Below are 115,343 nucleotides of genomic sequence, written 5' to 3'. Positions count from 1 at the left end.
GCAGGTTGAGCAGGTTCTCGTGCATGTTCAGGTGGCGGCGCAGCAGATCCTGCAGCGAGGCCGAAACGAAGAAGTATTCCTGACGCAGGCGCAGTTCCTGGCCCGCCTCGGTGCTATCGGCCGGGTACAGCACCCGCGAGATGCTCTCGGCCCGCGCGACCTCGGCAACCGCGCCGAGGTGGTCACCGGCATTGAAGCGCTCCAGGTGCAGTTCTTCCAGCGCCCGAGCCCGCCACAGGCGCAAGGTATTGACGCTGGCTCCGCGCCAGCCGACCACGGGCGTGTCATAGGCTACCGCCCGCACCGTTTCACCTGGCCACCACACCTGACGCTGCTTGCCGTGGGCGTCATGCACCGTTTCGACGCTGCCACCAAAGCTGATCGGGTAGATCACCTCGGCGCGCTCGAATTCCCAAGGGTTGCCGAAGTCCAGCCAGTTCTCGGTCTGCTCCTGCTGCCAGCCATCGACCATGGCCTGACGGAACAGCCCGTGCTCGTAGCGGATACCGTAACCGTGGGCAGCAATACCCAACGTCGACATGCTCTCCATGAAGCACGCCGCCAGGCGGCCCAGGCCGCCGTTGCCCAGTGCGGCATCCGGCTCGAGCAGGCGAATGCGCTCCAGGTCGACGTTCAGGCCTTCCAGTGCCTCGCGGGCGACGTCCAGCAAGCCGAGATTGCTCAGGCTGTCATAGAGCAGCCGGCCAATCAGAAATTCCAGGGAAAGGTAGTAGACCCGCTTCTGGCTACGTCGGTAGGCCTGGCGGGTATGGTCCATCCAGTGGTCGACCATGTGATCGCGTGCTGCCAGGGCGATGGCTTCGAACCAGTCGTGGTCGAAGGCATGCTCCGGGTCCTTGCCGACCGCGTAGGTCAGCTTATCCAGTACGGCAGCGCGAAAATCCGCGACTTCGGCGTCACGTGCTTTAGGTTCCTGGGACATGCGGCATCCTCGGGCAAGTTGACGAAAGCGGAGGGGGAGTGTTGAGCCTAGACGCTTCGACCAAGAGCGACAGCCAGTGTTCGCGGTTTTCATGAACCTTTGCGCATTCGGTCAAAAGGTTGTTCATAAATTGAACAATTCCGGTATGATCGCGCGCCCCAAGACCGTGATTCACCCCCATAACGATGAAAACGACCCTGATCGCCGCGGCCGAAGTCGACCGCCTGGAGACCTGGCAGCGCTATACCAGCAACATGTGCCATGGCTGCCATTCGACCTGTTGCACCCTGCCGGTGGAGGTGAAGATCAAGGATCTGATCCGCATTGGCGTGGTGGACGAGTTCGAGAAAGACGAACCGCCCAAAAACGTGGCCAAGCGCCTGCAGAAGGAAGGCATCATCGAGCGCTTCAACCAGAAGTCGGGGATCTTCACCCTGACCCGGATGAGCAACGATGACTGCATGTACCTGGATCGCAAGAGCCGGCTGTGCACCATCTATGACAAGCGCCCCGATACCTGCCGCAACCACCCCAAGGTCGGGCCGCGGCCGGGGTACTGCGCCTACAAGCCCAAGGTGGTTGGCCGCTGATCATCAGCCTGTTCCGGCCTCTTCGCGGCGGTTCGACGCCTTGGTAAACCCGCTCCCACAGGGTTTGCGCAATCACCAATGCCTGTGCAGTACCTGTGGGAGCGGGTTTACCCGCGAAGAGGCCAGCACAGTCAGTACACATTCTGCAGGCAAACAAAAACGCCCCCGGCCTTTCGACCGGGGGCGTTTTCATTCAGCCTGAGCTAACTCAGTTCTTGGCTTTCTTGGCAGCGCGGGTACGCTCGCCTTCGTCCAGGATCTTCTTGCGCAGACGGATCGACTTCGGAGTCACTTCGCACAGCTCGTCGTCCTGGATGAATTCCAGAGCCTGCTCGAGGGTGTGGCGAACTGGCGGTACCAGGGCGATGACTTCGTCTTTGCCCGAAGCACGCATGTTATCGAGCTTCTTGCCTTTGGTCGGGTTCACGCCCAGGTCGTTGTCACGGCTGTTCAGGCCGATGATCTGACCGTTGTAGATCTCCTGGCCGTGCTCGACGAACAGCTTGCCGCGCGCCTGCAGGGTTTCCAGCGAGTAGGTCAGTGCCTTGCCGGTTTCGACCGAAACCAGAACGCCGTTCAGACGGCCGGACATCTGGCCCGACTTCATGGTGTCGTAGCGATCGAAGATCGAGGTCAGGATGCCTGCACCGTTGGTCAGGGTCAGGAACTGGTTACGGAAACCGATCAGACCACGGGCTGGAATGTTGTACTCCAGGCGCACACGGCCCTTGCCATCCGGAACCATGTTGGTCAGGTCGCCTTTACGCAGACCCATTTCTTCCATGACCTTGCCCTGGGATTCTTCAGGGATGTCGATGGTGACGTTCTCGAACGGTTCCTGCTTGACGCCGTCGACTTCGCGGATGATTACTTCAGGACGACCTACGGCCATCTCGAAGCCTTCACGGCGCATGGTTTCGATCAGTACCGACAGGTGCAGCTCACCACGGCCCGATACCTTGAACTTGTCAGGGGAATCGGTTTCCTGAACGCGCAGGGCAACGTTGTACAGCAGCTCTTTGTCCAGACGGTCCTTGATGTTACGGCTGGTGACGAACTTGCCTTCCTTGCCGCAGAACGGCGAGTCGTTGACCTGGAAGGTCATCGAAACGGTCGGCTCGTCAACGGTCAGCGGCTTCATCGCTTCTACCGCATCCGGGGCGCACAGGGTGTCGGAGATGAACAGCTCGTCGAAACCGCTGATGCAGACGATGTCGCCAGCCTGGGCTTCTTCGACGTCTACACGGTGCAGGCCGTGGTGACCCATCAGCTTCAGGATACGGCCGTTGCGCTTCTTGCCGTTGGTGTCGATGGCGACAACCGGGGTGTTCGGCTTGACGCGGCCACGGGCGATACGACCAACACCGATAACGCCGAGGAAGCTGTTGTAGTCCAGTGCGGAGATCTGCATCTGGAACGAGCCGTCACGGTCAACGTCTGGTGCTGGTACGTTGTCGACGATCGACTGGTACAGCGCGGTCATGTCTTCGCCCATGGCGGTGTGGTCCAGACCGGCAATGCCGTTCAGGGCCGAGGCGTAGACGACTTTGAAGTCCAGCTGCTCGTCGGTAGCGCCGAGGTTGTCGAACAGGTCGAAGATCTGGTCCAGAACCCAGTCAGGACGCGCGCCCGGACGGTCAACCTTGTTGATCACGACGATGGGCTTCAGGCCGGCTTCGAAAGCCTTCTTGGTCACGAAGCGGGTTTGCGGCATAGGGCCGTCCTGGGCGTCGACCAGCAGCAGCACGGAGTCGACCATCGACATTACACGCTCAACCTCGCCACCGAAGTCGGCGTGGCCGGGGGTGTCGACGATGTTGATGTGGTAGCCGTTCCAGTTGATGGCGGTGTTTTTCGCCAGAATGGTAATACCGCGCTCTTTTTCCTGGTCGTTGGAGTCCATGACGCGCTCGTCATTGAGCTCGTTACGCTCCAGAGTGCCGGACTGACGCAGGAGTTTGTCGACCAGGGTGGTTTTACCATGGTCAACGTGGGCGATGATGGCGATGTTACGCAGATTTTCGATCACAAGTGTATCTCGATCAGAGGATTCGGTTGCCGCCCATTGTAGGCGGCCAATATGTACTGTTTAAGGCTCAGCGGGCCCGGCGGTCGGGAGGGCGATGGCGGATGCTGCCGCCATACAGCCCTGGCGTCTTATGTCGGACGATAAACACGCACATTGGCATGTCCCTCACTGAGCAGGTGGTGTGCGTGCAAACGGCTCATCACACCTTTGTCGCAATACAGCAAGTACTGGCGCGTAGGGTCCAGGTGCTTGAACTTGCTGTTGATGGCGTAGAACGGCATGGCCTGGACTTCGATACCGTCCAGCGCCAGAGGCGCGTCTTCTTGGGCATCGGGGTGACGAATGTCGATGACGATCTGGCCTGGCAGCGCCTCGGCCACTTCTTCGACTTCGATGTCCTTGCCCAGCTCGTCGATCACGTGGTCGATGGAGATGAACTTGGCACGCTCCAGGGCGCGTTCCAGCACGGCCATGTCGAACTGCTTTTCTTCGTGCTCCATGCGGTGACGCTTGGCATGGGTGGTCGGGTTCACCGAGATCACGCCGCAGTATTCCGGCATGTGCTTGGCGAAGTCGGCGGTGCCGATTTCGGTGGCCTGGTCGATGATGTCCTGCTTGTGGCTGGCCAGCAACGGGCGCAGCACCAGCTTGTCGGTGGCCGAGTCGATGATCGACAGGTTCGGCAAGGTCTGGCTGGAGACCTGGGAAATCGCCTCGCCGGTGACCAGCGCGTCGATCTGCAGGCGATCGGCCATGTGCGCCGCGCCGCGCAGCATCATGCGCTTGAGGGTCACGCCCATGTAGCTGTTGTCGACCTTGTTGAGGATCTCGCCAACCACTTCTTCGAATGGCACGCTGATGAACAGCACGCGCTGGCTGCTGCCGTACTTTTTCCACAGGTAGTGGGCGACTTCCATCACGCCCAGCTCGTGGGCACGGCCGCCGAGGTTGAAGAAGCAGAAGTGAGTCATCAGGCCGCGGCGCATCATCTGATAGGCCGCCACGGTGGAGTCGAAACCACCGGACATCAGCACCAGGGTCTGCTCCAGGGCACCCAGCGGGTAGCCGCCGATGCCGTTGTGCTGGTTGTGGATCACATACAGGCGCTGGTCACGAATTTCGATGCGCACCAGCACTTCCGGCGTCTTCAGGTCGATGCCGGTGGCACCGCACTGCTGGCGCAACTGGCTGCCGACGTAGCGGTCGACGTCCATCGAGGTGAAGTCGTGGTGGCCGCCGCGCTTGCAGCGCACGGCGAAGCGCTTGCCGGCCAGCAGGTGGCCGAAGTGGTGCTTGCACTTGGCGACGATGTCGTCGAAGTCGCCCAGCGGGTACTCCTCGACCTGCAGGAAATGGGTGATACCCGGGGTGCAGGTGAGGCGCTCGATCATCTCGCGCTGGACCTTTTCGTCCTCGACGCGGGTGACCACCTCGAGATTATCCCAGACACCATCGACCGCGAGCTCCGGATCGAGATCCTTGAGCACGTTGCGGATGTTCTTGCCGAGCTGGCGGATGAAACGCTTGCGCACCGGCCGGCTCTTGATGGTGATTTCTGGGAAGACTTTGACGATAAGTTTCATTGGTTAACAGCGCGCGCAGGGCCTGCCGAAAATGAGGGGCGCGAATTATATCGGAAATTGCTCAGCTTTTGACCAACTTTTGATCAGAAGCTTTCAGATAAGTGCAGGAGGCGGGGTTGGCGGCGCTTGTGCCGGCGCTTTCGCGGATAAACCCGCCCCCTCAGGTTCACCCTTACCCCGTGGGAGCGGGTTTACCCGCGAAGAGGCCCTCAAAGAAAGCACAGCCCTCCCTAAATGCACTAATTTGGTGCTTCGCGCTCGAAACTTGCCTCCTAAGGGTGCGCTTTCTCCCGCTACAGGCCCACCAAATGCCCGCAAACGCCCCTTTTTATCTCGCCCTCGCCATTTTCGGGCACTGGCATGCAATTTGCTCCCTTGTGAGGCAGGTAAGCTTGGCCGACTATCCGCGCCCGGCAACACCCTTTTTCCAGAGCAGCGGCCCACCGCGCTCTAGACCCTCCGGAGGACAACATGTCGAAGTCGGTTCAACTCATCAAAGATCATGACGTCAAGTGGATTGATCTGCGTTTCACGGACACCAAGGGCGTACAGCATCACGTGACCATGCCGGCGCGTGATGGCCTGGACGAAGACTTCTTCGAAGTCGGCAAGATGTTCGACGGTTCCTCCATCCCTGGCTGGAAAGGCATCGAAGCTTCCGACATGATCCTGATGCCGGTCGACGAGACCGCCGTTCTGGACCCGTTCACCGAAGAACCAACCCTGATCATCACTTGCGACATCGTCGACCCGTCGAGCATGCAGGGCTACGATCGCGACCCACGTGCGATCGCCAAGCGCGCCGAAGAGTACCTGAAGAGCACCGGCATCGGTGACACCGTCTTCGCAGGCCCAGAGCCTGAGTTCTTCATCTTCGACGAAGTGAAGTTCAAGTCGGACATCTCCGGTTCGATGTTCAAGATCTTCTCCGAGCAAGGCTCGTGGATGTCTGACGCTGACGTGGAAGGCGGCAACAAAGGCCACCGTCCAGGCGTGAAAGGCGGCTACTTCCCGGTTCCGCCGTTCGACCACGACCACGAAATCCGTACCGCCATGTGCAACGCTCTGGAAGAAATGGGCCAGACCGTTGAAGTTCACCACCACGAAGTGGCGACTGCCGGCCAGAACGAAATCGGCGTCAAGTTCAACACCCTGGTGAAGAAAGCTGACGAAGTACAGGCCCTGAAGTACGTCGTGCACAACGTTGCCGACGCTTACGGCCGTACCGCCACCTTCATGCCGAAGCCACTGTACGGCGACAACGGCTCGGGCATGCACGTACACATGTCGATCTGGAAAGAAGGCAAGAACACCTTCTCCGGTGAAGGTTATGCCGGCCTGTCCGAAACCGCCCTGTACTTCATCGGCGGTATCATCAAGCACGGTAAGGCCCTGAACGGCTTCACCAACCCGTCGACCAACTCGTACAAGCGTCTGGTTCCAGGCTTCGAAGCCCCGGTAATGCTGGCCTACTCGGCTCGTAACCGTTCCGCCTCGATCCGTATTCCATACGTCGGCAGCCCTAAAGCCCGTCGTATCGAAGCGCGCTTCCCGGACCCATCGGCCAACCCGTACCTGGCCTTCGCGGCCCTGCTGATGGCTGGCCTGGACGGTATCCAGAACAAGATCCACCCAGGCGATGCTGCGGACAAGAACCTGTACGACCTGCCGCCAGAAGAAGCCAAGGACATCCCGCAAGTGTGCGGCAGCCTGAAAGAAGCGCTGGAAGAGCTGGATAAAGGCCGTGCGTTCCTGACCAAGGGCGGCGTGTTCTCCGACGACTTCATCGATGCCTTCATCGAGCTGAAGAGCGAAGAAGAAATCAAGGTCCGCACCTTCGTGCACCCGCTGGAATACGAGCTGTACTACAGCTGCTGATCTGATCGGCGCCTCGCGTCGATGACCTGATCAAGACGGCCTCCTTCGGGAGGCCGTTTCTGTTTCTGCCTTCAGTAACTTCGGAAGGCTCCTACCCACGTGACGCGCCAGCTTCAGCACACTCGGACCTTCACTTCACGGAGGTTCATCATGCGCCCGTTACCCATCGTTGCAGCCGCCGCCCTTGCTCTGACCGGCTGCGCGGCATCAGAACCCAACCACCCTGCCCTCGGCCCGCTGCTTGAGACCATCGAGCGCCGCCTGGACTTGGCGCAAGCTGTCGCCTTGCACAAGTGGGACAAGCACCAACCGGTCCAGGCCAGCCCGCGTGAACAGCAGGTGCTGTCGAATGTTCGTGCGGCCGCACCCGCCCATGGCCTGGCCCCGGAACGCGCCGAGGCGTTCTTCGCCGACCAGATCGAGGCCAACAAGCTGGTGCAGTACACAATGCTTTTCCATTGGCATCGCCTGGGCACAGCACCAGACACGCCACGCAGCGACCTGCAGCAGGAGATCCGCCCCCAGCTTGATCAGCTGCAGACTTTGCTGCTCAAGCAACTGGCCGATTTTGAACAACAGAAACCGCAACACTGCACCACCATGGTGGCGAATGCCGTAGCCAACCGACCTGTGGACCACCTGACCCAGCGAGCGCTGATTCGCGCGACCGGCCAACTGTGCGATAAATCCTGAAGTCTCTATGCTCTATATTGGTGCACCCGAAGGACTGGCGCCCTTAAGTGCAGCCCAAAAGAGGTCACAAGCATCGATAAATCAGGGCATTCTGGTCCGAATCTGCGCATATTCAGGCCTTTATCAGCAAAATCCGCTTCTTTTCGGAGCCTTGGTTTGTTTCTTGCAGTTTCTTGGGAAGAGACTGGCACCAGCGGATCCACCGCGCGCCCGGCCATGGCCGCGCCATGCCTGACAAGCGCCAAAAGAGGTCACCGACGCCTTATGACCATCAGCGATGCACAGCACCGTCTGCTTCTGGACAACCTGACCACCGCCACGCTGCTGCTCAACGCCGAGCTGCGCCTGGAATACATGAACCCGGCGGCGGAGATGCTCCTGGCCGTCAGCGGCCAGCGCAGTCATGGCCAGTTCATCAGTGAGCTGTTCACCGAATCGACCGAGGCGCTTAACTCGCTACGCCAGGCCGTGGAACAGGCGCACCCATTTACCAAGCGTGAAGCACAACTGACCTCGCTGACCGGGCAGACCATCACCGTCGACTATGCAGTGACGCCAATCCTGCACCAAGGCAATACCCTGCTGCTGCTGGAAGTGCACCCGCGCGATCGTCTGTTGCGCATCACCAAGGAAGAAGCCCAGCTGAGCAAGCAGGAAACCACCAAGATGCTGGTGCGTGGCCTGGCCCACGAGATCAAAAACCCGCTTGGCGGCATCCGTGGCGCAGCACAGCTGCTGGCCCGCGAACTGCCCGAAGAGGGGCTGCGCGACTATACCAACGTGATCATCGAGGAAGCCGACCGCCTGCGTAACCTGGTCGACCGCATGCTCGGCTCGAACAAACTGCCTTCGCTGGCCATGACCAACATTCACGAAGTGCTGGAGCGGGTCTGCAGCCTGGTCGAGGCAGAAAGCCAAGGTTGCATCACTTTGGTGCGCGACTACGACCCTAGCCTGCCCGACGTACTGATCGATCGCGAGCAAATGATCCAGGCCGTGCTCAACATCGTGCGCAATGCGATGCAGGCGATCAGCTCGCAGAACGAGCTGCGCCTTGGCCGCATCACCCTGCGCAGCCGCGCGGTACGCCAGTTCACCATCGGGCATGTGCGCCATCGCCTGGCTGCACGTATCGAGATCATCGACAACGGCCCGGGCATCCCCGCGGAACTGCAGGACACGCTTTTCTATCCCATGGTCAGCGGGCGCCCGGACGGTACCGGGCTCGGCCTGGCCATTACCCAGACCATCATCAGCCAGCACCAGGGCCTGATCGAGTGTGAAAGCCACGCAGGGCATACCGCCTTCTCGATCTTCCTGCCCCTGGAACAAGGAGCCACCGCCTCATGAGCCGAAGTGAAACCGTATGGATCGTCGATGATGATCGCTCCATCCGCTGGGTCCTGGAAAAAGCCCTGCAACAGGAAGGCATGACCACCCAGAGCTTCGACAGCGCCGATGGTGTCATGGGCCGCCTGGCTCGCCAGCAGCCGGATGTGATCATTTCCGACATTCGCATGCCCGGTGCCAGCGGCCTCGACCTGCTGGCGCAAATCCGCGAGCAGCACCCGCGTCTGCCGGTCATCATCATGACCGCCCATTCCGACCTGGACAGCGCCGTGGCTTCCTACCAGGGCGGCGCCTTCGAGTACCTGCCCAAGCCGTTCGACGTCGACGAAGCGGTGTCGCTGGTCAAACGTGCCAATCAGCACGCCCAGGAACAGCAAGGCCTTGATGTCCCGCAGGTGCTGGCCCGCACCCCGGAAATCATCGGCGAAGCGCCGGCGATGCAGGAAGTCTTCCGCGCCATCGGCCGCCTGAGCCATTCCAACATCACCGTGCTGATCAACGGCGAGTCCGGTACCGGCAAAGAGCTGGTGGCGCACGCCCTGCACCGCCACAGCCCACGCGCCGCATCACCGTTCATCGCCCTGAACATGGCGGCCATTCCGAAGGACCTGATGGAGTCCGAGCTGTTCGGCCACGAGAAAGGCGCCTTTACCGGTGCGGCCAACCTGCGCCGCGGCCGCTTCGAACAGGCGGACGGTGGCACCTTGTTCCTCGACGAGATCGGCGACATGCCGGCCGACACCCAGACCCGCCTGCTGCGGGTGCTGGCCGATGGCGAATTCTATCGCGTTGGCGGCCATGTGCCGGTGAAGGTCGATGTACGTATCATCGCGGCGACCCACCAGAACCTGGAGTCGCTGGTAACAGCCGGCAAGTTCCGTGAGGACTTGTTCCATCGCCTGAACGTGATCCGCATCCATATCCCACGCCTGGCCGACCGCCGCGAAGACATCCCGGCGCTGGCCCGTCACTTCCTCGGGCGTGCCGCGCAGGAACTGGCCGTCGAACCGAAGTTGCTCAAGCCTGAAACCGAAGAATTCATCCGCAACCTGCCGTGGCCAGGCAACGTGCGTCAGCTGGAGAACACCTGCCGCTGGATCACCGTGATGGCCTCCAGCCGCGAAGTGCTGATCGGCGACCTGCCGCCGGAGCTGCTGAACCTGCCGCAGGACGCAGCGCCGGTGACCAACTGGGAACAGGCACTGCGCCAATGGGCGGACCAGGCCTTGGCACGCGGGCAGTCGAACCTGCTCGACAGTGCGGTGCCCAGCTTTGAACGGATCATGATCGAAACCGCGCTCAAGCACACCGCCGGGCGGCGGCGTGATGCGGCGGTGTTGCTGGGCTGGGGGCGCAATACCCTGACCCGCAAGATCAAGGAGCTGGGGATGAACGTGGACGGCGGGGATGAAGACGAGGGTGAGGACCACTGATCTAGCTGCTCACCTGCAAGATCCCTGGGGCTGCTAAGCAGCCCTTTCGCGACGCAAGGCCGCTCCTACAAGAGACCGCGATCCCCTGTAGGAGCGGCCTTGTGTCGCGAAAGGGCCGCAAAGCGGTCCCAGCCATTTCAGCCTTCCCATGCACCGATCCTGTGCCCGATGCACCTCCCCAAGGCACAAATCACCTCAAAATACGGCCAAATCACCCTGAAAGCCCAGTATTCGCGGGCTTTTAAAAACTGGCACGCCCCCTGCAATAGCTAATACATACCCAGTTTCGGGGGCCCTGGTACAGGCAGGCCGGGTGACCCCTCTTTTATTCGCAGTAACGCCAGTTTTGGGGACCTCGGTACAGGCAGGCCGGGCCATCCCCCCTTTAATTCGCTGTAACCCCTTTTGGGGACCTCGGTACAGGCAGGCCGGGATATCCCCTCTTTTATTCGTGCAGCTTCACCTGCACCCGCCAACGCCCAGCGTCCTCTGCACCGGCCCATTCACCGTGCAGGGGGCGCGCGGCGATCACCGTCAGCAACAGCCCCTTGTCGCTCTTCTGCAAACGCCAACCGACCGGCTTGCCCTGCAGGTCCAACTGGCCACGCTGCGCCTTGCCCTCAGCTTCGAACAGCACGGCCACGGTCCCCTCGACGTTTTCGCCATGCAGCCTGGGCTCTTCGTTGAACCACAGGTCCAAGCCATCTTGCACGACCTCGACCTGCTCCAGTACACGCTCATCCGGGGCAGTCAGACGGCCGATCATCAGCCCCACCAGCACGCCGAACAGCGCCAGGGAAAGCAGCATGCGCGGCCAGGCCTTCGAACGCAGGTCGGGTTCGGGGGTAGAATGCTCGTCATCTTCACGTTTGGAGCCGTGCATGTTTCACGTCATCCTTTTTCAACCAGAAATTCCGCCGAATACCGGCAACATCATCCGCCTCTGCGCCAACAGCGGTTGCGCCCTGCACCTGATCGAGCCGATCAGCTTCGAACTGGACGACAAGCGCCTGCGCCGTGCGGGGCTGGATTACCACGAGTATGCCACGCTCAAGCGCCACGAAAGCCTGGCCGGATGCCTGGAGAGCCTGGGCAACCCACGCCTGTTCGCCTTCACCACCAAGGGCTCGCATCCGTTCCACGACGTGGCTTATCAACCCGGTGACGCGTTCCTGTTCGGGCCGGAGAGCCGAGGCCTGCCGGCTGAAGTGCTGGACAGCCTGCCGGCCGAGCAGCGCTTGCGCCTACCGATGCGGCCGGGGTGCCGCAGCCTGAACCTGTCGAACACCGTGGCGGTCACGGTGTATGAGGCCTGGCGGCAGAACGGGTTTGCCGGGAGCTGATCGTTAGCCTGTACCGGCCTGTTCGCGGCAGTACAGGCAACAAAAAAGCGCCCCGAGAGGCGCTTTTTTGTTGCCGGCAGAATTACTGCACGGTCGGTGCTTCGCCAGCTTCCTGCATGCGCTGCATTTCTTGCGCGTACAGGGCGTCGAAGTTGACCGGCGACAGCATCAGGGCCGGGAACGAACCACGGGTCACCAGGCTGTCCAGGGTCTCGCGGGCATACGGGAACAGAATGTTCGGGCAGAACGCGCCGAGGGTGTGGCTCATCGAAGAAGCGTCGAGGTTCTTGATCAGGAAAATACCCGCCTGCTGAACTTCAGCGATGAAGGCTACTTCGTCGCCGTTCTTGACGGTCACCGACAGGGTCAGCACCACTTCATGGAAGTCGCCTTCCAGGGCCTTCTGCTTGGTGTTCAGGTCCAGGGCAACGCTCGGCTCCCAGGTCTGACGGAAGATCTGCGGGCTTTTCGGGGCTTCGAACGACAGGTCACGCACATAGATGCGCTGCATGGAGAACTGCGGGCTGTTGTCTTCTGCAGCAGCGCCGTTGGTCTGTTGGTCAGTCATGGCAGATCCTTATCCTAATGTTTTTGAATGCAGTGCAAATCAGGCCGCCAGCAGCGCGTCGAGCTTGCCGGCGCGCTCCAGGGCATAGAGGTCATCGCATCCACCGACGTGGGTGCTGCCGATCCAGATCTGCGGCACCGAAGTACGGCCGGCCTTCTGGCTCATTTCGGCACGAACCTGCGGTTTGCCGTCGACCTTGATTTCCTCGAAGGCCACGCCTTTGCTCTCGAGCAAGTACTTGGCGCGCATGCAGTAGGGGCAGTAGTCGCTGGAATAGACGATGACAGGCTTCATATCACTTCACCAAGGGCAGGTTATCGGCTTTCCAGCTGGAAACGCCACCGCTCAGTTTGGCGGCGGTGTAACCAGCCTTGATCAGCTCGCCGCAGACCGCGCCGGACTGCTGGCCCATCGCGTCGACCACGATCAGGGTCTTCTCTTTGTGCTTCTCGAGCTCGGCCATGCGGTTGGCCACTTTGTCCTGCGGAATGTTAAGCGCACCGACGATGTGGCCGGCGGAATATTCCTTGGACGTACGAATGTCGATGACCAGCGCCTTGTCGGCATTGACCAGCGCGGTCAACTGGCCGTTGCTCAGGCTCTGGCCGCCACGGCGCAGTTCATTGACGAGCAGTGCGACCAGCAGAACCACGAAGATCGCCACCAGGATGTAGTGATCTGTCGCGAATTGAATCAGGTGAGCAACCATCAGCGGTGTTCCAGGCGATTGAAAATGCCGGCCAGTATACACAGCCCCCCAGTACCACCAAAGCCCGAAGGGTCGGTGGTAAAGGTACCTTCATGTTGCCGGGTTGCCCGCGTCGGTCGGGCAACCGGACGATTATTAGCCCCTGATGGCGCATTTGCCCTAAAATGCGTGTCTTTATCATCTTTGAACAACCGTGAGTTTGATTGATGACGAGTACGCCCAAACCCCTGGTGCTGATCATCCTGGATGGATTCGGCCACAGCGAAAGCCCCGAATACAACGCCATCTTCGCCGCCAACACGCCGGTCTATGACCGCCTGCGCGCCACCCAGCCGCATGGCCTGATTTCCGGCTCCGGGATGGATGTCGGCCTGCCGGACGGGCAGATGGGCAACTCCGAAGTCGGCCACATGAACCTCGGCGCCGGGCGCGTCGTCTATCAGGACTTCACCCGGGTGACCAAGGCCATCCGTGATGGCGAGTTCTTCGAGAACCCGGTGCTCACCGGCGCAGTGGACAAGGCAGTGGGCGCCGGCAAGGCCGTGCACATCCTCGGCCTGCTGTCCGACGGTGGCGTGCACAGCCATCAGGACCACCTGATCGCCATGGCCGAGCTGGCCGCCCAGCGTGGGGCCGAAAAGATCTACCTGCACGCATTCCTCGACGGCCGTGACACCCCGCCTCGCAGTGCGCAATCGTCGATCGAACTGCTCGACGCGACCTTCGCCAAACTCGGCAAGGGCCGCATCGCCAGCCTGATCGGCCGCTACTTCGCGATGGACCGCGACAACCGCTGGGACCGCGTCAGCGCCGCCTACAACCTGATCGTCGACAGCGTTGCCGATTACACCGCCGACACCGCACTGGCCGGCCTGGAAGCAGCCTACGCCCGCGACGAGAACGATGAATTCGTCAAGGCCACGCGCATTGGCGAGGCGGTCAAGGTCGAGGACGGCGATGCCGTGATCTTCATGAACTTCCGCGCCGACCGCGCCCGCGAGCTTTCACGTGCCTTCGTGGAGCCGGACTTCAACGAATTCCCGCGTGCACGCCAGCCGAAAATGGCGGCCTACATCGGCCTGACCCAGTACTCGGCTAAAATCGCAGCGCCTGCAGCCTTCGCCCCGTCCAGCCTGAACAACGTGCTCGGCGAGTACCTGGCGAAGAACGGCAAGACCCAGCTGCGCATCGCCGAAACCGAAAAGTACGCGCACGTCACGTTCTTCTTCTCCGGTGGCCGCGAAGAGCCGTTCGAAGGCGAAGAGCGCATCCTGATCCCGTCGCCGAAGGTTGCCACCTACGACCTGCAGCCTGAGATGAACGCACCTGAAGTGACCGACCGCATCGTCGAAGCTATCGAGCAGCAGCGTTTTGACGTGATCGTGGTCAACTACGCCAACGGCGACATGGTCGGCCATACCGGCGTATTCGAGGCTGCAGTAAAAGCAGTCGAAGCCCTCGATACCTGTGTCGGGCGCATCGTCGAGGCGCTGGAGAAGGTCGATGGCGAAGCATTGATTACCGCAGACCACGGCAACGTCGAGCAGATGGAAGACGCGTGCACCGGCCAGGCGCACACGGCGCATACCAGCGAGCCGGTGCCGTTCATCTATGTCGGCAAGCGCAAAGTGAAAGTCCGCGAAGGCGGCGTGCTGGCTGATGTGGCGCCGACCATGCTGAAGCTGCTGGGTCTGGAAAAACCGGCAGAAATGACCGGCACCTCGATCTTGGTAGACGCCTGATTCGGTGTGCCGGGGCCACTTTGCAGGCCCTTTGCACATGAATTCCGGACCAACGCCTCGCTGCCCCGGCAGCGAGGCGTTTTTTTTGCCTGCCCGCACGGGCATACTAGGCCAGTCTCCATCCTTGGTACGCCAAACCCCATGCTACGCGCCCTGATCCCTTTAGCCCTGTCCTGCCTGCTCAGCCCGGCCTTTGCCGATGAGCGCGCACAGACCCAGCAGCAACTGGAAGCCACCCGCCAGGACATTGCCGAGCTCAAGAAGACGCTGGGCAAGCTCCAGGAAGAAAAAGCCGGCGTGCAAAAAGACCTCAAGGCCACCGAGACCGACATCGGTAACCTGGAGAAGCAGGTGGAGGCCCTGCAACAAGAACTAAAAAAGACCGAGGGCGAGCTGGAGCGCCTTGATACCGAGAAAAAAAAACTCCAGAGCGCCCGCGTTGAACAACAACGACTGATTGCCATCCAGGCCCGTTCGGCCTACCAGAACAACGGCCGCGAGGAATACCTCAAGCTGCTGCTCAACCAGCAGAACCCAGAGAAATTCGCTCGCACCCTGTCCTATTACGACTACCTGAGCAAAGCGCGCCTCGAACAGCTCAAGGCGTTCAACGAGACGCTACGCCAGCTGGCCAATGTCGAGCAGGACATTTCCCGCCAGCAGGAACAGCTGCTGGCCCAGCGCACCGACCTCGACACCCGCCGCCAGGCGCTGGACACCGAGCGCAGCAAGCGCCAGCAGGTACTGGCCAAGCTCAACAGCGACGTAAAAGACGGCGACCAGAAGCTGCAGGCCCGCCAACAGGACCAGGCCGACCTGGCCAAGGTGCTCAAGACCATCGAGGAAACCCTGGCCCGCCAGGCCCGCGAAGCCGAAGAAGCGCGCAAGAAAGCCCTGCTCGCCCAGCAGGAAGCCGAGAAGCGCCGCCAGCAAGAGGCCCTGGCCGCCCGTGCGGACAAAGAAGAAGCCGAGCCGCCGAAAAAGGCCCGCACCACCCTCGGCCCGCTGGTTTCCAGTGACGGAGCCAGCTACGGCGGTGCATTTTCTGCCGCGCGGGGAAAACTTCCCTGGCCGGTCAATGGTCGATTGCTGGCACGCTTCGGTGATGCACGCGGCAATGATGTCCGGGCCAAGTGGGATGGCGTGATGATCAGCGCCAGCCCTGGCACCCAGGTACATGCGGTGCACGGCGGGCGCGTGGTGTTTGCCGATTGGTTGCGTGGCGCTGGACTTCTGGTCATTCTCGACCATGGTAATGGTTACCTGAGCCTGTACGGCCACAACCAGAGCCTGCTCAAGAGTGCCGGCGACATCGTCAAGGCCGGCGAAGCCATTTCCACCGTTGGCGACAGCGGTGGCCAGGACAGTGCAGGCTTGTATTTCGCCATCCGCCAGCAGGGCCGGCCTACCGACCCTTCGCAGTGGTGCCGCGGCTGACACATTACATACGGTGTAGCACCAGGCGCTGCACCGATGCTCCGCAGGGAGCGCTTACAGGATCAGGAGTTCGTTCGACATGCTGCACTCGCCTCGCCTTACCCAGCTGGCCCTGACCATCGCTCTGGCGATCGGTGCGCCCCTGGCCAGTGCCGCGGAGCCGGCGAAAGCGTCGCCAGCCAAGGCTGCCGCAGTGCCAGCCACCGAAGTGACCGCCAAGGCGCCATTGCCGCTGGAAGAGCTACGTACCTTTGCCGAGGTCATGGATCGCATCAAGGCCGCCTACGTCGAACCTGTGGACGACAAGACCCTGCTGGAAAACGCCATCAAGGGCATGCTCAGCAACCTTGACCCGCACTCGGCCTACCTCGGCCCTGAGGACTTCCAGGAGCTGCAGGAAAGCACCAGCGGCGAATTCGGCGGCCTCGGTATCGAAGTGGGCCAGGAGGACGGCAACATCAAGGTGGTGTCGCCGATCGACGACACCCCGGCCTCGCGTGCCGGCGTGCAAGCCGGCGACCTGATCGTCAAGATCAACGGCGCCCCGACCCGTGGCCAGACCATGACCGAAGCGGTCGACAAGATGCGCGGCAAGATAGGCGAGAAGATCACCCTGACACTGGTGCGCGACGGTGGCAATCCGTTCGACGTGACCCTCGCCCGCGCGGTGATCCAGGTCAAGAGCGTGAAGAGCCAGCTGCTGGAAAGCGGCTATGGCTACATTCGCATCACCCAGTTCCAGGTCAAGACCGGTGACGAAGTCGGCAAAGCCCTGGCCAAGCTGCGCAAGGACAACGGCAAGAAGCTGCGCGGGGTGATCCTTGACCTGCGCAACAACCCCGGTGGCGTACTGCAGGCAGCAGTGGAAGTGGCCGACCACTTCCTGACCAAGGGCCTGATCGTCTACACCAAGGGCCGCATCGCCAACTCCGAGCTACGCTTCTCCGCCGACCCGGCCGACGCCAGCGAAGGCGTACCGTTGGTTGTGCTGATCAACGGCGGCAGCGCCTCGGCCTCGGAAATCGTCGCCGGAGCCCTGCAAGACCACAAACGCGGCGTGCTGATGGGTACCGATAGCTTCGGCAAGGGCTCGGTACAGACCGTGCTGCCTCTGGCCAACGACCGTGCGCTGAAGCTTACCACCGCGCTGTACTACACCCCCAACGGCCGCTCGATCCAGGCACAGGGCATCGTCCCGGACATCGAAGTACGCCCGGCCAAGCTGACCGCAGACGCCAGCGACAACGACACCTTCAAGGAAGCGGACCTGCAGGGCCACCTGGGCAACGGCAACGGCGGCGCCGATCGCCCGACCGGTAGCAGCAAGCGCCAAGAACGCCCGCAGGACAGTGACTACCAGCTGAGCCAGGCGCTGAGCCTGCTCAAGGGCCTGAACATCACCAAGGGCGACTGATCCACCCCATGCGTTATCTGCTGTGTCTGCTGTTCTGCCTGATGGCCGGGGTCGCGCAAGCGGCGCCGGCCGACAAGGCCTACCTGAGCATCATCATCGACGACCTGGGCCAGAGCACCGAGCGTGACAACCGCACGCTCGCCCTGCCCGGGCCGGTGACCATGGCGATCATGCCCGACACTCCACATGCCACCGACTTTGCCCGCCAGGCGCACAAGGCTGGTAAGACGGTGATCCTGCACATGCCCATGGACCCGGCCACCGGGCCCTACGCCTGGCACCCCGAACTACCGCTGCCAGAGCTGGCAAGCCGCCTTGAAGCTGCCCTTGCCAAAGTGCCGTACGCAGCCGGCATCAATAACCACATGGGCAGCCGCATGACCTCGCAGCGCGAAGCCATGACCTGGCTGATGGGCGAACTGCAGCGTCGGCATCTGTTCTTCGTCGACAGCCGCACCAGCGCGGCTACTGTGGCAGCGGCACAGGCTCAGGCTGCGGGCCTGGCGCACGTCTCGCGTGACATTTTCCTGGACGACGAGCGAACGGTAGAGGCCATCAACCGGCAGTTGCGCCAAGGTGTAGAGTTGGCGCGACGGCAGGGGTCGGCCGTGTTGATCGGACACCCCTACCCTCAAACGCTGCAGGTGCTGGAGCGTGCGCTCCCGCAGCTGAAAGCAGAAGGGATTGTGCTAATCAGCCTTTCGCAGATGATTGCCGAACGTGGCAACCAGGCCATGCCCGCCCATGGCAAGCATGGCCGCTACAGCAACCGCTGAGCGTATCAGTCGAACGGGATGATGCCGTTGGCTTGCTCAAGCGTCAGCTTGCCTCGGTGAACCCTCACGTTACTGCCTGGCTGACTGCTCTGACGTCGTTGGCTCCAGGTTTTCAGATGCCCCACGGTGAACTCCCGGGCCAAAGCGTCGGCCGACGGCATGTGGAAGTGCGCCACCCATATCGGCCGCCCTGAATTGTCCCCAGGCTGCGTGAGGCGCTGGATGTGGTACTCGTCGAAAGTGGTGCCGTTTCTCATGACCTGCCTAGGCCCCGCGTAAACCACCTTGAGCAGTTGCTGCCCATGCAGAAATCGCAGGGCTTCGGCGGTCGGGTAGCTGGTTTTGGTGTACAACGTTATCAGCTTGAGCTGTTTTTCCGTGCGCAGCCTGTCCGCGGCAGCTTCCACGCTTCTAATCAGGGCGGGGTTGGCGTTTTCACCGATGAGCCTGGCAGCCTCGCCACTGAGCTTTTTCATTTGCCGGTCGAACAACCGCGTGAGCAGCGCAGCTTTGATATCGTTCTCGACGTATTCTGCGGCCTTGCTGATGAGCACGTCGTTTTCATCCAGCAAGCCTTGCACATGCATGGCGGCATCAGTGGGCGCATCCTCAGGCTCGGCCGGGGGCTGCGGCTCCTCCGTCAGGCGCTCATGCCATTCCCCATCACGCCAATCGAAGGTGGCCAACACCGTACTGTCGAACGAATCACGCACTTCGAGCAGCTGTTGACCCTCCAACTCCCGTACGGTGCCGATCAAAATCTGCCCTTCGCTGTTGCGCACCACATGCTGGCGCTCGTTCGTTACGGCATAGGCAACACGCCTTGGCACCATACCGCCACCCTCTTGCTCCTGGATCGCATTGGCAACACGCGTGCCTGCATCGAGCTTGAGCCTTTCCAGCTCGAGGCGGTAGCGGTCGAGCATGTCGACCTCGATCAGCTCACCGCCTTCGTCACGGATACGCTTGCAGTTGAGCAGCGCGGCAGCATATTCGTCCCAGGCTTCCTGAAGGATGGAGATACGGTCCTCCACCGACAGATTGGCAAAATCGAGCTCACCGTGGGCGCCTGCCGCGTTGCGCAGGGCAAGCCCTGCCAAGTCATCCCTGTACCGAGCGATGCGGTGCTGGCCCACGGGAGTATCGAGATGCAAAGCCATGTCCGCCAGATTCAGTGCCTGATGAAAGCGCAGCTGTACAGTGCTGATGGTGCGTCTGGCGATCATCTGGGCAACTGTAACGGCGTTCGTTTCGCTGAGCGCAATCACGCGCTCCGCAGGCGTGTCGGCCAGTAGCACATCCAAGTTGCCGGAAGCCTTGAGCATCCTGTCCTGGAAAGCCACGGTTCGTTCCAGCTTCTGACGATACTGCGCATAGGTCTCACGCACCTGACCGATTGGGCGGCCATCCAGTTGCGCCTGCAACTCAACGAGGCCTGGGTAGTCGACCAGGTCCCACAGATCCTTGAGGATGAACTCGTTGTTACGGATCAGGAAGTTTTGAACACGCAATGTTTCGGCTGGCAGATGCTGATCCAGGCCGCTACGCCGCAGGGTGGCGAACTTGGGTTCTTGCAAGATCCCATAGTTCATCAGCACCTGCTCATCCGCCAGCACTGCCGACTCCAGGAAGCGTATTGATTCATCGCGTTTGATAAGGATCTGCGTGTTCCACTCGGCAAGACGTGCATCGTACCGGGCGACAAGCGCCACGGAATCCTGAAGATCATTGCCCTCGAGCGACGATTGCCTGGCCTGTTCCGCGTCCCGAAGCACACGCAACTTATCGACCTTACCCCGCAGCTCGGTCACCTCAAGTGCGCGCTGTGTGAATTGATCTGAAGCCTCATTGGTGCGCAGGGTGAACTCGTCGGCGGTGCGCTGCAGATTGAAAAAACGCTCGACAAGCTTCGCCCGCGCGCCCCCTCTTCTCATTCCCCCGGCCAGGCGCAGCGACTGGTCCACACGCCAAGTGTCCATCGTAGAGACTAGCCACGGCCCATAGCCCCCATTGCCATCCATCACGCGTACGCCACCATCAACCAGCTCCACCGGGTAAGCATCACCTGCCATTGCGGCATAGAGCTGCCCGTCGATCTGGTACAGGCCTGCGGCCTCACCGGTACTTAACAGCGCCGACTCGTGCAGCGAAACGCTACTGCGCATAGCCCGCAATGCCTGACGCTGAGCGGGTGCTATCCAGTTGAAGCCCTGGTTGCCGCGCCATGACAGGTCCAGCTGACGCCCAGGCAATGCCGCCAGCTCACCCAGGGTGGCTGAAGGCTTCGTGCTCGGCAGCACTGACACTTCGGCAAAAGTACCGTACTGAGAAGCCGGCCCCTCGAACGCCGAGGCGTCCACAGGCATTGCGTCGGCTACGGCTGGCGCGCTGGGCTGGTGCAGGTGCAGCAAGGTCATGCCCAGGTTCAACAGCAAATCCGCGGCCGCTGCTGAACGGCCAAACTCGCCCTGTTGCTCAAGGGCCTGCAGGTCATGCTCCAGCGAGCCCAGCAGCTGTGCCAGCCACGCCACTGTTGCCACAGGGCCACGCAGCACCAGCGTCACGACATCGAACAACAGCCAGGCACCCTGGGCCAGTGTTTCCCAGCGCCTTTCCACGTTGGACTCGGACTGCATGTCTGCTAACTCTACCAGCAGGTCGCGGTTGGCGTTATAGAGGTGTTCGTCCAGGTCTTTGAGCCAGTACTGCACATGGATGACGGGCGGCCCGGGGCGCTCGGGCAGGTCGTAGGGGTCGGTTCCAATGCTGCCGACATGCGGTTCGCGAAACCCTCCGTGATCGTAAATGTGTCGAACCTGAGGGTCCATCCATTCAAGAATGCTGGCCTGCAACAGCGGCGACTGCTGGATGTGCTCCAGCAATGCATCAAAGTTTGCGTATTCGCGTAGCGTGTCCTGTTTATACAGTGGGCGATAAAGCAGTACCCGCCCGGGTTCTCCGCAAATCAGCACGTACATGCCACGCACCGGGTCATGCAAGCGGGAATCAGGTTGGCGCCGGAATGCCAGCGGCATCAAGACCACGCGCGGCAATAGCGGATCAAGGTGGCCGGCGCAGAAGTCGACCACAGCCTGCAGACCGACATCGGTGATCTTGGCATCGAGCTTGGCCCCCAGCGCGCTGAACCACAGGCTGCTGCGCCACTCCCTGGCAAAGCGCTTCACCCGCTGCGGGCGCTGTTGAGGGTCATTCAACTGGGCAGCGACATATGCCGGGTAAGTTCCGCCGATGTCGACCTCGCGGACCAGTTGATTGACAGCGTCTGCATCCAGCCACGCGGGCGCGGCTTCGCCGTTGGAACGGCGCAGGCGTGAAATCACAGCACCTTTGAGCGCCCCAAGATTGCCGATGGCGAACTCGGTCAGGTTTCTTTGTCCCGCGATTTCCAAAGGCTCGCCACCACCTGCTCCCGCCCCTGCCCCGCCTGGTACACCACGCGCCACGGAGAACTCAAGAATCAGATCGTCGGGCGATGTGTCGTCACTGTACTTCAGCCGTATCTGCTCGCCCAGCCGCTGCCACGTATAGGTTTGCAGGCTCTGCACGCCATCCAGTGCAGCAACGCCATCAGCGTCCTGTTGCATGGCGGCAAGCTGCTGCAAGGCGGTTTGGTAGGCAAAGCTGTCACTGCCAGAGCTTGCCCGCACCCCAAGGGGCGGCGGCACTGCCGCGGTGTCGTTGGGGTAGCTGGCGAACCACTGAGCCGGGTCGCTCAGCTGAGCAAACAGTTGTTCAAGTGCCGCAACATCCGCCAAGCGCCCGTAGCGTACCCGGTCGACCTGGGTGAACATGGTGTCCAGCAGCAATGCCGCTTGCTGCGCGAAGACATTGCCATCGACCGGGTACTGCTGCCACGACATCTCATCGAACTGATAGCTGAGTGCCAGTTCGTCGCGCAGGGCCACGGCAAAGGCGGCCAGCGACTCAAACCCGCGCACGCTCCCAGAGGGAGAGCACCACATCACCACCTGCCGCTCATCCCACTCACCCGTTACCAGCAAATGGCAGAGCATGATGTCCCAGCTGTGACTACCCGTGGTGAGGCTGGCCTGCACAAAGCTCACCCACGGCTGATCGCTGCTACCGCGAACCAGCCCACGGATGCAGGCCTGCTCCTGTGCGTCCAGTCCTTGCAAAGGCAGGCCGCGTTGCAGGGCAGTCTTCAACAACAACTGGATCCATTGGTCACGACTGACCCCGGCGTTACCTATCCCCGTCCAATAGCCGAGTTGAGCCAGGCAAAAGGACTCGGGGATCTGCTCGATCAACGCATTGAGCGGGGCGGTAAGCCCGGTGAGGCTGCGGGTGTCGAAGGCACTGTCCGAGCCGGGGAACCGGTAGGGGTCGACGAGGCCAAGGTTGTAATGGCGCCCGTCGACAGGTTCCAGGTCTACGGTGTTTGATTGCAGCAAGGCCTGCAATATCCGGTCAACGAGCGGCTGAGTGGTCCAGTAGGCCGTAGAGGGGTCAGGGCTGTCCAACATCAACGCATCTGCCGAAGACAAGGCGGGCTGCACCGAGGCCAGCCATGGCAGTTCTACCAGCAACACCTTGAGCAACTGCTCGCTCACGACTTGGCGCAGGGTGGGTCGGTCGCTGAAATGCACTGCGGCTGCGCGGTTGAAATCGAACGTAAGGGCGGGGGAAGCGGGCATGCGTAGGCACTCCTGATGAAAGAGCAGGAAGCCTTGCGTAATGGTTTGTGGTTCAGGTGGTACTTATTACGTAGCGACACGAAACAGGCCCTGCTTGGGACAGGGCCTGTTTCCAAAGCCAATCAGCTGTACACGCGCCCCAACAGCTGGCGGTGGCTCTCGAACTGGTCCAACACATCACGCACGATCTGCTCCGGCGCAAAGCCCATCAGGTCGTACTCCTGGCTGCCGTCGTGCAGGTACACCTCGGCACGGTAGAAGCGCTGGCGCACTTCCGGCTCGCCTTCCACCGGTGCTTCGCTCGGCGCGGCCATGTAGCCGTCCAGGCTCACTTCGTAAACGAACGGGTTACCCTCGTCCATCATCACCCGCAAGCCCATCATGTTGCGCGACTGGCCAACACGGGTCTCCACTTCGAAACCAAGGGTCTGCAACTGCGCGGCAGCTTCTTTAAGCGCCGGGCTGACCTGCTTGTCCATGAAGCGCTGCACCACGGCCTGGGTCGGCTGCAGGTCCAGCTGGCTGAGGCGCTCGCTGAAACCACGGCGGCCACGGGCAGCCAGTTCGGCGCGCTCGCCTTCGACGGCGACGTCCTGCTTCATGGCCTTGTACAGGCCGAACATGAACAGCACCAGCACCACCGAGAACGGCAAGCCCGCCAGCACCACCATGGTCTGCATCGCTTCGAAGTTACCGGCGAACAGCAGGCCGATAGTGACCAGGGTGATGATCACCGACCAGAACACCACCATCCAGTGCGGGGCATCTTCGTCGACCTTGCCGCCTTTGCACGACAGGTTGGCCATCATCACCGCGCCAGAGTCGGCCGGGGTGAGGAACAGCACGAAGCCGACGAATACCGCCACACCAATCACGATCTTGGCCGCAGGGAAATATTCCAGCAGCTGGTAGATCGACATCGAAGGCTGCTCAAGCGCTGTCTTGCCAAGCTCCACGGCACCGTGGTTGATCACCAGGTCCAGCGCGGTGTTGCCGAAGATCGACAGCCAGGCCAGGGTGAAACCCAACGGGATCAGCAGCACGCCGCTGACCAGCTGGCGCACGGTACGGCCCTTGGAGATACGGGCAATGAACATGCCGACGAATGGGCCCCAGGAAATCCACCAGGCCCAGTAGAACACGGTCCACAGGCCCAGCCAGCGCTCGGACTTACCGGCCTCGCCTTCATATACGTAAAGGTCGAAGGTCTTCAGCACGATGCCGTTGAGGTAGTCGCCGACGTTCTGCACGAAGCCGTTGAGCAGGTGCAGGGTCGAGCCGCCCAGCAGGACGAAGATCAGCAGGCCGCTGAACAGCATGATGTTCAGGTTGGACAGGCGGCGGATGCCGTTTTCCACACCCGAAACCGCTGCCACGGTCGCAACGCCCGCCATGACCAGGATCACTACCAGCAGGTTGGTCTTGGTGTGGTCCATGCCGAACAGATATTCCAGGCCCGAGGCCACCTGCATCGAGCCGATCCCCAGGTTGGTGACCAGCCCCAGCAGGGTGACGAACATGCCGAAGATGTCCACGGCATTGCCCGCAGCGCCCTTGACCCAGCGCTCACCGACCAGCGGGTACAGCGCCGAGCGCAGGGCCAGTGGCTGGTTGTGGCGGTAGGCGAAGTAACCCACGGCCAGGCCGACCAGGGCGTAGATCGCCCAGCCGTGCAGGCCCCAGTGCAGGAAGGTCAGCTGCAGGCCCTGGCGCGCAGCCTCGAGGCTGGCAGGGGTACCTTCCGGTGGGTTGAAGTAGTGGTCCAGCGGTTCGGAGGCGCCGAAATACAGCAGCGAGATACCGATACCGGAGGAAAACAGCATGCCGGCCCAGGCGCCGTAACTGAAGTCGGGCTGGTCGTCCTTGCCGCCAAGCTTGAGCTTGCCGTAGTCGGAGAAGGCCAGGTAGACGACGAACAGCAGGTAGCTGCAGATCACCAGCATGTAGTACCAGCCGAAGGTGCGCGTCAGCCATTTCTGGGCCATGCCCAGCACCTGGCCGGCGGTTTCGGGTACAGCGATAAGCAAGGCAGTCAGAACAAGGATCATCAGCGCGGAGGTGAAGAACACCACGCGGTTGACCCGTACCCTCTCGGCGGGGGGCTTGGTAAGTGAGGCAGAACTCATTGCACGAATGCTCCGGGCAGTGCAGCTGTGGAGGCTAATCAGTCTTTCCCGAGCAATTGGTGGAATATCCCCACTGCATCAGGTGTTATAAAAGCACCCTGGAAACCGTGATCCCGAATCGAAACGTTGCAAAAAAACAGACAGGTGGCCTGCTGAAAATGCCACGCCTCAGTTGAGGTGCGCGCATTCGTCACAGATCACCCCGCCCGCTCCAAGGGCCTGTCGCAGGCCAGCGGCCGTACGGCAGAATCTGCATTTCGCATCGCTCATGCCCGTCAACGCCTTGTATTCAGGGGGTTACGCGATTTCCTGGGGTGTCAATCCGTGCCTCATTGACCTCTTGAAAGAGTGTCAATGGCACAAATTGTCGCAGAGCTTATTCTTTATTGATTGAACGTTCAATCAAAACAAAATAGACTGGTCTTCGCCGAGTCAGCCGCCTGTCGTCTGCTCGCAGGGCCTGAGGAGATAGCAAGATGCCCAAGGTCGGTATGCAACCCATCCGCCGCCAGCAGTTGATCGAAGCCACGTTGCAGGCGGTCGATCAGGTCGGACTGGGGGACGCCAGCATTGCGCTGATTGCCCGTTTGGCCGGTGTGTCGAACGGCATCATCAGTCACTACTTTCGGGACAAGAACGGCCTGATCGCAGCGACGATGGGTTACATCATGAACATGCTCAACGAAGGCGTCAGAGCACGTCGCCAGGCCCTGACAGACGACAGCCCGCGCGCCCACCTGAAAGTGATCATCGAGGGCAACTTCGATGCCAGCCAGGTGAACGGCCCGGCAATGAAAACCTGGTTGGCCTTCTGGGCTTCCAGCATGCACCAGCCCGATTTGCACAGGTTGCAGCGAATCAACGATCACCGCCTGTACTCCAACCTGTGCTGCCAGTTCCGCCGCGCCCTGCCGCTCTACCATGCGCGCAAGGCAGCCCGCGGCCTGGCGGCCCTGATCGATGGCTTGTGGCTGCGTGGTGCCCTGTCGGGGGATGCATTCGACACCGACCAGGCAATACGGATTGCATACGAATACATGGATCTACAACTGGCTAAACAGCACACCCTGGACACAACCGACCAGGCCGCTGATCGAGCACGCACGGCGCTTGCCAACCCGGCAGGAGCGTGACGCGCAGCCAACCACACACTGCACTTGCGAGGACACTATGGCCCGTTTCGGAACGCAAAAACTCTACATTGATGGCGCTTACGTCGACGCTGGCAGCGACGCCACTTTCGAAGCCATCAACCCGGCTACGGGCGAAGTCCTCGCCCACGTGCAACGTGCCACCGAGGCTGACGTCGAGAAGGCCGTGGAAAGCGCCGAGCGCGGCCAGAAGGTCTGGGCAGCGATGACTGCCATGCAGCGTTCGCGCATCCTGCGTCGCGCCGTCGACATCCTGCGCGAGCGCAACGATGAACTGGCCATGCTGGAAACCCTGGACACCGGCAAGTCGTACTCTGAAACCCGCTACGTCGACATCGTTACCGGCGCCGACGTGCTCGAGTACTACGCAGGCCTGGTACCGGCCATCGAAGGTGAGCAGATCCCGCTGCGCGAATCCTCCTTCGTCTACACCCGTCGCGAGCCGCTGGGCGTGACCGTCGGTATCGGCGCCTGGAACTACCCGATCCAGATCGCCCTGTGGAAATCCGCCCCGGCCCTGGCCGCTGGCAACGCGATGATCTTCAAGCCATCGGAGGTCACTTCGCTGACCACCCTGAAACTGGCCGAGATCTACACCGAAGCCGGCCTGCCGAACGGCGTGTTCAACGTCCTGACCGGCAGCGGCCGCGAAGTCGGCACCTGGCTGACCGAACACCCACGTATCGAGAAAGTCTCCTTCACTGGCGGCACCACCACCGGCAAGAAGGTCATGGCCAGCGCCTCGAGCTCGTCGCTCAAGGAAGTCACCATGGAACTGGGCGGCAAGTCGCCACTGATCATCTGCGCCGACGCCGACCTGGACAAGGCCGCCGACATCGCCATGATGGCCAACTTCTACAGCTCCGGCCAGGTGTGCACCAACGGCACCCGCGTATTCATCCCGGCTGAAATGAAGGCTGCCTTCGAAGCCAAGATCGCCGAGCGCGTTGCCCGCATCCGTGTTGGCAACCCGGAAGACGAAAACACCAACTTCGGCCCGCTGGTCAGCTTCCAGCACATGGAAAGCGTGCTCGGCTACATCGCCAAAGGCAAAGAAGAAGGCGCCCGCGTGCTGTGTGGCGGTGAGCGTCTGACTGCCGGTGAATTCGCCAACGGTGCCTTCGTCGCGCCGACCGTGTTCACCGACTGCAGCGACGACATGACCATCGTCAAGGAAGAAATCTTCGGCCCGGTGATGAGCATCCTCACCTACGAAACCGAAGAAGAAGTCATCCGCCGCGCCAACGACACCGACTACGGCCTGGCCGCCGGTGTCTGCACCAACGACATCTCGCGCGCCCACCGCATCATCCACCAGCTGGAAGCCGGTATCTGCTGGATCAACGCCTGGGGCGAATCGCCAGCCGAAATGCCGGTTGGCGGCTACAAGCAGTCGGGCGTCGGCCGTGAGAACGGCGTCAGCTCGCTGGCTCAATACACTCGCATCAAGTCGGTCCAAGTGGAGCTGGGCGGCTACAACTCGGTTTTCTAAGCCCTGTCTAGCCACGCCCGTGCCACTGCGCACGGGCGTTTCCGCTCCCTGATCACCGCCAACACGAGGGTACTTCCATGTCCCAAGAATTCGATTACATCATCGTCGGCGCAGGTTCCGCCGGTAACACCCTGGCTGCCCGCCTGACCGAAGACGCAGGCGTTACCGTACTGCTGCTCGAAGCCGGTGGCCCCGACTACCGCTTCGACTTCCGCACCCAGATGCCAGCCGCCCTGGCCTTCCCGCTGCAAGGCCGCCGCTACAACTGGGCCTACGAGACCGACCCGGAGCCGTTCATGGACGGCCGTCGCATGGAATGTGGCCGCGGCAAGGGCCTGGGTGGCTCGTCGCTGATCAACGGCATGTGCTACATCCGCGGCAACGCCATGGACTTCGACGGCTGGGCAGAACTGCCAGGCCTGGAAGACTGGACCTACCTGGACTGCCTGCCGTACTTCCGCAAGGCCGAAACCCGCGACATCGGCCCGAACGACTACCACGGCGGCGATGGCCCGGTCAGCGTGGCCACGCCGAAAGCCGGCAACAACCCGCTGTTCCACGCCATGGTTGAAGCCGGCGTGCAGGCCGGTTACCCGCGCACCGAAGACCTCAACGGTTACCAGCAGGAAGGCTTCGGCCCGATGGACCGTTCGGTGACCAAGAACGGCCGCCGTTCCAGCACCGCCCGTGGTTACCTGGACCAGGCCAAGAAGCGCCCGAACCTCACCATCGTCACCCACGCCCTGAGCGACCGCGTGCTGTTCGACGGCAAGCGTGCCATTGGCGTGACCTACCTGGTCGGCGACAGCGAAGAGCGCGTCGAAGCCCGTGCCCGCAAGGAAGTGATCGTCAGCTCCGGCGCCATTGCTTCGCCGCAACTGCTGCAGCGCTCCGGCGTCGGCCCGCGCGCCCTGCTGGAAAGCCTCGACATCCCGGTCGTGCACGACCTGCCGGGCGTCGGCGAGAACCTGCAGGACCACCTCGAGCTGTACCTGCAGTACGCCTGCACCCAGCCCGTGTCGCTGTACCCATCGCTGCTGTGGTGGAACCAGCCGGCCATCGGTGCCGAGTGGATGTTCAAGGGTACCGGTATCGGCGCCAGCAACCAGTTCGAGGCCGGTGGTTTCATCCGCACCCGCCCTGAGTTCAAGTGGCCGAACATCCAGTACCACTTCCTGCCGGTGGCGATTAACTACAACGGCTCCAACGGCGTGAAGGAACACGGGTTCCAGGCGCACATGGGTTCCATGCGTTCGCCTGCCCGTGGTCGCGTCCAGGCCAAGTCGAAAAACCCGCGCCAGCACCCGAGCATCCTGTTCAACTACATGTCCACCGAGCAGGACTGGCAGGAATTCCGCGACGGCATCCGCCTGACCCGCGAAATCATGGCCCAACCGGCGCTGGACCCGTATCGCGGCCGCGAAATCAGCCCCGGCGCCCACGTGCAAACCGATGAAGAGCTGGACAAGTTCATCCGCGAGCACGCCGAAACCGCTTTCCACCCTTCCTGCTCGTGCAAGATGGGCACCGACGACATGGCGGTGGTCGACGCCGAGGGCCGCGTGCATGGCATGAAAGGCCTGCGCGTGGTCGACGCATCGATCATGCCGCTGATCATCACCGGCAACCTCAACGCCACCACGATCATGATCGCCGAGAAAATCTCGGACAAGATCCGTGGCCGCAAGCCGCTGCCACGCAGCACCGCCAAGTACTATGTGGCGGGCGATGCACCGGTGAGGGGCAAGCCGATGCGTGAAGTGAAGCAGGCGTAAGCCGGTACTGGCCCCTTCGCGGCTAAAGCCGCTCCCACAGGTAGCGCATCGCTTTCGAGCCTTGTGATCACCCTGTGGGAGCGGGTTTACCCGCGAAAGGGCCATGCCAGGCATCATAGAAAAAGGCACCCATCGCGGTGCCTTTTCTACATCTGCAGAAACGCTTTACATGCTGCCAATTCATCAGGTTAGAATCGATTGGCACGCGACTTGCCAGTCAAGCCCCCTTCCCGCGATATCCCGGAGTACCTGCCTTTGGATGCAAGCACCATCAACAGCCTGTTTCTGATCGGCGCATTGCTGGTGGGCGCAAGTATCCTGGTCAGTTCGCTGTCGTCGCGCCTGGGCATCCCTATCCTGGTCATCATCCTCGCCGTCGGCATGGTCGCCGGTGTCGATGGTGGCGGCATCATCTTCAACAACTATCCGACCGCCTACCTGGTGGGCAACCTTGCACTGGCCGTGATCCTGCTCGACGGTGGCCTGCGTACGCGAGTGGCAAGCTTCCGCGTGGCACTGTGGCCTGCGCTGTCGCTGGCCACAGTCGGCGTGATGATCACCACCGCGCTCACTGGCCTGGTGGCCGCCTGGCTGTTCCACCTGAGCCTGATCCAGGGCCTGCTGATCGGCGCCATCGTCGGCTCTACCGACGCTGCGGCGGTGTTCTCGCTGCTGGGCGGCAAAGGCCTGAACGAGCGGGTTACCGCTACGCTGGAAATCGAGTCGGGCAGCAACGACCCGATGGCGGTATTCCTCACGGTCACCCTGATCGACATGATCGCCAGCGGCCAGACCGGCCTGCACTGGAGCCTGCTGGCCCACCTGCTGCGCGAGTTCGGCATCGGCAGCTTGCTGGGGCTGGGCGGCGGCTGGTTGATGCTGCAGCTGGTCAACCGTATCAACCTGGCCGGCGGCCTGTACCCGATCCTGGTGGTGGCCGGCGGCCTGGTGGTGTTTTCGCTGACCAACGCCCTGCATGGCAGCGGCTTCCTCGCCGTGTACCTGTGCGGCCTGGTGCTGGGCAACAAGCCGATCCGCAGCCGCCACGGCATCCTGCACATGCTCGACGGCATGGCCTGGCTGGCGCAGATCGGCATGTTCCTGGTGCTGGGGCTGCTGGTCACCCCGCACGACCTGCTGCCCATCGCCCTGCCGGCGCTGGGCCTGGCGCTGTGGATGATCCTGGTGGCGCGGCCGCTGTCGGTGGCCGCCGCCTTGCTGCCCTTCAAGGCCTTCCATGGCCGCGAGAAAGGCTTCATTTCCTGGGTCGGCCTGCGCGGCGCGGTACCGATCATTCTGGCGGTGTTCCCGCTGATGGCCGGCCTGCCGGACGCCCAGCTGTTCTTCAACCTGGCGTTCTTCATCGTGCTGGTGTCGCTGCTGGTGCAAGGCACCAGCCTGCCTTGGATGGCCAAGCTGCTGAAAGTGACCGTACCGCCAGACCCGGCACCGATTTCCCGCTCTGCCCTGGAAGTGCACATCACCAGCGAGTGGGAGCTGTTTGTGTACCGCCTGGGTGCCGAAAAATGGTGCATCGGGGCCGCCCTGCGCGAGCTGAAAATGCCCGAAGGCACGCGGATCGCCGCCCTGTTCCGTAACGAGCAACTGCTGCACCCGTCGGGCAGTACCGTGCTGGAAGTAGGCGACATGCTTTGCGTGATCGGCCACGAACACAACCTGCCGGCGCTGGGCAAACTGTTCAGCCAGGCACCCCAGCGTGGCCTGGACCTGCGGTTCTTCGGCGATTTCGTGCTCGAAGGCGATGCCGAGCTGGGCGCGGTGGCCGCCCTTTATGGCCTGAAACTGGACGGCCTGGACGCGAAGATGCCGCTGGCGCAGTTCATCCGACAGAAGGTCGGAGGCGCTCCAGTAGTAGGTGACCAGGTCGAATGGCATGGCACGATCTGGACGGTGGCGACCATGGACGGGAACAAGATCCAGAAAGTCGGCGTCAGATTCCCCGAAGGAACGCGACCCGGACCAGGATTGTTCCTCTAAACTTCGTTTCTGCCGGATCCCAAAGTAGTCTGCCTATGTCCCTGCGCGTGTACCTTCGCACAGCCCTGCTCGGGCTGTGCCTGTCCCTTTCTTTCGCGGTCAACGCGGCAGAAGCCCCGACCACCGCCAGCATCCAGAACAGCCTCGACAAGATCGCCGAGCGCAAGCTGCCCGAAGCTGACCAGAAGGCCTTGCAGCAGGTGCTCGAGCAAACCTTGAGCCTGCTCAACAGCAAGGAAGACAGCGAAAAGAAGCTTGCAGCGCTCAAGCAGCAACTGGCCAGCGCCCCCAAGGAAACCAGCGACAGCCAGAAAGAACTGGCCAGGCTCAAGGAGAGCAAGCCGCAACCGGTCGCCCAGCGCTATGCCAACCTGACCGTGCCCCAGCTGGAGCAGATGCTCAGCGAGCGCAACACCCAACAGGGTGAGCTGCAGAAGGCACTGTCCGAAGCCAATAGCCTGATCATCAACTCGCAGACTCGCCCCGAGCGGGCCCAGGCCGAGATCAGCAACAATCAGACCCGTACCCAGCAGATCAACAACAGCCTCAAGAGCGGCAAGGACGGCGGCAAGTCGATCAATGCCGACCAGCGCAACCAGCTCAATGCCGAACTGGCCTCGCTCAACGCGCTGACCCTGCTGCGCCGCCAGGAGCTGGCCGGCAACGGCCTGCTGCAAGACCTTGGCAACGCCCGCCATGACCTGCTGATCGAGCGTGCCGCACGCCTGGAGCAGGAGATCCAGGACCTGCAGACGCTGATCAACGAAAAGCGCCTGGCCCAGTCCCAGCAGACCGTCACCCAGCAGTCGATCGAAGCGCAAAAAGCCGGTGGCAGCAGCCTGCTGGCCACTGAAAGCGCTGCCAACCTCAGGCTCTCCGACTACCTGCTGAAAAGCACCGACCGCCTCAACGAGCTGACCCAGCAGAACCTGCGCACCAAGCAGCAGCTCGACAGCCTGACCCAGGCCGACCAGGCGCTGGACGAGCAGATCAACGTGCTCAAGGGCAGCCTGCTGCTGTCGAAGATCCTCTACAAGCAGAAGCAGGCGCTGCCGCACCTGAAGCTTGACCGCGACCTGGCCGACCAGATCGCCGATATCCGCCTGTACCAGTTCGAGATCAACCAGCAGCGCGAGCAGATGAGCAGCCCGGTGGCCTACGTCGACAAGCTGCTGGCCAACCAGCCTCAGGAAGACGTCACCCCGCAGCTGCGCAAGGCCCTGCTGGAAGTGGCAATCACCCGCAGCGACCTGCTCGAACGGCTGAACCGCGAGCTGTCGGCACTGCTGAACGAGTCGATCACCCTGCAGCTCAACCAGAAGCAACTGCTCGGCACCGCCCAGGGCCTGCGCAACACCCTCGACGAGCAGATGTTCTGGATCCCCAGCAACAAGCCACTGGATTGGGACTGGCTCAGTTTCGTGCCGACCCGTTTGCCCGAACAGGTCGCCAGCTTGCCCTGGGGCTCGGGCATCAAGGAAGTGGCCGATGGCCTGAGCCAGCGCCCGTTGCTGTTCCTGCCCCTGCTGCTGGCCATCGGTGGCCTGCTGTGGCGGCGCAAGTACCTGTATCAACGGTTGGGCAAGGTGCATCAGGATATCGGCCACTTCCGCCGTGACAGCCAGTGGCACACGCCCCAGGCCATCCTGATCAACATCCTCCTGGCGATGCCGGTGAGCCTGGGCCTGGCGCTGTGCAGCTATGCCCTGCAGATCGACGCCCGCGGGCAGAACGCCAACCTCGGTGCAGCGCTGTGGCAACTGGCCCAGGCCTGGCTGGTGTTCTACACCGCCTACCGCATCCTCGCCCCCGGCGGCGTGGCGGAAATCCACTTCCGCTGGCACAAACCCCAAGTCGAATTCCTGCGCGGCTGGGTTCGCCGGCTGGGCACTGTGGTACTGGCGCTGGTCGGTGTGGTGGCGGTCGCCGAGCACCAGCCTTCGGCCTTGGCCGACGACGTGCTCGGTATCGGTGTTGTACTGACCTGCTATGCGCTGATGGCCTGGCTGCTCAGCCGCCTGCTGCTCAGCAGCCCGGCGCACCGCGACACCTCGCTGTTCCGCAAAGCGGTGGGGGTGGCCTTCACCGCCCTGCCGATCGCGCTGTTCGTGGCGGTCTGCTTCGGCTACTACTACACCGCACTGAAACTGACCGACCGGCTGATCTATACCCTCTACCTGCTGCTGTTCTGGTTGGTGATCGAAGCGGCCTTCGTCCGTGGCCTGTCGGTAGCGGCGCGGCGCCTGGCTTATCAGCGGGCACTGAGCAAGCGCCAGGCCGCCAAGGAAGGGCTGGACGGTGAAGTCATCACCGAAGAGCCGACCCTGGACATCGAACAGGTCAACCAGCAGTCGCTGCGCCTGATCCGCCTGGCCCTGCTCGGCGGCTTCATCGCCGGCCTGTACTGGGTCTGGTCGGACCTGATCTCGGTGTTCGCCTACCTCAACAACTTCACCCTGTACGAATACACCAGCGGCACCGGCAGCGCCGCCAGCATGGTGCCAATCAGCCTCGGCGACCTGCTCGGCGCCCTGGTGATTGTGGGCATAACCTTCGCCTTGGCCGGTAACTTGCCGGGCCTGCTGGAAGTACTGGTACTGTCGCGCCTGAACCTCGCCCAGGGCAGCGCCTACGCCACCACCACGCTGCTGTCGTACACCATCGTCGGCGTCGGCATCGTCAGCACCCTGTCGACCCTTGGGGTGAGTTGGGACAAGCTGCAATGGCTGGTGGCGGCGCTATCGGTAGGCTTGGGCTTCGGCATGCAGGAGATTTTCGCCAACTTCATTTCCGGCATCATGATCCTGTTCGAGCGCCCGGTGCGGATCGGCGACACCATCACCATCGGCAACCTGTCCGGAACGGTCAGCAAGATCCGCATCCGCGCCACCACCATCACCGACTTCGACCGCAAGGACATCATCGTCCCCAACAAGACCTTCATCACCGGCCAGCTTATCAACTGGTCGCTGACCGACACGGTCACCCGGGTGACGCTGAAGCTGGGCATCGACTATGGCTGCGACCTGGACCTGGTGCGCGACCTGCTGCTCAAGGGCGCCCACGAGAACCCGCGAGTGCTCAAGGACCCGGAGCCAATCGTGTACTTCCTGAACTTCGGCGAGAGCTCGCTGGACCATGAGCTGCGCATGCATGTGCGTGACCTCGGCGACCGCAACCCGACGCTGGACGAGATCAACCGCTACATCAACCGCGAGTTCAAGGCCCACAACATCAAGATCTCGGTACGCCAGGTCGAGGTATTCCTGATGGACCCGAAAGGGGGCAAGCAGCAGTTGATCCCGATGGAGCAACCTAAGCCGGATGGCACTGCTTCAGCCTGAGTGGGCTCGAATACTTTATTCTGTGCAAATCCCCTGCGAGGGCTTCGCCCTCGTTTGCGGGCAAGCCCGCTCCCACAGAGACCGCATAGTACCTGTGGGAGCACGCTTGCCCGCGAAGGGCCGTCAAGCGGCCCCGATGTCCCGACTTCAGGAGCCGGCCCCGTGAAAGCCCTCGACCATCTCAGCTTCGACAACCGCTTCGCCCGCCTGGGCGATGCGTTCTCCACCCAGGTCCTGCCCGAGCCGATCGCCGAGCCGCGTCTGGTAGTGGCGAGCGAGTCGGCCATGGCCCTGCTCGACCTCGACCCTGCCCAGGCCGAACTGCCGGTATTCGCCGAAATTTTCAGCGGTCACAAGCTCTGGGAACAGGCCGACCCGCGAGCGATGGTCTATTCCGGCCACCAGTTCGGCTCCTACAACCCGCGCCTGGGCGATGGCCGCGGCCTGCTGCTGGCCGAAGTGCTGAATGACCAGGGCGAACACTGGGACCTGCACCTCAAGGGTGCCGGCCAGACGCCGTACTCGCGCATGGGCGACGGCCGCGCCGTGCTGCGCTCGTCGATCCGTGAATTCCTCGCCTCCGAAGCCCTGCACGCCCTAGGCATCCCCACCAGTCGGGCGCTGTGCGTCATCGGCTCGAGCACCCCGGTGTGGCGCGAAACCCGCGAAAGTGCGGCTATGCTCACCCGACTGGCGCAGAGCCATGTGCGCTTCGGGCATTTCGAATACTTCTACTACACCAAACAGCCCGAGCAGCAGCGGGTGCTGATCGACCATGTGCTGGAGCAGCACTACCCCGAATGCCGCGATGCCGAACAGCCGTACCTGGCGATGTTCCGCACGATCGTCGAGCGCAACGCCGCGCTGATCGCCCGCTGGCAGGCCTATGGCTTCTGCCACGGAGTGATGAACACCGACAACATGTCGATCCTCGGCATCACCTTTGACTTTGGCCCGTTCGCCTTCCTCGACGACTTCGACGCCAATTTCATCTGCAACCACTCCGACGACCGTGGCCGTTACAGCTACGCCAACCAAGTGCCCATCGCCCACTGGAACCTCAGCGCCCTGGCTCAGGCCCTGACCACAGTGATCGAGGTCGAACCGCTCAAGGAAGCGCTGGGCCTGTTCCTGCCGCTGTACCAGGCGCACTACCTGGACCTGATGCGCCGGCGCCTGGGGCTGACCACTGGCGAAGACGACGACCTGGCGCTGATCGAGCGCCTGCTGCAGCGCATGCAGAGCGGTGGCGTGGATTACAGCCTGTTCTTCCGCAGGCTGGGGGAGCTACCCGTTGCCGAAGCACTGAAGGGGGTGCGCGACGACTTCATCGACCTCGCCGGCTTCGATGCCTGGGGCGCGGATTACCTGGCCCGTTGCGCGCGCGAGCCCGGTAATGCCGAAGGCCGCCGTGAGCGGATGCATGCTGTGAACCCGCTGTACGTGCTGCGCAACTACCTGGCGCAAAAGGCCATCGAAGCGGCCGAAGCGGGGGACTACAGTGAAGTGCGGCGGCTGCATCAGGTGCTGAGCAAGCCATTCGAGGAGCAGGCCGGAATGCAAGGCTACGCCGAGCGCCCACCGGAGTGGGGCAAGCACTTGGAAATCAGCTGCTCATCCTGAAACCTGGCGCCGCTGCGCGGCCCTTTCGCGACACACGGCCTCCCCTACAGACCTGCGCGAGCCCTGTAGGAGCGGCCTTGTGTCGCGAAAGGGCTGCGCAGCAGCCCCAAAAAACTCAAGGAATCAAAAATGTCCGACCCACTGGTAATCCCCTGCCCCCACTGCAACGGTCTCAACCGCCTGCCCGCAGAGCGCCTGGGTGACGCCCCGAAATGCGGCCGCTGCAAACAGGACGTACTGCTGAGCCAACCCTTCGAACTCGGCGAAGCCAATTACGCCAGCCAGATCAAGGGCGACCTGCCGCTGCTTATCGACGTCTGGGCTGATTGGTGCGGCCCGTGCAAATCATTCGCCCCGACCTTCGAACAGGCCGCCCGCCAGCTCAGCGGCCGCTGCCGCCTGGCCAAGCTCGACAGCGAAGCCCACCGCAACCTCGCCGGGCAACTGGGCATCCGCTCGATCCCCAGCCTGATTCTGTTCAAGAACGGCCGCGAAATCAGCCGCCAGGCCGGGGCGTTTCCACTCCAGTCTTTGCTGGAGTGGCTGCGTAGCCAAGGGGTCTAAGCGCTCTCTTCGAGCAGCGAATGCAGCTCCACAAACTGCTGGGTCAGCTTGTGCCGTGGTTCCAGGTGGATCAACGGCAGGCTGGCGTGGTGCGATTCACGCATCTTCACTGAGCTCCCCAGGTACACCGGCAGCACCGGCAGCCCTTCGGCCAACAGCTCGTCGAGCATCTGCTGGGGCAGGCTGGCGCGGGACTGGAACTGGTTGACCACAATGCCTTCGACCATCAGGCCTTCGTTGTGGTCGTCCTTGAGCTCTTCGATTTCGGCCAGCAGGCCGTAGAGCGCCTGGCGCGAGAAGCTGTCACAGTCGAAGGGGATCAGTACACGATCAGCCGCGATCAACGCGGAAACCGCATAGAAATTGAGAGCCGGCGGTGTGTCGATGTAGATCCGCTCGTAGTCTTCGTCCAGCTCGTCGAGCAACTTACGCAGCTTGTTGATCTTGTGTTTGGCCTCCAGCTTCGGCTGCAGGTCGGCCAGTTCCGCCGTGGCCGTGACCACGTGCAGGTTGTCGAACGGGGTTTCGTAGATATCGACCTTGTTCTTCTTGCTGAACGGCCCGCTGGACAGGCTTTGCTTGAAGAAATCGGCGATACCCATGGGGATATCGTCGCCGGTCAGGCCGGTCAGATACTGGGTCGAGTTGGCCTGGGCGTCCAGGTCGATCAGCAAGGTCCGATAACCTTCGCTGGCGCTCACTGCCGCCAGGTTGCAAGCGATGCTCGACTTGCCCACGCCACCTTTCTGATTGAACACCACGCGCCGCATGATTGACCTCCGTGTATCAACGAATGCCCGAGTATGTGGCGGCGACGCGGCTATGGCCAGTGCCATTTGCCCATTAGCCGGCACAAGGTGCAAACATCACCCCTGGCCAGCCATCAACCCCGTCAGCAACTCGGCGAACGCCCGGGCCATCGCCGAGCCACCCCGCTCGCGCTGCACCAGCCATACCGCCGACATCGCCCCTTCATCCAACAGCGTGCGGTACACCACGCCTTCGATGCGCATGCGCTGGAACGACGCGGGCAGCACCGAGACCCCCAACCCCGCCGACACCAGGCCGATGATGGTCATCGCCTCCCCTGCCTCCTGAGCAAAGTGCGGGCTGAAGCCGGCCTGGCGTGCCAGGCTCAGCAGCTGCGCATGCAACCCGCTGCCATAGCTGCGCGGGAAGAACACGAACGGTTCATGGGCCAGGGCGGCCATGCACACGCCGTGCTCCGTGCCTTTGGCCAACGGATGCGAGGCATTGATCACCGCCACCAGCGGCTCGCGGAACAGCTCGGTGGCCACCAGGCCCTCCGGCAGCGGCATCGGCCGCATCAGCCCGACCTCGATGGACTCGTCAAACACCGCTTCGGCGACATCCCGGCTGCTCATTTCCTTGAGGTTCAGGTGCACTGCCGGGAAGCGCTGGCGAAAGGCATGGATGGCCTTGGGAATCTTCGAGGTGAACGGCGCCGACGACGTGAAGCCGATCTTCATCTCGCCCAGCTCACCCAACTGCGCGCGCCGCGCCACATCGGCCGCCTTCTCTACCTGTGCCAGCACCTGGCGCGCCTCTTCGAGGAACAATCGGCCAGCCTCGCTCAGCTCGACCCGACGATTGGTCCGCTCGAACAGGCGAGCACCCAGCTCCTGCTCCAATGCCTGGATCTGCTGGCTCAAGGGCGGCTGGGAGATGCCAAGTTGCTGGGCCGCGCGGCCGAAGTGCAACTCTTCGGCAACGGCGATGAAGTAACGCAAATGGCGCAGTTCCATGATCGGCTCCAATTAGGTCGCTTAACGTCTTAAATAGGTCGAACAATATATTGGATCTAATCATTAGCCAGCTATATGCTTTTTTCATTGCGCCAGAGGTACCGCCCGTGAAAACTGCTGTAGCCCCCCTTCCTGCCGACCCAGAACCTGCCCCCCTGAACGAAATGTGGATCGAGAAAGGCACCCCCGCCTTCATGAAGACCGTGCTGGCCCTGTTCAGCGGCGCCTTCGCCACCTTCGCCCTGCTGTACTGCGTGCAGCCGATGATGCCGCTGCTGTCGAAAGAATTTGCCATCAACGCGGCACAGAGCAGCCTGGTGTTGTCGGTTTCCACCGCCATGCTGGCGTTCGGCCTGTTGATCACCGGCCCCATTTCTGACCGCATCGGACGCAAGCCGGTGATGGTCTTTGCCCTGGTTTGCGCCGCCCTCTCCACCCTGGCCAGCGCGGTAATGCCAAGCTGGGAGCTGGTACTGGCCACTCGCGCCCTGGTGGGCCTGTCGCTGAGCGGCCTGGCGGCGGTGGCCATGACCTACCTGAGCGAAGAGATCCACCCGCAGCACATCGGCCTGGCCATGGGCCTGTATATCGGCGGCAACGCCATTGGCGGCATGAGCGGACGGCTGATTACCGGCGTGCTGATCGACTTCGTCAGCTGGCACACGGCGATGCTGACCATCGGTGGCCTGGCCCTGGTCGCCGCACTGGTGTTCTGGAAGGTGCTACCTGAATCACGCAACTTCCGCCCGCAGATGATGAGCCCGCGCAGCCTGCTGGATGGCTTTGTCATGCACTTCAAGGATGCCGGGCTACCGTGGTTGTTCCTCGAAGCCTTCCTGCTGATGGGCGCCTTCGTGACACTGTTCAACTACATCGGCTACCGCTTGCTGGCCGAGCCTTATCACATGAACCAGGCGCTGGTCGGTTTGCTGTCGGTGGTCTACCTGTCAGGTATCTACAGCTCGGCGCAAGTCGGCGCGCTGGCGGACAAGCTGGGACGGCGCAAGGTGTTCTGGGCCAGTATCGTGGTGATGGCAGGTGGCTTACTGATGACCCTGGCCAGCCCGCTGCCGATGGTGATCGTGGGTATGCTGGTGTTTACTTTCGGCTTCTTCGGCGCGCACTCGGTGGCCAGCAGTTGGATCGGTCGCCGGGCGCTTAAGGCCAAGGGGCAGGCGTCGTCACTGTACCTGTTCAGCTATTACGCCGGATCGAGCGTGGCGGGTACTGCGGGTGGGGTGTTCTGGCACCAGTGGGGCTGGAACGGGATCGGGCTGTTTATTGGCAGCTTGCTGGCGGTGGCGTTGCTGGTGGCGTTGCACTTGAGCAAGCTGCCTCCCAAGGCATAGGCGCCCGTGCTCACGCTTCCGGCAGCGCCATGACCAAGCGCGCCTGAAGCAGCTCGCCTTCGGCTTGCAACTGGATGTTCAGCGCTTCGCCACCGTCTTGCTCCAGTACGTGCAGCCAGGCCAGTACTGCGGCGACCGGCCCCTCCAGGCCGACATCCACCTGCGCAGCCTTCGCTTCCAGGCTAACGATGTGGACCCCTGCCGCCTTGGCACGCTCGTTCAGCACAGCCGGTGTCAGCAATTCGACGGCGTCTGTCGACCGGCGGGGCCCCTGTACAATTCGCTGCAATATGGCAGCCAGCTCATGCTCACGCGCCAGCGCTTGTTCCGCTTGCTACATGCGGGCCTGCCCTGGCAACCAGAGAAGCTGGCAGATCACGATCGACAGCAAGCCCCACACCGCTGCATTCAGCAGCGCACGCCGGCCTGCTGGTATCTCTTTCCACTGGCGAACCCATGCATGCTCGTTGAGATGTTTCATTCTGCCTCCTGCCAGGCGAGGGTTGCCCGCACACCCTGGTCAGTCTGTCGCCCCTGTTCCATGCGCATGCCGGCAACACGCCCACCCAGTCGTTCGAGATCGTCAAAACCTTGAGCGATGACTTCGACACGCCAGCCCTGCCCGGCTGTCGTTTCCGCTCGCTCAATCACCAGATTGCCGCTGCTGACCAACTGCTTGGAGAACTGCGCGAGCTGCTCCACAGCGGTCGATTGCCTGGGCATGTGTTCCAACAACCGGATTTGCGTGGCTAAATCGCTTCCGGCCAGCTGTTCAGGGGCCCAGTGTTGCAGCACCCGAAGATTCTCAGTGCGCTGCAGGGATGTAGTAGCTCGCAAGCTCCAATATAGGAAGATTCCTACCAATAAGCAGGTATCTTCATGGATCAGTTGATAATCTCGACAATATCCACATCCACCTCACGGCTCATCAAGTGCTTCTCCACTTCACCGGTCAGCTTGACCTTGGTCTTGTCGTTGAACGGCGTTGGTGGCAGGTCTTCGTCATCGATCTCGACCGTAATGGTGCCGGAGTTGTCCTTGAACTCGTACTTGTCGTCGTTGTTGATCTTCTTGGTCACAAAACCTTGCAGCACAACCGGAGTGTCATCGGCAGCGTCGTTGGCTGCGGCAACGGTGGTAACCGGCTGAGCACCGGGGCCGGTATAGCCAGCAGCGAAGGCAGCGCTGCTGAGCAGCGGGGCGAGGATCAAAGCAAGGTATCGGGCGGTCATGTCGAGCAATCCTGTGTCGGTGTCTGATTGGCCCACGATAACCGCCTTGGCTGAAGTAAAGCTTAATCAGTGCCCACTAAACCACATCCGCCACAACACCGAGCGACCGGCCAATTGATGCTTGATGACCGCACCAATATGCAAAATGATCAGCGCGAACAACAGCCCCAGCGAGAAGAAATGCACCTGCACCCATGCCGCACGCCACGCATGTTCGCTGAACAAGGCCGGGACGTGCAGCACGCCAAAGGCACTCAGATCCTCATCTATGATCAGCACACCAGTCACCAGCACCAAAGCGATGGCCCCATATAAAGCAAGGTGCACCACCTGGGCAAGCAACTGCTCATAACGCCTGCCCGCGTGTGCAGACGGACCGGGAATGGCCATGCGCACCACACAACGCACGATGAATACGGGAATCAACAAGAGGCTGATTGAAATATTGAAGTCGGCCATCGCCGCCTTACGCGACGGGCTCACCTCAAACAATGCCAGGTACGCCCCGCTGCACATGACCCACAAGATGATGGCCGCCGAAAGCCAGTGCAACACCACCTGCGGCCAGGCATATCGTATGCGGGGATTGGTAAGGGATAAGGGCATCGTAAACCTCCAGACAAAGCACTCGGCAGTGATAGAGAGGTTGGGCGATACGTCAGGGCAGGTATGTAAGAATCGCCCTTTACAGCTGAGTGAATCGTAGGAGCCCGCTGGCCCTTAGCGACCAGCGGAGCTATACAGAGTCAGGCGTGATACTGCGCCGACAGTTCGTGCACGGCGTTGATGAACACGCCAGCGTGCTCCGGGTCGACCTCCGGGGTAATGCCATGGCCGAGATTGAACACGTGGCCGGTACCCTTGCCATAGCTGGCCAGAATGCGCGCCACTTCCTGGCGAATAGCCTCCGGCTTGGCGTACAGCACAGTCGGGTCCATGTTGCCTTGCAGTGCCACTTTGTCACCCACGCGGCGGCGGGCGTCGCCGATCTCGCAGGTCCAGTCCAGGCCCAGTGCGTCGGCACCGGCCTCGGCGATGCTTTCCAGCCACAGGCCGCCATTCTTGGTGAACAGGATCACCGGCACCTTGCGCCCTTCATGCTCGCGGATCAGGCCGCTGACAATCTTGCGCATGTAGGCCAGGGAGAATTCCTGATAGGCCGCCGCCGACAGGTTGCCGCCCCAGGTATCGAAGATCTGCACGGCCTGGGCGCCAGCGAGGATCTGGCCATTGAGGTAGCTGGTGACCGACTGAGCCAGCTTATCCAGCAGCAGGTGCAGGGCTTGCGGGTTGTCGTAGGCCATGGCCTTGGTCTTGCGGAAGTCCTTCGACGAACCGCCTTCGACCATGTAAGTGGCCAAGGTCCACGGGCTGCCAGAGAAACCGATCAGCGGCACGCGGCCATTGAGCTCGCGGCGGATGGTGCTGACCGCGTCCATGACGTAGCCGAGGTCTTTTTGCGGGTCAGGGATCGGCAGCGCTTCGATATCGGCCGGGGTACTGATGACCTTCTTGAAACGCGGGCCTTCGCCGGTTTCGAAGTACAGGCCCAGGCCCATGGCGTCAGGGATGGTGAGAATGTCCGAGAATAGGATCGCCGCGTCCAGCGGGTAGCGGTCCAGCGGCTGCAGGGTAACCTCGCAGGCGAACTGCGGGTTCATGCACAGGCTCATGAAATCACCGGCCTTGGCGCGGCTAGCGCGGTACTCCGGCAGGTAGCGGCCGGCCTGGCGCATCATCCAGACTGGGGTAACGTCTACGGGTTGCTTGAGCAGTGCACGCAGGAAACGATCGTTCTTCAGGGCAGTCATGTCGGCATCCGGAAAAATAGTGCGGGCATTTTCTCAGACGCCAGCGCAAAAGGCACGGTCAAGACCATGCGTTTTGTCTATTGGATGCTACAGATCACGCGTTTTTGTATACAAAATATTCGCGGGCAAGCCCGCGCCCACAGGGTTATGTGCAAAACCTCTGTGGGAGCGGGCTTGCCCGCGAATGCGAGGGCTCAGACTTCGAGGTAGTCCAGGATACCTTCGGCAGCGTTACGGCCTTCGAAGATCGCAGTCACCACCAGGTCCGACCCCCGCACCATGTCGCCACCGGCGAACACTTTCGGGTTGCTGGTCTGGTGCTTGAACTTGGCTTTCTCCGGCGCCACCACACGGCCCTGGCTGTCCAGCTGGATGCCATGCTGCTCGAACCAAGGTGCTGGGCTCGGGCGGAAGCCGAAAGCAATCACCACGGCGTCGGCCGGCAGGATCTCTTCGGAGCCCGGGATCGGCTCGGGGCTGCGACGGCCACGGGCATCCGGCTCACCGAGACGGGTCTCGACCACCTTCACGCCTTCGACCTTGTCCTCACCGACGATGGCGATGGGCTGGCGGTTGTAGAGGAACTTGACGCCCTCTTCCTTGGCGTTCTTCACTTCTTTGCGCGAACCCGGCATGTTGGCTTCGTCACGGCGATAGGCACAGGTCACCGACTTGGCGCCCTGGCGGATCGAGGTGCGGTTGCAGTCCATCGCGGTGTCGCCACCGCCCAGCACCACGACCTTCTTGCCCTGCATGTTGACGAAATCTTCCGGCGATTTCTCGAAGCCGAGGTTGCGGTTGACGTTGGCGATCAGGAAGTCCAGCGCGTCGTGCACGCCTGGCAGGTCCTCACCCGGGAAACCGCCCTTCATGTAGGTGTAGGTGCCCATGCCCATGAACACGGCGTCGTATTCGGCCAGCAGCTGCTCCATGGTGATGTCCTTGCCCACCTCGGTGTTCAGGCGGAACTCGATACCCATGCCAGTGAAGACTTCGCGGCGATTGCTCAGCACAGTCTTTTCCAGCTTGAACTCGGGGATACCGAAGGTCAGCAGGCCGCCGATTTCCGGGTTCTTGTCGAACACCACCGGCGTCACGCCGCCACGCACCAGCACGTCGGCGCAACCCAGACCGGCAGGGCCGGCGCCGATGATCGCGACGCGCTTGCCGGTTGGCTTGACCTTGGACATGTCCGGGCGCCAGCCCATGGCGAAGGCAGTGTCGGTGATGTACTTCTCGACCGAGCCAATGGTCACCGCACCGAAACCGTCGTTCAGGGTGCAGGCACCCTCACACAGACGGTCCTGTGGGCATACACGGCCGCACACTTCCGGCAGGGTGTTGGTCTGGTGCGACAGTTCCGCCGCAGCCAGGATGTTGCCTTCGGACACCAGCTTCAACCAGTTGGGAATGAAGTTGTGTACCGGGCACTTCCATTCGCAATACGGGTTACCGCAGCCCAGGCAGCGGTGTGCCTGCTCTACGGACTGCTGCGGCTTGAACGGTTCGTAGATTTCCACGAACTCCTTCTTGCGCTGGCGCAGGAGCTTTTTCTTCGGGTCCTTGCGGCCCACTTCGATGAACTGGAAGTCGTTGTTCAGACGTTCAGCCATTTTTCAAAACCTCTTTACCGCAGTTGCCAGCCTCAGGCTGCAAGCTGCAAGACGATCACTTGAGCACGACGGGCCCCGCGCACGGGGCCGTCAATTGCAGCTGTTCTTACTGCGGGTTGGCACGGGTGCTGGACAACAGTTGCTTGAGGTTGGCCGCCTTCGGCTTGACCAGCCAGAAGCGCCGCACGTAGTCGTCCAGGTTCTCGAAGAGCTCACGCCCCCACTCGCTGCCGGTCTCTTCCACGTATTCGCCAAGGACCCGCGCCAGGTGGCTGCGGTAGGCTTCCATCGCCTCACCACTGATACGCTGGATTTCCACCAGCTCGTGGTTGAGCTTGTCGACGAAGCTGTTGTCCATGTCGAGCACGTAGGCGAAGCCGCCAGTCATGCCAGAACCGAAGTTGTAACCGGTCTTGCCCAGAACGCAGACAAAGCCGCCGGTCATGTATTCACAGCAGTGATCGCCAGTGCCCTCTACAACAGCGTGGGCGCCGGAGTTACGCACAGCGAAGCGCTCGCCTGCGGTGCCGGCGGCGAACAGCTTGCCGCCCGTGGCGCCATACAGGCAGGTGTTGCCGACGATTGCGCTGTGCTGGGTTGCGAACGGGCTGCCAGCTGGCGGCACGATGGTGACCTTGCCACCGGTCATGCCTTTGCCGACGTAGTCGTTGGCGTCGCCTTCCAGGTGCAGGTTCAGGCCACCGGCGTTCCACACGCCGAAGCTCTGGCCAGCAGTACCCTTGAAGCGGAAGGTGACCGGCTTGTCGGCCATGCCCTGGTTGCCGTACAGCTTGGCGATTTCACCCGAGATGCGGGCACCGATGGAGCGGTCGCAGTTGCAGATGTCGAGGCTGAATTCGCCACCGGCCTGATCGCGGATCGCCGGCAGGGCCATCTCGACCATCTTCTCGGCCAGCTCGCCCTTGTCGAACGGCGGGTTCTTGTCGACTTCGCAGAACTGCGGCTTGTCGGCCGGGATGTGCGAGCTGCCCAGCAGCGGGGTCAGGTCCAGGTACTGCTGGCGTTCGGTATCGCCTGGCAGCACGTCGAGCAGGTCGGTACGGCCGATCAGCTCGCCGAGGCTGCGCACGCCCAGCTTGGCCAGCCACTCACGGGTTTCTTCGGCGACGAAGGTGAAGAAGTTGATCACCATGTCGACGGTGCCGATGTAGTGATCCTTGCGCAGCTTCTCGTTCTGGGTGGCCACGCCGGTGGCGCAGTTGTTCAGGTGGCAGATGCGCAGGTACTTGCAGCCCAGGGCGATCATCGGCGCGGTGCCGAAACCGAAGCTCTCGGCGCCGAGGATGGCCGCCTTGATCACGTCCAGGCCGGTTTTCAGGCCGCCGTCGGTCTGTACACGTACCTTGCCGCGCAGGTCGTTGCCGCGCAGGGTCTGGTGGGTTTCGGCCAGGCCCAGTTCCCACGGGGCGCCAGCGTACTTGATCGAGGTCAGCGGCGAAGCACCGGTACCACCGTCGTAACCGGAGATGGTGATCAAATCGGCATAGGCCTTGGCCACGCCGGCGGCGATGGTGCCAACGCCAGCTTCAGCCACCAGCTTGACCGAAACCAAGGCCTGCGGGTTGACCTGCTTGAGGTCATAGATCAGCTGAGCCAGGTCTTCGATCGAGTAGATGTCGTGGTGCGGCGGTGGCGAGATCAGGGTCACGCCCGGTACCGCATAGCGCAGCTTGGCGATCAGGCCGTTGACCTTGCCGCCTGGCAGCTGGCCGCCCTCGCCGGGCTTGGCGCCCTGGGCAACCTTGATCTGCAGCACTTCGGCGTTGACCAGGTATTCCGGGGTCACGCCAAAGCGGCCAGTAGCCACCTGCTTGATCTTCGAGCTTTTGATGGTGCCGTAACGCGCCGGGTCTTCACCGCCCTCACCGGAGTTGGAGCGTGCGCCCAGGCGGTTCATCGCCTCAGCCAGGGCTTCGTGAGCCTCTGGCGACAGCGCGCCCAGCGAGATCCCGGCGGAGTCGAAGCGCTTGAGGATGGCCTCCAGCGGCTCGACCTGGTCCAGCGGCAGGGCCTCGTCGGCCACCTTTACTTTCAGCAGGTCACGGATCATCGACACCGGGCGTTGGTCGACCAGCGTGGTGTATTCCTTGAACTTGGCGTAGTCGCCCTGCTGCACGGCGGCCTGCAGGGTGTTGACCACGTCCGGGTTGTAGGCGTGGTATTCGCCACCGTGGACGAACTTCAGCAGGCCACCTTGCTGGATCGGCTTGCGCGCACTCCAGGCTTCGGCTGCCAGCAGCTTCTGGTCACCTTCGAGGTCGACGAAGCGCGCACCTTTGATGCGGCTGGACACGCCCTTGAAGCTCAGGCCGACCACTTCCTCGGCCAGGCCCACGGCTTCGAACAACTGGGCGCCGCGGTACGAGGCGATGGTGGAGATACCCATCTTCGACAGGATCTTCAGCAGGCCCTTGGAGATGCCTTTGCGGTAGTACTTGAAGACTTCGTCCAGATCCCCCAGCACTTCGCCGGTACGGATCAGGTCGGCCAGTACTTCATAGGCCAGGTACGGGTACACGGCCGAGGCACCGAAGCCCAGCAGCACGGCGAAGTGGTGCGGGTCACGGGCAGTAGCGGTTTCGACCAGGATGTTGCTGTCGCAACGCAGGCCCTGCTCGGTCAGGCGGTGGTGCACGGCACCCACGGCCAGCGAAGCGTGCACCGGCAGCTTGCCCGGGGCAATGTAACGGTCGCTCAGCACCAGCTGGGTCTTGCCGCTACGCACGGCTTCTTCAGCCTGGTCGGCAATGTTGCGGATGGCCGCCTGCAGGCCGACGCTCTCCTCATAGTTGAGGTCGATCAGCTGGCGGTCGAAGCCTTCGCGCTCCAGGTTCATCAGCGAACGCCACTTGGCGGGCGAGATGACCGGCGAGCTGAGGATAACCCGCGAAGCGTGCTCCGGGGATTCCTGGAAGATGTTGCGCTCGGCGCCCAGGCAGATTTCCAACGACATGACGATCGCTTCGCGCAGCGGGTCGATCGGCGGGTTGGTCACCTGAGCGAACTGCTGGCGGAAGAAGTCGTACGGCGAACGCACGCGCTGCGAAAGCACGGCCATTGGCGTGTCGTCACCCATCGAGCCGACCGCTTCCTGGCCCTGCTCGCCGAGTGGGCGCAGGACCTGGTCACGCTCTTCGAAGGTGACCTGGAACATCTTCATGTACTGCTTGAGCTGGTCAGCATCGTAGCTGGCCGCGCCCTGATCATCGGTCAGGGTCGCCTGGATACGCGTGGCGTGCTGACGCAGCCAACGCTTGTACGGGTGGCGCGACTTCAGACGGTTGTCGATGGCGTCAGTGTCGAGAATCTGGCCGGTTTCGGTGTCCACGGCGAGGATCTGACCCGGGCCGACACGGCCCTTGGCCAGAACTTCCTCAGGCTGGTAGCCCCACACGCCGATTTCCGAGGCGATGGTGATGTAGCCGTTGGTGGTCGTCACCCAGCGCGCCGGGCGCAGGCCGTTACGGTCGAGCAGGCACACCGCGTGGCGGCCTTCGGTCATGACGATACCGGCCGGGCCATCCCACGGCTCCATGTGCATGGAGTTGTACTCGTAGAAGGCGCGCAGGTCGGCGTCCATGGTCTCGACGTTTTGCCAGGCTGGCGGCACCAGCATGCGCACGCCGCGGAACAGGTCGATGCCGCCGGTAACCATCAGCTCGAGCATGTTGTCCATGCTCGAGGAGTCGGAACCGACGCGGTTGACCAGCGGGCCGAGTTCTTCGAGGTCGGGGATCTGGTCGTTGGCGAACTTGGTGCGACGGGCCATGGCCCAGTTGCGGTTGCCGGTGATGGTGTTGATCTCGCCGTTGTGGGCGAGGAAGCGGAACGGCTGCGCCAGCGGCCATTTCGGCAGGGTGTTGGTAGAGAAGCGCTGGTGGAACACGCAGATCGCGGTCTGCAAGCGCTCGTCACCCAGGTCTGGATAAAACGCCGCGAGATCGCGCGGCATCATCAGGCCTTTGTAGATGATGGTCTTGTGCGAGAAGCTGCAGATGTAGTGGTCGGCGTCGTGGGCGTTGGCCACGGACGAACGGCGACGGGCACTGAACAGCTTGATGGCAAATTCCTGATCGCTCAGGCCTTCACCGCCGATGAACACCTGCTCGATCTGCGGCAGGCGCTCCAGGGCCAGACGACCGAGCACGCTGGTGTCGATCGGGACCTTGCGCCAGCCGACCAGCTTCAGGCCGGCTGCAACGATTTCGCGGTCCATGTTGGCGCGAGCGGCTTCGGCTTTGACCGGGTCCTGGTTGAAGAACACCATGCCGACGGCGTACTGCTTGGGCAGTTCGACAGCAAAGTGTTCCTGGGCCACGGCACGCAGGAATTGATCGGGCTTCTGCATGAGCAGACCGCAACCGTCACCGGTCTTGCCGTCGGCGTTGATACCGCCGCGGTGGGTCATGCAGGTCAGTGCCTGCATGGCAGTTTGCAGAAGGTGGTGGCTCGGTTCGCCCGTCATATGGGCGATCAGGCCAAAACCACAGTTGTCCTTGAATTCTTCGGGATGGTACAGACCTGTTTTCATAGACACTTTCTCACCAGGTTCACCTCTCAACCGGAGGCAAATCTCTTTTATGTACAACCACTTACCATCCACGCCGATCAAACGCCAGCTTTTTTGCGGTGGCCATGGAAAACCATTGTTGCACAGCGACAGTCCTACCCACAAATTTTCATGTCTCACCATTGAAAATTTATGTCGCATTTTTGAATGTTTTTGCGCCACTAGCCGTGATAGCGGCTTGGCTCGAGTCTGAAGCGTTTCAGCCATGACTGCAACTGAGGCTTGTGGCCGGCAGTCTGGGACAGAAAAGCCTGCCGCGCTCAGGCGCAGCAGGCTAGTCGAATGTCATTAATCGCTCAGCAACTGGGCGGCGGGGTGATGCCGCCCGGCAGGTATCAGCGGGCCGAGGCCAGCTCTTGTTGGACGCTGGCGACGGTACGTGGCCAAGGTTTACCAGCCTGGACCTTCGCTGGCAAGTTCTTGATTGCCGCAACCGCTGCGTCGCGGTTGGCAAAGTTGCCGTAGGTGACTACGTACAGCGGCTTGCCCTGCAGGTTTTTCTTGAAGTAGCGATAGTCGCCACCCTGTGCCTTGACGAAAGCCTGGGCCGACGCCTCGGAGCTGGTACCGAGGATCTGCACCACATAGTTGCCTGGCTTCTGGCCCGAGTACCAGCCACTGCTGCCGGTGCCGCCGGCTACCGGTTTTTCCAACGGTTTGGCGGCTGGCTTGGCGGTAGCAACCTGCGTCGGTGCGGCTGGCGCCGGCTTGGCAGGCGCAACCGGTTTGGCAGGCTGGGTAGCGACAGGCTTCGGCGCTGGCGCAACTGGCTGGGCCGGCTGAACTGGCTGAACCGGTGCGGTAGCCTGGGCCATGCTCGGCGTCGGGCCGGCAGGTACGCCCTGCGGTGGCGCGACGGTGGTTACGGTAGGCGGGTTGCCAGGCTGCAAGGCAGTGTTGCCGGCCGGGCCACCCTCTTCGCCGTCACCCATGCCGGCAGCTTGCGCCAGAGGCTCGCGCATGACCGGCTGGGACTGACCCACCAGCGGCAAAGGCATCGGCTGCGACTGGCCGGAGAATTCGATGGCCGGGTTGCCGTTGTTCGATTGAGCGCCCCCCGGCTGGCCTTCGCCCAACGGCAACTGGGCCTGAGCCACGGGCGCCTCGGCAGGGGCCTTGTCGCCTTTCTTGGGCATCAGAACCGCAGCACCTACGGCGACCACGACGACAGCGGACAGCGCGAGTACGTGTTTCTTAGGCATTATGAACCCCATGGATGGTCGCTTGACCGTAGTACGGCTGGCGATCATGGCTTCGATCAAAGTATCGCGGGCGACCTGGTTGATGTTGCCAGGCCATCCGTCGGAGTTTTCATGAATATCGACCAGCTGTTCACGGGTGAACACCTCGATGCCCCGGCCAGCGCCCTCCAGGCGTTGTTCCAGGTACTCGCGGGTTTCTTCCTCGCTGTAGGGGGCAAGCTCAATGACGTGGAAGCGCTCTTCCTCGACCTGGATCTCGTCCAACCCGGCAATCAGCGAAGGCTCGCCGAACAGGAACACGTGCGGGCGACCTTCCGGTAGCCCTGCCGCCAGTTCCAGCAACGCTTGGAGTGCCGACTCGTCGAGTTGTTCCGCATCGTCCACCAGCAAATAGACTTCCTGCCCGGTCAGTGCCAGTTGCACCACCTTGTTCAGGATCGCCTGCACTTCAGGCTGGGCCACTTCCAGGGTTTGCGCCACCTGGCCAAGCACGCTGGCGGCGTCGCTGGCGCCGCGGGCAGATACCACCACGCTCAGCACCGACTGCTTGTTGGTACTGGCCACCAAGGCCTGGCGCAGCAGGGTCTTGCCGCTGCCCACGGGGCCGGTGACCACCAGCATCAGCTGGCTGTAGCGGGCCAGGTGATGTAACTGGCCCAGCACCGGCTTGCGCTGGGCAGGGAAGAACTTGAAGCCGGGCACACGCGGCGCGAACGGATCGTGGCTCAACTGGTAATGTTCGAGGAACGCCTCATCGGCATGCAAACTGGTCATTACGCTGTCACAACCTCAAAGCTGGGCCACGATCGCGCGGTAATCCGCCGACAGCGTGGCCTGAAGAATCTCTTTCGGATAGTCGTCGGTGATCACGGCCTCGCCCAGCCGGCGCAGCAGCACCAGCCGCAGGCGGCCATCGAGCACCTTCTTGTCGACCGCCATATGCTCCATGAAATGCGCCGGGGTCATTTCCTGTGGTGGCACCACCGGCAAACCTGCGTCCTGCAGCAGGCGGATACCGCGATCACGCTCGGCCTGGTCAATCCAGCCCAGGCGCATGGACATTTCCAGGGCCATTACCGTGCCTGCGGCTACGGCTTCGCCGTGCAGCCACACGCCATAGCCCATGTGCGTTTCGATGGCATGCCCGAAGGTATGCCCAAGGTTCAGGGTTGCCCGTACGCCGGATTCGCGCTCATCGGCGCCGACCACCGCCGCCTTGGCCGCGCACGAGCGGCGGATGGCTTCGGTCAGGGCCGCAGGCTCCAGGGCGCGCAAGGCCTGCATGTTGGCGTCGAGCCAACCGAGGAACGGTTCGTCGCAGATCAGGCCGTACTTGATCACTTCGGCCAGGCCTGCCGAAAGCTCGCGCTCGGGAAGGGTCTTGAGGCTTGTGGTGTCGATCAGCACCGCGTTGGGCTGGTAGAACGCACCGACCATATTCTTGCCCAGCGGGTGGTTGATGCCCGTCTTGCCGCCCACCGAGGAGTCGACCTGGGACAACAGCGTGGTGGGTACCTGAATGAAATCGACACCACGCTGGTAACAGGCTGCGGCAAAGCCAGCCATGTCGCCGATCACCCCGCCGCCGAGGGCGACCACGGTAGTGCGGCGGTCATGCCGGGCGCCGAGCAGGCCGTCGAAGATCAGTTGCAGGGTCTGCCAGTTCTTGTGGGCCTCGCCATCCGGGAGGATCACCGGCAGAACCGAATAGGCACCGAGGGTCTTGCTCAGGCGTTCGAGGTACAGAGGCGCGACGGTTTCGTTGGAAACGATGGCAACCTGCCGCCCGGCGATGTGCGGCGCCAGCAGTTCAGGTTGGTCCAGCAGGCCTTCGCCAATGTAGATCGGGTAGCTGCGCTCGCCCAGGTCGACCTTTAGTGTCTGCATGTATCCCCACAATGTACTTGAGCGCGGCGCCGGCTGTGCGACCCGCGCGGTAACGTTGAACCTCGCCTCGGCGCTGGCCGAGAATAGTCCCGGCTTAGCGGGGCGGCAACTGCTGCAGGCGCTCGAGAATATCAAGCACCACCATGCGTGGTGGCCGTTCGTCGGTTTCCACCACCACGTCGGCGATCTCGCGATAAAGCGGGTCGCGCGCCTCCAGCAATGCGCGCAGAGTCGCTTCCGGGTTGGCGGTGCGCAGCAACGGGCGGTTGCGATCGCGCGCAGTACGCCCGACCTGCTGCTCCACCGAGGCGTGCAGGTAAATGACCCGGCCGCCCTCGTGCAGCGCCTGGCGATTTTCCGCGCGCATTACCGCACCGCCGCCGGTCGCCACGACCACGCCATCGAGCGCGCAGAGCTCGGCGATCATCGCCTGCTCGCGGTCACGGAAGCCCGGCTCGCCTTCTTTATCGAAGATCCACGGGATGTTGGCGCCGGTTCGCAGTTCGATTTCCTTGTCGGAATCCTTGAACAGCAGGCGCAGCTCTTTGGCCAACAGGCGCCCGATGGTGCTCTTTCCAGCGCCCATGGGCCCTACAAGTATCAAATTTCGCACAGAATCAACGACTCACAGCAATCGCCTGGTCACTCATGATACGCGGAGTCAGGAAGACCAGCAGCTCGGATTTTTTCTCTTGTAATGCATCGCGTCGAAACAGCCGCCCAACATACGGCAGATCGCCGAAAAATGGCACCTTGTCGACTACATTGTTTTGCGTGGTCGAATACACGCCGCCGATGACGATGGTCTCACCGTCCGTAACGCGGACCTTGGCATTGACCTCGTTCTTGCGAATCGGCGGCACGTCGTTCAGGGCATTGACGAAATCAGGTTCATCCTTGGTCACCTTGACCGTCATGATGACCTTGCCGTCCGGAGTGATCTGTGGCGTGACTTCCAGCGACAGCGAGGCCTCGCGAAAAGCCACAGAGGTAGCGCCACTCTTGCTGGTTTCCTGATATGGCACCTCGGTACCCTTCAGGATTCTGGCGGTTTCATTGTCAGCCGTGACCACTTTGGGCTGGGAGATGATTTCGCCGTTGCCGCTCTTCTCCATCGCACTGAGCTCCAGATCCAGCAACACGCCGCCGCGCAAAAGGCCTACACCGATGCTGGCACCACCCTGCTCCATGCCAAGGTCGACGAACACATCCTTGCCCAATTGCGGCGCCTCCCCATATAACTGCCGGCCCCAACGCACGCCCAGGCCTTTCTCGTAGTCGACATTGGCCTCCACGATGCGCGCCTCGATCTCCACCTGGCGTACCGGCACATCAAGTTGAGCAACCAGCTTGCGCAACTCGGCCAGGCGTTCTGCCGGCTGATGCGCCACCAAGGTGTTGGTGCGCGCATCGACGCTCAAGCTGCCACGACCGGTCAGAATTCCATCATCCGCCAGTGTTGCCAGCAGCAGCTCTGCAAGTTGGGAAGCGTTGGCGTGATGGATTGGCAGCAGCTCTCGTCGCAACGGCTGCAACTGCGCATCCAGCTCCTGCCCAATACGCGCGCCGCGGGATTGCTCGGCCAACTCGGCCGCAGGTGCCACCAGCAACACATTCCCCTCGTCGCGCCGCGCTAGCCCTTTGCTGAGAAGGACCAGCTCCAGCGCTTGATCCCAGGGGACTTCGTGCAGCCGCAAGGTGACATTGCCTTGCACCGTATCGCTGGCTACCAGGTTGACCCCGGCATAGTCCGCCAGCACCTGAAGCACTGAGCGCACTTCGACGTCCTGAAAATTCAGCGATATGGGTTCACCCCGATAGGGTGTTGCCATGCACCACTGACTGGGTATCAGGGCCACCGCCATCCACATCAACAGGCATTTCATAACCTTCCGTGATCTCCAGGTTCGCGCTCTTCCTGAGCGTCAGCATCACCGTGCGCTCGCGCCACACGCCCCCTACGAACAGTCGCTGGCGCACTTCCAGCTGCCGTTCGCCGACCTCTACAACAACCCCTCCTTCACGCCCCAGCCGGTCACCGGGGCGCGCGCGATACAAGCGCCCTGCCGACGCCAGCAACGCTTCGCGCTGCAGGCCCCGCTGCAAGCTGCCGACCATTTGCAGCTGTGCCAGCGGAACACTGACAAGCCCACCCTGAACGTCACGTGTCGCCCAGGCGGAAAAAGGATCAACACCCACTGGCAGCACCTCAGCACGGGCGGGTAAATCAGCCAGGGATACAGGTTCGGGCACAGCGCCGTCGGCTTGGTAGGCATGGACACGCAAGCCAAGGCGCAACAGCCCTGGCCGGTCATCGGCAGGCTCCAGCCACAACGCCTCTGCGCGTAACAGGCGAACCTGGCCCAGCCAATCGTCCAGCCACACTCGCAACCCCGAATAACGCCCGACTACCTGCACATCCAAGGGTGTCTGCCAGTAGCCGGGCTGCTTTACGTCATCTCGCACGTCCAATTGTTCGAAGTGCAGACCATGCGCATGCCCCGAGGCTGCCAACTGGTCCAGTAAATCGCTCATGCCAGCGCCGGCAGCAAGACGCCAGCGGGCATCCTGCAATAGCTGCTGCGCTTCATCGAATGCCTCACGCATTTGCGACAGCGCCAGCACTTCGGCAGCCTTGGTTGCGTGCTCCTGAAGCAAGTCGCTTTGCCTGGCATGTTCCGCGCGCTGGAGATGCGACCATTGCGGCAGGCGAAACAGGCAGCCAAGCCCAAATACGACGAGGCCTACGGCGCAGGGCAGCGTGAAGCGAAATAGCCGCGAGCGCTCGATGAGGGCCAGCCACACCTCATGCTGAAACAGATTCACGACCACAACGCCGACAGACGTGCCAGCAACAGAAACTCATCGCCACCCGGCAGGCTCTTGAGGCTTTTAAGTTCTAGATCGCGCACCACGCCAGAGCGCTCCAGTTCACGCATGAGCTGCGCCACGACGGCGCCGGAGGCGGCTACACCGACCAGGCGCAGTCGTGAGCATTCCAGTTCGAGCCTGCGCAGTTGAACGCCTTCCGGCAGGGCTCGTTCCAGGTCGGCGAACACGGCAGTCAGTAGCCCCTGCTCTGCGCGCAAGCCAGCCAACGCGGCGGCCTGCTTACGTACCGCGTCATAGGATTGCCTGATGCGATCATGCTCGTTCAGCTGCACCTCGAGCGCCTCGATTGCAGCCTGCTGACCATGGTTGGCAATGGCTTGCTGCCGAACGCGCTGGCGGGCCAGCTGGTCCATCAACAGCACCGCACACAGCGCCACGACAGCCGCCCCCAACAACGTCAGGCGCAAACGCCGGAGCACTGCCAGCCGTTGCCGCTCTCGCCACGGCATCAGATTCAGACGCAGCATCAGCGCACGCTCCCCATCGCCAGGGCGAAAGCCAAGGCCATATGCCCGTCGCTGCAATCCACACCGGCCACCGGCGGCAGTGACCGGCAGGGCAAGCCGAGTTGCTCACTCAGTCGACCGAGCAAGCCTTGCCCAGGCACCGAAGCCCCGACGACCAGCACTTCCTCCGGCCCCTTCCCTTCACCGAACAGATTGCCAGGCAAATCAGGTGCTACGCCAGGGAGCAACTCCCGCCGCAATGGCAGCGTCTCGTCAAGCCAGCCATGCAGTGTCGAACCGCCGGGTTCAATGCGCAGCAGCGCTGCTGTGCCTTTGCTTGGCATCAGCCGACGCAAGGCAATACTGTCGACCTCGACGACCTCCAGTTCCAGCCCTGCGGACTCGAAGGCTGCTGCCAGAGGCTGCAGCGCACTCTGACGACTGGCCGCGACCAGCACATCCAGGCTACCTGGCTGTTGCGGCGAGGCGCCCAGCACCTGGAAGTCCAACACCAGGTCTTCAAGGGGGAAGGGAAACAGCCGCTCCGCGTCCGCCAGCAGTTGTGCCTCCATCTGGCTCGGGGCTTGGCTGACCGGCAGCTGACACAGCTTGCAGATCACTTGCGAGGCTGGTAGCGCCACAGCTGCCCGGCGTTGCCGACTACCTGATTGCCGAAGAGCATCGCGCAAGGCACCTACGAACCACTCAGGGTCATGCCTGCCGTTGCCAGGCGCAAACGGCTCGCATGCATGAAACGCCCAGACAAGCGGCTCATAGCGCCCCCTGTGGCGACGCAACTGTGCAATACGAATGGAGTCAGAGGCAATTTCGACCCCCAACAGTGAACTGGCATCCTTGCCAAAACGTCCGAGCATCACGACTTCCTTGTTACAACCATGAACCGCCCCATTGCCGGGCCTGGACGGCCAGACGGTGCAGCGGGCCGCCTGGCCGGTCACCCGGCGAGGCGAAAAATGCTTATAATGCCCAGCGTTTTTTCGTCCGCCGGCCCCGTGCGCAATTCACCCCTCAATCTGGACACCGAAAAGCCTTGATACGCCTGCTGAAGTTCTTCTGGTGGTCTTTCGTCGCAGTCATCTGCGCGCTCGTACTCGGTGTGAGCGGTGCGTTTCTGTATCTTAGCCCCAACCTGCCATCGGTCGATTCGCTCAGAAGCATCCAGTTGCAGATCCCCCTGCGGGTGTATAGCAGCGACGGCAAACTGATTGCCGAGTTCGGCGAAATGCGCCGCTCGCCGATCCGCTTCGCGGAAATTCCGCCACAGTTCATTCAGGCGCTTCTGTCAGCCGAGGACGACAATTTCCTCAATCACTACGGGGTCGACCCAAGCAGCCTGATGCGTGCTGCGACCCAGCTGGTGAAAACCGGTCACATCCAGACCGGCGGCAGCACGATCACCATGCAGGTGGCGAAGAACTTCTTCCTCACCAGCGAGCGCAGCTTCTCGCGCAAGACCAACGAGATCCTGCTGGCCCTGCAGATCGAGCGCGAGCTGACCAAGGACGAGATCCTCGAGCTGTACGTCAACAAGATCTACCTGGGCAACCGTGCCTACGGTATCGATGCTGCCGCGCAGGTCTACTACGGCAAGTCGATCCGTGACGTGAGCCTGGCGCAGATGGCGATGATTGCCGGCCTGCCCAAGGCACCGTCGCGCTTCAACCCGCTGGCCAACCCGGTACGCGCCAAAGAGCGTCGCGACTGGATCCTGGGCCGGATGTACAAGCTCGGCAAGATCGACGAAGCGAGCTATCAGGCCGCCCTGGCCGAGCCGCTCAATGCCAGCTATCACGTGCCGACCCCTGAGGTGAACGCGCCTTACGTCGCCGAAATGGCCCGCGCCGAAATGGTTGGCCGTTATGGCAGTGATGCCTACACCGAAGGTTTCCGCGTCACCACCACCGTGCCAAGCGACATGCAGGAAATGGCCAACAAGGCCATTCTCAACGGCCTCACCGAATACGACGAGCGTCACGGTTATCGCGGCCCGGAAGCTCGCTTCCCAGGCAAGACCCACGCTGCCTGGCTGCAAGAGCTGAGCAAGCAGCGCAACCTTGGCGCACTCGAGCCGGCCATCGTCACCCAGATCGAGAAAGACGGCATCAAGGTGCTGACCCGTGATGGCAAGGAAGAACACGTTGCCTGGGACACCATGAAATGGGCACGCCCATTCATCAACACCAACTCCCAGGGCCGTGCGCCGCAGTCGCCTGCCGACGTTGCCCAGGTCGGTGACCTGGTTCGCCTGCAGCGCCTTGACGAGGGCAAGCTCAAGTTCAGCCAGGTACCCGGTGCACAGAGTGCGCTGGTAACCCTCGACCCCTACAACGGCGCCATCCGCGCCCTGGTTGGCGGCTTCTCGTTCGAGCAGAGCAACTACAACCGTGCCATGCAGGCCAAGCGCCAGCCAGGCTCGAGCTTCAAGCCGTTCATCTATAGCGCGGCACTGGACAGCGGCTACACCGCTTCCAGCCTGGTCAACGATGCGCCGATCGTGTTCGTCGACCAGTACCAGAACAACGAGTGGCGGCCGAAAAACGACACCAACACCTTCCTCGGCCCGATCCGCATGCGCGAGGCGCTGTACAAGTCGCGCAACCTTGTATCGATTCGCCTGCTGCAGGCCATGGGTGTGGACCGCACCATCGATTACATCAGCAAGTTCGGCTTCAACAAGCAGGACTTGCCACGCAACCTGTCCCTGGCCCTGGGCACCGCGACCCTGACCCCGATGGAAATCGCTACAGGCTGGAGCACCTTTGCCAACGGCGGTTACAAGGTCAACCCGTACCTGATTGACCGTATCGAAAGCCGCAATGGCGAGACGCTGTTCACCGCCAACCCGGCCCGCGTACCGCAAGGCGCCGAAGACCATGCCGGGCTGGCAGCACCGGAACAACCGATCAGCACTGCCGCCCTGCCGGGCGAGGCGCCTTCGGCCCTGGGCCAGATCGCCCCGCCACCGCAGACCCCGGCCATCGCCGAGCAGATCATCGATGGCCGCACCACCTACATCCTTACCAGCATGCTGCAGGACGTGATCAAACGCGGCACCGGCCGCCGGGCACTGGCCTTGGGCCGCGACGACCTGGCGGGCAAGACCGGTACCACCAACGAGTCCAAGGACGCTTGGTTCTCCGGCTACAACGCCGATTACGTGACTACCGTGTGGGTCGGCTTTGACCAGCCGGAAAGCCTGGGCCGTCGTGAATACGGTGGTACTGCGGCGCTGCCGATCTGGATGAACTTCATGGGCGCGGCATTGAAGGGCAAGCCGAGCCATGCACCGGCCGAGCCGGAAGGCATCCTCAGCCTGCGGGTCGACCCTGTCAGCGGCCGCGCAGCCTCGCCCAGCACACCGAACGCCTACTTCGAGTTGTTCAAGGCCGAAGACTCGCCGCCGTCGGTCGATGAGCTGGGTAACGGCGCAGCGCCTGGCAGCCCGCTGCCAGCGGATGAAGCGGCGCCGATGGATCTGTTCTGAAGCGGAGCGCCTGGATCAAGTTTTGTGTGGGCGCGTAAATCGAGCGCCGCCCGTGCGGCGCATCGCGGATGAATCCGCTCCTACATTTGTGGCAACGTGGCCATGCCTGTCAGGCCATGGTTGTCAGCCTTGTTTGTAGGGCTCAAGCCATGCGCCAAGGCAGGCGACCATGGCGTAACACGTTCGGCACGTTGCCACAAATGCAGGAGCAGATTCATCCGCGATGCGCCGCACGTGCGGCGCTCGATCTCACAGGCGCTGACACTCTCTCGGCAAACAAAAAGCCCCGGTTCATATGAGCCGGGGCTTTTTTGTGTCGCTTACGGCAGTGATCAGCCGTTGAACACTTCATCCACGCTGTTCAGCGGGTAGTGCTTCGGATACGGCAGGGTAGCCACGCCGGATTCGATGGCAGCTTTGGCCACAGCGTCGGAAACGACGGTGATCAGACGCGCGTCCAGCGGCTTCGGAATGATGTACTCGCGACCGAACTCCAGGCCTTCAACGCCGTACGCTTCGCAGACTTCCTTAGGTACCGGCAGCTTGGCCAGGTCTTTCAGGGCGATGGCAGCAGCGATCTTCATTTCTTCGTTGATGCGCTTGGCGCGAACGTCCAGGGCACCACGGAAGATGAACGGGAAGCCCAGCACGTTGTTGACCTGGTTCGGGTAGTCGGAACGACCGGTAGCCATGATCACGTCGCTGCGAGTGGCGTGAGCCAGCTCTGGGGAAATTTCCGGGTCCGGGTTCGAGCAGGCGAACACGATCGGGTTGGCAGCCATCGACTTCAAGCCTTCCGGGCTCAGCAGGTTCGGGCCGGACAGGCCTACGAACACGTCAGCACCGTCCAGGGCATCGGCCAGGCTGCGCTTGTCGGTGGCGTGGGCGAACTGGGCCTTGTACTGGTTCAGGTCGTCGCGACCCGCGTGGATCACGCCACTGCGGTCGATCATGAAGATGTTTTCGACCTTGGCGCCCATGCTGACCAGCAGCTTCATGCAGGAAATGGCGGCAGCACCGGCACCCAGACAGACGATCTTGGCGTCTTCCAGCTTCTTGCCGGCGATTTCCAGGGCGTTGATCATGCCGGCCGCGGTAACGATCGCGGTGCCGTGCTGGTCATCGTGGAACACTGGAATGTCGCACTGCTCGATCAGGGTGCGTTCGATTTCGAAGCACTCTGGTGCCTTGATGTCTTCGAGGTTGATGCCACCGAAGGTGATCGAGATGCGGCGAACGGTGTCGATGAAAGCCTGCGGGCTCTCGGACTCGACTTCAATGTCGAACACGTCGATACCGGCGAAACGCTTGAACAGAACGCCCTTGCCTTCCATCACTGGCTTGGAAGCCAGTGGGCCGAGGTCACCCAGACCGAGGATGGCGGTGCCATCGGAAATTACCGCGACCAGGTTGCCCTTGCCGGTGTATTTGTAGGCCAGCTCTGGATCACGGCCGATTTCGCGCACGGGTTCAGCAACGCCTGGGCTGTAGGCCAGGGCGAGATCGCGGGCGGTGGCGGTGGGCTTGGAGAGCTCGACGCTCAGTTTCCCCGGACGAGGTTGAGCGTGGTATTCGAGAGCGGCGGTTTTCAGGTCTGACATGGTGGGCATTCCGCTATTTACTGTTCTGACGGACCGCCGAGGATACGCAAAGAGCCGGGGAGCCACAAGACTGGTCAGTCACTTGTGTCAAGGCCTTTGGCCTACGACTTTAAGCTATCACGCACGGGGGCATTCGGCTCACAGTGTGTACAATCCAATAGCAAACTGTCTACATCTTTCGGCCTGAAGTGCGCTCTAGCATGCCCGGATAGGTCAAAGGCAACACCCAGCGTCGCTGCCCCGGTTTGAGGCCACCCTTGCGGGAACGGTCCAGCACCCAACCGCGCGCCTCGACCTGGCGTCCCTTGAGGTTAGCGAAGAAGCCTTGAGGGAAGTTGCGTTGCAGACGAGCGGGAATCTGCAGCACCACGGTGTCGTCCAGTTCGAGCCAGATACCACCACGATTGCGCTCGATGCTTCGAACGGTGCCTGCGACAACAGCGAAGCCCGATTGCTTTACATCTGCGGCCTTGCGCACCGGCGAACTGCGCCACAGGCCTACCCGCGCTTCGCGCGCCACCCGCTCGGCCGCTTGCTGGCAACTCGCCAGGCGCACATTGGGAGCGATCGCTATGCGAAAGCCAAGCCCTTCGCTGAGCAGCTGCGCTTCAAGATTGTTGCCATTGCGACCATAGATGTGCGCCAGGGTACGGCCGTACTTGTCTTTGCCCTCGACCCCTGGCACCAGCCCGACACGCCCGTCGCTAGCCCTGACCAATGCCTGCAGGCGCCGCTTGGCGGCCTCGGCATAAGGTTCACTGGTACGCCCCTTGCGCCCGATCTCAGGGGCATTGATGCCGATCATGCGCACGCTGCGACCATCGGTCAGGCGCAGCGTGTCGCCATCCACCACCTGGCGCACCGCCACTTGCTGCGGCTTCTCCGGCAGCGGGCAGAACGCCATGGCAGGGAGCTGCCAGATTGCGCCCACAAAAAAGGCGCCCACAAGGGGCGCCTTTTTCAGCAACAATGCGAAGCCCGAAGGATTCGCCATGCGCATGATTACTTCTTGGTACCGAACATACCGAAGCGATCGGCGAACTTCTGTACGCGACCACCGGTGTCCAGGACTTTCTGCTTACCGGTGTAGAACGGGTGGCACAGGTTGCAAACGTCGATCGCCAGGGTGTTGCCCAGGGTCGAACGAGTTTCGAACTTGTTACCGCAGCTGCAGGTGACTGCAACTACTTCGTAGTTCGGGTGGATACCTTCTTTCATGGTCACTTCCTCGAGCTGCGTGCCGCCACCCAACACCTATTGTTGAATACCGCACGTAATTAGGCGGCGAATAATACCAGAGCACCGCGCCAACGCAAGTTGTCGCTTGCACCGACCGTCGTCTGCTAGGCTCGCCAGTCTTTGAAACGCCCTCCGAGACTTGCCGCGTGTCCGACGTCATCCTGCGCCTTGCCCTGCCCTCCCCGTTGCGCCGCCTGTTCGATTACAAGGCGCCAGCGAGCATGGCACGCCAGGTGCTGACCCCAGGCATGCGCATCCGCGTACCGTTCGGGCGCCGCGAAATGATCGGCGTGCTGGTGGAAGTGTGTGAGCAGAGCGAAGTTCCCGCCGACAAGCTCAAGCCCGCCAGCGCCCTGCTCGACCCGGTTTCGCCGATTCCACCAGCGCTGTTCAAGCTGTGCCTGTGGACGGCCCAGTACTATCAGCACAGCCTCGGTGACACCCTGAGCTGGGCGTTACCCACCCTGCTGCGCCAGGGTGAACCTGCCGAAATGCGCCAGGAGCGCTTCTGGCACGCGGCCCCCGGCGCACGCCTGGAGGACCCCCGCATCGCCCGCGCCCCGCGCCAGCGCGATGCCCTCAAGACCCTGGCCCAACACCCGCATGGCGTTGCGCACAGCCTGCTGAGCAAGCTCAACCTGAACAAGGACAGCCTCGACCTGTTGCTGGCCAAGGAGCTGGTACAGCTGGAAGTACGCCGCCACCTGCCGGCGCTTCGCCATGAACACTGGCTGGCGCAGCCGGAACTGCCCCTCAATGAAGAACAACGCGATGCCTTCGACGCCGTGCGCGAGGGCTTTGACGGCTTCGGCGCCTTCCTGCTGGCCGGCGTCACCGGCAGCGGCAAGACCGAGGTGTACCTGCAGCTGATCCGCGAAACCCTGGAAGCCGGTAAGCAAGCGCTGGTACTGATCCCCGAGATCAACCTAGGCCCGCAGACCCTGGCGCGTTTCGAGCAGCGCTTCAACGCCCGCATCGCCCTGCTGCACTCGGCCGTGAACGACCGTGAGCGCCTTGATGCCTGGCTGGCCGCCCGCGACGGCGAAGCCGACATCATCATCGGTACACGTTCGGCGCTGTTCACCCCGATGAAGAACCCTGGCCTGATCATCATCGACGAAGAACACGACGGTTCTTATAAGCAACAGGAAGGCCTGCGCTACCACGCCCGCGACCTGGCGCTGGTGCGCGCTCACCAGGAAAACATCCCGATCCTGCTTGGTTCCGCCACCCCGTCGCTGGAAACCCTGCACAACGCGCTCACCGGTCGCTATCGCCTGCTGCGCATGAACCAGCGCGCTGGCGGAGCCCGCCCACCGCGCATGCTGCGCCTGGATGTGAAAAGCCTGCCGCTGGACAGCGGCATCAGCGGCCCGTTGCAGCAGGCCATCCGCCAGACCCTGGAGGCTGGCCAGCAAGTCCTGGTGTTCCTCAATCGCCGCGGCTTCGCCCCAACCTTGCTGTGCCATGACTGTGGCTGGCTGTCCGAGTGCCCGCGCTGCGATGCCCGCATGACCGTGCACCAGCGCTCTGGCGTGCTGCGCTGCCACCACTGCGGCTACGACGAGCGCCTGCCGCACCAGTGCCCGAAGTGCAACCACGTCGACCTGCGGCCCGTTGGCGCCGGCACCGAACGCGCCGAAGAGCGCCTGAAAGTCCTGTTCCCGGATTACCCGATCCTGCGCGTGGACCGCGACAGCACGGCGCGCAAGGACGCCATGCACAACTTGCTCAGCACCATCCAGCGCGGCCAGCCAAGCATCCTGGTCGGCACCCAGATGCTGGCCAAGGGGCACCATTTCCCGCGGGTAACCCTGGTCGCCATCCTCGATGCCGATGGCGGGCTGTTCTCCGGAGACTTTCGCGCCAGCGAGCGCATGGCCCAGCTGATCGTCCAGGTCGCAGGCCGGGCTGGGCGCGCCGAAGAGCCTGGCAAAGTGATCATTCAGACACACCTGGCCGACCACCCGCTGCTGGTGCAACTGACCGAACAAGGTTATTTCGCCTTCGCCGAGCAGGCCTTGGACGAACGCCGCAATGCCGGGCTGCCACCGTTCTCCCACCTTGCCCTGCTGCGCGCCGAAGCGCACAAGCCCGGCCAGGCCGAGGGTTTCCTTGACGAAGCCTGCGCCGCCGCCGAGCGACTGGTCGCCGAACAACGGCTGCCCGGCATCGAACTGCTCGGGCCAGTGCCTGCGCCCATGGAGCGGCGCGCTGGGCGTTTCAGAGCACAATTGTTGATTCAGGCCAATACCCGGGCCCCCTTGCATCGACTGATCAGCGCCTGGTTGCTAGTGTTGGAGCAACTGCCGAGCGGGCGCCAGGTACGCTGGTCGCTGGATGTCGACCCGGTCGATCTCTATTGAGCGACAAGCCATTAGCTGCAAGCCACAAGCAATCACAGGCGGCGTGTGGCCGGTTTTTCTTGTCGCTTGCAGCCTGTAGCTTGCAGCTCAAAGGTTGGCAACCCGCCCCCGGCAACGGATAATGCCCAGTTTTTCCACCTGCGCATCCAGGCGCTCCACCGCGCTTGCGGTCGAAAAGAGATCCCCATGAAAGACACCATTCGCCAGCTGATCCAGCAAGCCCTCACCCAACTCGTCACCGACGGTGTGCTGCCTGAAGGGCTCTCGCCGGCGATCCAGGTGGAAAACGCCCGGGACAAGACCCACGGCGACTTCGCCAGCAACATCGCCATGATGCTGGCCAAGCCGGCCGGCATGAAGCCGCGCGACCTGGCCGAAAAAGTGATCAACGCCCTGCCGGCCAGCGCCGACATCAGTAAGGTCGAGATCGCCGGCCCAGGCTTCCTGAACTTCTTCCAGAACACCGACGCCCTGGCCAAGCGCCTGGACGCCGCGCTTGCCGACGATCACCTCGGTGCGCGCAAGGCAGGCCCTGCGCAGAAGGTGGTGATCGACATGTCGGCACCCAACCTGGCCAAGGAGATGCACGTCGGCCACCTGCGCTCGACCATCATTGGTGACAGCGTCGCGCGCGTGCTGGAGTTCCTCGGTGACAACGTCATACGCCAGAACCACGTCGGCGACTGGGGCACCCAGTTCGGCATGCTGATGGCCTACCTGCAGGAAAACCCGATCACCAGCGACGAGCTGTCGGACCTGGAGAACTTCTACCGCGCAGCGAAGAAGCGCTTTGACGAATCTGAAGAGTTTGCCACCCGCGCCCGCGGCCTGGTGGTCAAGCTGCAGGCCGGCGACCCTGAGTGCCTGGCCCTGTGGACACGCTTCAAGGACATCTCGCTGTCGCACTGCCAGAAGACCTACGAGCTGCTCAACGTCAAGCTGACCATGGCCGACGTGATGGGCGAAAGCGCCTACAACGCTGACCTGGCCAACGTGGTCGCCGACCTCAAGGCCAAGGGCCTGCTGGTCGAGGACCAAGGCGCCCAGTGTGTATTCCTCGAAGAATTCAAGAACAGCGAAGGCGAGCCACTGCCGGTGATCGTGCAGAAGGCTGACGGCGGCTACCTGTACGCCACCACCGACCTGGCCGCCGTGCGCTACCGCAGCAACGTGCTCAAGGCCGACCGCGCCCTGTATTTCGTCGACCAGCGCCAGGCCCTGCACTTCAACCAGGTGTTCGAAGTGGCCCGCCGCGCCGGCTTCGTCGGCCACCCGATGCAAATGGAGCACATGGGCTTCGGCACCATGAACGGCGCCGACGGCCGCCCGTTCAAGACCCGCGACGGTGGCACCGTCAAGCTGATCGACCTGCTCACCGAGGCCAAGGAGCGCGCCTACGCGCTGGTCAAGGAAAAGAACACGGAATTTACCGAAGACGAGCTGCGTCACATCGGTGAAGTGGTGGGCATCGGCGCGGTGAAATACGCCGACCTGTCCAAGCACCGCACCAGCGACTACAGCTTCAACTTCGAGCTGATGCTCAACTTCGAAGGCAACACCGCGCCGTACCTGCTGTACGCCTACACCCGCGTGGCCGGTGTGTTCCGCAAGCTGGGCAAAGGCTTCGACGAAGTCGACGGCGCCATCGTGCTGCAGGCCCCTCAGGAACAGGACCTGGCCGCGTCCCTGGCCCAGTTCGGCGAAATCCTCAACAACGTCGCCGACAAGGGTACCCCGCACGTACTGTGCAGCTACCTGTACGACCTGGCCGGCCTGTTCTCGAGCTTCTACGTGAACTGCCCGATCCTCGCTGCCGACACCCCCGAGCAACAGCAGAGCCGCCTGCGCCTGGCCGCCCTGACCGGTCGCACCCTCAAACAAGGTCTGGAGCTGCTCGGCCTGGAAACCCTGGAGCGCATGTAAGTTGGCTGCCAAGAAAAAACCAGCGCCCAAACGCGGTGCCAGCCGTCAGACGGCGCCAGCCAAGCAGCCGATCCCCGGCTGGGTATGGCTGGCAGTCGGCCTGACGGTCGGTGCATTCATCGTCTTCCTGATGAAGCTCGAACCCGGCGGCGGTGACATCAAGCGCACCAAGCCCGAACAGCAGAAGCCGGAGAAATTGGCCGAGGCCAGCAAGTCGACCACGACTGCGACGCCACAGCAGCCGGTGAAACCGAAGTACGACTTCTACACGCTGCTGCCCGAGTCTGAGGTAATCGTGCCGCCTGAGGCCGTGCCGGAGAAGACCCCACCAGTACCGGCACAGCCCGTGACCCCAGTCACACCGGCAGAAGCTGCGAAGATCGATACTGCACGCGCCCAGGCCGCGCTGCTGGGGCAAACGCCGCCACCTGCACCACCGGTGATCAAGCCGGCGGCGACCACGCAGTACTTCCTGCAGGCCGGTTCGTTCCGCAAGCAGGCCGACGCAGACAAGGTACGCGCGCAGATCATCCTGCTCGGCCAGGCGGTCAAGGTCGAGTCGGGTACCGTCAAGGAAGAAACCTGGTACCGCGTGCTGGTCGGGCCGTTCAGCAACCGTGAACAGCTGACCGGGGCGCAGAAGCAGTTGGCAGGGGCGGGCTTCAGCAACCTGCTGCTGCAGCAGCGGCAGACCCGCCAGTAACGAAAAAGGCCTTGCCGCTCAGCGCGACAAGGCCTTTTTTGTGGGCGCTTGCCGCCCTACCGGCTGCGGGAATTGGCTTCGGAAATCTGGCCGTTCAAGGTCCAGAAGTCGTACAGCACACCGACCAGGAACAAGCCGCCAGTGAAGAAGTAGATGATCGCCGAGATCCACTTGCCCTGGTACAGCCGGTGCACACCAAAGATACCCAGGAAGGTCAGCAGGACCCAGGCAATGTTGTAGTCGATACGACCGGACTGGAAACGCATGTCAGCTTCGCGGTCCATCGACGGGATCAGGAACAGGTCGATCAGCCAGCCTATGCCAAGCAGGCCCAAGGTGAAGAACCAGATTGTCCCGGTGATCGGCTTGCCGTAGTAGAAACGGTGCGAGCCGGTAAAGCCGAAGATCCACAACAAGTAACCGATGACCTTGCTGTGGGTGTCGTGGTGCGGCGTCCCCTGTTGATAACTGTTCATTCATAGCCCTCGTGGGTTATCCGAAAATTTTCTAAATAAAAATGTGACTTTTCCGCTGCAGGCCGACGTACGGCAGCATGACAATCGACCAACGGCCCTGAAAAGGAGCAAAAAGCTGTTATAAAGTTGCGCGCCAAACACATAAACATTCATAAGAGCTTCATCTATGCCGCCTTTATTCAAGACATGGCTGACCCTCTGCCTATTATTGCCCCTGGCCGCCCACGCCACCAATCGTGAGCAACGTCTTCCTAATGGTTTCACGGGCTACACCAGCAACACTTCGGTGAAACACGCGCCCGTCAAGCAGACCACGCTGCACGCACGCTCGAACTATTCGGGCAAAGGCCACAACCTGCCTGCCGTTGCGGCAATGTCGCCGAAGCAGAGCAGCGATGTGCTCAGCCGTGCGGTCAACGTGCTCGGTACCCCTTATGTTTGGGGCGGCAGCAACCCGAAAAAAGGGTTCGATTGCAGCGGGCTGGTCAAATACGCGTTCAACGACGTGGCAGATGTCGACCTGCCGCGTACGTCCAACGCCATGGCCCAGGGCCACGGCGTAAAAGTGGCAAAGAGCGACCTCAAGCCAGGCGATCTGATCTTCTTCAATATCAAGAGCCGCCGGGTCAATCACGTTGCCATCTACCTGGGTAACGACCGCTTTATCCATGCGCCGCGCACCGGCAAGCGGGTGAGCATCGACAACCTGAGCAAGCCGTACTGGCAGCAGCACTATGTGGTTGCCAAGCGGGTGCTGCCCAAAGAGCAGCAACAGCTGAGCCTGGCCAAGCGCTAAATCGGTTTCGGCCTCTTCGGGGCAAGACCGCGCCCACAGAATCAGCACCGTTTTCCAGTGCTGTGCAGTAACTGTGGGAGCGGGCTTGCCCGCGAAAGGGCCGGAACAGGCTCTAAAAATCCCCGATCAATCCATTCTCCCTCAGCCCAAACATCGCCCCCTCCATCGTCCGCATTCCCTCCGCCGCCCCCGCCTGCATAACCGAACACAACTGCGCCATCCGCCCCTCCCGCACCAGGTTGCGCACCGCAGGCGTCGCCACCAACACCTCTCGCGCCGCCACCCGGCCGCCGCCCACACGCTTGACCAGCACCTGTGCCACCACCAGGCGCAACGACTCCGCCAGCATCGCCCGCACCAGCGGCTTTTCGTCTGCCGCAAATACCTCGATCAACCGATCAATGCTGCCGGCCGCAGACCGCGTATGCACCGTTGCCAGCACCAGATGCCCCGTCTGCGCCGCGCGTAGCGCCAGGCGGATGGTTTCCAGGTCGCGCAATTCGCCAATCATGATCACATCCGGGTCCTGACGCAGAGCGCTGCGCAGCCCTTGACCGAAGTCGCGACAATGCCGGCCGATCTCGCGCTGGTTGACCAGGCTGCATTGGCTGCTGTGGATAACTTCAACAGGGTCTTCGAGGGTGATGATATGTAGCGCCCGCTCACCATTGAGCCGGTCAATCAGTGCCGCCAGGGTGCTCGACTTGCCGCTGCCGGTCGGGCCGCCTACCAGCACCAGGCCATCCCTGTGCTGCGCAACGGCTTGAAACACTTCTTCAAGATCAAGTTCGTCGACACTGGCAATGCGTTTCGGAATCAGACGAAACGAGGCTGCCAGGCCGTTCAGCTGACGAAACAGATTGAGACGAAAACGCCCCAGCGATGCCAGTTCCAGTGCCAGATCCAGCTCGTCGCCTTGCAACCACTGCCGGCACTGGCCCTCGTCGAGCAGCGGGGTCAGTGCGTCGCTCAACCCTGCCGTGGTCACCCCCGGTAGCGGCATGCGCCGCAGCTCGCCATCCACACGCAGCATCGGTATCTCGCCCGCAGCCAGATGCAGGTCGCTCGCCCCTGCGCCCATGGCCCGGGCCAACAGGTCGGTCACATCCATGAGACTCCCCAATAGCCATCAAGCAGGTAGAATGCCGAAGATCTCCAGAGCCGACGGCATCGATCCATGTCCACCATAGCAGACAACCTTTCCGCCCTCGCCGCCCGTATCCACAACGCTGCCCAAGCTGCCGGGCGCGACCCGGCCAGCGTCCAGCTGCTGGCGGTGAGCAAGACCAAACCGGCCGCCGCCATTCGCGAAATCCACGCCGCCGGCGTGCGTGATGTCGGTGAAAATTACCTGCAGGAAGCCCTGGCCAAGCAGGAAGAACTGCGCGACCTGCCCTTGATCTGGCACTTCATCGGCCCCATTCAGTCGAACAAGACCAAAGCCATTGCCGAACATTTCGACTGGGTACACTCCGTGGACCGCCTGAAAATCGCCCAACGCCTGTCCGAACAGCGCCCTGCGGGCCTGCCACCGCTGAACATCTGCCTGCAGGTGAACGTCAGCGGTGAAGACAGCAAGTCCGGCTGCGCCCCAGCCGACCTACCAGCGCTGGCCAAAGCCGTGGCAGCACTGCCAAACCTGCGCCTGCGCGGCCTGATGGCGATCCCAGAGCCAACCGAAGACCGCGCCACTCAAGAGGCCGCCTTCGCCGGCCTGCGTAAGCTTCAGGAGCACCTGGAGCTTGGCCTGGACACCCTGTCGATGGGCATGAGCCACGACCTGGAAGCGGCCATCGCCCAAGGCGCGACCTGGGTACGTATCGGGACCGCCCTGTTCGGCGCCCGCAACTACGGCCCCGTCTGATTCCATGCTTTACTCACTCTTTCCTTCAAGGACCTGACATGAGCAAGACACGTATTGCCTTTATCGGCGCCGGCAACATGGCCGCCAGCCTGATCGGTGGCCTGCGTGCCCAGGGCCTGGACGCGGCGCAGATCCGTGCCAGCGACCCCGGCGCCGAGACCCGCACCCGCGTCCAGGCCGAACACGGCATCGAGGCATTCGAAGACAACGCCCAGGCCATCGCTGGTGCCGACGTGGTCGTGCTGGCAGTGAAGCCACAGGTCATGAAGGCCGTGTGCGAAGCGCTGAAGCCGAACCTGGAAGACGGCCAGCTGATCGTCTCGATCGCCGCCGGTATCACCTGCGCCAGCCTGCAGACCTGGCTGGGTGCCCGTCCGGTGGTGCGCTGCATGCCCAATACGCCGGCACTGCTGCGCCAGGGTGTCAGCGGCCTGTACGCCACCACTGAAGTGTCTGCCGAGCAACGCCAGCAGGCCGAGCAACTCCTGTCGGCAGTCGGCACCGCCCTGTGGCTGGAGCAAGAACAGCAACTGGACGCCGTCACCGCCGTTTCCGGCAGTGGCCCGGCCTACTTCTTCCTTCTCATCGAAGCGATGACCGCTGCGGGTGAAAAACTGGGCCTGCCACGCGAAACCGCCTCGCAGCTGACCCTGCAAACCGCCCTGGGCGCCGCGCACATGGCCGTGGCCAGTGATGTCGATGCCGCAGAACTGCGCCGCCGCGTCACCTCGCCAGCCGGCACTACCGAGGCGGCGATCAAGTCGTTCCAGGGCAACGGTTTCGAAGCCATCGTCGAACAGGCGCTGGAAGCGGCATCGAAGCGTTCCGCCGAGCTGGCCGAACAACTGGGCAAATAAGGAGCTGTTGATGAATGCACTGTCCGGCGCCGCGATCTTCGTGGTGCAAACCCTGGTCAGCCTGTACCTGGTAATCGTTCTGCTGCGCTTTGTGCTGCAACTGGTCAAGGCCAACTTCTACAACCCGCTGAGCCAGTTCGCCGTGCGCGCGACCCAGCCGCTGCTCAAGCCGATCCGCCGGGTGATCCCCAGCATCGGTGGCCTGGACACTTCGTCGCTGCTGTTGGCGATCGTCATCCAGGCACTGCTCATGGGCTTCGTGCTGATGGTCACCTACGGCACCTTCGGCGACGTCCTGCACCTGCTGATGTGGGCCATCATCGGCATCACTTCGCTGTTCCTGAAAATCTTCTGGGTCGCGATGATCGTCATGGTGATCGTTTCCTGGGTCGCACCGAACAGCCACAACCCGGCTGCCGAACTGGCCTGGCAGATCAGTGAGCCCGTCCTGGCACCGTTCCGCCGCATCGTGCCCAACCTGGGCGGCATGGACATCTCGCCAATCTTTGCCTTCCTGGCGATCCAGGTGATCCAGTCGTTCGTCATGCCACCGCTGGCAGCCTACGCGGGCATGCCACAGGAACTGTGGCGGATGATCTAAGCCTCGATGCCTGCTGGTTTCCCCCAGCGGCAAGCCTTTGCTTGCCGCTGGGGGTAGCGCTCTTTAGACTTACGCCTCCGTCAAGCGTGAGCAGGGTCGATGTCCACTGTCCTTCCCGAAGATTCCGTCGGTCTGGTTACACCGCAAATTGCCAAGTTCGATGAACCGCTGGCCCTGGCCTGTGGCCGCTCGCTGAACAGCTACGAGCTGATCTACGAGACCTACGGCACCCTGAACGCCAGCGCAAGCAATGCCGTGCTGATCTGCCATGCCCTGTCCGGCCATCACCATGCCGCGGGTTACCATGCCGCCACCGACCGCAAGCCGGGCTGGTGGGACAGCTGCATCGGCCCTGGCAAGCCGATCGATACCAACCGCTTCTTCGTGGTCAGCCTGAACAACCTCGGCGGCTGCAACGGCAGCACTGGCCCGAGCAGCATCAACCCGGCCACCGGCAAGCCTTATGGCGCCGAGTTCCCGGTACTGACCGTGGAAGACTGGGTGCACAGCCAGGCACGCCTGGCCGACCGCCTGGGCATTGCGCAGTGGGCCGCCATCGTCGGTGGCAGCCTGGGCGGCATGCAGGCATTGCAGTGGACCATAACCTACCCCGAACGCGTGCGTCACTGCGTGGACATCGCCTCGGCGCCCAAGCTGTCGGCGCAGAACATCGCCTTCAACGAAGTGGCACGCCAGGCCATCCTCACCGACCCCGAGTTCCACGGCGGCTCGTTTCAGGACCAGGGCGTGATCCCCAAGCGCGGCCTGATGTTGGCGCGCATGGTCGGCCACATCACTTACCTGTCCGACGACTCGATGGGTGAGAAATTCGGCCGCGAGCTGAAGAGCGACAAGCTCAACTACGACTTCCACAGCGTCGAATTCCAGGTCGAAAGCTACCTGCGCTATCAGGGCGAGGAGTTTTCCGGCCGTTTCGACGCCAACACCTACCTGCTGATGACCAAGGCTCTGGACTATTTCGACCCGGCCGCGGCACAAGGTGGCGACCTGGCCGCCACCCTGGCCCACGTCAAGGCAGACTACTGCATCATGTCGTTCACCACCGACTGGCGCTTCTCGCCAGCCCGCTCGCGGGAGATCGTCGATGCCTTGATGGCAGCGCGCAAGAACGTCTGCTATCTGGAAATCGACTCACCTTATGGGCACGATGCCTTCCTGATCCCCACACCTCGCTACATGCAGGGTTTCGCGAACTACATGAACCGCATCGCCATCTGAGGACAGCATGAGAGCCGATCTGGAAATCATCCACGAGTGGATTCCCGCTGGCAGCCGGGTACTCGACCTGGGCTGCGGCAATGGCGAGCTGCTGGCCTCGCTGCGTGACCGCAAGCAGGTCACCGGTTATGGCCTGGAGATCGACGCCGACAACATCGCCGCCTGCGTGGCCAAGGGCGTCAACGTCATCGAACAGGACCTCGACAAGGGTCTGGGCAACTTTGCCAGCAACAGCTTCGATGTGGTGATCATGACCCAGGCCCTGCAAGCCGTGGAGTACCCCGACCGCATTCTGGACGAGATGCTGCGGGTAGGCCGCCAGTGCATCATCACCTTCCCCAACTTCGGCCATTGGCGCTGCCGCTGGTACCTGGCCACCAAGGGCCGCATGCCGGTGTCGGACTTCATGCCCTACACCTGGTACAACACGCCGAACATCCACTTCTGCACCTTCGCCGACTTCGAAGAGCTGTGCCATGAGCGCCGCGCCAAGGTCCTGGACCGCCTCGCCGTCGACCACTTGCACCGTAACGGGTGGGGTGGGCGGCTATGGCCTAATCTACTAGGTGAAATCGGCATCTATCGCGTCAGTAGCCCAGGCCTGCAGGAGCACCAACTGGCGGTCTGACGCCCACCGGAGGACTCGCACCATGCGTCGCCTAGCCCTGTTCCTGATCAGCCTGTGCCTGGCACTGCCAGTGATGGCGGCCGATGCTGCCCGCCCCGAGCGCAAGGAAGTCTTTGGCGACGTGACGGTGCACTACAGCGCTTTCACCTCGAGCATGCTGCAACCGGACATCGCCGCTGCCACCGGGCTCAACCGCAGCAAGAACCAAGGCGTGCTCAACATCGCCGTGCTCAAGGCCGACAAGCCGGCGATGGCGGTGGTCAGCGGCACGGTGAAAGACCTGACCGGGCGCACCAGCCCGCTGTCGTTCAAGCAGATAACCGACCAAGGCGCGGTGTACTACATCGCCCAGTTCAAGATCGAGCAGGCCGAGACCCTGACCTTCGACCTCAATGTCGAAACCGGCGGGGTCAGCCATCAACTCAGTTTCAACCAGGAAGTGTTCCCAGGCGAATGATGAATTTCCAGCAACTCGTATTGGCCAGCCACAACGCCGGCAAGCTCAAGGAACTCCAGGCCATGCTCGGCCAGTCCGTGCAACTGCGCTCGATCGGCGAGTTCAGCCAGGTCGAGCCCGAGGAAACCGGCCTGTCGTTCGTCGAAAACGCCATCCTCAAGGCCCGCAATGCAGCACGCATCTCTGGCCTGCCAGCACTTGCCGACGACTCCGGCCTGGCGGTGGACTTCCTCGGCGGCGCGCCGGGCATCTACTCGGCGCGTTATGCCGATGGCAAAGGTGACGCGGCGAACAATGCCAAGTTGCTCGAAGCCCTGAAAGACGTGCCGCAAGACCAGCGCGGCGCGCAGTTCGTCTGCGTGCTGGCCCTGGTGCGCCATGCCGATGACCCGCTGCCGATCCTTTGCGAAGGCCTGTGGCACGGCAGCATCCTGTTCGAAGCCAGCGGCGAGCATGGCTTCGGCTACGACCCGCTGTTCTGGGTGCCAGAGCGCAAGTGTTCGAGCGCCGACCTCGCCCCTGTGGATAAGAACCAGCTCAGCCACCGCGCCCGCGCCATGGCCCTGCTGCGTCAACGTCTGGGCCTGGCATGATCGCAACGCTGTCCGAAGCCGGCGCGGTGGCGCTCACCAGCCTGCCGCCGCTGGCGCTGTACATCCACATCCCGTGGTGTGTGCGCAAATGCCCTTACTGCGATTTCAACTCCCACGCCGCCGGGCCTGAGCTACCGGAAGAGGCCTACGTCGACGCCCTGTTGACCGACCTCGACCTGGAACTGGCCGCCGTGCAGGGTCGGACACTGTCGTCGATCTTCTTCGGCGGCGGTACGCCGAGCCTGTTCGGCGCCAATGCCCTGGGGCGCCTGCTGCGCGGCGTAGAGCAGCGCATCCCGTTCGCGCCGGACATCGAGATCACCCTCGAGGCCAACCCGGGTACTTTCGAGCAGGAGAAGTTCAAGGCCTACCGGCAAACGGGTATCAACCGCCTGTCGATCGGTGTGCAGAGCTTCCAGCCGGCCAAGCTGGAGGCACTGGGGCGCATCCACAATGGCGACGAGGCGATCCGCGCCGCCGGCATGGCACGTGCTGCGGGCTTCGACAACTTCAACATGGACTTGATGCACGGCCTGCCCGACCAGTCGCTGGACGACGCCTTGGGCGACCTGCGCCAAGCCATCGACCTGGGGCCGACGCACCTGTCGTGGTATCAGCTGACCGTCGAGCCAAACACAGTGTTCTGGAACCAGCCGCCGGAGCTGCCCGAGGACGATATCCTCTGGGACATCCAGGAAGCCGGCCAGGCCCTGATGGCGGCCCACGGCTTCAAGCAGTATGAGGTTTCGGCCTACGCCCAGGCTGACCGTGCCGCCCGGCACAACCTCAACTACTGGCGCTTCGGCGACTTCATCGGCATCGGTGCCGGCGCCCATGGCAAGCTGACATTCGCCGATGGCCGCATCCTGCGCACCTGGAAGACCCGCCTGCCTAAGGATTACCTGAACCTGGCCAAGCCGTTCAAGGCCGGCGAGAAGCTGCTGCCGGTCGACGAGTTGCCGTTCGAGTTCCTGATGAACGCCCTGCGCCTCACCGATGGCGTGGAAGCTGAGCTGTTCACCCAACGCACCGGGCTGCCCCTGGCACAGCTGGCCGAAGCCCGCCGTGCGGCCGAACAAAAGGGCCTTTTGCAGGTCGAACCGGATCGACTGGTGGCCACGCCACGCGGCCAGCTGTTCCTCAATGACCTGCTGCAGTATTTCTTGACCTAAGGATGACCCATGGATCTGGTACTTGATCTGCTCGCCACGGTTTCGCGCTGGAGCCGCAGCAACCTGTCGGAGATTTCCCTGGCCCTGGTAGGCTGCCTGCTGGTGCTGTTCGGCACCGATATCAAAGGCTGGGTGGACCAGCGCCTGGGCGCCCTGGCGGGTGCGTTGCGCGTGCCGGTCATGGCTGCGCTGGTGATGATCGGCAGTGGTGCGGCGCTGATCTATGCCACGCCTTGGGTAGTGAAGGGACTGGGGCAGTTCAACAACTATGCCTTGGCGCCGGTGCTGTTGGTTGTACTAGTACTGATTGGCGTTGTGGCTGACCGCCGCGGGTGAGCCTGCTAAAAGCTGCCCCGGCGAACCAGGGCAGCTCTACCACCTGACTAGCCCTTACTGGGCATCGTCGAAGTGATCGCGCATGAAGTCTCGAACAGTCTTGATCACAGTCAGGATCCGGACGAGCCTCCAGACGCGGCTCAGCGTATCAAGCAAACGCTTCATAAGCCTTGGCCTCCGTGTTGGCGGGCCAATCTTCCAGCATCTAACCGGTACTTCGATGCCTTCGAAAACTGTGTGAACGTTTTCGGTGAAGTGGCCAGGTTGATGGCCCTTCGAAATCAGATACCGGCATGGTTCTCAGGCCATGTCGAAGGGGCCGAAAAGCAGAATTCTTCTCCTACCCGGCCCATCAGCGAACTCGCCCACACAGGAGCAGCGCGATGATACTTGGGATGCGCGGTCAAAGTTGTTAACCGCGCCGACACACGTGATGCTGGATATTTCTGATCATTGACGCGTCCTTTCTGGCTGCCTATGATCCACTGACTGTGTGAACGTTTTCGATGAAATCCCGGAGCAAAGGATACTCAGTCCTGAAGCTCCCCCAAAAAAAACCGCCCTTCTCAGAGCGGTTTTTTTTCGCCTGCAGTTATACAGGCATCAGCACATAGAAAGGCTTATCCAGCCGATCAATCCACCTTCTCGAACTTCAGATCCCACACCCCATGCCCCAGCCGCTCGCCGCGGCGTTCGAACTTGGTGATCGGGCGCTCTTCCGGGCGCGGCACGTAAGTACCGTCTTCAGCACGGTTACGATAACCCGGGGCTGCGCTCATCACTTCCAGCATGTACTCGGCATAGGGTTCCCAGTCAGTCGCCATGTGGAACACGCCACCAGGCTTGAGCTTACGCCGTACCAGCTCGGCGAACTCCAGCTGGACGATACGGCGCTTGTGGTGACGCGCCTTGTGCCAAGGGTCAGGGAAGAACAGCATCAGGCGATCGAGGCTGTTGTCGGCCACACAGCGGTTGAGCACCTCAATGGCGTCGCAGTCGTAGACACGCAGGTTCTTCAGACCCTGGGTCAGCACACCGTTGAGCAGTGCGCCGACACCCGGACGGTGCACTTCAACACCGATGAAGTCCTGCTCAGGCGCAGCAGCGGCCATCTCCAGCAGGGAATGGCCCATGCCGAAGCCGATCTCCAGGGTACGCGGCGCCGAACGGCCGAACACCTGGTCGTAATCCACCGGGCTGTCGGCCAGCGGCAGGATGTACAGCGGGCCGCCCTGGTCAAGGCCGCGTTGCTGGCCTTCGGTCATGCGCCCGGCGCGCATCACGAAACTCTTGATGCGGCGGTGTGGGCGGGCTTCGCCGTCGGCGGAGATCGGCGTATCTTGCGAGTCAGTCATCAGGGGCTCTTACTTGATCAGACCATCCAGCGGCGACGAGGCGCTGGCATAAAGTTTTTTCGGCATGCGGCCGGCCAGGTAGGCCATGCGACCGGCGAGGATGGCGTGCTTCATGGCCTCGGCCATCAGCACCGGCTGTTGGGCGTGGGCGATAGCCGAGTTCATCAGCACGGCTTCACAGCCCATTTCCATGGCGATGGTGGCATCCGAGGCGGTGCCCACACCTGCATCGACCAGTACCGGCACCTTCGATTCTTCGAGGATGATCTGCAGGTTGTACGGGTTGCAGATGCCCAGGCCAGTGCCGATCAGGCCGGCCAGCGGCATCACCGCGATGCAGCCGGCTTCGGCCAGCTGGCGGGCGATGATCGGGTCGTCGCTGGTGTAGACCATCACGTCAAAACCGTCCTTGACCAGCACTTCGGCGGCCTTGAGGGTTTCGATCACGTTAGGGAACAGGGTTTTCTGGTCGGCCAGCACTTCCAGCTTCACCAGCGTGCGCGACTCGTGGGACTTGTGACCATCGAGCAGCTCACGGGCCAGACGGCAGGTACGCACCGCCTCGACAGCGTCAAAGCAACCTGCCGTGTTTGGCAGGATGGTGTACTTGTCGGGCGACAGCACGTCGAGCAGGTTCGGCTCGCCCGCATTCTGGCCCAGGTTGGTCCGGCGCACGGCCACGGTGACGATTTCGGCACCCGAGGCCTCGGTGGCCAGGCGGGTTTCTTCCATGTCACGGTATTTGCCGGTGCCGACCAGCAGGCGCGACTGGAAAGTGCGCCCGGCCAGGATGAAGGGCTTGTCGCTACGAACGTTGCTCATCGTTGTTCCTCGGGAAAAGATTGCTGGGCTTGCAGGTGAATCGCCGGACCGGGGTCAGCCACCACCGATGGCGTGGACCACCTCGACCTGATCGCCTTCGTTCAGCTGCGTGCTGTCGTGCTGGCTACGCGGCACGATATCCAGGTTGAGTTCCACCGCCACCCGGCGCCCGGTCAGTTCCAGGCGGGTCAGCAGCGCCGCGACGCTTTCGCCAGCGGGCAATTCGTAAGGTTCACCGTTCAGTTGAATGCGCATGCGCACGGCCACCATTGTTCTTTGGGGCCCGCATTCTAGCGCCGATCCACGTATGAACCCAAGGGCGCTGCACGCCATTAGTCGCGATTGTGGACCGCTTGGTCAGCCCAGGCGCCAGGCAGCCAGGCCCAGGCACAGCCAACCGGCGAGGAAGCACAGGCCACCAATGGGTGTGATGATACCCAGCTTGCCCAGGCCGCTGAGGGTCAGCAGGTACAGGCTACCGGAGAACAGCACGATGCCCAGGGCGAACAGACCGCCGGCCCAGCCAACCAGGCGCCCCGGCAGGTGCGCCGAAAGCACGGCGACACCAAAGATCGCCAGGGCATGCACCAGCTGATAGGTGACCCCCGTGTGGAAAATGGCCAGGTAATCCGCGGTCAGGCGGTTCCTAAGCCCATGCGCGGCGAACGCGCCCAGGGCGACGCCGGTGAAGCCGAAGAAGGCGGCGAGCATGAGGAAGCTGCGAAGCATGGGACGACTCCTTGTATCGGGTCTGTATAATGGCCCGTTCCACCGGTCCGGCCAAGCCATCGCCATGCTGTCATCCATTCTCCGCCGCTTCGCCCGCGCCCTGCTCTGGTTCGCCACCGGCAGTATCGTGCTGGTACTGGTGTTTCGCTGGGTACCGCCTCCGGGCACCGCCCTGATGCTCGAGCGCAAGGTCCAATCATGGGTGAGTGGCGAGCCGATCGACCTGCAACGCGACTGGGAACCGTGGGAAAACATCTCCGACGAGCTCAAGGTTGCGGTCATCGCCGGAGAAGACCAGAAGTTCGCCAGCCATTGGGGCTTCGACATTCCGGCCATCCAGGCGGCACTGGCATACAACGAGCGTGGTGGCAGCATTCGTGGTGCCAGCACCTTGACCCAACAGGTGGCCAAAAACCTGTTCCTGTGGTCGGGCCGCAGCTGGTTCCGCAAGGGGCTGGAAGCCTGGTTCACCGCGCTGATCGAGCTGTTCTGGTCGAAGGAACGCATTCTCGAGGTGTATCTGAACAGCGCCGAATGGGGCCAGGGCGTGTTTGGCGCCCAGGCGGCCGCCCGCTATCACTTTGGTGTGGATGCCAGCCGGCTGACCCGCCAGCAGGCCGCGCAACTCGCGGCGGTGCTGCCAAGCCCGATCAAATGGAGTGCCAGCCGCCCGAGCGCCTACGTGGCGAGCCGAGCGGGCTGGATTCGGCGACAGATGAGCCAGTTGGGTGGCCCCAGCTACCTGATGCAACTAGATTCTTCGCGCAAACTTTGAATTTCTGGGGCTGCTGCGCAGCCCATTCGCGACACAAGGCCGCTTCTACAGGCAGGAGTGCCCCATAATCGCGCTGGCAAAAAAAAGCCGCTCACCCTCTTCGGGCAAGCGGCTTCTCGATGCAACCAAGCCTGATCAGGTGGTGATCAGCGCCTTGACCTTGTTCATCGCATTTTTCTCCAGCTGGCGAATCCGCTCAGCCGAAACGCTGTACTTGTCAGCCAGCTCATGCAACGTGGCCTTTTCTTCCGCCAGCCAGCGCTGGTAGAGAATATCGCGGCTGCGATCATCCAGGCCTTGCAGCGCTTCGTGCAGGTTGCTGGTGGAGTTGTCACTCCAGTCGGCATCCTCAAGCTGTACAGCCGGGTCGTAGCGGTGGTCTTCCAGGTAATGCGCAGGCGACTGGAAAGCGCTGTCGTCATCCGCTTCGGCTGCCGGGTCGAAGGCCATGTCCTGGCCACTCAGGCGACTTTCCATCTCGCGCACTTCACGTGGCTCGACGCCGAGGCTTTCAGCCACGCGATGAACCTCGTCGTTGTTCAGCCAGGCCAGGCGCTTCTTCTGGCTGCGCAGGTTGAAGAACAGCTTGCGCTGGGCCTTGGTGGTCGCCACCTTGACGATGCGCCAGTTGCGCAGGATGAATTCGTGGATCTCTGCCTTGATCCAGTGCACGGCGAAGGACACCAGGCGCACACCCATTTCCGGGTTGAAACGCTTGACTGCCTTCATCAGGCCTACGTTGCCTTCCTGGATCAGGTCGGCCTGGGCCAGCCCATAGCCTGCATAGCTACGTGCGATATGTACGACGAAACGCAGGTGGGCCATCACCATTTGCCGAGCGGCCTCGAGATCCTGCTCGTAATAGAGACGCTCGGCCAGATCACGCTCCTGCTCGACAGACAACAGCGGGATGCTGTTGACCGTGTGCACGTAGGCTTCCAGGTTTGCACCGGGTACCAGGGCATAGGCAGGTTGCAACGATGTGGTCATTCAAGAACCTCCGACTTACTAAACTCGCGCCTTGTGGGCGCTGCCAACATTGACCCGGAACGACCGTACAAGTTCCCTGGTGAAGAAAATGTCAATGCTGGCACGTAAAAACTATCGCGGCGCCAGCTCGTTCAGATGACGAGCGACTGCGATCCATGCACCGATATACCCCAACAGCACCGCTCCGATCAAGAGCGACAGACCATCGGAAGCCGGCACACCACCCAGGGCGAAGTCACTGCCGTACAGCCCGGACAGCCCTACCACGGCCTCGTTCAGCCAGTTCAGACCAAAGGCCAGGATCGCCCATGCCAGCAAGCCCGCACCCAGGCCATACAAGGCGCCCATGTACAGGAAAGGCCGGCGTACGTAGCTGTCGGTGCCGCCTACCAGCTTGATCACTTCGATCTCGATACGGCGGTTTTCAATGTGTAGACGAATTGTGTTACCGATTACTAACAGCAACGCAGAAATCAGCATTACCGCCAGGCCGAAGACGAAGCGATCGCCGAGCTTGAGGATCGCCGCCAGGCGCTCCACCCATACCAGGTCCAGCTGCGCATTTTCTACCCTTGGCAGTTCCGACAGGCGCTGCCGCAGGGCTTCCAGGGCTGGCTTGTCGACTTCGGTCGGGGTCACCACCACGACACCGGGCAACGGGTTGTCGGGCAATTCGCGCAGGGCCTCGCCCAGCCCGGACTGCTGCTGGAACTCTTCAAGGGCCTGCCCGGGGCTGACGTACTGAGCTTCGGCGACACCCGGCATGCGCCTGATGTCGTCGCGCAGGGCTTCACCCTGCTGGCTGCCCGCATCGAGCTTGAGGTAGAGCGAAATCTGCGCAGCGCGTTGCCAGGAGCCGCCCAGCACCTCGATATTCTTCAACAACAGCGACAGGCCCATGGGCATGCTAAGGGCCACTGCCATCACCAGGCAGGTGAAGAAGCTACCGATCGGCTGCTTGCCCAGGCGTCGCAGGCTGTCGGCCAGGCTGGCACGATGGCTTTCCAGCCAGGCGTGCAGCAGGGTGCGAAAATCCGGGCCGTCGTCGTCGTGATCGCCGCCCCTCTTCTTGTTTGCTGGCTGCGGGTCGGCCGCCTTGGGCGCAACGCGCTCGGAAACCTTTGGTGTACGTGTAGTGCTCATTGCCCGGCCTCCCCATCGCCGATCAGACGACCGCGCTGCAAGGTCAGCATGCGGTGGCGCATGCGCGCAATCAGTGCCAGGTCGTGGCTGGCGATCAGAACTGTGGTGCCCAGGCGGTTGATGTCTTCGAACACGCCCATGATCTCTGCGGCCAGGCGCGGGTCGAGGTTACCGGTGGGCTCATCCGCCAGCAGCAAGGCCGGCTGGTGGACGATGGCACGGGCAATACCGACCCGCTGTTGCTGGCCCGTGGACAGGTCGGCCGGGAACAGCTCGCCCTTGTCCGATAGCGAAACACGCTCCAGCGCCGAATCAACGCGCTTGGCGATCTCTGCCTTGGACAAGCCGAGAATCTGCAGCGGCAGGGCGATGTTGTTGAACACGGTGCGGTCGAACAGTAGCTGGTGGTTCTGGAACACCACGCCGATCTGCCGGCGCAGGAACGGGATCTGTGCATTGCTGATCTGGCCCAGGTCCTGCCCGGCCAGCATCAGCTTGCCGCTGGTCGGGCGTTCCATGGCCAGCAGCAGGCGCAGCAAGGTGCTTTTGCCCGCCCCCGAATGCCCGGTGACGAACAGGAACTCGCCCCGGCGCGCCCGGAAACTCAGCTCATGCAAGCCGACATGGCCATTGGGGTAGCGCTTGGCAACCTGTTCGAATCGGATCATGGTCAGTCTCGCTCGGCGAACAGAGCCTTGACGAACGGCTCGGCTTCGAAGGTGCGCAGGTCGTCGATGCCTTCACCGACGCCGATGAAGCGGATCGGGATGTTGAACTGCTTGGCCAGGGCGAAGATCACCCCGCCCTTGGCGGTACCGTCCAGCTTGGTCAGGGCCAGGCCGGTGAGTTCGACGCTCTGGTTGAAGTACTTGGCCTGGCTGATTGCGTTCTGCCCGGTACCGGCATCGAGCACCAGAAGCACCTCGTGCGGCGCCTCGGCGTCGAGTTTGCCGATCACCCTGCGGACCTTCTTCAGCTCTTCCATCAGGTTGTCTTTGGTGTGCAGGCGGCCGGCGGTGTCGGCGATCAGCACATCGACACCACGGGCCTTGGCGGCCTGTACAGCGTCGAAGATCACCGAGGCGGAGTCGGCGCCGGTGTGCTGGGCGATAACCGGGATCTGGTTACGCTCACCCCAGACCTGCAACTGCTCGACAGCGGCGGCGCGGAAGGTATCACCGGCAGCCAGCATGACTTTCTTGCCTTCCAGCTGCAGCTTCTTGGCAAGCTTGCCGATGGTGGTGGTCTTGCCGGCACCGTTCACGCCGACCACCAGAATCACATAGGGCTTGTTCTGCGCTTCGACCTTGAGCGGCTGCTCGACCGGGCGCAGCAGTGCGGCCAGCTCTTCCTGCAGGGACTTGTACAGCGCGTCGGCGTCGGCCAGCTGCTTACGGGCGACCTTCTGGGTCAGGTTCTGGACAATGGCCGAAGTGGCTTCTACGCCAACGTCAGCAGTCAGCAGCCGGGTTTCGATCTCGTCGAGCAGGTCGTCATCGATGACCTTCTTGCCCAGGAACAGGCTGGCCATGCCCTCGCCGATGCTGGCGCTGGTCTTCGACAGGCCCTGCTTGAGGCGGGCGAAGAAGCCGGGTTTGGACTGCTCGGTGGCAACCGGCGCGGCAACTACGGGGGCTGGCTCTGGCGCCACTGGCGCAGGCGCCGCGACTGCGGCCGCTACCACAGGCTCTGGCGCGGGACGTTCCGGAATCACCGGCGGCGCCTTCGGCTCCAGGTCCGGCACCAGCGCCACAGGTTCTTCAGCTACCGGAAGCACCAGATTACTGACGGGGGCGGCATGCTCGACAACTGGGGCAACTTCGACCGGCCCCGCTTGCAGCGGCACAGAGGCGACGGGCTCAGGCGTCGGTGCGACCACCGGCTCAGCAGCGATCGGCTCAGGCTCGGGTGCGTGCAATGGCTGGGAAGCGAGCGGCTCTGGCACAGGCGCTTCGACCACCGGGGCCACCGGGGCCACCGGCTCGACCGGCGTAGGCTGCTCGGCAAGCGGCTGCTCGACGGCAGGCTGCGGCGTTACCGGTTCGGCTGGCTGCGCCTCGGGCGCTTGTGGCTCAGGCGCTTGAGGCTGTTCGGCGACAGGTTGCTGCGGCTTCTTGCGAAACCAGCTGAACAGGCCTTTTTTCTCGCCAGCCTCGGCCGGCGCTTTTTTGTCGTCGTTGGAACCAAACATGGAAGACGGCTATCTCAGGGTAGCGATGGGCCAGCAGCTGGCGCATCGGGAATTCTCTAAACGCAGAACAGACTATTTTGAATCCGACTGGTTCATGCGCAATGTTTTGTCTTAATGGGCCTGCGGGCCAGAACGGCGACAGGCATGGTCGCCAGGCAACCGGATCAGTATCCTAGCACCTCCTGGCCCGTCGACGCTAAACCAGCGGGCCGCCGAACAGGTTAATCACCGTATGAATGCTCTAGCCCGCCGCGCCGCTGGCCTGTTGCTCAGCACGCTCTGCCTGCCGCTCGTGGCTTTTGCCGCCGACGTGCAACCCACCCACGAATTCATCCTCGACAACGGCCTGAAAGTGGTGGTGCGTGAAGACCATCGCGCCCCGGTGGTGGTGTCGCAGATCTGGTACAAGGTCGGCTCCAGCTACGAGACCCCGGGGCAGACCGGCTTGTCCCATGCCTTGGAACACATGATGTTCAAGGGCAGCGCCAAGATCGGCCCCGGCGAGGCCTCGCGCATCCTGCGTGACCTCGGCGCGGAAGAAAACGCCTTTACCAGCGACGATTACACCGCCTACTACCAGGTGCTGGCCCGCGATCGCCTGCCGGTTGCACTGGAGCTTGAAGCCGACCGCCTGGCGAGCTTGCGCCTGCCTGCCGACGAGTTCGCCCGTGAAATCGAGGTGATCAAGGAAGAGCGCCGCCTGCGCACCGACGACCAGCCAAGCGCCAAGGCTTTCGAGCTGTTCCGCGCCATGGCCTTCCCGGCCAGCGGTTACCACACCCCGACCATCGGCTGGATGGCTGACCTTGAGCGCATGAAGGTCGAGGAGCTGCGCCACTGGTACGAATCCTGGTACGCGCCGAACAACGCCACCTTGGTGGTGGTCGGCGATGTCACCGCCGATGAAGTGAAAGGGCTGGCGCAGAAATACTTTGGCAGCATTCCCAAGCGGGCCGTGCCTGCGGCCAAGCTGCCGCTGGAGCTCGCCGAGCCAGGCCAGCGCCTGCTGACGCTGCACGTGCGCACCCAGCTGCCGAGCCTGATCTACGGTTTCAACGTGCCGAGCCTGGCAACCACCAAGGACCCGAGCACCGTGCACGCCCTGCGGCTGATCTCGGCCCTGCTCGACGGCGGCTACAGCGCGCGCATGCCAGCACGCCTGGAGCGTGGCCAGGAACTGGTGGCCGGTGCCTCGTCCAGCTACAACGCCTTCACCCGTGGCGACAGCCTGTTCCTGATCTCGGCCACGCCAAACGTGCAGAAGCAAAAGACCCTGGCCGACGTCGAAAAAGGCATCTGGCAGCTGCTCGACGAGCTCAAGACCACGCCGCCCAGCGCCGAAGAGCTGGAGCGCGTGCGTGCCCAGGTCATTGCCGGCCTGGTCTACGACCGCGACTCCATCAGCAGCCAGGCCACCACCATCGGTCAGCTGGAGACAGTCGGCCTGTCGTGGAAGCTGATCGACAGCGAGCTGGACGAACTCAAGCGCGTTACCCCGCAAGACGTGCAAAACGCCGCACGCACCTATTTCACCCGCGAACGCCTGAGCGTTGCCCATGTACTGCCCGAGGAGTCCGCTCATGAGTGATCGCAGCGCACCACGCTACACCCTGATCGGCACGGGCATCATCGCGCTGGTAGTGGCCGTGGCCGCGGTACTCGCCCGCCCGGCCCACTCCGAGGCCGAAAGCAACGCCGCCCGTCCGGCCAACACCTTGCAATCGCTGGCCGAGCTGGACGGCAAGGCGCCCAGCCGGCGCCAGCTGAACATCCAGAACTGGACCACCGCCGAAGGCGCCCGCGTGCTGTTCGTCGAAGCCCGCGAGCTGCCGATGTTCGACCTGCGCGTAACCTTCGCCGCCGGCAGCAGCCAGGACGGCAACACCCCTGGCCTGGCCACCCTGACCAACGCCATGCTCAACGAGGGTGTTGCCGGCAAGGATGTGACCGCAATCGCCGAAGGCTTCGAAGGCCTTGGCGCCGATTTCGGCAACGGCTCCTACCGTGACATGGCCGTGGCCTCGCTGCGCAGCCTGAGCGCCAAGGACAAACGCGAGCCGGCACTCAAACTGTTCGCCGAAGTGGCCGGCAAGCCGACCTTCCCTGAAGACGCCCTGAAACGCATCAAGAACCAGCTGCTGGCCGGCTTCGAGTATGAGAAGCAGAACCCTGGCAAGATCGCTGGCAAGGCGCTGTTCAGCAAGCTCTACGGCGACCACCCTTACGCTCAGCCAAGCGATGGCAGCGCCGAGAGCGTGCCAGGCATCAGCCTTGAGCAGCTGCGCGCCTTCCACGCCAAGGCCTATGCCGCTGGCAACGCGGTGATCGCCCTGGTTGGCGACCTCAGCCGTGAGGAAGCCGAGGCAGTCGCCGCCCAGGTGTCCGCCGCCCTGCCCAAAGGCCCGGCGCTGGCCAAACCGGCCCAACCGATTGAACCCAAGGCCGGTGCCACGCATATAGACTTCCCGAGCAAGCAGACTCACCTGATGCTGGCCGAGCTTGGTATCGATCGCCAGGACCCGGACTGGCCGGCCCTGTCGCTGGGCAACCAGATCCTCGGTGGCGGCGCTTTCGGCACCCGCCTGATGAGCGAAGTCCGCGAGAAGCGTGGGTTGACCTACGGCGTATACTCGGTGTTCAGCCCGATGCAGGTGCGTGGCCCATTCATGATCAACCTGCAGACCCGTGCCGAGCTCAGCGAAGGCACACTCAAGCTGGTGCAGAGCATCCTCGCCGACTACCTCAAGAACGGCCCGACCCAGCAAGAGCTGGACGACGCCAAGCGCGAACTGGCCGGCAGCTTCCCGCTGTCCAATGCCAGCAATGCCAGCATCGTCGGCCAACTGGGCGCCATCGGTTTCTACAACCTGCCACTGACCTGGCTGGAAGACTTCATGCAGCAGTCCCAGGCGCTGACCGTTGAACAGGTCAAAACGGCGATGAATAAGCATCTGGCAGCCGATAAGCTGGTGATCGTCACCGTTGGCCCAACAGTGCCACAGCAGCCACTGCCTGCCCCCACTGACAAACCGTCCGAGCAACCGCTCGGCGTACCGGAGCACTAATGCCTAGATCCACCCCTCCCGCCCGCCCGCAGCAGGGCCAAAGCAAGGGCCAGGGTCACCTGCGCATCATCGCCGGCGAGTGGCGCAGCCGCCGCCTGGCGGTACCGGAAGGCGAAGGCCTGCGCCCAACCCCTGACCGCGTGCGCGAAACCGTATTCAACTGGCTGGCGCCCCATATCGAAGGCGCCCGGGTGCTGGACGCCTTCACCGGCAGCGGCGCCCTGGTACTTGAGGCACTGTCCCGTGGCGCCGAGGATGCCGTGGCGCTGGACAGCAACCCGGCGGCCATTGCCAACCTGAAGAACAACCTCGAGATCCTGCGCTGCCCGCGCGGGCAGATCTTGCAGACCGACGCCTTGCGCTACCTGCAGAGCCCGGCCAAGCAGCAGTTCGATGTGGTGTTCCTCGACCCACCGTTCCACCAGGACCTGCTGGCCAATGCCTGCAACCTGCTGGAACAGAACCAGTGGCTGCGCGATCAAGCGTGGATCTACACCGAAAGCGAGGCCGCTCCGTCGACACTGCCGATGCCCGGCAACTGGCGCCTGCACCGCGAGAAGAAGACCGGCCAGGTGCACTACGCGCTCTGGCAACGGGCCTGATCCGGTAAGCTGTATTTAGTTACCGCAAAACCGCTGCCCGCATGGTTGAAGCTGCTCCCACGTTCTTGCAGGAGCTCTTCAACCGTGACCCACCACCCTTCTGTGCCCATCCAGGGCAGCACCGTACAATCATTCACCCTTTCCAACGGCCTGCGTACCTACCTGCGCGAAGACCATCGCGCCCCGCTGGTCAGTATGCAGCTGTGCTATCACGTCGGTTCGAGCTACGAGCCCGCAGGCCATACCGGTCTTTCCCATGCCCTGGAGCATCTGCTGTTCGAAGGCAGCAGCAAACTGACAAGTGGGCAATATTCAGCGGTCATGACCCGCCTCGGCGGCGAGCCGAATGCCTTCACCTCTGCCGATGCCACGGTTTTTCCGCTGACCCTGCCAGGCAGTCGGCTCGAAATTGCTCTGGAGGCCATGGCCGACGTCATGGCGAGCGCCACGATCAGCAATACACCTTTCGCTCGCGAACTGGACGTGGTCATGGCCGAGCGCCGAGAACAAGTCGACAACAACCCCTTTTCACTGGCGCTGGAGCATCACGATTTACTGGCCTACGGCAGCGACGGCTATGGCACCCCAATCATTGGCTACACGTCTGACCTTGAGCACCTGACCCCGGCTGCCGCCCGAACCTGGTACCAAAGCTGGTACCACCCAAACAATGCCACGCTGGCAGTAGCCGGTGACATCACCCTGCCACGGCTGCAAACCTTGGTAATGCGGCACTTTGCAAACATTGCCGCCAATCGACTGCCGGCCCGAATGACTCCCTCGGCCCCGCCACTGCAAGCTCGCCGCCATCAGACGCTGCGCCTGCCAGGCCTTAACACAGGCACCATCCTCAGTTTCAACCTCCCCAGCCAATGTACCGCCCGGTCTGGCGAGCAGGCCTACGCGTTGCGTCTACTGCCCGATCTGCTGGCCAACGGACATAGCAGCGTCCTGCAACGCCAGCTGGTTCTGGATGACCCTGTTCTTCGTAGCCTGAGATCAGCCTACGAACCCTGGCAGCGCGGTGACAGCTTGCTGGCGCTCTACGCATTTTGCAGCCCTCAGATAACGCCGGAGCTCGCTGCCGAAAGGCTGATGCTGGAAATCGAAGCATTTCGCCAGTCGGCCCCCTCCAGGGACGACCTGGAACGTGCCAAGGCTCGCTTGCTGGCAAGGCAGGTGTTCGAAAAGGATGACATCAGCAACCAAGCGCAGGCCATCGGCAAGCAAGCTGTCTGCGGCCTGGACCCGATTGCGCTGGCAGATGAACGACAAGCCATCGAAGCCGTGACAGCCGAGCAGGTCGGCCAGGTAGCCCTTGAGTTCCTGACCGATTCCCGCGCCGCCATTACCTTCATGCACCCCAAGGAGAGCGCTCATGCATGACACGACTCCGACTCAACAGCCCACCGAAACCAACCGCATTTACGGCGGCCTGGTCTCTGCCCGGGGGCTCGACCTGGATCAGTTCGAGTCCATCCAGACTCAGGTGCATGCCTGGACGACTGAAGCAGGGACAGGCGTGAAATTCGTCGAAACCCGCGGGTTACCAATCGTCGATATAGTACTGAGGTTCAAGGCTGGCACTGTTCAGGACACTGCGCACACGGGCCTGGCAGCCTTGACGTTGTACATGCTCGATGAGGGCAGCCAGCAGTACACGGCCACGCAGCAGGCCGAAAACCTCGAGCGCCTGGGGGCGATCGTCGAAAAGCAGATACGCCTGGAGCACGCGACGCTGAGCCTGCGTAGCCTGAGTACACAGGCCGTGCTAGGGCAGGCCCTGGCGGTTTTTACCGACCTCGTGGCACGTCCTGCATTCCCCACCTCTGCTCTGGACAAGATCAAGCCGCAGTTGCTACAGAGCAGCGCTTCACGTGAACGGCACCCTGTATTGAGGGCGCGTAGCGAAGCCTTCCGTCACCTGTTCAGTGGCCATCCCTACGGCTCCCCATTGGGTAACACCGAACAAGGTGTAACGGCGGTTACCACAGACGACTTGCGAACCTTCCACCAGCGCGCCTACTCCGCCAGTAACCTGGAGATGGTCGTGGTCGGAGATCTTTCCCTCGCTGAAGCGCAAACGCTCTCACGCCAGATCAGCGAGGCTCTGCCACAGGGCTGGTTGGCAACAGATTTGCCAACTGTCCCGGCCCCTACCCGCGCGACGCTACACGTCGAACAGCCAGGTGCGAGCAGTGCGGTCCTGCTGGCACTCCCTTTGAACGTGCCCGCCAATGACCCGCAGTTCCCCGCCCTGTTACTGGCCAGCGACGTACTGGGAAAAGGGCTTGAATCGCGCCTGATGGTGGAGCTCCGCCAACGCCGCGGCCTCACTTACGGTGTGCATACCCATGTATTGCCATTACGGGCAGGCGGGTTGTTCACCACCGAATGGGAGGTCGCACCGGCGCATGTGCAAGGCTCTCAGGAACTGGTAGTGGCTCTGCTGCGTGACTTCATCGAGCAAGGGCCGACCCCGGCCGAATTGCGAGTAGCACGCAAACAACTGGAAGGGCAATTGCTGCGCAGTGTCGCTCAGAACAAGCGTCTGGCAGCGCTGCTCACGGAGTTTACCCATCATCGTCAACCTGAGGATCATCTCAATACCTACATCGAGCGCATCAACAGGTTGACGCCGGCAGATGTCCGCACCGCCATGCAGCGTCATCTCGACCTAAGCTACACCGTACAGGTCAGTGTCGGCCCAAGCGTCGAGCAACAACCTCTGCCAGCCCCCCACCAATAGTGCAGGTACAGCGGCGGGGTTTCATGGCACTCTAAGCAGGCACATCACGAGTCGCCCAGCATGCCCAGTCTCTCCGCCACGTTCCGCCCGGCCATAGGCCTGTCCAACCCCCACCTGCAGACCCTGTGGGGGCCACTGTGGCGCAAGCTGCCGGAGCTGGAACGCCGCCGCGAACGCCTGTGGCTGGCCGATGGTGATTTTCTCGACCTCGACTGGCATGGGCCACATAGCCCGGATGCGCCGCTTGTGCTGGTGCTGCATGGCCTGACCGGCTCATCCCATTCGCCCTACGTCAAAGGCTTGCAACAATCGCTGCAAGCCCGCGGCTGGGCCAGCGTGGCGGTGAACTGGCGCGGCTGTTCGGGCGAGCCGAACCTGCTGCCACGCAGCTACCATTCCGGTGCCAGCGAAGACCTCGCCGAGGTGGTCGCTCACCTGCACGCCCAACGCCCTTCGGCGCCGTTGTATGCCGTCGGTTATTCACTTGGCGGTAATGTATTGCTCAAGTACCTGGGGGAATCTGGTTCAACCAGCCAGTTGCAAGCAGCCGTGGCGGTTTCGGTACCGTTCCGCCTGGACCAGTGCGCCGACCGCATCGGCCAGGGCTTTTCCAAGGTGTACCAGGCGCATTTCATGCGCGAGATGATGGCCTACGTGCAGGTGAAACAACGGCACTTTCGCGACCATGGGCACCACGAGGGGCTGGCCGCGCTCGACCGGCTGGGGCCATTGGGCAGGATGAAGACGTTCTGGGATTTCGACGGCAAGGTGACCGCACCGCTCAACGGCTTCAACGATGCCCACGATTATTATCGCCGCTCATCGAGCCGGTTCTATCTGGGGGAAAATCGTACGCCGACACTGATCATCCACTCCACCGATGACCCGTTCGTGTTCGGCCACAGCCTGCCCACGGCCAGTGAACTGGCACCGCAGACGCAGTTCGAATTGCATGAGCGGGGTGGGCATGTCGGGTTTGTCGAGGGCAGCCTGCGCAATCCGGGCTACTACCTGGAGCGGCGGATTCCGCAGTGGCTGCTCGACGGTCAGTGATTACTCGCCAGTCGCCACGCCATGCTTGGGATCATTTATCCATTCGCTCCACGACCCGGCGTACAGCCTGCCCAGTGGATAACCTGCCAACGCCAGTGCAAACAAGTTATGGCAGGCCGTCACGCCTGACCCGCAATACGCCACCAGTTGCTCCGGCGAACGCCCTGCCAGCTTTTCAGCAAAGCGCTGCTTGAGCTGCTCCGGCGCCAGGAAACGACCGTCAGCTGCGAGGTTTTCGTTGAAGGCCGCGCACTGGGCACCCGGAATATGCCCGGCAACCGGATCGATTGGCTCCACCTCACCGCGAAAGCGCGGCAACGCACGGGCATCGATCAGGGTCAGGTCAGGGCTGCCCAGGCGCTTGGCCAGGTGCTCGGCGTCGATCAACAGCTTGGCGTCCGGCTCACCGCTGAAGGTCCCCTCGCGCTTGGCAGGGGCATCCAGGCTCAGCGGCAGATGCGCCGCATGCCAGGCCTTGAGCCCACCATCGAGGATCGCCACGTCACTGCGCTTGCCCAGCCAGACCAGCAGCCACCAGGCCCTGGCGGCAAAAGCGCCGGGGCCATCGTCATAGAGCACCACTTCGCTGTCGTCGTCCAGGCCCCATTCGCGCAGGCGCTGGACCAACCGGTGCGGGTCGGGCAACGGGTGGCGGCCGGTGCGGCCCTTGCTGACAGGCCCACTCAAGTCGCGCTCCAGGTCGGCAAAGTGCGCACCGGCGATGTGCCCCTCGGCATAGCTGCGTTGGCCGTAATCCACATCCTCCAGGGCAAAACGACAATCCAGGATCACCAGCTTGGGCGAGTCCAGACGCTCGGCCAGCTGTTGCGGGGTGATCAATTGCGCAAGGGGCATGACAATCTCCTGATCGATGGCACGAAGGCCCTGGCTACTGTTCCAGAGCCTGATTGAACGGAACGTGGAATTCCTGACACAGGGCGTCCACGGCGCTGCGGGCGTTATGGGTGACGAAACCGAGCTCCAGCACCAGCACCTGATAGACGCCGCGCTTGAAGGCTTCTTCACCCAGATGCGCGGAATGTTCGCGCGTAGTGCTGAGAAAGCGCACCCACGAGGTCAGAACGATCCAGGCATTGATGGTCAGTGACTCGATCTGCGCAGCTTCCATGGCCAGGATCCCGGCATCGACGAAGCCGCGGTAGATGGCCTGGCCCTGGCGCAGGCAGCGCTCGGAGAAGCGCCTGTAGCGTGCGGCCAGCTCCGGGTCGCTTTCCAGCAGGTGTTCAAGGTCACGGTGCAGGAAGCGGTAATTCCACATCGCCGCAAGCAGCGCCTTGAGGTAGAAGCGCTTGTCTTCGACTGTGGCCATGCGGCCCTGCGGCGGGCGCAGGAAGCTGTCCACCAGCGCTTCGTACTGGCTGAACAGCACGGCGATGATCGCCTGCTTGTTGGGGAAGTGGTAGTACAGGTTGCCGGGCGATATTTCCATGTACGCGGCGATGTGGTTGGTACTGACGCTGCGTTCGCCCTGCTGGTTGAACAGCTCCAGGCTGTTCTGCACGATGCGCTCTTGGGTCTTCATGCGCGGGGCCATGCTCAGCTCCGAGTCTGCGGGCTTTCGATAATGGAGCCATCTTACGGTGAATCACCCCACGGGTGCACCGTTCCTCCCGGTGAAAAAAGTCGCACCATGGTACAAGTTAGAGTATAGGCTCTAGGCACTTCGAGCCCTGACGAGAGACCGCCGTGACCTCGCCCATCGCCTTGCCTCCTGTGCATTCCGACACCGACCTTGAAGCGACGTTCGCCGCTCAGCGCCAGGCCTTTGCCGGCAACCCCATGCCGCCAGCGGCGCAGCGGCGGCAGTGGCTGAAAAGCCTGCGCGAAGCGTTGCTGGCGGACCAGCAAGCGCTGATCGAAGCAATCGATGCCGACTTCAGCGGCCGCAGTGCCGACGAGACGCTGTTGGCCGAACTGCTGCCGTCGATGCAAGGCATTCGCCATGCCGAGCGCCACCTGCAGCGCTGGATGCGCCCGGCCCGGCGTGGCGTAGGCCTGGCCTTCCAGCCGGCGAACGCCCGCGTGCTGTACCAGCCGCTTGGCGTGGTAGGCATTATCGTGCCATGGAACTACCCACTGTTTCTCGCCATTGGCCCGCTGACCGGAGCCCTGGCTGCTGGCAACCGGGTCATGCTCAAGCTCAGCGAGTCCACCCCGGCCAGCGCGCTGGCGCTTAAAGCCTTGCTGGAACGGGTGTTTCCCGAGGACCTGGTCAGCGTGGTACTGGGCGAAGTCGAGGTTGGCCAGGCGTTCGCCAAGCTGCCCTTCGACCACCTGCTGTTCACCGGCGCCACCAGCATCGGCCGTCAGGTCATGCTGGCAGCCGCGCAGAACCTGACCCCGGTGACCCTTGAGCTGGGCGGCAAATCACCCGCCGTCGTCTCGGCCAACGTACCGCTGGGCACCGCCGCCGAGCGCATCGCTTTCGGCAAGACCCTCAACGCCGGCCAGACCTGCGTCGCCCCCGACTACGTGCTGGTGCCACGTGACCGCCTGAACGACTTCGCCGACGCCTACCGCAACGCTGTGAAGCGCATGTACCCACGCATCGCCGACAATCCCGACTACAGCGCCATCATCAACCCACGGCAGTTGCAGCGCCTGCAGCACCTGCTGGACGACGCCCGCGGCAAGGGTGCCCAGGTGCTCGACCTGTACCCCGATGAGCCGCGCCAGGGCCGGCGCCTGCCACCGCACCTGCTGACCGGGGTCAACGACGGCATGCAGGTCATGCAGGACGAAATCTTCGGCCCGTTGCTGCCGCTGGTCCCTTACGACCACCTCGACGATGCCCTGGCGTACATCAATCAACGCCCCCGCCCTTTGGCGCTGTATTACTTCGGCTACGACCGTGGCGAGCAGCAGCACGTGCTGCAGCGCAGCCATTCCGGCGGCGTGTGCCTGAACGATACGCTCTTGCACGTGGCCCAGGACGATTTGCCGTTCGGCGGGGTCGGCCCTTCCGGCATGGGCCATTACCATGGCCACGAGGGCTTCCAGACCTTCAGCAAGGCCAAGGCAGTGCTGGCCAAGCAACGCCTGAATGCCGCACGGCTGATCTACCCGCCCTATGGCAAGGCCTTGCAGCGCCTGGTCTACAAGCTGTTCATCCGCTGATGCAGCGCCGCGACCTGCTGCGCTTCAGCCTGGGCGCCAGCCTTTTCCTCAGTACCGCCAGCCTGGTCGGCTGCAGCAAGCAAACGCCCGCAGCCAGTTTTCAGGTGCTGCGTGACGATGACTTGCCAGCCCTGCTTGCGCTGATTCCGGTGGTGCTCGCCGGCACTGCAGCGAGCGACGAGTTGGTGCTGCACAGCCTTGACCACAAGCTGGCAGCACTGTCCCCGGAAATGCTCAAGCTCACTCGGCAATTGTTCGATGTGCTCAACCTGCCGCTGACCCGCGGCCCGCTGACTGGGGTCTGGGGCGGCTGGGAGCACGCCAGCGGCGCCCAAGTAACGGCGTTTCTGCAGCGTTGGCAGGACAGTTCGCTCAACCTGCTGCGCATGGGCCATGCCTCGCTGCTGCAACTGCTGCAAATGGCCTGGTACGAGTGCCCGCAAGCCTGGGCAGCCTGCGGCTACCCCGGCCCACCCAAGACCTGACAACAAGAGCATCTTCAATGCCTGTCACCGACCCGTTTCGCCAAGGCCTCGAACGTGGCTGGATCACCCATGACGGCTCACGCCTGGAGCAAGACCTGACGCTGGAGACCGATATCGCCGTGATCGGCAGTGGTGCCGGTGGCGCCACCAGCGCGCAGATGCTCAGCGCAGCAGGCTTCAAGGTATTGCTGATCGAGGAAGGCCCGCTGAAGACCAGCAGCGACTTCCATCTGCTGGAGAGCGAGGCCTACGCCAGCCTGTACCAGGAAGGCCTGGGGCGGATGAGCAAGGATGGCGCCATCACCATTCTGCAGGGCCGTGCAGTCGGCGGGACCACGCTGATCAACTGGACCTCGAGCTTTCGCACGCCCCCGCAAACACTGGCGCACTGGGCCACAGCGCATGGCGTGACGGGCCTGGGAGAGAACGCAATGCAGCCCTGGTTCGAGCGCATCGAGCACGACTTGGACATCTCGCCCTGGGCGCTGCCAGCGAATGCCAACAACGACGCTCTGCGGCGAGGCTGTGAACAGCTCGGCTATCGCTGGGCGGTGATCCCGCGCAACGTGCGTGGCTGCTGGAACCTTGGCTACTGCGGCATGGGCTGCCCGGTCAACGCCAAACAATCGATGCTGGTCACACGCATTCCGGCGACCCTGGAAAATGGCGGAGAGCTGCTCTACCTCGCACGTGCCGAACGCTTTGAACACAATGGCGAACGTATCGCCCGGTTGCAGTGCCAGGCGCTGGATGCTCAAGGGGTACACCCCACTGGCCGGCAGATCAGCGTGCGCGCCCGCCACTACATCTTGGCCGGTGGCGGTATCAACAGCCCGGCCTTGCTGCTGCGCTCCAAAGCACCCGACCCGCACGGCCGCCTGGGCAAACGGACCTTTCTGCACCTGGTCAACTTCAGCACAGCACGATTCGACACACGCATCGACCCGTACTACGGCGCTCCCCAATCGATCTACAGCGACCACTTCCAGTGGCAAGACGGTGTCGATGGGCCAGTGGGCTACAAGCTGGAAGTGCCCCCCTTGCATCCCGCCCTGGCCAGCACCCTGCTCGGCGGCTACGGCAGCGAAAATGCCAGGCGCATGGCAGAACTCCCCCACACCCACGTGATGCTGGCATTGCTGCGAGACGGTTTTCACCCCGAAAGCACGGGTGGCGCGGTGGAGCTGCGCGGGGACGGCTCGCCGGTGCTGGATTACCCGGTAACCGACTACCTGCGCGAAGGCCTGCGCCGCGCCTTCCACAGCATGGCGCAAATCCAGTTCGCTGCAGGCGCCGCGCAGGTTACCCCGGTGCACAGTGATGCCAGTGCCGCAGCCAGCCTTGATGAGGCCCGACGCATGATTGACGCCTTGCGCCTGGAGCCGTTTCGCACCCGCCTGGGTAGCGCCCATGTCATGGGCGGCTGCGCAATGGGGGAGGACCCACGCCAGGCGGTATGCGACAGCCTGGGCCGCCACCATCAGCTGGAAAACCTGTCGATTCATGACGGTTCGCTGTTCCCCACCAGCATCGGCGCCAACCCGCAGTTGTCGGTCTATGCCATCTGCGCCATGCTCAGCGACGCCTTGGCCACCCGCCTGGCACAGAGTGCATGACAACAAATACGCGCCCTGTCTATAGTGCCATCAGCCGGCCGCATGACTTGGCCGGGCGCAATCGCTGCGCTACCATCCGACTCCCCAACGCACTCCAGCCAGGATGACGCGATGAACCGAGTGTTGTACCCGGGTACTTTCGACCCCATTACCAAAGGCCATGGTGACCTGGTCGAGCGCGCTTCGCGCCTGTTCGACCACGTGATCATCGCGGTGGCGGCCAGCCCGAAGAAAAACCCCCTGTTCCCACTGGAACAACGGGTCGAGCTGGCCCGTGAGGTCACCAAGCACCTGCCCAATGTCGAAGTCATCGGCTTCTCCTCGCTGTTGGCGCACTTCGCCAAGGAACAGGGTGCGAACGTGTTCCTGCGCGGCCTGCGCGCGGTGTCGGACTTCGAATACGAGTTCCAGCTGGCGAACATGAACCGGCAGTTGGCGCCCGACGTCGAGAGCCTGTTCCTGACGCCTTCGGAACGTTATTCGTTCATTTCCTCGACGCTGGTGCGGGAAATAGCCGCTTTGGGCGGAGATATCACCAAGTTCGTCCACCCCGTGGTGGCCGAGGCGCTCACCGAGCGCTTCAAGAAGTAACCTTGCGCACCTGATCATCGCGCCCGCGTGCACTGCGGGCGCGAATGCGGCACAATTGTGCCCAAAGCGTTGAACATGCCCGGGCGATGCGCCCCGGCCGGAGTCCCCATGTCCCTGATCATCACCGACGATTGCATCAACTGCGACGTCTGCGAACCCGAGTGCCCGAACGAGGCCATCTCCCAAGGCGAAGAGATCTACGTGATCGACCCGAACCTGTGCACCCAGTGCGTGGGTCACTACGACGAGCCGCAGTGTCAGCAGGTCTGCCCGGTCGACTGCATCCCGCTGGATGAAGCACATCCGGAAACCGAAGACGAGCTGATGGCCAAGTACCGCCGTATCACCGGCAAGGCCTGAGCGCCGCCTGGCAAGGGCTTCGCCCTTGTTCGCGGGTGAACCCGCTCCCACAGGTACGATGCAGTCTTTGTGGGAGCGGGTTCACCCGCGAATGGGCCGCCTAGCAGCCCCCAGGCCTCAGCGCTGGCAGCGCGGGCAGAACACGCTCGCCCGCTGCCCTAGCTTCACCTCGCGCAGGGCCGTGCCACACAGCTTGCACGGCTGCCCGCCCCGCCCGTAGACGAACAATTCCTGCTGGAAGTACCCCGGCTGCCCGTCGCCGCCGATGAAATCGCGCAAGGTCGTCCCGCCCTGCTCGATGGCCGCCGCCAGTACCCGTTTGATCTCGCTCGCCAGTTTCAGATAACGCGCCCGGGAAATCCCGCCCGCCTCGCGGCGTGGGTCGATTCCGGCGGCGAACAGCGCCTCGGTCGCGTAGATGTTGCCCACCCCTACTACCACCGCGTTGTCCATGATGAAAGGCTTGACCGCCATCGAGCGCCCACGCGACAGCTGGAACAACCGCTCACCGTCGAACAGGTCGGTCAGCGGCTCCGGCCCCAGACGCAACAGCAGTTCATGGTTGAACGGGTCGAGGCTCCAGAGCATGGCGCCGAACCGCCGCGGGTCGGTGTAACGCAGCATCAGCCCCGATTCCAGCTCGATGTCGACGTGTTCGTGCTTGGCCGCTGGCAAGCCCAGCTCCACCAGGCGCAGGTTGCCCGACATGCCCAGATGACTGATCAAGGTACCGACCTCGGCGTTGATCAACAGGTACTTGGCCCGCCGCTCGACGCTGACGATGCGCTGCCCGGACAGGCGCACGTCAAGGTCTTCGGGGATTGGCCAGCGCAGGCGCCGGTCACGCACCACCACACGGCTGACGCGTTGGCCTTCCAGGTGCGGCGCTATTCCGCGCCGTGTGGTTTCGACTTCAGGTAATTCCGGCATCGATCAGTGCCCACCCAGCTCGCGAATGTTCTGTTTCAGGTTCTCGAAGTCGTAATCCGACAAGCCGATATAGTCCAGTACAAGTGGGCCGACCACACGCCACTCGTGGTCGACGCTCTGGTTGCCCAGCACACGGTACGAGGCGCAGATGTGCTCTGCCATCTTCAGTACGGCCAGCAGGTTCTTCAACTGGCTCTGGGTATTGCGCGACGAGTCCTCGCGGAAGATTGCCAGGGCATTATGGTGATTGGCGATGGCCGCGCTGATGTGCTCCGGCAGGCGCCACGACTTGGCCGTGAAGTAGCCAACCACAGAATGGTTGGTGTTGAAGGCGCGGTTCTCGGTATCGACCACGCGTGTTTCCTCACCGGCCTTGGCGTACGCATCTTCCAGCACCTGCATGTAGTCGGGGAAGCGCTTGAGCATCAGCGGCACGCCGCAGTCGTGGAACAGGCCGAGCGTGTAGGCTTCGTCAGCAGCCTGGATACCTGTGCGCTTGGCCAGGGTCAGGCAAGTCATGGCCACATCCTGAGCGGTGTCCCAGAAGCGGTTGAGGGTGACGATGGTCTCGTCACTCATCTCGCCCTTGATCGACTGCGCGTTGATCAGATTGATGATCGAACGGCTGCCCAGCAGGTTCACCGCGCGCTGGATCGAGCCGATCTTGTTCGCCAGGCCGAAATGCGGCGAGTTGACCAGCTTGAGCAAGGCTCCGGCCAGGCCAGGGTCCTGGGAAATCAGCTTGGCGATGGTATCCAGGTCCGGGTCGGGCATGTACTGCTCGAACTGCAGGTCGACCATGATCTGCGGTTGCGGCGGAATGGTGATGCCTTGCAAGGCTTGCTGGATCTGTTCGGCGCTGAGTTCTTGGGACATGCGTGCACACTCGTGAAGGACCGGGGAATTCTACCCCCCTTACGCGCCAGGCGACCAACCACTGAATCCCTGTGGGGCGGCCTTGCGTCGCGAAAGGGCCGCATAGCGGCCCCGGCGATTTCTGCTGCGAAGCTGCAAACCTGGGGCCGCTAGGCGCCCCTTTCGCGACGCAAGGCCGCTCCTACAAGGGACGCGCAGGCAGCCAACAGGCTATAATCCCGCTCTTTTTTCCCGGAGCGACGTCATGTCCCTGCCCAGCCTTCGCCTCAAAGCCAATGCCGACCGCCGCCTGCGCGCCGGCCACCTGTGGGTCTACAGCAACGAAGTCGACGTCTCCGCGACCCCGCTGCAAGGCTTCCAGGCCGGCCAGCAGGCAGTACTCGAGGCTGCCAACGGCAAGCCGCTGGGCATCGTCGCACTGAGCCCGAACAACCTGATCTGCGCTCGCCTGCTGTCGCGTGACATCAAGCTGCCGTTGGACAAGTCGTTGCTGGTGCACCGCCTGAACGTGGCCCTGTCCCTGCGCGAGCGCCTGTTCGACAAGCCGTGCTACCGCCTGGTGTACGGCGATTCCGACCTGCTGCCGGGCCTGGTGGTCGACCGCTTCTTCGACATCCTCGTGGTGCAGCTGGCCTCGGCCACCATGGAAGCGCACAAGGATGACGTGATTGCAGCACTGATTCAGGTGCTCAAGCCCAGCGGCATCCTGTTCAAGAACGACTCCGCCGCCCGCGACGCCGAAGGCCTGCAGCGCTACGTCGAAACCGTTTATGGCGAAGTGCCCGACTGGGTCCCGCTGGAAGAGAACGGCGTCAAGTTCGAAGCCCCGGTACGCGAAGGCCAGAAGACTGGCTGGTTCTACGACCACCGCATGAACCGCGCGCGCCTGGCCCCCTACGTCAAAGGCAAGCGCGTGCTCGACCTGTTCAGCTACATCGGTGGCTGGGGCGTGCAGGCCGGCGCATTCGGCGCCAGTGAAGTGTTCTGCGTCGATGCGTCGGGCTTTGCCCTGGATGGCGTCGAGCGTAACGCTGCGCTAAACGGCATCAGCGAGAAGCTGACCTGCATCGAAGGCGACGTGTTCGAGGCCCTGCGCGAGCTCAAGGCCGCCGAAGAGCGCTTCGACGTGATCATTGCCGACCCACCCGCGTTCATCAAGCGCAAGAAGGACCTGAAAAACGGCGAAGCGGCTTATCGCCGTCTCAACGAACAGGCCATGCGCATGCTCAACAAGGACGGCATCCTGGTCAGCGCCTCGTGCTCGATGCACCTGCCCGAGGACGACTTGAACAATATCCTGCTGACCAGCGCCCGCCACCTGGACCGCAACTTGCAATTGCTGGAGCGCGGCGGCCAAGGCCCGGACCACCCCGTGCACCCGGCCATTGCCGAAACCCGCTACATCAAGAGCATCACCTGCCGGTTGCTGCCAAACAGCTGACCCGCGCGGTCTGGGGCGCAATGCGCCCCAGACCGGTATCAGATTTCCAGCACCTGCGACGCGATCCCGAAGTACACCAGCACCCCCGCCGCATCGGCGATCGAAGTCACCAGCGGACCACTGGCAGTCGCCGGGTCGAGCTTCAGGCGTGTGAACAGGAACGGCAGGCTCATGCCGATCAGGCTGCCGACCAACACGATCACCAGCATGCTACTGGCTACGATCAAGGCAACGTCCGCGCCACCTCGCAATGCTCCCAGCGATGCCACCGCCAGGGCCATGGTGCCGCCGAGCGCCAACGCCACCCCGCATTCGCGGCCCAGCATGCGCATCCAGTCACGCATGACCACCTCTCCCGTCGCCAGCGCCCGCACCATCAAGGTGGCCGACTGCGCCCCGGCATTCCCCCCGCTGTCCACCAACAGAGGCAGGAAGAACACCAGCACGATATGCGCGGCGATGGTCTCTTCAAAGGCGGCGATGCCGGCGCCGGAAAACAGGTTGCCGAACACCAGCAGCACCAGCCACAGCACTCGCTTGCGGTAAAGCAGACCGACAGTGGCAGTGCGCAGGTTGCCGACGTGATTGGTGATCGATGCGCCTTTGTGGAAGTCTTCGGTCGCCTCCTGGCGAAGCTTGTCCAGCGCTTCGCTGGCCTGGTCATGCGAGAGTGGTTCTTTACAGCGAATGCAGTTTGCGCAGACAGAGTACATACAGGTCTCCAGGCGCCGACGCAGGCACCCGCAAACCTCGAACTCAGGGGTTCAAGCCTTCGCAAGCCCTGGCGACAACGCGCTCAGTGCCAATTTACAAGTTCGCGGTGAACTGAAACTGGGAAGGTCCATTGAGGTGATTTCTCGTGAAGCCGCACATGCGGCGCGGAGGATGATAACCAGCGCGATTGGCAGGGTCTGCCACGCAGGCAGCGTTTCAGAGGCGTCCTACAAGCAGCCGGGAATCACTCTCAAACCACCGTCCAGGCACATCTTCATTCCCTCGCCGCGCCAGCGGTGTAGAATCGGCCTATTCATCGCCAGTCATCCCCGGCGGGTTTATGAGCTCTGGCCAAGCACGCGGCGATCCCGCGCGGTCTTCGGCCCCATCCGTGCCAGTGGCAACCGGCCTGTGGCGCAAAGGACAAGAGAAGCTCACTCCCCTATTTGTGACCTGATTAAGCCGCCAGGAGTGTTTCATGCCTGATTATCGTTCCAAGACTTCCACCCAAGGCCGCAACATGGCCGGCGCCCGCGCCCTGTGGCGCGCCACCGGGATGAAGGATGAAGACTTCAAGAAACCGATCATCGCCATCGCCAACTCGTTCACCCAGTTCGTCCCGGGCCACGTGCACCTGAAGGACCTGGGCCAGCTGGTCGCCCGCGAGATCGAACGCGCCGGTGGCGTGGCCAAGGAATTCAACACCATCGCGGTCGATGACGGCATCGCCATGGGCCACGACGGCATGCTGTACTCGCTGCCCAGCCGCGAAATCATTGCCGACGCCGTCGAGTACATGGTCAACGCCCACTGCGCCGACGCCATCGTCTGCATCTCCAACTGCGACAAGATCACCCCCGGCATGCTGATGGCCGCCCTGCGCCTGAACATCCCGGTGATCTTCGTTTCCGGCGGCCCGATGGAAGCCGGCAAGACCAAGCTGGCCAGCCACGGCCTGGACCTGGTCGACGCCATGGTCATCGCCGCCGACTCCACGGCCTCCGACGAGAAGGTCGCCGAGTACGAGCGCAGCGCCTGCCCGACCTGCGGTTCGTGCTCCGGCATGTTCACCGCCAACTCGATGAACTGCCTGACCGAAGCCTTGGGCCTCGCCCTGCCGGGCAACGGTTCGACCCTGGCCACCCACGCCGACCGCGAGCAACTGTTCCTCACCGCTGGCCGCACCATCGTCGAGCTGTGCAAGCGCTATTACCAGGAGAACGACGAGTCGGTGCTGCCGCGCAGCATCGCCAACTTCAAGGCGTTCGAGAACGCCATGATGCTCGACATCGCCATGGGCGGCTCCACCAACACCATCCTGCACCTGCTGGCGGCAGCCCAGGAAGGTGAAGTCGAGTTCGACCTGCGCGACATCGACCGCCTGTCACGCAAGGTGCCGCAGCTGTGCAAGGTGGCGCCGAACATCCAGAAGTACCACATGGAAGACGTGCACCGCGCTGGCGGCATCTTCAGCATCCTCGGTTCGCTGGCCCGTGGTGGCCTGCTGCACACCGACCTGCCGACCGTGCACAGCCGCAGCATGGAAGAAGCCATCGCCAAGTGGGACATCACCCAGACCGATGACGAGGCCGTGCACACCTTCTTCAAGGCAGGCCCGGCCGGCATCCCGACCCAAACCGCGTTCAGCCAGTCGACCCGCTGGGAAACCCTCGACGACGACCGTGAAAACGGCTGTATCCGCAGCTTCGAGCACGCCTACTCGCAAGAAGGCGGCCTGGCTGTGCTGTACGGCAACATCGCCCTGGACGGCTGCGTGGTGAAAACCGCCGGTGTCGACGAGTCGATCCACGTGTTCGAGGGCACCGCGAAGATCTTCGAAAGCCAGGACAGCGCCGTGCGCGGCATCCTCGCCGACGAAGTGAAGGCCGGCGACATCGTGATCATCCGTTACGAAGGCCCGAAAGGCGGCCCGGGCATGCAAGAGATGCTCTACCCGACCTCGTACCTGAAGTCCAAAGGCCTGGGCAAGGCTTGTGCGCTGCTCACCGATGGTCGCTTCTCGGGCGGCACCTCGGGCCTGTCGATCGGCCACGCCTCGCCTGAAGCAGCCGCTGGCGGTGCCATCGGCCTGGTGCGCGACGGCGACAAAGTGCTGATCGACATCCCGAACCGTTCGATCAACCTGTTGGTCAGCGACGAAGAGCTGGCTCACCGCCGCATCGAGCAGGACAAGAAAGGCTGGAAGCCGGTTGAAGTACGTCCGCGCAAGGTGACCACCGCGCTGAAGGCCTACGCCCTGCTGGCGACCAGTGCCGACAAGGGTGCTGTGCGTAACAAGGCAATGCTCGAAGGGCTGTGAGGCTCTGACGGAGTGAAAGCAAAACCGGCGCCTTGAGCGCCGGTTTTTTTTATGCCTGTACCGGCCTCTTCGCGGGTAAACCCGCTCCCACAAGTTCTGCACAGATTTCAGCATCTGTGCATGACCTGTGGGAGCGGGTTTACCCGCGAAGAGGCCGGTGCAAATATCACAATACTTACTGGATCTGCTCCGGCGTCACGATCACCCAGTTCTTGTCTGCGGTCACCGGCAACCCTTCCTTGGCCTGGGCCGCCGCATGCTTCGCGATCATCCCGTTCAACTGGTCCATGTACTTGGCCTTGCGGTTTATCCACAGGTGGATGCCGCCCTTGCTCACATCCACCCCATGAAACTGCATGTAGCCATCACTGGTCGGTGTATCACCGCCCACCAGCACCGGTTTCTTCCATTCATCGATGTAGGTGAGGATCGCCGCCTGCTTGCCCGCCATCCAAGTGGCTGGGGTCCACAGGTAAGGCGTCAGCTCAAGTCCTTCGTTGGCCTTGGCGTCATAGTGCCCGGCAGCGATCTGCTTGCGCGCCGTGGTCAGCTGGCCATTGGCGCGATCCTTGAGCAACAGGCTGACGCCAATCACGTTCTGCGGTTTGACGTTGTAACCGTACTTGGGATCGGAAGCGACCATGCGCACCAACTCTTCCGAGGCCGCCGAGATCACGTAGACCTCGATACCGTTCTCCATCAGCTTGTTGTACAGCTCCGCCTGGCCAGTGAAGACCTTCGGCGGCTGCACCTCGATGGACTTGACCTGGTCACCTTCGAAATAGGTGCTGGGGATTGGCTTGGCAGAGGCCATCAGCTCATCGACCTGAGCCTTCAGCTCCTTGAGCGTAAAACCGGCAAACACCTGTGCCACCCACGGGTAGCAGACCATGTCGTCGATCTCGCACAGCCGGTAGTAGTAGCTGAACAGGCTTTCCTTGTGCGCAGCAGTGTCCTTGAACGGGATCAGCTTGAGCGACGGGTCGAGCTTGTCACGGGTCAACAGCCCTTTGTTTTCCATGAACGGCAGCAGCGCTTCTTCGAGGTCGTAGCGGTAGCTGGTGTTGTCCATGTCGAACACCGCGTAGTTACCTTTGTGGGCATTGGCGGCAATCATGGCGTCGAGCTGCCTGGCCGCATCGGCGGGCCAGTGCTTGAGCTCGGTAGCGAAGCTTTCGACACTGAACAACAGCGACAAGCCAAGGGCGAGGGCTTTCGGAGCGAATTTCATGTGCGGATCTCCTGAAATGACCTGGAAACGCTAGTGCAACATTCCCGCCTTAAAGGCCCTCACAACGACCCGCATGCAACTCTAAACGCCTTGTTCATTGCTATCCGCGACAAGTTGTTATTCCATTAGCGACTAAGCAAATTACTTTTGGGTATAAATTCGTTTGTTTTCAGGCTGTTAGCATTTCCGTTCGCAATCGCTCACCAGAGGCGATGCCTCTTCTGCTTTTTCCTGGAGCTTCAATGAACCTGCCGTTGTCTCTCAACCTGCTGGCGTTCCTGGCCTTGCTGCTGGGCCTGGCGCAAACCCGCCGCACCAACTGGAGCCTGGCCAAGAAAGTACTGCTGGGCCTGGCACTGGGCGTGGCGTTCGGCCTGGTCTTGCACACCATTTACGGCGCTGGCCACCCGGTACTCAAGGCCACCATCAGCTGGCTCGACCTGGTCGGAAACGGCTACGTCGGGCTGCTGCAGATGATCGTCATGCCGCTGATCTTCGCCTCGATCCTCAGCGCCGTGGCCCGCCTGCACAACGCCTCGTCGCTGGGCCGCATCAGCGTGCTGAGCATTGGCACGCTGCTGCTGACCACCGCCATCGCCGCGCTGATCGGCATTGTCCTGACCAACCTGTTCGGCCTTAGCGCCGAAGGCCTGGTGGCCGGCGCCCAGGAAAGCGCGCGGATGCAGGTTATCCACAGCGACTACGTCGGCAAGGTCGCCGACCTGAATATCCCGCAGTTGCTGCTGTCGTTCATCCCGAGCAACCCGGTCGGCGACCTGGCCCGGGCCAAGCCGACCTCGATCATCAGCGTGGTGATCTTCGCCGTGTTCGTTGGCCTGGCTGCGCTGCAACTGATCAAGGACGACGCCGAGAAGGGCGAGCGCGCCCTGTCGGCCATCGATACCCTGCAGGCCTGGGTGATGCGCCTGGTACGCGTGGTCATGAAGCTCACGCCTTATGGCGTGCTGGCATTGATGACCAAAGTGGTGGCCAGCTCGAACATGGAGGACATCCTCAAGCTCGGCAGTTTCGTGGTGGTGTCGTACCTGGGCCTGGCGCTGATGTTCGTGGTCCACGGGATCATCCTCGCCGCTACCGGCGTGAGCCCGCTGCGCTTCTTCCGCAAGGTCTGGCCGGTGCTGACCTTTGCCTTCACCAGCCGCTCCAGCGCCGCCAGCATCCCGCTGAACATCGAAGCGCAAACCCGCCGCCTGGGCGTGCCGCAGTCGATTGCCAGCTTCAGTGCATCGTTCGGCACCACGATTGGCCAGAACGGCTGCGCCGGGCTCTATCCCGCCATGTTGGCCGTGATGGTGGCGCCTGCGGTGGGCATCGATACCTTCGACCCGCTCTGGATAGCGACCCTGGTGGCGATCGTGACGCTGAGTTCGGCGGGGGTTGCCGGTGTGGGTGGCGGTGCGACCTTCGCCGCGCTGATCGTGCTGCCGGCCATGGGCCTGCCGGTCGAGTTGGTGGCACTGTTGATCTCGGTTGAGCCGCTGATCGACATGGGCCGCACGGCGTTGAACGTGAACGGTTCGATGACCGCGGGCGTGGTGACCAGCCAGTTGCTGAAAGAGACCGACAAGGAAGTGCTGGGCGGCGATGAGCATGCCGAGCTGAGCCATAGCTGACAAATCGCCGGGGGCGCCTTGCGCCCCTTTCGCGACACAAGGCCGCTCCTAGAAGGCAAACGCGTATCCCTGTAGAAGCGGCCTTGCGTCACGAACGGGCTGCAAGGCAGCCCCAGCATTCTCAAACTTTGTCCCAAACCTCGAAGTGGTAAGCCGGCTTGCCTTCTTCAGCCTGCGCCTCGCTCGACAGCAACTTCCACTGGCCCTCATCGAACGCCGGGAACCAGGCATCACCCTGCGGCGATAGCTCGACCCGCGTCAGGTACATCCGGCTCACCAGCCCCTTCTCCAGCGCCTGCCCATACAGCTGCGCCCCGCCAATCAGCATCAGCTCACCAACGCCCTGCTCCCGCGCCCATTGCTCGGCCCGCGTCACCGCTGCTTCAAGCGAACTGAACACTTCGGCGCCCACCAGTTGCAACCCTGGCTGCCGGCTGACCACGATATTCAGCCGCCCCGGCAACGGCCGGCCCAGTGAATCCCAGGTCTTGCGCCCCATGATGATCGGCTTGCCCAGGGTGGTGGCCTTGAAGTACTTGAAATCCCCCGGCAGGTGCCAGGGCATGGAGTTGTCGATGCCGATCACGCGGTTCTCGGCGTGAGCCGCGATCAGGCTGAGGGGGAGTGATGTATTCATGCCAGCGAGGATAGCACCGGGCGTGTGGGTTATGCTTCTGCCCTGAACCACGCAATGGAAGACCCTGTGACTGCACCGACTCCACTGGACAAGCGCTGGCTCACCGAAGCGGTACGCCTGCGCGAAGAACATGCCGGCCTGCTGGAAGACCAGGAGGCCAACCGCCACGCCCGCCAGCAGGGCGGTGACCTGGCGGCGCGCATCGAAACCCGTGCGCTGTGGCTGGCCGAACGCGATGGCATGACCACGGCCTTGCGCCACTGGCAGCAGGGCGCCCGCCTGGCGCTGCTGGCCTTGATGCTGCTGGCCATTTTCAGCGGCGCAGGCCTGGCCTTCGCCGCCCTGGGCGACGGGCAACGCCCGGTCAACGTGTTCTGGGCCCTGGGCAGCCTGCTCGGGCTGAACCTGCTGATGCTGCTGGGCTGGGCCGTGGGTTTTGCCTTGAGCGGCGAGCACGGCGCGAGCCTCGGTCGCCTGTGGCTGTGGTTGAGTGAACGCTTTGCCCGCGATGCCAAGGCCGCGCACCTGGCGCCAGCGCTGTTGGTGCTACTGCAACGCCAGCGCCTGAACCGCTGGCTGCTGGGTGCCCTAGTACACGGGCTGTGGCTACTGGCGATGCTCGCCGCCCTGGTCATGCTCCTGACCTTGCTGGCTACCCGCCGGTACGGCTTCGTCTGGGAAACCACGCTGCTTGCCGCCGACCCGTTCATTCACCTGACCCAAGCCCTCGGCGCACTGCCCTCGCTGCTTGGTTTCGCCGTACCGGACGAGGCCATGATCCGCGCCAGCGGCGACACCCTCCCCGCCCTGGATATCGCCCGCCAGGCTTGGGCCAGCTGGCTGCTCGGTGTGGTGTTGGTGTACGGCCTGCTGCCGCGCCTGCTGCTGGCCGGGCTGTGCCTGTGGCGCTGGCGCCAGGGCCGTGAGCGGCTGACGCTTGACCTCAGCCTGCCCGGCTACGCGCAGCTGCGCGACGCCCTGATGCCCCGCAGCGAGCGCATCGGCGTGCAGGATGCTGCCCCCGATGCGCTGCCACAATTCGAGGCTGGCCAGTTGGAAAGCACCAGTAGCGGCGCCCTGCTGGTGGGCCTGGAGCTGGACCACCAGCACCCTTGGCCGCCCGCCCTGCCCAAGGCCGTGACCGACGCTGGCGTGCTCGACAACCGCGAATCACGCAACAAGCTGCTCGAACAGCTCAGCCGTTTCCCGCCAGCGCGCCTGGCCATCGCCTGCGACCCACGCCGCTCGCCCGACCGCGGCAGCCTGGCGCTGCTCGCAGAGCTGGCACGCCATGCTGGCGCCACACGCATCTGGCTGCTTCAGGCAGCGCCCGGCCAAGCCCTGGACGCCCAGCGCCTGGGTGACTGGCACGACGCCCTTGACCGCCTCGGCCTGCCCCATGCCGACACCTCGCCCCTGACCTGGCTGGAGCATGGCCATGACTGAGCCGCTGAAACTGGCCGTGGTTGGCCACACCAACGTCGGCAAGACCTCGCTGCTGCGCACGCTCACCCGTGACGTCGGCTTTGGCGAGGTCTCACACCGCCCCAGCACCACCCGCCACGTCGAAGGCGCACGGCTGTCGGTGGATGGCGAACCGCTGCTCGAGCTCTACGACACGCCCGGCCTGGAAGATGCCATCGCCTTGCTCGACTACCTCGAGCGCCTGGAACGCCCCGGTGAACGCCTGGACGGCCCAGCCCGCCTCGAACGCTTCCTGCAGGGCAGCGAGGCGCGCCAGCGCTACGAGCAGGAAGCCAAGGTGCTGCGCCAGTTGCTAGCGAGCAATGCTGGCCTTTATGTCATTGACGCCCGCGAGCCGGTGCTGGCCAAGTACCGCGACGAACTGGAAGTGCTGGCCAGCTGCGGCAAGCCGTTGTTGCCGGTGCTCAACTTTGTCGCCAGCAGCCAGCACCGTGAGCCGGAATGGCGTGAAGCCCTTGCCCGGCTTGGGCTTCACGCACTGGTGCGGTTCGATAGCGTCGCCCCGCCAGAAGATGGCGAACGCCGGCTGTACGAGAGCCTGGCACTGCTGTTGGAAGACGCCCGACCAGCCCTGCAACGGCTGATCGACGACCAGCAGGCACAGCGCCTGGCGCGCCAGCAAAGCGGCAAGCGGCTGATCGCCGAGCTGCTGCTCGACTGCGCGGCCTGCCGCCGCAGTGTCGAGGCTGAGCCGGTAGCCGAGGCGCGCGCCATCGAGGCACTGCGCCAGGATGTGCGCCAGCGTGAACAGCGTTGCGTAGAAGCATTGCTCAAGCTGTATGCCTTCCGACGGGAGGATGCCAATGCCGGTGATTTGCCGTTGCTGGATGGCCGTTGGGGTGATGATCTTTTCAACCCCGAGACTCTGAAACTGCTGGGTGTGCGCCTGGGCAGCGGCGTGGCGGCCGGGGCTGCTGCCGGTGCCGGGGTTGACTTGCTGGTTGGCGGCCTGACCCTCGGCGCAGCAGCGCTGGCAGGTGCCATTGCAGGTGGTGCGCTGCAGACGGCGCGCAACTATGGGTCAAGGCTGATGGGCAAGCTGAAGGGGCAACGCGAACTGACGGTGGATGACACAGTGCTGCGGCTGCTGGCGTTGCGTCAGCAGCACTTGATGGTAGCGCTGGATAGCCGTGGGCATGCGGCGCAAGACCGCATACGGCTGGGTGAAGTGGATGAAAAGGCCTGGCGTGAGGGCAAGCTGCCAGAGGCGTTGATCAAGGCACGGGCGCATCCGCAGTGGTCGACCCTCAACCCTGGGGCGAAGCTCAATCAGGCCGAGCGCCAGGAACAGCTGGAGGCGCTCGTTTCACAGATCTGATTCAGCAGGTCTTGCCCTTCGCGGGCAAGCCCGCTCCCACAAAGGGACTGCACAACTTTCGAAAAGTGTGCGGTCCCTTTGTGGGAGCGGGTTTACCCGCGAAGAGGCCGGAGCAGGCAACTTCAAAGCAAAGCCAGAGCCTTCTGCTTGAGCAGCGCCAGATCCATCACCGGCACCCCGACCTCCTTGGCCATCTCGTCCCACTCCCGCATCCGCAAGCTCACCTCGAACAGCGGATCCTGCTCGAATGTATCCGCCTCGGCTGCGCTCATCACGCCCCCCTGATACTCCAGCGTCCGCCGGCTCGCCTCGCTCAGCCGCTGGTAATACCCAGGCTCGCGCAAGGTCAGGTAACGCTTGGCCTCCACGTGGTATTGCACCAGCCGCGCCATGCGCTCGCCAAAGCCACAACGACGCAGGTATTGCGCACCGATGCGCTCATGGCTGACCACGCCATAGCCGCCCATGCTGGCGTCACCGCCGCACAGGTGGCCGATGTCATGGAAGAACGCCGCCAGCACCACTTCATCATCGAAGCCTTCAGCCATGGCCAGCTGCGCAGCCTGGGACATGTGTTCGAGCTGGTTGATGGCTTCGCCGATGTAGTCGTCGCTGCCATGCTGCTCATACAAACTGAACAGCCTGTCGATGATCTGGGATGGCGTAGGCATGGGCTTCACTCCTGGGCTTATTGTTGCGCCACTTTCTCCGACTTGCCGTCATAGCGCTTGCGCCATTCGGTGAGGATCTCGTCGCGGTTCTTCGAGGCCCAGGCAAAGTCGTTCTTGATCAGGCGCTGTTCATAGTCGGCCGGCAGCTCGGTCTGTGGCTTGGCGATACCTGGCGCGGCCAGTACGGCAAAGTTGTCCTTGTACAGCTCCATGGCCGCCGGGCTTGCCGAGAAATCAGCCAGGCGCTTGGCCGCGTCAGCCTTGGGCGAGCCTTTGATCACGGCAGTTGCTTCGATCTCCCAGCCCAAGCCTTCCTTCGGCAGCACGATATCCAGCGGCGCGCCTTGGCGCTTGAGCTGCACGGCCGGGTACTCGAACGAAATACCGATCGGAAACTCGCCCGCCGCCGCCAGCTTGCACGGCTTGGAGCCGGAGTGAACATATTGGCCGATGTTCTGGTGCAAAGCATCCATGTAGGCCCAGCCTTGAGGCTCGCCGAAGGTCTGCAGCCAGGCGCTGACGTCAAGGAAACCGGTGCCGGACGAGGCCGGGTTGGGCATGACGATCTTGCCTTTGTACTCAGGCTTGGTCAGGTCCTGCCAGCTCACGGGTTTAGTCAGGCCCTGCTTTTCGGCTTCGACAGTGTTGAAGCAGATGGTCGCGGCCCACACGTCCATGCCGACCCAGGCTGGCGGGTTGGCCGCATCGCGGTAGTTCGCCGAGATCTTGCCCAGGTCTTTCGGCGCGTAGGCTTCGAGCATGCCGTTGTGGTCGAGAATGGCCAGGCTGGAAGCGGCCAGGCCCCAGACCGCGTCGGCCTGTGGGCGCTCCTTCTCTGCCAGCAGCTTGGCGGTGATGATGCCAGTGGAATCACGCACCCACTTGATCTCGATGTCCGGGTTGGCCTTTTCGAAGGCCTGCTTGTAACTCTTGAGCTGCTCGGCTTCCAGCGCGGTGTACACAGTCAGCTGTGTGGCTGCGGCCGAAGCCTGCAGGCTGAAGACGGCGGATACGGCAGCGGCAAGTGCAAGGGGCTTGAACATGATGCGTTTCCTATCAGTGGGGGCAGGCAGTCATTGGCCGGGCGCGCGCTGGCGCCAGGCCTGGGAGCGGCGCAGCAGGCCGCGGGAAGCCGCGGCCAGCAGCAGCGATGCGGCGGCGCTGGTCAGCAGGATCAGGGTCGACATGGCGGCAGCACCGCCGACGTTGCCAGCATCGTCCATGTTCAGCACGGCGACCGCGGCGAGGAGGGTGTCGGGGCTGTAGAGGAAGATCGCCGCCGACACGGTGGTCATCGCCGAGACGAACAGGTAGCGGATGATGTCCAGCAGCGCCGGCAGGCAGATCGGCACGGTGACCCGCACGAAGTGCTTGTACAGCGGCGCCTTGAGCGACAACGCGGCGGCCTCGAACTCGCCGTCGAGCTGGCGCAGCGCGGTGGCGGCGGTCATCTGCGCGGTGGTCAGGTAGTGGGCGATGGTGCACAGCACCAGCAGCGCCATGCCGCCATAGAACACGTGCAGCGGGTTGCCGCTGAGGTTGAAGAAGAACACGTAGCCCAGCCCTAGCACCAAACCCGGTACCGCCATGGGGATGAAGCTGAGCAGACGCAGAGCCTGGTTGAGCAGGCGCTGACCTTGGGTTTTCTCCATCAGGTAGGCGCCAGTGAAGATCACGATGCTGCCGATCAGTGCGGTGCACAGGGCCATGGTCACACTGTTGCGGTAGGCCAGCCAGCCGCCACCGGCGGTGTCCTCGAACTGGTAATGCTTGAACGACAGGGTCAGGTTGTACGGCCAGAACGTGACCAGCGACGAGTACACTGCCATGCCGATTACCACCAGCAGGGCTGCGCAGACCAGCAGCACGATGGCCAGGAAACAGGCATCACGGCAGCGCGACGGCTTGGGCTCGAACACCTGGGCTCGGCCGCTCATCGCCTCGCCCTGGCGCCGACGCAGCCAGGCATCGACGCCGAAGCTGAACAGCGCCGGCAGCAGCAATACCATGCCGATCAACGCGCCACGGCCGAACTGCTGCTGGCCGACAACCGCCTTGTAGGCCTCCAGCGCCAGCACCTGATAATCGCCGCCCACCACGACCGGCACGCCGAAATCGGTGATGGTCAAGGTGAATACCAGGCAAAACGCGGCGAACACCGCCTGACGCGTGGCTGGCCAAGTGATGCTGAGAAATGCCCGCCACGGCCCGGCCCCCATGCTCGACGCCGCGTCGAACAGCCGCGCGTCGGCCAGCGACAAAGCCGAGAGCAGGATCATCAACGCATGGGGGAAGGTGTAGATGGCCTCGCCCAGGACAATGCCCCAGAAGCCATAAATATTGTGGCTGAGCAGGCTGCGCAACAGGCCTTGGTTGCCGAAAAGATAGACCAGGGCAATCGCCGGTAGCATCGACGGCGCCAGCAACGGCAGCAGCGAGATGCCGCGCCACAGGCCCTTGGCCGGGATCAGCGTGCGCTGCAAGGCGTAGGCGAAGAGGTAGGCCAACGGCACCACGATCGCCGCCACGGTAAAGGCCACCGACAGGCTGTTGCCGAGCAGCCAGTGAAAGTTTTCGCTGGCGAACAGTTCGCGGGCAGCCAATACGCCACCGCCCTGGCCGGCTTCAGCGCTGAAGCCTTTCCAGAAAATGGCCAGCAGTGGCATCACCACGGCCAGCAGCAGAAGAATCAGCAGCAGGCTCTTGCCACCGACAACGAACAGGCGGTCACCCAGGGCGACGTCACCGCGTCGCGCATCCTTGGTCGGGGTCAGCGGTAAAGACATTGGCGCGGCCATCTCAGGCAAACACCTGCAGGCTCTGCGGTGGCAGCGCCACCCAGATGTCCTGCGAGCCCAGAGGCGGCATGGCTTCGGGCGCAAGTTCGGCGAGCAGGGCATGGCCCGGCAGCGCCTCGAGCTCGAAGCTCATGCGGCAGCGGTTGCCAAGGAAGGTGATTTCGCGGACCTTGGCCGGGAACAGGTTCTCCTCATGCACCACCGGGTTCACGGTGATTGCCTCTGGGCGGCAGAACAGTCGACCACTGCGGGCACTACCCGCGTTGGTTGCCAGGCGCATGCTCATGGCGCCGACCTGGGCGTGGCTCTCGCTACTGCGCTGGAACGGCAGCCAGTTGCCTTGGCCGACGAATTCGGCGACGAACGGCGTGGCTGGCTGGTCGTAGATTTCCTGCGGGGTCGCGTATTGCTCGACCTGGCCGTTGTTCATCACCGCGATGCGGTCAGCCATGAGCATGGCTTCGTCCTGGTTGTGGGTGACCATCAACGTGGTGATACCCAGCTGGCGCTGCAGCTGGCGCAGCTCGGTACACAAGTGCTCACGCACGCGGGCATCCAGTGCTGACATCGGTTCGTCGAGCAGCAGCAGCGACGGCGACGGCGCCAGCGCACGGGCCAGGGCCACACGCTGTTGCTGGCCGCCGGACAGCTGGCCGGGATACTTCTTTTCGCTACCGGACAGGCCAACCAGCTCAAGCATTTCCGCCACGCGCTGGCGGCTCTCGTCGCGGCTGCTGCCGGTCAGGCCGTAAGCAATGTTGGCTTCAACGCTAAGGTTGGGGAACAGTGCGTAGGACTGGAACAGGATTCCGTAGTCCCGGGCCTGGGGTGGCAGTTCGGAGATGTCGCGCTCACCGATGTACAGCGTGCCACGGTCCTGGCGCTCAAGGCCTGCGATGCAGCGCAGCAGGGTGGTCTTGCCGCAACCGGACGGGCCAAGCAGGCACACCAGCTCACCGGCGGCGATGTCCAGGGACACATTGTTCAGCGCCGTGAAGGCACCGAAACGTTTGTGGATACCGCGCACTTTCATCTGTGCGCCCGGGGTGGCGTGGTTCATGGCAAGGCCTCATCGAACAAGTGAGGGCCATGCTAGGAAGGCTGTGCGAAGGTTCTGTGGCTTTTGGGCAAAAGCCGCTGATAGTGGTATAGGCAGATTTGGTAGTGGCCGCGAGGGCCTATTCGCGGGTAAACCCGCTCCCACAGGATCTCTCTAGTGCTTGAAGCCTGCGCAGTACCGCT

99 protein-coding genes (1 of these 99 running past the window's edge) are annotated in these 115,343 nt (G+C 62.8%); 49 read left to right on the top strand and 50 right to left on the bottom strand.

The window, feature by feature from the left end; all coding sequences use genetic code 11:
• Positions 1-943, bottom strand: partial view of a glycogen/starch/alpha-glucan phosphorylase gene (locus H040_RS15890; protein WP_027921033.1) — the 5' portion only. It extends 1,508 nt beyond the left edge of the window; 943 of the gene's 2,451 nt are visible here — the first part of the coding sequence; its start codon is at positions 941-943; the stop codon falls past the left edge of the window.
• Between the two features lie 185 nt (positions 944-1,128).
• Here H040_RS15890 and H040_RS15885 point away from each other — a divergent pair, with 185 nt between their 5' ends.
• Positions 1,129-1,533: a YkgJ family cysteine cluster protein gene (locus tag H040_RS15885; protein WP_003249225.1), complete on the top strand. Its 405-nt coding sequence runs from the start codon at positions 1,129-1,131 to the stop codon at positions 1,531-1,533.
• A 208-nt stretch (positions 1,534-1,741) separates the two neighbouring features.
• On the opposite strand, the gene typA is transcribed toward H040_RS15885, so the two are convergent.
• Together typA and thiI are read right to left on the bottom strand one after the other, a co-directional pair.
• Entirely contained in the window at positions 1,742-3,562 is a 1,821-nt protein-coding gene (typA, locus tag H040_RS15875; protein ID WP_027921032.1) for a translational GTPase TypA, read from the bottom strand.
• Positions 3,563-3,690: 128 nt separating this feature from the next.
• Entirely contained in the window at positions 3,691-5,145 is a 1,455-nt protein-coding gene (thiI, locus tag H040_RS15870) for a tRNA uracil 4-sulfurtransferase ThiI (protein WP_027921031.1), read from the bottom strand.
• A gap of 471 nt (positions 5,146-5,616) precedes the next feature.
• Between thiI and glnA the strand changes: the two genes are divergently transcribed.
• The 4 genes from glnA to ntrC all read left to right on the top strand — a co-directional run bounded on the left by glnA (position 5,617) and on the right by ntrC (position 10,499).
• Positions 5,617-7,023: a type I glutamate--ammonia ligase gene (glnA, locus tag H040_RS15865; protein ID WP_027921030.1), complete on the top strand. Its 1,407-nt coding sequence runs from the start codon at positions 5,617-5,619 to the stop codon at positions 7,021-7,023.
• Between the two features lie 150 nt (positions 7,024-7,173).
• A complete protein-coding gene (locus H040_RS15860; protein ID WP_033696623.1) occupies positions 7,174-7,716 on the top strand; it encodes a chorismate mutase in 543 nt (180 codons plus the stop codon).
• Positions 7,717-7,980: 264 nt separating this feature from the next.
• The gene (glnL, locus tag H040_RS15855; RefSeq protein ID WP_027921028.1) at positions 7,981-9,066 is read left to right on the top strand and encodes a nitrogen regulation protein NR(II); all 1,086 of its coding nucleotides are present in this window, start codon (positions 7,981-7,983) and stop codon (positions 9,064-9,066) included.
• Positions 9,063-10,499: a nitrogen regulation protein NR(I) gene (gene ntrC / locus H040_RS15850; RefSeq protein WP_027921027.1), complete on the top strand. Its 1,437-nt coding sequence runs from the start codon at positions 9,063-9,065 to the stop codon at positions 10,497-10,499. Before glnL ends, ntrC begins: the two co-directional genes overlap by 4 nt.
• 445 nt (positions 10,500-10,944) lie before the next feature.
• Here the strand turns inward: ntrC and H040_RS15845 are convergent, their stop codons facing one another.
• Entirely contained in the window at positions 10,945-11,382 is a 438-nt protein-coding gene (locus tag H040_RS15845; protein ID WP_027921026.1) for a hypothetical protein, read from the bottom strand.
• On the opposite strand from H040_RS15845, the gene trmL reads away from it, so the two are divergent.
• A complete protein-coding gene (gene trmL, locus H040_RS15840; RefSeq protein ID WP_027921025.1) occupies positions 11,381-11,842 on the top strand; it encodes a tRNA (uridine(34)/cytosine(34)/5-carboxymethylaminomethyluridine(34)-2'-O)-methyltransferase TrmL in 462 nt (153 codons plus the stop codon). The genes H040_RS15845 and trmL overlap by 2 nt on opposite strands.
• 82 nt (positions 11,843-11,924) lie before the next feature.
• Here trmL and secB read toward each other — a convergent pair whose 3' ends face one another.
• The 3 genes from secB to H040_RS15825 are packed head-to-tail and all read right to left on the bottom strand — an operon-like array spanning position 11,925 to position 13,119.
• Complete coding sequence (gene secB, locus H040_RS15835; RefSeq protein WP_012312355.1) at positions 11,925-12,410, bottom strand: protein-export chaperone SecB; 486 nt, start codon at positions 12,408-12,410, stop codon at positions 11,925-11,927.
• A gap of 39 nt (positions 12,411-12,449) precedes the next feature.
• Positions 12,450-12,704 (bottom strand): glutaredoxin 3, encoded by a 255-nt coding sequence (gene grxC, locus H040_RS15830; RefSeq protein ID WP_003249204.1) that lies wholly within the window; start codon positions 12,702-12,704, stop codon positions 12,450-12,452.
• 1 nt (position 12,705) lies between these two features.
• Positions 12,706-13,119: a rhodanese-like domain-containing protein gene (locus H040_RS15825; RefSeq protein ID WP_027921024.1), complete on the bottom strand. Its 414-nt coding sequence runs from the start codon at positions 13,117-13,119 to the stop codon at positions 12,706-12,708.
• Between the two features lie 206 nt (positions 13,120-13,325).
• Between H040_RS15825 and gpmI the strand changes: the two genes are divergently transcribed.
• The 4 genes from gpmI (at position 13,326) to H040_RS15805 (ending at position 18,488) form a co-directional block, all read left to right on the top strand.
• A complete protein-coding gene (gene gpmI / locus H040_RS15820) occupies positions 13,326-14,861 on the top strand; it encodes a 2,3-bisphosphoglycerate-independent phosphoglycerate mutase (RefSeq protein ID WP_027921023.1) in 1,536 nt (511 codons plus the stop codon).
• A 141-nt stretch (positions 14,862-15,002) separates the two neighbouring features.
• On the top strand, positions 15,003-16,298 hold the full coding sequence (locus tag H040_RS15815) for a murein hydrolase activator EnvC family protein (RefSeq protein ID WP_027921022.1): 1,296 nt from the start codon (positions 15,003-15,005) through the stop codon (positions 16,296-16,298).
• A 79-nt stretch (positions 16,299-16,377) separates the two neighbouring features.
• The gene (locus tag H040_RS15810; protein ID WP_027921021.1) at positions 16,378-17,712 is read left to right on the top strand and encodes a S41 family peptidase; all 1,335 of its coding nucleotides are present in this window, start codon (positions 16,378-16,380) and stop codon (positions 17,710-17,712) included.
• An 8-nt stretch (positions 17,713-17,720) separates the two neighbouring features.
• The gene (locus H040_RS15805; protein ID WP_027921020.1) at positions 17,721-18,488 is read left to right on the top strand and encodes a divergent polysaccharide deacetylase family protein; all 768 of its coding nucleotides are present in this window, start codon (positions 17,721-17,723) and stop codon (positions 18,486-18,488) included.
• A 5-nt stretch (positions 18,489-18,493) separates the two neighbouring features.
• Here the strand turns inward: H040_RS15805 and H040_RS15800 are convergent, their stop codons facing one another.
• On the bottom strand, positions 18,494-23,164 hold the full coding sequence (locus H040_RS15800) for a dermonecrotic toxin domain-containing protein (protein ID WP_027921019.1): 4,671 nt from the start codon (positions 23,162-23,164) through the stop codon (positions 18,494-18,496).
• Between the two features lie 122 nt (positions 23,165-23,286).
• On the bottom strand, positions 23,287-25,233 hold the full coding sequence (locus tag H040_RS15795) for a BCCT family transporter (RefSeq protein ID WP_256208150.1): 1,947 nt from the start codon (positions 25,231-25,233) through the stop codon (positions 23,287-23,289).
• Positions 25,234-25,766: 533 nt separating this feature from the next.
• On the opposite strand from H040_RS15795, the gene betI reads away from it, so the two are divergent.
• The 7 genes from betI (at position 25,767) to trxC (ending at position 37,237) form a co-directional block, all read left to right on the top strand.
• Complete coding sequence (gene betI / locus H040_RS15790; protein WP_027921017.1) at positions 25,767-26,423, top strand: transcriptional regulator BetI; 657 nt, start codon at positions 25,767-25,769, stop codon at positions 26,421-26,423.
• A 37-nt stretch (positions 26,424-26,460) separates the two neighbouring features.
• On the top strand, positions 26,461-27,933 hold the full coding sequence (gene betB, locus H040_RS15785; RefSeq protein ID WP_027921016.1) for a betaine-aldehyde dehydrogenase: 1,473 nt from the start codon (positions 26,461-26,463) through the stop codon (positions 27,931-27,933).
• Between the two features lie 77 nt (positions 27,934-28,010).
• Positions 28,011-29,708, top strand: coding sequence for a choline dehydrogenase (gene betA, locus H040_RS15780; RefSeq protein ID WP_027921015.1), 1,698 nt, complete (start codon positions 28,011-28,013; stop codon positions 29,706-29,708).
• Positions 29,709-29,963: 255 nt separating this feature from the next.
• Positions 29,964-31,706, top strand: a complete 1,743-nt coding sequence (locus H040_RS15775) for a potassium/proton antiporter (RefSeq protein ID WP_027921014.1) — start codon at positions 29,964-29,966, stop codon at positions 31,704-31,706.
• A gap of 35 nt (positions 31,707-31,741) precedes the next feature.
• Positions 31,742-35,050 carry a mechanosensitive channel MscK gene (gene mscK, locus H040_RS15770; RefSeq protein ID WP_027921013.1) on the top strand — a complete coding sequence of 1,103 codons (3,309 nt, stop codon included), beginning with the start codon at positions 31,742-31,744 and terminating at the stop codon, positions 35,048-35,050.
• A gap of 162 nt (positions 35,051-35,212) precedes the next feature.
• Positions 35,213-36,673, top strand: coding sequence for a protein adenylyltransferase SelO (gene selO, locus H040_RS15765; RefSeq protein ID WP_027921012.1), 1,461 nt, complete (start codon positions 35,213-35,215; stop codon positions 36,671-36,673).
• 129 nt (positions 36,674-36,802) lie between these two features.
• On the top strand, positions 36,803-37,237 hold the full coding sequence (gene trxC, locus H040_RS15760) for a thioredoxin TrxC (RefSeq protein ID WP_027921011.1): 435 nt from the start codon (positions 36,803-36,805) through the stop codon (positions 37,235-37,237).
• Here trxC and H040_RS15755 read toward each other — a convergent pair.
• Together H040_RS15755 and H040_RS15750 are read right to left on the bottom strand one after the other, a co-directional pair.
• Positions 37,234-38,007, bottom strand: coding sequence for a ParA family protein (locus H040_RS15755; protein ID WP_027921010.1), 774 nt, complete (start codon positions 38,005-38,007; stop codon positions 37,234-37,236). The genes trxC and H040_RS15755 overlap by 4 nt on opposite strands.
• A 96-nt stretch (positions 38,008-38,103) precedes the next feature.
• The gene (locus tag H040_RS15750; RefSeq protein WP_027921009.1) at positions 38,104-39,003 is read right to left on the bottom strand and encodes a LysR family transcriptional regulator; all 900 of its coding nucleotides are present in this window, start codon (positions 39,001-39,003) and stop codon (positions 38,104-38,106) included.
• Between the two features lie 164 nt (positions 39,004-39,167).
• Between H040_RS15750 and H040_RS15745 the strand changes: the two genes are divergently transcribed.
• On the top strand, positions 39,168-40,352 hold the full coding sequence (locus H040_RS15745) for an MFS transporter (protein WP_256208149.1): 1,185 nt from the start codon (positions 39,168-39,170) through the stop codon (positions 40,350-40,352).
• Between the two features lie 10 nt (positions 40,353-40,362).
• Here H040_RS15745 and H040_RS15740 read toward each other — a convergent pair whose 3' ends face one another.
• From H040_RS15740 to pilM, 15 genes are all read right to left on the bottom strand, one after another.
• Positions 40,363-40,593 (bottom strand): hypothetical protein, encoded by a 231-nt coding sequence (locus H040_RS15740; RefSeq protein WP_027921007.1) that lies wholly within the window; start codon positions 40,591-40,593, stop codon positions 40,363-40,365.
• Between the two features lie 93 nt (positions 40,594-40,686).
• Positions 40,687-40,833 (bottom strand): hypothetical protein, encoded by a 147-nt coding sequence (locus tag H040_RS27365; protein WP_155954360.1) that lies wholly within the window; start codon positions 40,831-40,833, stop codon positions 40,687-40,689.
• On the bottom strand, positions 40,830-41,147 hold the full coding sequence (locus tag H040_RS15735) for a hypothetical protein (protein ID WP_027921006.1): 318 nt from the start codon (positions 41,145-41,147) through the stop codon (positions 40,830-40,832). The genes H040_RS27365 and H040_RS15735 overlap by 4 nt, the downstream gene beginning before the upstream one ends.
• An 89-nt stretch (positions 41,148-41,236) precedes the next feature.
• Entirely contained in the window at positions 41,237-41,584 is a 348-nt protein-coding gene (locus H040_RS15730; protein ID WP_027921005.1) for a NirD/YgiW/YdeI family stress tolerance protein, read from the bottom strand.
• 66 nt (positions 41,585-41,650) lie between these two features.
• Complete coding sequence (locus H040_RS15725; RefSeq protein ID WP_027921004.1) at positions 41,651-42,190, bottom strand: cytochrome b; 540 nt, start codon at positions 42,188-42,190, stop codon at positions 41,651-41,653.
• Positions 42,191-42,330: 140 nt separating this feature from the next.
• Positions 42,331-43,395 (bottom strand): uroporphyrinogen decarboxylase, encoded by a 1,065-nt coding sequence (gene hemE, locus H040_RS15720; protein ID WP_027921003.1) that lies wholly within the window; start codon positions 43,393-43,395, stop codon positions 42,331-42,333.
• A 194-nt stretch (positions 43,396-43,589) separates the two neighbouring features.
• Positions 43,590-45,008, bottom strand: coding sequence for an FAD-dependent oxidoreductase (locus tag H040_RS15715; RefSeq protein WP_027921002.1), 1,419 nt, complete (start codon positions 45,006-45,008; stop codon positions 43,590-43,592).
• A 106-nt stretch (positions 45,009-45,114) separates the two neighbouring features.
• Positions 45,115-49,560, bottom strand: coding sequence for a glutamate synthase large subunit (gltB, locus tag H040_RS15710; protein WP_027921001.1), 4,446 nt, complete (start codon positions 49,558-49,560; stop codon positions 45,115-45,117).
• 374 nt (positions 49,561-49,934) lie between these two features.
• Positions 49,935-51,575: an AAA family ATPase gene (locus tag H040_RS15705; RefSeq protein ID WP_027921000.1), complete on the bottom strand. Its 1,641-nt coding sequence runs from the start codon at positions 51,573-51,575 to the stop codon at positions 49,935-49,937.
• Positions 51,576-51,590: 15 nt separating this feature from the next.
• Positions 51,591-52,688: a 3-dehydroquinate synthase gene (gene aroB / locus H040_RS15700; protein ID WP_027920999.1), complete on the bottom strand. Its 1,098-nt coding sequence runs from the start codon at positions 52,686-52,688 to the stop codon at positions 51,591-51,593.
• A 94-nt stretch (positions 52,689-52,782) separates the two neighbouring features.
• The gene (aroK, locus tag H040_RS15695; RefSeq protein WP_027920998.1) at positions 52,783-53,301 is read right to left on the bottom strand and encodes a shikimate kinase AroK; all 519 of its coding nucleotides are present in this window, start codon (positions 53,299-53,301) and stop codon (positions 52,783-52,785) included.
• A 4-nt stretch (positions 53,302-53,305) separates the two neighbouring features.
• Entirely contained in the window at positions 53,306-54,574 is a 1,269-nt protein-coding gene (locus tag H040_RS15690; RefSeq protein WP_081784350.1) for a type IV pilus secretin PilQ, read from the bottom strand.
• On the bottom strand, positions 54,498-55,514 hold the full coding sequence (locus H040_RS15685) for a pilus assembly protein PilP (protein ID WP_081784353.1): 1,017 nt from the start codon (positions 55,512-55,514) through the stop codon (positions 54,498-54,500). The genes H040_RS15690 and H040_RS15685 overlap by 77 nt, the downstream gene beginning before the upstream one ends.
• A complete protein-coding gene (locus H040_RS15680) occupies positions 55,511-56,047 on the bottom strand; it encodes a PilN domain-containing protein (protein WP_027920995.1) in 537 nt (178 codons plus the stop codon). Before H040_RS15680 ends, H040_RS15685 begins: the two co-directional genes overlap by 4 nt.
• Complete coding sequence (gene pilM, locus H040_RS15675; RefSeq protein ID WP_027920994.1) at positions 56,047-56,901, bottom strand: type IV pilus biogenesis protein PilM; 855 nt, start codon at positions 56,899-56,901, stop codon at positions 56,047-56,049. Before pilM ends, H040_RS15680 begins: the two co-directional genes overlap by 1 nt.
• Before the next feature lie 176 nt (positions 56,902-57,077).
• Between pilM and H040_RS15670 the strand changes: the two genes are divergently transcribed.
• Positions 57,078-59,531, top strand: coding sequence for a penicillin-binding protein 1A (locus H040_RS15670; protein ID WP_027920993.1), 2,454 nt, complete (start codon positions 57,078-57,080; stop codon positions 59,529-59,531).
• A gap of 332 nt (positions 59,532-59,863) precedes the next feature.
• Here the strand turns inward: H040_RS15670 and H040_RS15665 are convergent, their stop codons facing one another.
• From H040_RS15665 to rpmE, 3 genes are all read right to left on the bottom strand, one after another.
• The gene (locus H040_RS15665; RefSeq protein ID WP_027920992.1) at positions 59,864-61,132 is read right to left on the bottom strand and encodes a malic enzyme-like NAD(P)-binding protein; all 1,269 of its coding nucleotides are present in this window, start codon (positions 61,130-61,132) and stop codon (positions 59,864-59,866) included.
• Positions 61,133-61,301: 169 nt separating this feature from the next.
• The gene (locus tag H040_RS15660) at positions 61,302-62,132 is read right to left on the bottom strand and encodes a thermonuclease family protein (protein ID WP_027920991.1); all 831 of its coding nucleotides are present in this window, start codon (positions 62,130-62,132) and stop codon (positions 61,302-61,304) included.
• A gap of 2 nt (positions 62,133-62,134) precedes the next feature.
• Positions 62,135-62,350: a 50S ribosomal protein L31 gene (rpmE, locus tag H040_RS15655; RefSeq protein ID WP_027920990.1), complete on the bottom strand. Its 216-nt coding sequence runs from the start codon at positions 62,348-62,350 to the stop codon at positions 62,135-62,137.
• A 167-nt stretch (positions 62,351-62,517) separates the two neighbouring features.
• Here rpmE and H040_RS15650 point away from each other — a divergent pair, with 167 nt between their 5' ends.
• The 3 genes from H040_RS15650 to H040_RS15640 all read left to right on the top strand — a co-directional run bounded on the left by H040_RS15650 (position 62,518) and on the right by H040_RS15640 (position 67,363).
• Positions 62,518-64,737, top strand: a complete 2,220-nt coding sequence (locus tag H040_RS15650) for a primosomal protein N' (protein ID WP_027920989.1) — start codon at positions 62,518-62,520, stop codon at positions 64,735-64,737.
• Between the two features lie 186 nt (positions 64,738-64,923).
• A complete protein-coding gene (argS, locus tag H040_RS15645) occupies positions 64,924-66,660 on the top strand; it encodes an arginine--tRNA ligase (RefSeq protein WP_027920988.1) in 1,737 nt (578 codons plus the stop codon).
• Between the two features lies 1 nt (position 66,661).
• Entirely contained in the window at positions 66,662-67,363 is a 702-nt protein-coding gene (locus H040_RS15640) for an SPOR domain-containing protein (protein ID WP_027920987.1), read from the top strand.
• A 56-nt stretch (positions 67,364-67,419) separates the two neighbouring features.
• Here the strand turns inward: H040_RS15640 and H040_RS15635 are convergent, their stop codons facing one another.
• The gene (locus H040_RS15635; RefSeq protein ID WP_027920986.1) at positions 67,420-67,839 is read right to left on the bottom strand and encodes an NINE protein; all 420 of its coding nucleotides are present in this window, start codon (positions 67,837-67,839) and stop codon (positions 67,420-67,422) included.
• 166 nt (positions 67,840-68,005) lie between these two features.
• Between H040_RS15635 and H040_RS15630 the strand changes: the two genes are divergently transcribed.
• Positions 68,006-68,635, top strand: a complete 630-nt coding sequence (locus tag H040_RS15630) for a C40 family peptidase (protein WP_027920985.1) — start codon at positions 68,006-68,008, stop codon at positions 68,633-68,635.
• A 112-nt stretch (positions 68,636-68,747) separates the two neighbouring features.
• On the opposite strand, the gene H040_RS15625 is transcribed toward H040_RS15630, so the two are convergent.
• Entirely contained in the window at positions 68,748-69,746 is a 999-nt protein-coding gene (locus H040_RS15625) for a type IV pilus twitching motility protein PilT (RefSeq protein WP_027920984.1), read from the bottom strand.
• 66 nt (positions 69,747-69,812) lie between these two features.
• Between H040_RS15625 and H040_RS15620 the strand changes: the two genes are divergently transcribed.
• From H040_RS15620 to H040_RS15580, 9 genes are all read left to right on the top strand, one after another.
• The gene (locus tag H040_RS15620) at positions 69,813-70,499 is read left to right on the top strand and encodes a YggS family pyridoxal phosphate-dependent enzyme (protein ID WP_027920983.1); all 687 of its coding nucleotides are present in this window, start codon (positions 69,813-69,815) and stop codon (positions 70,497-70,499) included.
• A 38-nt stretch (positions 70,500-70,537) separates the two neighbouring features.
• The gene (proC, locus tag H040_RS15615) at positions 70,538-71,356 is read left to right on the top strand and encodes a pyrroline-5-carboxylate reductase (protein ID WP_027920982.1); all 819 of its coding nucleotides are present in this window, start codon (positions 70,538-70,540) and stop codon (positions 71,354-71,356) included.
• Between the two features lie 10 nt (positions 71,357-71,366).
• Entirely contained in the window at positions 71,367-71,957 is a 591-nt protein-coding gene (locus H040_RS15610) for a YggT family protein (RefSeq protein ID WP_027920981.1), read from the top strand.
• Positions 71,958-72,056: 99 nt separating this feature from the next.
• A complete protein-coding gene (metX, locus tag H040_RS15605; RefSeq protein WP_027920980.1) occupies positions 72,057-73,196 on the top strand; it encodes a homoserine O-succinyltransferase MetX in 1,140 nt (379 codons plus the stop codon).
• 7 nt (positions 73,197-73,203) lie between these two features.
• Positions 73,204-73,824, top strand: a complete 621-nt coding sequence (gene metW, locus H040_RS15600; RefSeq protein WP_027920979.1) for a methionine biosynthesis protein MetW — start codon at positions 73,204-73,206, stop codon at positions 73,822-73,824.
• A gap of 22 nt (positions 73,825-73,846) precedes the next feature.
• On the top strand, positions 73,847-74,281 hold the full coding sequence (locus H040_RS15595; RefSeq protein ID WP_027920978.1) for a DUF4426 domain-containing protein: 435 nt from the start codon (positions 73,847-73,849) through the stop codon (positions 74,279-74,281).
• Positions 74,278-74,874 carry an RdgB/HAM1 family non-canonical purine NTP pyrophosphatase gene (gene rdgB, locus H040_RS15590; RefSeq protein ID WP_027920977.1) on the top strand — a complete coding sequence of 199 codons (597 nt, stop codon included), beginning with the start codon at positions 74,278-74,280 and terminating at the stop codon, positions 74,872-74,874. Before H040_RS15595 ends, rdgB begins: the two co-directional genes overlap by 4 nt.
• Entirely contained in the window at positions 74,871-76,046 is a 1,176-nt protein-coding gene (gene hemW / locus H040_RS15585; RefSeq protein ID WP_027920976.1) for a radical SAM family heme chaperone HemW, read from the top strand. The genes rdgB and hemW overlap by 4 nt, the downstream gene beginning before the upstream one ends.
• Positions 76,047-76,055: 9 nt before the next feature.
• Complete coding sequence (locus tag H040_RS15580; protein ID WP_027920975.1) at positions 76,056-76,382, top strand: DUF3392 family protein; 327 nt, start codon at positions 76,056-76,058, stop codon at positions 76,380-76,382.
• Positions 76,383-77,014: 632 nt separating this feature from the next.
• On the opposite strand, the gene trmB is transcribed toward H040_RS15580, so the two are convergent.
• The 4 genes from trmB to H040_RS15560 all read right to left on the bottom strand — a co-directional run bounded on the left by trmB (position 77,015) and on the right by H040_RS15560 (position 79,288).
• On the bottom strand, positions 77,015-77,737 hold the full coding sequence (trmB, locus tag H040_RS15575) for a tRNA (guanosine(46)-N7)-methyltransferase TrmB (protein WP_027920974.1): 723 nt from the start codon (positions 77,735-77,737) through the stop codon (positions 77,015-77,017).
• A 9-nt stretch (positions 77,738-77,746) separates the two neighbouring features.
• A complete protein-coding gene (locus tag H040_RS15570) occupies positions 77,747-78,559 on the bottom strand; it encodes a thiazole synthase (RefSeq protein ID WP_027920973.1) in 813 nt (270 codons plus the stop codon).
• A 54-nt stretch (positions 78,560-78,613) separates the two neighbouring features.
• On the bottom strand, positions 78,614-78,814 hold the full coding sequence (gene thiS / locus H040_RS15565; RefSeq protein ID WP_033696634.1) for a sulfur carrier protein ThiS: 201 nt from the start codon (positions 78,812-78,814) through the stop codon (positions 78,614-78,616).
• 102 nt (positions 78,815-78,916) lie between these two features.
• Entirely contained in the window at positions 78,917-79,288 is a 372-nt protein-coding gene (locus H040_RS15560; RefSeq protein WP_027920971.1) for a DUF423 domain-containing protein, read from the bottom strand.
• A 64-nt stretch (positions 79,289-79,352) separates the two neighbouring features.
• Between H040_RS15560 and mtgA the strand changes: the two genes are divergently transcribed.
• Positions 79,353-80,063, top strand: a complete 711-nt coding sequence (gene mtgA, locus H040_RS15555) for a monofunctional biosynthetic peptidoglycan transglycosylase (protein WP_027920970.1) — start codon at positions 79,353-79,355, stop codon at positions 80,061-80,063.
• 135 nt (positions 80,064-80,198) lie between these two features.
• Here the strand turns inward: mtgA and rpoH are convergent, their stop codons facing one another.
• The 4 genes from rpoH to ftsY form a co-directional block, all read right to left on the bottom strand.
• The gene (gene rpoH / locus H040_RS15550) at positions 80,199-81,053 is read right to left on the bottom strand and encodes an RNA polymerase sigma factor RpoH (protein ID WP_027920969.1); all 855 of its coding nucleotides are present in this window, start codon (positions 81,051-81,053) and stop codon (positions 80,199-80,201) included.
• Between the two features lie 111 nt (positions 81,054-81,164).
• Positions 81,165-82,196: a permease-like cell division protein FtsX gene (gene ftsX / locus H040_RS15545; protein WP_027920968.1), complete on the bottom strand. Its 1,032-nt coding sequence runs from the start codon at positions 82,194-82,196 to the stop codon at positions 81,165-81,167.
• Complete coding sequence (ftsE, locus tag H040_RS15540) at positions 82,193-82,864, bottom strand: cell division ATP-binding protein FtsE (protein ID WP_012274659.1); 672 nt, start codon at positions 82,862-82,864, stop codon at positions 82,193-82,195. The genes ftsX and ftsE overlap by 4 nt, the downstream gene beginning before the upstream one ends.
• Positions 82,865-82,866: 2 nt before the next feature.
• A complete protein-coding gene (ftsY, locus tag H040_RS15535; RefSeq protein ID WP_027920967.1) occupies positions 82,867-84,387 on the bottom strand; it encodes a signal recognition particle-docking protein FtsY in 1,521 nt (506 codons plus the stop codon).
• 232 nt (positions 84,388-84,619) lie between these two features.
• On the opposite strand from ftsY, the gene H040_RS15525 reads away from it, so the two are divergent.
• The 6 genes from H040_RS15525 (at position 84,620) to H040_RS15500 (ending at position 91,856) form a co-directional block, all read left to right on the top strand.
• Entirely contained in the window at positions 84,620-85,975 is a 1,356-nt protein-coding gene (locus tag H040_RS15525; RefSeq protein WP_027920966.1) for a M16 family metallopeptidase, read from the top strand.
• A complete protein-coding gene (locus H040_RS15520) occupies positions 85,968-87,452 on the top strand; it encodes a M16 family metallopeptidase (protein WP_027920965.1) in 1,485 nt (494 codons plus the stop codon). The genes H040_RS15525 and H040_RS15520 overlap by 8 nt, the downstream gene beginning before the upstream one ends.
• Positions 87,452-88,054, top strand: a complete 603-nt coding sequence (gene rsmD / locus H040_RS15515) for a 16S rRNA (guanine(966)-N(2))-methyltransferase RsmD (RefSeq protein ID WP_027920964.1) — start codon at positions 87,452-87,454, stop codon at positions 88,052-88,054. Before H040_RS15520 ends, rsmD begins: the two co-directional genes overlap by 1 nt.
• Before the next feature lie 84 nt (positions 88,055-88,138).
• Positions 88,139-89,440, top strand: coding sequence for a M16 family metallopeptidase (locus H040_RS15510; protein ID WP_027920963.1), 1,302 nt, complete (start codon positions 88,139-88,141; stop codon positions 89,438-89,440).
• A complete protein-coding gene (locus tag H040_RS15505; protein ID WP_027920962.1) occupies positions 89,433-90,803 on the top strand; it encodes a M16 family metallopeptidase in 1,371 nt (456 codons plus the stop codon). Before H040_RS15510 ends, H040_RS15505 begins: the two co-directional genes overlap by 8 nt.
• 60 nt (positions 90,804-90,863) lie before the next feature.
• Positions 90,864-91,856: a hydrolase gene (locus tag H040_RS15500; RefSeq protein ID WP_027920961.1), complete on the top strand. Its 993-nt coding sequence runs from the start codon at positions 90,864-90,866 to the stop codon at positions 91,854-91,856.
• On the opposite strand, the gene H040_RS15495 is transcribed toward H040_RS15500, so the two are convergent.
• Together H040_RS15495 and H040_RS15490 are read right to left on the bottom strand one after the other, a co-directional pair.
• Positions 91,857-92,711: a sulfurtransferase gene (locus tag H040_RS15495; protein WP_027920960.1), complete on the bottom strand. Its 855-nt coding sequence runs from the start codon at positions 92,709-92,711 to the stop codon at positions 91,857-91,859. It lies immediately after the preceding gene.
• Between the two features lie 34 nt (positions 92,712-92,745).
• Positions 92,746-93,411 (bottom strand): TetR/AcrR family transcriptional regulator, encoded by a 666-nt coding sequence (locus tag H040_RS15490; protein WP_027920959.1) that lies wholly within the window; start codon positions 93,409-93,411, stop codon positions 92,746-92,748.
• Positions 93,412-93,563: 152 nt separating this feature from the next.
• Between H040_RS15490 and H040_RS15485 the strand changes: the two genes are divergently transcribed.
• The 5 genes from H040_RS15485 to H040_RS15465 all read left to right on the top strand — a co-directional run bounded on the left by H040_RS15485 (position 93,564) and on the right by H040_RS15465 (position 98,046).
• A complete protein-coding gene (locus tag H040_RS15485) occupies positions 93,564-94,994 on the top strand; it encodes a coniferyl aldehyde dehydrogenase (protein WP_027920958.1) in 1,431 nt (476 codons plus the stop codon).
• Positions 94,994-95,479: a hypothetical protein gene (locus H040_RS15480; RefSeq protein ID WP_027920957.1), complete on the top strand. Its 486-nt coding sequence runs from the start codon at positions 94,994-94,996 to the stop codon at positions 95,477-95,479. The genes H040_RS15485 and H040_RS15480 overlap by 1 nt, the downstream gene beginning before the upstream one ends.
• Positions 95,480-95,496: 17 nt before the next feature.
• Entirely contained in the window at positions 95,497-97,095 is a 1,599-nt protein-coding gene (locus H040_RS15475; protein ID WP_027920956.1) for a GMC family oxidoreductase, read from the top strand.
• A gap of 111 nt (positions 97,096-97,206) precedes the next feature.
• On the top strand, positions 97,207-97,686 hold the full coding sequence (coaD, locus tag H040_RS15470) for a pantetheine-phosphate adenylyltransferase (protein ID WP_027920955.1): 480 nt from the start codon (positions 97,207-97,209) through the stop codon (positions 97,684-97,686).
• 108 nt (positions 97,687-97,794) lie between these two features.
• Entirely contained in the window at positions 97,795-98,046 is a 252-nt protein-coding gene (locus tag H040_RS15465; RefSeq protein ID WP_008095804.1) for a YfhL family 4Fe-4S dicluster ferredoxin, read from the top strand.
• 117 nt (positions 98,047-98,163) lie between these two features.
• On the opposite strand, the gene mutM is transcribed toward H040_RS15465, so the two are convergent.
• Positions 98,164-98,976 (bottom strand): bifunctional DNA-formamidopyrimidine glycosylase/DNA-(apurinic or apyrimidinic site) lyase, encoded by an 813-nt coding sequence (gene mutM / locus H040_RS15460; protein WP_027920954.1) that lies wholly within the window; start codon positions 98,974-98,976, stop codon positions 98,164-98,166.
• A 3-nt stretch (positions 98,977-98,979) separates the two neighbouring features.
• Positions 98,980-99,798, bottom strand: coding sequence for an HDOD domain-containing protein (locus tag H040_RS15455; RefSeq protein WP_177326728.1), 819 nt, complete (start codon positions 99,796-99,798; stop codon positions 98,980-98,982).
• A 298-nt stretch (positions 99,799-100,096) separates the two neighbouring features.
• Between H040_RS15455 and H040_RS15450 the strand changes: the two genes are divergently transcribed.
• Positions 100,097-101,293, top strand: coding sequence for a class I SAM-dependent rRNA methyltransferase (locus H040_RS15450; RefSeq protein ID WP_027920952.1), 1,197 nt, complete (start codon positions 100,097-100,099; stop codon positions 101,291-101,293).
• A 38-nt stretch (positions 101,294-101,331) separates the two neighbouring features.
• Here the strand turns inward: H040_RS15450 and H040_RS15445 are convergent, their stop codons facing one another.
• The gene (locus tag H040_RS15445) at positions 101,332-102,006 is read right to left on the bottom strand and encodes a magnesium transporter (protein ID WP_256208144.1); all 675 of its coding nucleotides are present in this window, start codon (positions 102,004-102,006) and stop codon (positions 101,332-101,334) included.
• Between the two features lie 479 nt (positions 102,007-102,485).
• On the opposite strand from H040_RS15445, the gene ilvD reads away from it, so the two are divergent.
• Positions 102,486-104,327: a dihydroxy-acid dehydratase gene (gene ilvD / locus H040_RS15440; protein WP_027920951.1), complete on the top strand. Its 1,842-nt coding sequence runs from the start codon at positions 102,486-102,488 to the stop codon at positions 104,325-104,327.
• Between the two features lie 175 nt (positions 104,328-104,502).
• On the opposite strand, the gene H040_RS15435 is transcribed toward ilvD, so the two are convergent.
• Positions 104,503-105,558: a phosphorylcholine phosphatase gene (locus H040_RS15435; protein WP_027920950.1), complete on the bottom strand. Its 1,056-nt coding sequence runs from the start codon at positions 105,556-105,558 to the stop codon at positions 104,503-104,505.
• Between the two features lie 242 nt (positions 105,559-105,800).
• Between H040_RS15435 and H040_RS15430 the strand changes: the two genes are divergently transcribed.
• Entirely contained in the window at positions 105,801-107,192 is a 1,392-nt protein-coding gene (locus tag H040_RS15430) for an L-cystine transporter (RefSeq protein ID WP_027920949.1), read from the top strand.
• A 121-nt stretch (positions 107,193-107,313) separates the two neighbouring features.
• On the opposite strand, the gene H040_RS15425 is transcribed toward H040_RS15430, so the two are convergent.
• Complete coding sequence (locus H040_RS15425) at positions 107,314-107,829, bottom strand: dihydrofolate reductase (protein ID WP_027920948.1); 516 nt, start codon at positions 107,827-107,829, stop codon at positions 107,314-107,316.
• A gap of 54 nt (positions 107,830-107,883) precedes the next feature.
• On the opposite strand from H040_RS15425, the gene H040_RS15420 reads away from it, so the two are divergent.
• Complete coding sequence (locus tag H040_RS15420; protein WP_027920947.1) at positions 107,884-109,275, top strand: DUF2868 domain-containing protein; 1,392 nt, start codon at positions 107,884-107,886, stop codon at positions 109,273-109,275.
• Positions 109,268-110,632, top strand: coding sequence for a GTPase/DUF3482 domain-containing protein (locus tag H040_RS15415; RefSeq protein ID WP_027920946.1), 1,365 nt, complete (start codon positions 109,268-109,270; stop codon positions 110,630-110,632). The genes H040_RS15420 and H040_RS15415 overlap by 8 nt, the downstream gene beginning before the upstream one ends.
• Positions 110,633-110,754: 122 nt before the next feature.
• On the opposite strand, the gene H040_RS15410 is transcribed toward H040_RS15415, so the two are convergent.
• The 4 genes from H040_RS15410 to H040_RS15395 are packed head-to-tail and all read right to left on the bottom strand — an operon-like array spanning position 110,755 to position 115,161.
• Positions 110,755-111,303, bottom strand: a complete 549-nt coding sequence (locus H040_RS15410; protein ID WP_027920945.1) for a phosphonate degradation HD-domain oxygenase — start codon at positions 111,301-111,303, stop codon at positions 110,755-110,757.
• Positions 111,304-111,320: 17 nt separating this feature from the next.
• Complete coding sequence (locus H040_RS15405; protein WP_027920944.1) at positions 111,321-112,346, bottom strand: putative 2-aminoethylphosphonate ABC transporter substrate-binding protein; 1,026 nt, start codon at positions 112,344-112,346, stop codon at positions 111,321-111,323.
• A 30-nt stretch (positions 112,347-112,376) separates the two neighbouring features.
• Positions 112,377-114,101: a putative 2-aminoethylphosphonate ABC transporter permease subunit gene (locus tag H040_RS15400; protein WP_027920943.1), complete on the bottom strand. Its 1,725-nt coding sequence runs from the start codon at positions 114,099-114,101 to the stop codon at positions 112,377-112,379.
• Between the two features lies 1 nt (position 114,102).
• Positions 114,103-115,161 (bottom strand): putative 2-aminoethylphosphonate ABC transporter ATP-binding protein, encoded by a 1,059-nt coding sequence (locus H040_RS15395; RefSeq protein ID WP_027920942.1) that lies wholly within the window; start codon positions 115,159-115,161, stop codon positions 114,103-114,105.
• Positions 115,162-115,343: the final 182 nt, after the last annotated feature.

Source organism: Pseudomonas sp. URMO17WK12:I7, assembly GCF_003269045.1.
In the GTDB taxonomy this organism is placed as follows: domain Bacteria; phylum Pseudomonadota; class Gammaproteobacteria; order Pseudomonadales; family Pseudomonadaceae; genus Aquipseudomonas; species Aquipseudomonas putida_J.
This window is presented reverse-complemented; position numbering and strand designations above follow the sequence as displayed.

Excerpts from the sequence above, each read along its gene's own strand:
- H040_RS15885 (WP_003249225.1), top strand. The coding sequence starts at position 1,129 with ATGAAAACGACCCTGATCGCCGCGGCCGAAGTCGACCGCCTGGAGACC.
- thiI (WP_027921031.1), bottom strand. The coding sequence starts at position 5,145 with ATGAAACTTATCGTCAAAGTCTTCCCAGAAATCACCATCAAGAGCCGG.
- glnA (WP_027921030.1), top strand. The coding sequence starts at position 5,617 with ATGTCGAAGTCGGTTCAACTCATCAAAGATCATGACGTCAAGTGGATT.
- H040_RS15860 (WP_033696623.1), top strand. The coding sequence starts at position 7,174 with ATGCGCCCGTTACCCATCGTTGCAGCCGCCGCCCTTGCTCTGACCGGC.
- glnL (WP_027921028.1), top strand. The coding sequence starts at position 7,981 with ATGACCATCAGCGATGCACAGCACCGTCTGCTTCTGGACAACCTGACC.
- ntrC (WP_027921027.1), top strand. The coding sequence starts at position 9,063 with ATGAGCCGAAGTGAAACCGTATGGATCGTCGATGATGATCGCTCCATC.
- trmL (WP_027921025.1), top strand. The coding sequence starts at position 11,381 with ATGTTTCACGTCATCCTTTTTCAACCAGAAATTCCGCCGAATACCGGC.
- H040_RS15845 (WP_027921026.1), bottom strand. The coding sequence starts at position 11,382 with ATGCACGGCTCCAAACGTGAAGATGACGAGCATTCTACCCCCGAACCC.
- secB (WP_012312355.1), bottom strand. The coding sequence starts at position 12,410 with ATGACTGACCAACAGACCAACGGCGCTGCTGCAGAAGACAACAGCCCG.
- grxC (WP_003249204.1), bottom strand. The coding sequence starts at position 12,704 with ATGAAGCCTGTCATCGTCTATTCCAGCGACTACTGCCCCTACTGCATG.
- H040_RS15825 (WP_027921024.1), bottom strand. The coding sequence starts at position 13,119 with ATGGTTGCTCACCTGATTCAATTCGCGACAGATCACTACATCCTGGTG.
- gpmI (WP_027921023.1), top strand. The coding sequence starts at position 13,326 with ATGACGAGTACGCCCAAACCCCTGGTGCTGATCATCCTGGATGGATTC.
- H040_RS15815 (WP_027921022.1), top strand. The coding sequence starts at position 15,003 with ATGCTACGCGCCCTGATCCCTTTAGCCCTGTCCTGCCTGCTCAGCCCG.
- H040_RS15810 (WP_027921021.1), top strand. The coding sequence starts at position 16,378 with ATGCTGCACTCGCCTCGCCTTACCCAGCTGGCCCTGACCATCGCTCTG.
- H040_RS15805 (WP_027921020.1), top strand. The coding sequence starts at position 17,721 with ATGCGTTATCTGCTGTGTCTGCTGTTCTGCCTGATGGCCGGGGTCGCG.
- H040_RS15800 (WP_027921019.1), bottom strand. The coding sequence starts at position 23,164 with ATGCCCGCTTCCCCCGCCCTTACGTTCGATTTCAACCGCGCAGCCGCA.
- betI (WP_027921017.1), top strand. The coding sequence starts at position 25,767 with ATGCCCAAGGTCGGTATGCAACCCATCCGCCGCCAGCAGTTGATCGAA.
- betB (WP_027921016.1), top strand. The coding sequence starts at position 26,461 with ATGGCCCGTTTCGGAACGCAAAAACTCTACATTGATGGCGCTTACGTC.
- betA (WP_027921015.1), top strand. The coding sequence starts at position 28,011 with ATGTCCCAAGAATTCGATTACATCATCGTCGGCGCAGGTTCCGCCGGT.
- mscK (WP_027921013.1), top strand. The coding sequence starts at position 31,742 with ATGTCCCTGCGCGTGTACCTTCGCACAGCCCTGCTCGGGCTGTGCCTG.
- trxC (WP_027921011.1), top strand. The coding sequence starts at position 36,803 with ATGTCCGACCCACTGGTAATCCCCTGCCCCCACTGCAACGGTCTCAAC.
- H040_RS15755 (WP_027921010.1), bottom strand. The coding sequence starts at position 38,007 with ATGCGGCGCGTGGTGTTCAATCAGAAAGGTGGCGTGGGCAAGTCGAGC.
- H040_RS15750 (WP_027921009.1), bottom strand. The coding sequence starts at position 39,003 with ATGGAACTGCGCCATTTGCGTTACTTCATCGCCGTTGCCGAAGAGTTG.
- H040_RS15745 (WP_256208149.1), top strand. The coding sequence starts at position 39,168 with ATGTGGATCGAGAAAGGCACCCCCGCCTTCATGAAGACCGTGCTGGCC.
- H040_RS27365 (WP_155954360.1), bottom strand. The coding sequence starts at position 40,833 with ATGAAACATCTCAACGAGCATGCATGGGTTCGCCAGTGGAAAGAGATA.
- H040_RS15730 (WP_027921005.1), bottom strand. The coding sequence starts at position 41,584 with ATGACCGCCCGATACCTTGCTTTGATCCTCGCCCCGCTGCTCAGCAGC.
- H040_RS15725 (WP_027921004.1), bottom strand. The coding sequence starts at position 42,190 with ATGCCCTTATCCCTTACCAATCCCCGCATACGATATGCCTGGCCGCAG.
- hemE (WP_027921003.1), bottom strand. The coding sequence starts at position 43,395 with ATGACTGCCCTGAAGAACGATCGTTTCCTGCGTGCACTGCTCAAGCAA.
- H040_RS15715 (WP_027921002.1), bottom strand. The coding sequence starts at position 45,008 with ATGGCTGAACGTCTGAACAACGACTTCCAGTTCATCGAAGTGGGCCGC.
- gltB (WP_027921001.1), bottom strand. The coding sequence starts at position 49,560 with ATGAAAACAGGTCTGTACCATCCCGAAGAATTCAAGGACAACTGTGGT.
- H040_RS15705 (WP_027921000.1), bottom strand. The coding sequence starts at position 51,575 with ATGACCAGTTTGCATGCCGATGAGGCGTTCCTCGAACATTACCAGTTG.
- aroB (WP_027920999.1), bottom strand. The coding sequence starts at position 52,688 with ATGCAGACACTAAAGGTCGACCTGGGCGAGCGCAGCTACCCGATCTAC.
- H040_RS15690 (WP_081784350.1), bottom strand. The coding sequence starts at position 54,574 with ATGAAATGCCTGTTGATGTGGATGGCGGTGGCCCTGATACCCAGTCAG.
- H040_RS15680 (WP_027920995.1), bottom strand. The coding sequence starts at position 56,047 with ATGCTGCGTCTGAATCTGATGCCGTGGCGAGAGCGGCAACGGCTGGCA.
- pilM (WP_027920994.1), bottom strand. The coding sequence starts at position 56,901 with ATGCTCGGACGTTTTGGCAAGGATGCCAGTTCACTGTTGGGGGTCGAA.
- H040_RS15665 (WP_027920992.1), bottom strand. The coding sequence starts at position 61,132 with ATGTCAGACCTGAAAACCGCCGCTCTCGAATACCACGCTCAACCTCGT.
- H040_RS15660 (WP_027920991.1), bottom strand. The coding sequence starts at position 62,132 with ATGCGCATGGCGAATCCTTCGGGCTTCGCATTGTTGCTGAAAAAGGCG.
- rpmE (WP_027920990.1), bottom strand. The coding sequence starts at position 62,350 with ATGAAAGAAGGTATCCACCCGAACTACGAAGTAGTTGCAGTCACCTGC.
- argS (WP_027920988.1), top strand. The coding sequence starts at position 64,924 with ATGAAAGACACCATTCGCCAGCTGATCCAGCAAGCCCTCACCCAACTC.
- H040_RS15635 (WP_027920986.1), bottom strand. The coding sequence starts at position 67,839 with ATGAACAGTTATCAACAGGGGACGCCGCACCACGACACCCACAGCAAG.
- H040_RS15630 (WP_027920985.1), top strand. The coding sequence starts at position 68,006 with ATGCCGCCTTTATTCAAGACATGGCTGACCCTCTGCCTATTATTGCCC.
- H040_RS15625 (WP_027920984.1), bottom strand. The coding sequence starts at position 69,746 with ATGGATGTGACCGACCTGTTGGCCCGGGCCATGGGCGCAGGGGCGAGC.
- H040_RS15620 (WP_027920983.1), top strand. The coding sequence starts at position 69,813 with ATGTCCACCATAGCAGACAACCTTTCCGCCCTCGCCGCCCGTATCCAC.
- proC (WP_027920982.1), top strand. The coding sequence starts at position 70,538 with ATGAGCAAGACACGTATTGCCTTTATCGGCGCCGGCAACATGGCCGCC.
- H040_RS15610 (WP_027920981.1), top strand. The coding sequence starts at position 71,367 with ATGAATGCACTGTCCGGCGCCGCGATCTTCGTGGTGCAAACCCTGGTC.
- metX (WP_027920980.1), top strand. The coding sequence starts at position 72,057 with ATGTCCACTGTCCTTCCCGAAGATTCCGTCGGTCTGGTTACACCGCAA.
- metW (WP_027920979.1), top strand. The coding sequence starts at position 73,204 with ATGAGAGCCGATCTGGAAATCATCCACGAGTGGATTCCCGCTGGCAGC.
- H040_RS15595 (WP_027920978.1), top strand. The coding sequence starts at position 73,847 with ATGCGTCGCCTAGCCCTGTTCCTGATCAGCCTGTGCCTGGCACTGCCA.
- rdgB (WP_027920977.1), top strand. The coding sequence starts at position 74,278 with ATGATGAATTTCCAGCAACTCGTATTGGCCAGCCACAACGCCGGCAAG.
- hemW (WP_027920976.1), top strand. The coding sequence starts at position 74,871 with ATGATCGCAACGCTGTCCGAAGCCGGCGCGGTGGCGCTCACCAGCCTG.
- H040_RS15580 (WP_027920975.1), top strand. The coding sequence starts at position 76,056 with ATGGATCTGGTACTTGATCTGCTCGCCACGGTTTCGCGCTGGAGCCGC.
- trmB (WP_027920974.1), bottom strand. The coding sequence starts at position 77,737 with ATGACTGACTCGCAAGATACGCCGATCTCCGCCGACGGCGAAGCCCGC.
- H040_RS15570 (WP_027920973.1), bottom strand. The coding sequence starts at position 78,559 with ATGAGCAACGTTCGTAGCGACAAGCCCTTCATCCTGGCCGGGCGCACT.
- thiS (WP_033696634.1), bottom strand. The coding sequence starts at position 78,814 with ATGCGCATTCAACTGAACGGTGAACCTTACGAATTGCCCGCTGGCGAA.
- H040_RS15560 (WP_027920971.1), bottom strand. The coding sequence starts at position 79,288 with ATGCTTCGCAGCTTCCTCATGCTCGCCGCCTTCTTCGGCTTCACCGGC.
- mtgA (WP_027920970.1), top strand. The coding sequence starts at position 79,353 with ATGCTGTCATCCATTCTCCGCCGCTTCGCCCGCGCCCTGCTCTGGTTC.
- rpoH (WP_027920969.1), bottom strand. The coding sequence starts at position 81,053 with ATGACCACATCGTTGCAACCTGCCTATGCCCTGGTACCCGGTGCAAAC.
- ftsX (WP_027920968.1), bottom strand. The coding sequence starts at position 82,196 with ATGAGCACTACACGTACACCAAAGGTTTCCGAGCGCGTTGCGCCCAAG.
- ftsE (WP_012274659.1), bottom strand. The coding sequence starts at position 82,864 with ATGATCCGATTCGAACAGGTTGCCAAGCGCTACCCCAATGGCCATGTC.
- ftsY (WP_027920967.1), bottom strand. The coding sequence starts at position 84,387 with ATGTTTGGTTCCAACGACGACAAAAAAGCGCCGGCCGAGGCTGGCGAG.
- H040_RS15525 (WP_027920966.1), top strand. The coding sequence starts at position 84,620 with ATGAATGCTCTAGCCCGCCGCGCCGCTGGCCTGTTGCTCAGCACGCTC.
- H040_RS15520 (WP_027920965.1), top strand. The coding sequence starts at position 85,968 with ATGAGTGATCGCAGCGCACCACGCTACACCCTGATCGGCACGGGCATC.
- rsmD (WP_027920964.1), top strand. The coding sequence starts at position 87,452 with ATGCCTAGATCCACCCCTCCCGCCCGCCCGCAGCAGGGCCAAAGCAAG.
- H040_RS15505 (WP_027920962.1), top strand. The coding sequence starts at position 89,433 with ATGCATGACACGACTCCGACTCAACAGCCCACCGAAACCAACCGCATT.
- H040_RS15500 (WP_027920961.1), top strand. The coding sequence starts at position 90,864 with ATGCCCAGTCTCTCCGCCACGTTCCGCCCGGCCATAGGCCTGTCCAAC.
- H040_RS15495 (WP_027920960.1), bottom strand. The coding sequence starts at position 92,711 with ATGCCCCTTGCGCAATTGATCACCCCGCAACAGCTGGCCGAGCGTCTG.
- H040_RS15490 (WP_027920959.1), bottom strand. The coding sequence starts at position 93,411 with ATGGCCCCGCGCATGAAGACCCAAGAGCGCATCGTGCAGAACAGCCTG.
- H040_RS15480 (WP_027920957.1), top strand. The coding sequence starts at position 94,994 with ATGCAGCGCCGCGACCTGCTGCGCTTCAGCCTGGGCGCCAGCCTTTTC.
- H040_RS15475 (WP_027920956.1), top strand. The coding sequence starts at position 95,497 with ATGCCTGTCACCGACCCGTTTCGCCAAGGCCTCGAACGTGGCTGGATC.
- coaD (WP_027920955.1), top strand. The coding sequence starts at position 97,207 with ATGAACCGAGTGTTGTACCCGGGTACTTTCGACCCCATTACCAAAGGC.
- H040_RS15465 (WP_008095804.1), top strand. The coding sequence starts at position 97,795 with ATGTCCCTGATCATCACCGACGATTGCATCAACTGCGACGTCTGCGAA.
- mutM (WP_027920954.1), bottom strand. The coding sequence starts at position 98,976 with ATGCCGGAATTACCTGAAGTCGAAACCACACGGCGCGGAATAGCGCCG.
- H040_RS15450 (WP_027920952.1), top strand. The coding sequence starts at position 100,097 with ATGTCCCTGCCCAGCCTTCGCCTCAAAGCCAATGCCGACCGCCGCCTG.
- H040_RS15445 (WP_256208144.1), bottom strand. The coding sequence starts at position 102,006 with ATGTACTCTGTCTGCGCAAACTGCATTCGCTGTAAAGAACCACTCTCG.
- ilvD (WP_027920951.1), top strand. The coding sequence starts at position 102,486 with ATGCCTGATTATCGTTCCAAGACTTCCACCCAAGGCCGCAACATGGCC.
- H040_RS15435 (WP_027920950.1), bottom strand. The coding sequence starts at position 105,558 with ATGAAATTCGCTCCGAAAGCCCTCGCCCTTGGCTTGTCGCTGTTGTTC.
- H040_RS15430 (WP_027920949.1), top strand. The coding sequence starts at position 105,801 with ATGAACCTGCCGTTGTCTCTCAACCTGCTGGCGTTCCTGGCCTTGCTG.
- H040_RS15425 (WP_027920948.1), bottom strand. The coding sequence starts at position 107,829 with ATGAATACATCACTCCCCCTCAGCCTGATCGCGGCTCACGCCGAGAAC.
- H040_RS15420 (WP_027920947.1), top strand. The coding sequence starts at position 107,884 with ATGGAAGACCCTGTGACTGCACCGACTCCACTGGACAAGCGCTGGCTC.
- H040_RS15415 (WP_027920946.1), top strand. The coding sequence starts at position 109,268 with ATGACTGAGCCGCTGAAACTGGCCGTGGTTGGCCACACCAACGTCGGC.
- H040_RS15410 (WP_027920945.1), bottom strand. The coding sequence starts at position 111,303 with ATGCCTACGCCATCCCAGATCATCGACAGGCTGTTCAGTTTGTATGAG.
- H040_RS15405 (WP_027920944.1), bottom strand. The coding sequence starts at position 112,346 with ATGTTCAAGCCCCTTGCACTTGCCGCTGCCGTATCCGCCGTCTTCAGC.
- H040_RS15400 (WP_027920943.1), bottom strand. The coding sequence starts at position 114,101 with ATGGCCGCGCCAATGTCTTTACCGCTGACCCCGACCAAGGATGCGCGA.
- H040_RS15395 (WP_027920942.1), bottom strand. The coding sequence starts at position 115,161 with ATGAACCACGCCACCCCGGGCGCACAGATGAAAGTGCGCGGTATCCAC.